At 35.4% G+C, this 115343-nt stretch carries 116 protein-coding genes, 2 pseudogenes and 1 riboswitch (2 of these 119 running past the window's edge); of the genes and pseudogenes, 21 read left to right on the top strand and 97 right to left on the bottom strand.

Annotated features, from left to right (window positions below; genetic code table 11):
- Positions 1-704, top strand: the 3' portion of a protein-coding gene (locus QN089_RS15055; protein WP_087681992.1) for a globin-coupled sensor protein. It extends 601 nt beyond the left edge of the window; the window shows 704 of its 1305 coding nt (coding positions 602-1305); the start codon falls outside the window, past its left edge; it ends in the stop codon at positions 702-704.
- Between the two features lie 99 nt (positions 705-803).
- Positions 804-1430 (top strand): histidine phosphatase family protein, encoded by a 627-nt coding sequence (locus tag QN089_RS15060; protein ID WP_068450061.1) that lies wholly within the window; start codon positions 804-806, stop codon positions 1428-1430.
- 46 nt (positions 1431-1476) lie between these two features.
- On the opposite strand, the gene QN089_RS15065 is transcribed toward QN089_RS15060, so the two are convergent.
- The 4 genes from QN089_RS15065 to exaC form a co-directional block, all read right to left on the bottom strand.
- Complete coding sequence (locus QN089_RS15065; RefSeq protein ID WP_068450058.1) at positions 1477-1965, bottom strand: acyl-CoA thioesterase; 489 nt, start codon at positions 1963-1965, stop codon at positions 1477-1479.
- Positions 1966-2081: 116 nt separating this feature from the next.
- Positions 2082-3509: an aldehyde dehydrogenase family protein gene (locus QN089_RS15070; RefSeq protein WP_285215628.1), complete on the bottom strand. Its 1428-nt coding sequence runs from the start codon at positions 3507-3509 to the stop codon at positions 2082-2084.
- A 113-nt stretch (positions 3510-3622) separates the two neighbouring features.
- A complete protein-coding gene (locus QN089_RS15075) occupies positions 3623-3988 on the bottom strand; it encodes a DUF779 domain-containing protein (RefSeq protein WP_285215629.1) in 366 nt (121 codons plus the stop codon).
- A gap of 23 nt (positions 3989-4011) precedes the next feature.
- Positions 4012-5532, bottom strand: coding sequence for an acetaldehyde dehydrogenase ExaC (exaC, locus tag QN089_RS15080; protein WP_068457165.1), 1521 nt, complete (start codon positions 5530-5532; stop codon positions 4012-4014).
- 179 nt (positions 5533-5711) lie between these two features.
- On the opposite strand from exaC, the gene QN089_RS15085 reads away from it, so the two are divergent.
- Positions 5712-6413: a DUF6904 family protein gene (locus tag QN089_RS15085; RefSeq protein WP_068457162.1), complete on the top strand. Its 702-nt coding sequence runs from the start codon at positions 5712-5714 to the stop codon at positions 6411-6413.
- 144 nt (positions 6414-6557) lie between these two features.
- On the opposite strand, the gene QN089_RS15090 is transcribed toward QN089_RS15085, so the two are convergent.
- The 10 genes from QN089_RS15090 to QN089_RS15135 all read right to left on the bottom strand — a co-directional run bounded on the left by QN089_RS15090 (position 6558) and on the right by QN089_RS15135 (position 15112).
- Positions 6558-7265: an ABC transporter ATP-binding protein gene (locus tag QN089_RS15090; protein WP_068457159.1), complete on the bottom strand. Its 708-nt coding sequence runs from the start codon at positions 7263-7265 to the stop codon at positions 6558-6560.
- The gene (locus QN089_RS15095) at positions 7265-8041 is read right to left on the bottom strand and encodes an ABC transporter ATP-binding protein (protein ID WP_285215630.1); all 777 of its coding nucleotides are present in this window, start codon (positions 8039-8041) and stop codon (positions 7265-7267) included. The genes QN089_RS15090 and QN089_RS15095 overlap by 1 nt, the downstream gene beginning before the upstream one ends.
- Position 8042: 1 nt before the next feature.
- Positions 8043-8993, bottom strand: coding sequence for a branched-chain amino acid ABC transporter permease (locus QN089_RS15100; RefSeq protein WP_068457151.1), 951 nt, complete (start codon positions 8991-8993; stop codon positions 8043-8045).
- An 11-nt stretch (positions 8994-9004) separates the two neighbouring features.
- On the bottom strand, positions 9005-9883 hold the full coding sequence (locus tag QN089_RS15105; protein WP_068457147.1) for a branched-chain amino acid ABC transporter permease: 879 nt from the start codon (positions 9881-9883) through the stop codon (positions 9005-9007).
- A gap of 76 nt (positions 9884-9959) precedes the next feature.
- Entirely contained in the window at positions 9960-11153 is a 1194-nt protein-coding gene (locus QN089_RS15110; protein WP_068457144.1) for an ABC transporter substrate-binding protein, read from the bottom strand.
- Between the two features lie 302 nt (positions 11154-11455).
- Positions 11456-11902, bottom strand: a complete 447-nt coding sequence (locus QN089_RS15115; protein WP_087681994.1) for a MarR family winged helix-turn-helix transcriptional regulator — start codon at positions 11900-11902, stop codon at positions 11456-11458.
- 38 nt (positions 11903-11940) lie between these two features.
- The gene (locus tag QN089_RS15120; protein WP_285215631.1) at positions 11941-12696 is read right to left on the bottom strand and encodes an SDR family NAD(P)-dependent oxidoreductase; all 756 of its coding nucleotides are present in this window, start codon (positions 12694-12696) and stop codon (positions 11941-11943) included.
- A gap of 66 nt (positions 12697-12762) precedes the next feature.
- A complete protein-coding gene (locus tag QN089_RS15125; protein ID WP_068457137.1) occupies positions 12763-13968 on the bottom strand; it encodes an MFS transporter in 1206 nt (401 codons plus the stop codon).
- A 17-nt stretch (positions 13969-13985) separates the two neighbouring features.
- Positions 13986-14399, bottom strand: a complete 414-nt coding sequence (locus QN089_RS15130) for a MarR family winged helix-turn-helix transcriptional regulator (RefSeq protein ID WP_240626025.1) — start codon at positions 14397-14399, stop codon at positions 13986-13988.
- A 119-nt stretch (positions 14400-14518) separates the two neighbouring features.
- Complete coding sequence (locus QN089_RS15135; RefSeq protein ID WP_068457133.1) at positions 14519-15112, bottom strand: class I SAM-dependent methyltransferase; 594 nt, start codon at positions 15110-15112, stop codon at positions 14519-14521.
- Positions 15113-15264: 152 nt separating this feature from the next.
- On the opposite strand from QN089_RS15135, the gene QN089_RS15140 reads away from it, so the two are divergent.
- Positions 15265-16026: a glucose 1-dehydrogenase gene (locus QN089_RS15140; protein ID WP_285215632.1), complete on the top strand. Its 762-nt coding sequence runs from the start codon at positions 15265-15267 to the stop codon at positions 16024-16026.
- Between the two features lie 108 nt (positions 16027-16134).
- Here the strand turns inward: QN089_RS15140 and gltP are convergent, their stop codons facing one another.
- From gltP to QN089_RS15180, 8 genes are all read right to left on the bottom strand, one after another.
- Positions 16135-17406, bottom strand: coding sequence for a glutamate/aspartate:proton symporter GltP (gltP, locus tag QN089_RS15145; protein WP_269465197.1), 1272 nt, complete (start codon positions 17404-17406; stop codon positions 16135-16137).
- Between the two features lie 197 nt (positions 17407-17603).
- On the bottom strand, positions 17604-18503 hold the full coding sequence (locus QN089_RS15150; protein WP_285215633.1) for a response regulator: 900 nt from the start codon (positions 18501-18503) through the stop codon (positions 17604-17606).
- Positions 18504-18505: 2 nt separating this feature from the next.
- Positions 18506-19780: a sensor histidine kinase gene (locus tag QN089_RS15155; protein ID WP_068457121.1), complete on the bottom strand. Its 1275-nt coding sequence runs from the start codon at positions 19778-19780 to the stop codon at positions 18506-18508.
- Between the two features lie 173 nt (positions 19781-19953).
- Complete coding sequence (locus tag QN089_RS15160) at positions 19954-20574, bottom strand: CAP domain-containing protein (protein WP_165442632.1); 621 nt, start codon at positions 20572-20574, stop codon at positions 19954-19956.
- Between the two features lie 288 nt (positions 20575-20862).
- Positions 20863-21600, bottom strand: a complete 738-nt coding sequence (locus tag QN089_RS15165; protein ID WP_141272369.1) for an amino acid ABC transporter ATP-binding protein — start codon at positions 21598-21600, stop codon at positions 20863-20865.
- A 14-nt stretch (positions 21601-21614) separates the two neighbouring features.
- Positions 21615-22403 carry an amino acid ABC transporter permease gene (locus tag QN089_RS15170; RefSeq protein ID WP_068457112.1) on the bottom strand — a complete coding sequence of 263 codons (789 nt, stop codon included), beginning with the start codon at positions 22401-22403 and terminating at the stop codon, positions 21615-21617.
- Positions 22404-22468: 65 nt separating this feature from the next.
- Positions 22469-23320 carry a transporter substrate-binding domain-containing protein gene (locus QN089_RS15175; RefSeq protein ID WP_285215634.1) on the bottom strand — a complete coding sequence of 284 codons (852 nt, stop codon included), beginning with the start codon at positions 23318-23320 and terminating at the stop codon, positions 22469-22471.
- 120 nt (positions 23321-23440) lie between these two features.
- A riboswitch (Lysine riboswitch) is annotated at positions 23441-23627 on the bottom strand.
- Between the two features lie 128 nt (positions 23628-23755).
- The gene (locus QN089_RS15180; RefSeq protein ID WP_285215635.1) at positions 23756-25195 is read right to left on the bottom strand and encodes a hypothetical protein; all 1440 of its coding nucleotides are present in this window, start codon (positions 25193-25195) and stop codon (positions 23756-23758) included.
- Between the two features lie 341 nt (positions 25196-25536).
- Here QN089_RS15180 and guaC point away from each other — a divergent pair, with 341 nt between their 5' ends.
- Both guaC and QN089_RS15190 read left to right on the top strand, forming a co-directional pair.
- On the top strand, positions 25537-26520 hold the full coding sequence (gene guaC / locus QN089_RS15185; RefSeq protein ID WP_068457104.1) for a GMP reductase: 984 nt from the start codon (positions 25537-25539) through the stop codon (positions 26518-26520).
- A gap of 283 nt (positions 26521-26803) precedes the next feature.
- On the top strand, positions 26804-28759 hold the full coding sequence (locus QN089_RS15190) for a methyl-accepting chemotaxis protein (protein WP_285215636.1): 1956 nt from the start codon (positions 26804-26806) through the stop codon (positions 28757-28759).
- Between the two features lie 135 nt (positions 28760-28894).
- Here the strand turns inward: QN089_RS15190 and QN089_RS15195 are convergent, their stop codons facing one another.
- The 7 genes from QN089_RS15195 to QN089_RS15225 all read right to left on the bottom strand — a co-directional run bounded on the left by QN089_RS15195 (position 28895) and on the right by QN089_RS15225 (position 35188).
- On the bottom strand, positions 28895-29245 hold the full coding sequence (locus tag QN089_RS15195) for a hypothetical protein (protein WP_068457098.1): 351 nt from the start codon (positions 29243-29245) through the stop codon (positions 28895-28897).
- A 111-nt stretch (positions 29246-29356) separates the two neighbouring features.
- A complete protein-coding gene (locus QN089_RS15200) occupies positions 29357-29851 on the bottom strand; it encodes a HugZ family pyridoxamine 5'-phosphate oxidase (protein ID WP_285215637.1) in 495 nt (164 codons plus the stop codon).
- Positions 29852-29855: 4 nt separating this feature from the next.
- Positions 29856-30641, bottom strand: coding sequence for an ABC transporter ATP-binding protein (locus tag QN089_RS15205; RefSeq protein ID WP_087682001.1), 786 nt, complete (start codon positions 30639-30641; stop codon positions 29856-29858).
- 2 nt (positions 30642-30643) lie between these two features.
- Positions 30644-31630, bottom strand: coding sequence for a FecCD family ABC transporter permease (locus tag QN089_RS15210; RefSeq protein ID WP_068457089.1), 987 nt, complete (start codon positions 31628-31630; stop codon positions 30644-30646).
- Between the two features lie 9 nt (positions 31631-31639).
- Positions 31640-32605: an ABC transporter substrate-binding protein gene (locus tag QN089_RS15215; RefSeq protein WP_068457086.1), complete on the bottom strand. Its 966-nt coding sequence runs from the start codon at positions 32603-32605 to the stop codon at positions 31640-31642.
- A 238-nt stretch (positions 32606-32843) separates the two neighbouring features.
- On the bottom strand, positions 32844-34286 hold the full coding sequence (locus tag QN089_RS15220) for a DEAD/DEAH box helicase (protein WP_411258029.1): 1443 nt from the start codon (positions 34284-34286) through the stop codon (positions 32844-32846).
- Positions 34287-34306: 20 nt separating this feature from the next.
- Positions 34307-35188, bottom strand: coding sequence for a LysR family transcriptional regulator (locus QN089_RS15225; RefSeq protein WP_068457080.1), 882 nt, complete (start codon positions 35186-35188; stop codon positions 34307-34309).
- 110 nt (positions 35189-35298) lie between these two features.
- On the opposite strand from QN089_RS15225, the gene QN089_RS15230 reads away from it, so the two are divergent.
- The 3 genes from QN089_RS15230 (at position 35299) to QN089_RS15240 (ending at position 38667) form a co-directional block, all read left to right on the top strand.
- Positions 35299-36489, top strand: coding sequence for a coenzyme F420-0:L-glutamate ligase (locus QN089_RS15230; RefSeq protein ID WP_068457077.1), 1191 nt, complete (start codon positions 35299-35301; stop codon positions 36487-36489).
- A 134-nt stretch (positions 36490-36623) separates the two neighbouring features.
- A complete protein-coding gene (pgeF, locus tag QN089_RS15235; RefSeq protein WP_285215638.1) occupies positions 36624-37382 on the top strand; it encodes a peptidoglycan editing factor PgeF in 759 nt (252 codons plus the stop codon).
- Between the two features lie 157 nt (positions 37383-37539).
- Positions 37540-38667: a SpoIIE family protein phosphatase gene (locus tag QN089_RS15240; protein WP_087682005.1), complete on the top strand. Its 1128-nt coding sequence runs from the start codon at positions 37540-37542 to the stop codon at positions 38665-38667.
- 22 nt (positions 38668-38689) lie between these two features.
- Here QN089_RS15240 and QN089_RS15245 read toward each other — a convergent pair whose 3' ends face one another.
- From QN089_RS15245 to QN089_RS15285, 9 genes are all read right to left on the bottom strand, one after another.
- Positions 38690-39523 (bottom strand): CheR family methyltransferase, encoded by an 834-nt coding sequence (locus QN089_RS15245; protein WP_285216443.1) that lies wholly within the window; start codon positions 39521-39523, stop codon positions 38690-38692.
- Complete coding sequence (locus QN089_RS15250; RefSeq protein WP_285215639.1) at positions 39523-42219, bottom strand: ATP-binding protein; 2697 nt, start codon at positions 42217-42219, stop codon at positions 39523-39525. Before QN089_RS15250 ends, QN089_RS15245 begins: the two co-directional genes overlap by 1 nt.
- A gap of 240 nt (positions 42220-42459) precedes the next feature.
- On the bottom strand, positions 42460-42966 hold the full coding sequence (locus QN089_RS15255; RefSeq protein ID WP_068457058.1) for a QueT transporter family protein: 507 nt from the start codon (positions 42964-42966) through the stop codon (positions 42460-42462).
- Between the two features lie 130 nt (positions 42967-43096).
- The gene (locus QN089_RS15260; protein ID WP_285215640.1) at positions 43097-43843 is read right to left on the bottom strand and encodes a 3-oxoacyl-ACP reductase; all 747 of its coding nucleotides are present in this window, start codon (positions 43841-43843) and stop codon (positions 43097-43099) included.
- Between the two features lie 55 nt (positions 43844-43898).
- Positions 43899-44120, bottom strand: coding sequence for a DUF2829 domain-containing protein (locus tag QN089_RS15265; protein ID WP_121176106.1), 222 nt, complete (start codon positions 44118-44120; stop codon positions 43899-43901).
- A gap of 35 nt (positions 44121-44155) precedes the next feature.
- On the bottom strand, positions 44156-45118 hold the full coding sequence (locus tag QN089_RS15270) for a sensor domain-containing diguanylate cyclase (RefSeq protein ID WP_068457051.1): 963 nt from the start codon (positions 45116-45118) through the stop codon (positions 44156-44158).
- Positions 45115-45927: an alpha/beta fold hydrolase gene (locus QN089_RS15275; protein ID WP_285215641.1), complete on the bottom strand. Its 813-nt coding sequence runs from the start codon at positions 45925-45927 to the stop codon at positions 45115-45117. The genes QN089_RS15270 and QN089_RS15275 overlap by 4 nt, the downstream gene beginning before the upstream one ends.
- Positions 45928-46066: 139 nt before the next feature.
- Positions 46067-47755 carry an FAD-dependent oxidoreductase gene (locus tag QN089_RS15280; RefSeq protein WP_285215642.1) on the bottom strand — a complete coding sequence of 563 codons (1689 nt, stop codon included), beginning with the start codon at positions 47753-47755 and terminating at the stop codon, positions 46067-46069.
- Between the two features lie 70 nt (positions 47756-47825).
- On the bottom strand, positions 47826-47999 hold the full coding sequence (locus QN089_RS15285; RefSeq protein WP_156422387.1) for a hypothetical protein: 174 nt from the start codon (positions 47997-47999) through the stop codon (positions 47826-47828).
- A 230-nt stretch (positions 48000-48229) separates the two neighbouring features.
- Here QN089_RS15285 and QN089_RS15290 point away from each other — a divergent pair, with 230 nt between their 5' ends.
- Positions 48230-48778 carry an ECF transporter S component gene (locus QN089_RS15290; protein WP_285215643.1) on the top strand — a complete coding sequence of 183 codons (549 nt, stop codon included), beginning with the start codon at positions 48230-48232 and terminating at the stop codon, positions 48776-48778.
- Between the two features lie 39 nt (positions 48779-48817).
- Here QN089_RS15290 and QN089_RS15295 read toward each other — a convergent pair whose 3' ends face one another.
- The 6 genes from QN089_RS15295 to QN089_RS15320 all read right to left on the bottom strand — a co-directional run bounded on the left by QN089_RS15295 (position 48818) and on the right by QN089_RS15320 (position 53234).
- Positions 48818-49441 carry an NUDIX hydrolase gene (locus QN089_RS15295; protein ID WP_285215644.1) on the bottom strand — a complete coding sequence of 208 codons (624 nt, stop codon included), beginning with the start codon at positions 49439-49441 and terminating at the stop codon, positions 48818-48820.
- A 69-nt stretch (positions 49442-49510) separates the two neighbouring features.
- Positions 49511-50005, bottom strand: coding sequence for an LURP-one-related/scramblase family protein (locus QN089_RS15300; RefSeq protein WP_087682014.1), 495 nt, complete (start codon positions 50003-50005; stop codon positions 49511-49513).
- Positions 50006-50100: 95 nt separating this feature from the next.
- Complete coding sequence (locus QN089_RS15305) at positions 50101-50598, bottom strand: LURP-one-related/scramblase family protein (RefSeq protein WP_285215645.1); 498 nt, start codon at positions 50596-50598, stop codon at positions 50101-50103.
- A 10-nt stretch (positions 50599-50608) separates the two neighbouring features.
- Positions 50609-51538 (bottom strand): Gfo/Idh/MocA family protein, encoded by a 930-nt coding sequence (locus QN089_RS15310; protein ID WP_285215646.1) that lies wholly within the window; start codon positions 51536-51538, stop codon positions 50609-50611.
- A gap of 123 nt (positions 51539-51661) precedes the next feature.
- Complete coding sequence (locus QN089_RS15315; RefSeq protein WP_068457026.1) at positions 51662-52309, bottom strand: peptidylprolyl isomerase; 648 nt, start codon at positions 52307-52309, stop codon at positions 51662-51664.
- 184 nt (positions 52310-52493) lie between these two features.
- The gene (locus QN089_RS15320) at positions 52494-53234 is read right to left on the bottom strand and encodes an ankyrin repeat domain-containing protein (RefSeq protein WP_082701498.1); all 741 of its coding nucleotides are present in this window, start codon (positions 53232-53234) and stop codon (positions 52494-52496) included.
- Between the two features lie 156 nt (positions 53235-53390).
- Here QN089_RS15320 and QN089_RS15325 point away from each other — a divergent pair, with 156 nt between their 5' ends.
- On the top strand, positions 53391-54572 hold the full coding sequence (locus QN089_RS15325; RefSeq protein WP_285215647.1) for an MFS transporter: 1182 nt from the start codon (positions 53391-53393) through the stop codon (positions 54570-54572).
- A 44-nt stretch (positions 54573-54616) separates the two neighbouring features.
- Here the strand turns inward: QN089_RS15325 and QN089_RS15330 are convergent, their stop codons facing one another.
- Positions 54617-56389 (bottom strand): aminopeptidase P family protein, encoded by a 1773-nt coding sequence (locus QN089_RS15330; RefSeq protein ID WP_121176119.1) that lies wholly within the window; start codon positions 56387-56389, stop codon positions 54617-54619.
- Between the two features lie 169 nt (positions 56390-56558).
- Between QN089_RS15330 and QN089_RS15335 the strand changes: the two genes are divergently transcribed.
- On the top strand, positions 56559-57179 hold the full coding sequence (locus QN089_RS15335) for an NAD(P)-dependent oxidoreductase (protein ID WP_285215648.1): 621 nt from the start codon (positions 56559-56561) through the stop codon (positions 57177-57179).
- A gap of 55 nt (positions 57180-57234) precedes the next feature.
- On the opposite strand, the gene QN089_RS15340 is transcribed toward QN089_RS15335, so the two are convergent.
- On the bottom strand, positions 57235-57921 hold the full coding sequence (locus tag QN089_RS15340; RefSeq protein WP_087682025.1) for a type 1 glutamine amidotransferase domain-containing protein: 687 nt from the start codon (positions 57919-57921) through the stop codon (positions 57235-57237).
- 74 nt (positions 57922-57995) lie between these two features.
- Here QN089_RS15340 and QN089_RS15345 point away from each other — a divergent pair, with 74 nt between their 5' ends.
- Positions 57996-58328, top strand: a complete 333-nt coding sequence (locus QN089_RS15345) for a MerR family transcriptional regulator (RefSeq protein ID WP_068457009.1) — start codon at positions 57996-57998, stop codon at positions 58326-58328.
- A gap of 144 nt (positions 58329-58472) precedes the next feature.
- On the opposite strand, the gene QN089_RS15350 is transcribed toward QN089_RS15345, so the two are convergent.
- The gene (locus tag QN089_RS15350; RefSeq protein ID WP_285215649.1) at positions 58473-59054 is read right to left on the bottom strand and encodes an NAD(P)H-dependent oxidoreductase; all 582 of its coding nucleotides are present in this window, start codon (positions 59052-59054) and stop codon (positions 58473-58475) included.
- A 119-nt stretch (positions 59055-59173) separates the two neighbouring features.
- Here QN089_RS15350 and QN089_RS15355 point away from each other — a divergent pair, with 119 nt between their 5' ends.
- Complete coding sequence (locus QN089_RS15355; protein ID WP_285215650.1) at positions 59174-59605, top strand: MarR family winged helix-turn-helix transcriptional regulator; 432 nt, start codon at positions 59174-59176, stop codon at positions 59603-59605.
- Positions 59606-59650: 45 nt separating this feature from the next.
- Here the strand turns inward: QN089_RS15355 and QN089_RS15360 are convergent, their stop codons facing one another.
- The 6 genes from QN089_RS15360 to QN089_RS15385 form a co-directional block, all read right to left on the bottom strand.
- On the bottom strand, positions 59651-61390 hold the full coding sequence (locus QN089_RS15360; RefSeq protein ID WP_285215651.1) for a sensor histidine kinase: 1740 nt from the start codon (positions 61388-61390) through the stop codon (positions 59651-59653).
- The gene (locus QN089_RS15365; RefSeq protein WP_068456996.1) at positions 61387-62154 is read right to left on the bottom strand and encodes a response regulator transcription factor; all 768 of its coding nucleotides are present in this window, start codon (positions 62152-62154) and stop codon (positions 61387-61389) included. The genes QN089_RS15360 and QN089_RS15365 overlap by 4 nt, the downstream gene beginning before the upstream one ends.
- 99 nt (positions 62155-62253) lie before the next feature.
- The gene (msrAB, locus tag QN089_RS15370) at positions 62254-63366 is read right to left on the bottom strand and encodes a bifunctional peptide-methionine (S)-S-oxide reductase MsrA/peptide-methionine (R)-S-oxide reductase MsrB (RefSeq protein WP_068456992.1); all 1113 of its coding nucleotides are present in this window, start codon (positions 63364-63366) and stop codon (positions 62254-62256) included.
- A gap of 18 nt (positions 63367-63384) precedes the next feature.
- A complete protein-coding gene (locus QN089_RS15375; protein ID WP_285215652.1) occupies positions 63385-63933 on the bottom strand; it encodes a TlpA family protein disulfide reductase in 549 nt (182 codons plus the stop codon).
- Positions 63934-63947: 14 nt separating this feature from the next.
- Positions 63948-64664, bottom strand: coding sequence for a cytochrome c biogenesis CcdA family protein (locus QN089_RS15380; RefSeq protein ID WP_068456985.1), 717 nt, complete (start codon positions 64662-64664; stop codon positions 63948-63950).
- A 140-nt stretch (positions 64665-64804) separates the two neighbouring features.
- A complete protein-coding gene (locus tag QN089_RS15385; protein ID WP_068456982.1) occupies positions 64805-65719 on the bottom strand; it encodes a GGDEF domain-containing protein in 915 nt (304 codons plus the stop codon).
- Positions 65720-65898: 179 nt separating this feature from the next.
- Between QN089_RS15385 and QN089_RS15390 the strand changes: the two genes are divergently transcribed.
- Entirely contained in the window at positions 65899-66270 is a 372-nt protein-coding gene (locus QN089_RS15390; RefSeq protein ID WP_068456979.1) for a hypothetical protein, read from the top strand.
- 18 nt (positions 66271-66288) lie between these two features.
- On the opposite strand, the gene QN089_RS15395 is transcribed toward QN089_RS15390, so the two are convergent.
- From QN089_RS15395 to QN089_RS15435, 9 genes are all read right to left on the bottom strand, one after another.
- Positions 66289-66645, bottom strand: coding sequence for a MaoC/PaaZ C-terminal domain-containing protein (locus QN089_RS15395; protein ID WP_285215653.1), 357 nt, complete (start codon positions 66643-66645; stop codon positions 66289-66291).
- Positions 66621-66980 carry a hypothetical protein gene (locus tag QN089_RS15400; protein WP_285215654.1) on the bottom strand — a complete coding sequence of 120 codons (360 nt, stop codon included), beginning with the start codon at positions 66978-66980 and terminating at the stop codon, positions 66621-66623. Before QN089_RS15400 ends, QN089_RS15395 begins: the two co-directional genes overlap by 25 nt.
- Positions 66977-68068 carry an acetyl-CoA C-acyltransferase gene (locus QN089_RS15405; protein ID WP_285215655.1) on the bottom strand — a complete coding sequence of 364 codons (1092 nt, stop codon included), beginning with the start codon at positions 68066-68068 and terminating at the stop codon, positions 66977-66979. Before QN089_RS15405 ends, QN089_RS15400 begins: the two co-directional genes overlap by 4 nt.
- On the bottom strand, positions 68061-69509 hold the full coding sequence (locus tag QN089_RS15410; RefSeq protein WP_285215656.1) for an AMP-binding protein: 1449 nt from the start codon (positions 69507-69509) through the stop codon (positions 68061-68063). Before QN089_RS15410 ends, QN089_RS15405 begins: the two co-directional genes overlap by 8 nt.
- A gap of 57 nt (positions 69510-69566) precedes the next feature.
- Positions 69567-70148, bottom strand: a complete 582-nt coding sequence (locus QN089_RS15415; protein WP_087682037.1) for a biotin transporter BioY — start codon at positions 70146-70148, stop codon at positions 69567-69569.
- Positions 70149-70303: 155 nt separating this feature from the next.
- The gene (locus QN089_RS15420) at positions 70304-71770 is read right to left on the bottom strand and encodes an N-6 DNA methylase (RefSeq protein ID WP_285215657.1); all 1467 of its coding nucleotides are present in this window, start codon (positions 71768-71770) and stop codon (positions 70304-70306) included.
- Positions 71771-71844: 74 nt separating this feature from the next.
- Positions 71845-73353 carry a DUF1846 domain-containing protein gene (locus QN089_RS15425; RefSeq protein ID WP_285215658.1) on the bottom strand — a complete coding sequence of 503 codons (1509 nt, stop codon included), beginning with the start codon at positions 73351-73353 and terminating at the stop codon, positions 71845-71847.
- A gap of 409 nt (positions 73354-73762) precedes the next feature.
- Positions 73763-75283, bottom strand: a complete 1521-nt coding sequence (locus tag QN089_RS15430) for a GGDEF domain-containing protein (protein ID WP_285215659.1) — start codon at positions 75281-75283, stop codon at positions 73763-73765.
- A 117-nt stretch (positions 75284-75400) separates the two neighbouring features.
- Positions 75401-76882, bottom strand: coding sequence for a phytoene desaturase family protein (locus QN089_RS15435; protein WP_285215660.1), 1482 nt, complete (start codon positions 76880-76882; stop codon positions 75401-75403).
- Positions 76883-77121: 239 nt separating this feature from the next.
- Between QN089_RS15435 and rluF the strand changes: the two genes are divergently transcribed.
- The 3 genes from rluF to hepT all read left to right on the top strand — a co-directional run bounded on the left by rluF (position 77122) and on the right by hepT (position 78753).
- Positions 77122-77829, top strand: coding sequence for a 23S rRNA pseudouridine(2604) synthase RluF (gene rluF / locus QN089_RS15440; protein WP_068456946.1), 708 nt, complete (start codon positions 77122-77124; stop codon positions 77827-77829).
- Between the two features lie 113 nt (positions 77830-77942).
- On the top strand, positions 77943-78353 hold the full coding sequence (gene mntA, locus QN089_RS15445) for a type VII toxin-antitoxin system MntA family adenylyltransferase antitoxin (RefSeq protein ID WP_087682043.1): 411 nt from the start codon (positions 77943-77945) through the stop codon (positions 78351-78353).
- Entirely contained in the window at positions 78346-78753 is a 408-nt protein-coding gene (gene hepT, locus QN089_RS15450) for a type VII toxin-antitoxin system HepT family RNase toxin (RefSeq protein WP_285215661.1), read from the top strand. Before mntA ends, hepT begins: the two co-directional genes overlap by 8 nt.
- A 142-nt stretch (positions 78754-78895) precedes the next feature.
- Here the strand turns inward: hepT and QN089_RS15455 are convergent.
- The 12 genes and pseudogenes from QN089_RS15455 to QN089_RS15510 form a co-directional block, all read right to left on the bottom strand.
- A protein-coding gene (locus QN089_RS15455) for an IS3 family transposase (protein WP_285215258.1) occupies positions 78896-80250 on the bottom strand; the annotation gives its coding sequence in 2 pieces (ribosomal slippage) (positions 78896-79797 and positions 79797-80250; 1356 coding nt in all).
- A gap of 134 nt (positions 80251-80384) precedes the next feature.
- On the bottom strand, positions 80385-82181 hold the full coding sequence (locus tag QN089_RS15460) for a GmrSD restriction endonuclease domain-containing protein (protein WP_285215662.1): 1797 nt from the start codon (positions 82179-82181) through the stop codon (positions 80385-80387).
- A 216-nt stretch (positions 82182-82397) separates the two neighbouring features.
- Positions 82398-84326 carry a hypothetical protein gene (locus tag QN089_RS15465; RefSeq protein ID WP_285215663.1) on the bottom strand — a complete coding sequence of 643 codons (1929 nt, stop codon included), beginning with the start codon at positions 84324-84326 and terminating at the stop codon, positions 82398-82400.
- A gap of 298 nt (positions 84327-84624) precedes the next feature.
- The gene (locus QN089_RS15470) at positions 84625-84873 is read right to left on the bottom strand and encodes a hypothetical protein (RefSeq protein WP_285215664.1); all 249 of its coding nucleotides are present in this window, start codon (positions 84871-84873) and stop codon (positions 84625-84627) included.
- 285 nt (positions 84874-85158) lie between these two features.
- A pseudogene (locus QN089_RS15475) lies at positions 85159-85299 on the bottom strand (JAB domain-containing protein); the annotation flags it as partial.
- Positions 85300-85672: 373 nt separating this feature from the next.
- The gene (locus QN089_RS15480; RefSeq protein ID WP_061586529.1) at positions 85673-86092 is read right to left on the bottom strand and encodes a hypothetical protein; all 420 of its coding nucleotides are present in this window, start codon (positions 86090-86092) and stop codon (positions 85673-85675) included.
- Positions 86093-86254: 162 nt separating this feature from the next.
- On the bottom strand, positions 86255-86527 hold the full coding sequence (locus tag QN089_RS15485) for a hypothetical protein (protein WP_097419325.1): 273 nt from the start codon (positions 86525-86527) through the stop codon (positions 86255-86257).
- A gap of 330 nt (positions 86528-86857) precedes the next feature.
- Positions 86858-88474 carry a ribosomal protection-like ABC-F family protein gene (abc-f, locus tag QN089_RS15490; RefSeq protein WP_157918524.1) on the bottom strand — a complete coding sequence of 539 codons (1617 nt, stop codon included), beginning with the start codon at positions 88472-88474 and terminating at the stop codon, positions 86858-86860.
- Between the two features lie 91 nt (positions 88475-88565).
- Positions 88566-89441 (bottom strand): SDR family oxidoreductase, encoded by an 876-nt coding sequence (locus QN089_RS15495; protein WP_285215665.1) that lies wholly within the window; start codon positions 89439-89441, stop codon positions 88566-88568.
- 656 nt (positions 89442-90097) lie between these two features.
- Positions 90098-90463 carry a DUF6262 family protein gene (locus QN089_RS15500; protein WP_097419323.1) on the bottom strand — a complete coding sequence of 122 codons (366 nt, stop codon included), beginning with the start codon at positions 90461-90463 and terminating at the stop codon, positions 90098-90100.
- Position 90464: 1 nt separating this feature from the next.
- Positions 90465-91061 (bottom strand): annotated as a pseudogene (locus tag QN089_RS15505) (tyrosine-type recombinase/integrase); the annotation flags it as partial.
- Between the two features lie 196 nt (positions 91062-91257).
- A protein-coding gene (locus QN089_RS15510; RefSeq protein WP_285215666.1) for an IS3 family transposase occupies positions 91258-92393 on the bottom strand; the annotation gives its coding sequence in 2 pieces (ribosomal slippage) (positions 91258-92171 and positions 92171-92393; 1137 coding nt in all).
- 63 nt (positions 92394-92456) lie between these two features.
- On the opposite strand from QN089_RS15510, the gene QN089_RS15515 reads away from it, so the two are divergent.
- Complete coding sequence (locus QN089_RS15515; protein WP_285215667.1) at positions 92457-92966, top strand: restriction endonuclease subunit S; 510 nt, start codon at positions 92457-92459, stop codon at positions 92964-92966.
- A 64-nt stretch (positions 92967-93030) separates the two neighbouring features.
- Here QN089_RS15515 and rlmH read toward each other — a convergent pair whose 3' ends face one another.
- The 8 genes from rlmH to yycF form a co-directional block, all read right to left on the bottom strand.
- Positions 93031-93510 carry a 23S rRNA (pseudouridine(1915)-N(3))-methyltransferase RlmH gene (rlmH, locus tag QN089_RS15520; RefSeq protein WP_087682057.1) on the bottom strand — a complete coding sequence of 160 codons (480 nt, stop codon included), beginning with the start codon at positions 93508-93510 and terminating at the stop codon, positions 93031-93033.
- 89 nt (positions 93511-93599) lie between these two features.
- Positions 93600-93764 carry a CxxH/CxxC protein gene (locus QN089_RS15525; protein ID WP_082701495.1) on the bottom strand — a complete coding sequence of 55 codons (165 nt, stop codon included), beginning with the start codon at positions 93762-93764 and terminating at the stop codon, positions 93600-93602.
- A 146-nt stretch (positions 93765-93910) separates the two neighbouring features.
- Entirely contained in the window at positions 93911-95131 is a 1221-nt protein-coding gene (locus QN089_RS15530) for a S1C family serine protease (RefSeq protein ID WP_285215668.1), read from the bottom strand.
- Between the two features lie 185 nt (positions 95132-95316).
- Positions 95317-96105: an MBL fold metallo-hydrolase gene (locus QN089_RS15535; RefSeq protein ID WP_068456937.1), complete on the bottom strand. Its 789-nt coding sequence runs from the start codon at positions 96103-96105 to the stop codon at positions 95317-95319.
- Between the two features lie 12 nt (positions 96106-96117).
- A complete protein-coding gene (locus tag QN089_RS15540; protein WP_087682059.1) occupies positions 96118-97011 on the bottom strand; it encodes a two-component system regulatory protein YycI in 894 nt (297 codons plus the stop codon).
- A complete protein-coding gene (locus tag QN089_RS15545; RefSeq protein WP_285216444.1) occupies positions 96998-98353 on the bottom strand; it encodes a YycH family regulatory protein in 1356 nt (451 codons plus the stop codon). The genes QN089_RS15540 and QN089_RS15545 overlap by 14 nt, the downstream gene beginning before the upstream one ends.
- Positions 98353-100182 (bottom strand): cell wall metabolism sensor histidine kinase WalK, encoded by a 1830-nt coding sequence (gene walK / locus QN089_RS15550; RefSeq protein ID WP_068456929.1) that lies wholly within the window; start codon positions 100180-100182, stop codon positions 98353-98355. Before walK ends, QN089_RS15545 begins: the two co-directional genes overlap by 1 nt.
- Positions 100183-100188: 6 nt before the next feature.
- Positions 100189-100899: a response regulator YycF gene (yycF, locus tag QN089_RS15555; RefSeq protein WP_068456927.1), complete on the bottom strand. Its 711-nt coding sequence runs from the start codon at positions 100897-100899 to the stop codon at positions 100189-100191.
- A 311-nt stretch (positions 100900-101210) separates the two neighbouring features.
- Between yycF and QN089_RS15560 the strand changes: the two genes are divergently transcribed.
- Positions 101211-101618, top strand: coding sequence for a hypothetical protein (locus tag QN089_RS15560; RefSeq protein ID WP_285215669.1), 408 nt, complete (start codon positions 101211-101213; stop codon positions 101616-101618).
- Positions 101619-101672: 54 nt separating this feature from the next.
- On the opposite strand, the gene QN089_RS15565 is transcribed toward QN089_RS15560, so the two are convergent.
- The 8 genes from QN089_RS15565 to rpsF all read right to left on the bottom strand — a co-directional run bounded on the left by QN089_RS15565 (position 101673) and on the right by rpsF (position 109163).
- Complete coding sequence (locus QN089_RS15565; RefSeq protein WP_285215670.1) at positions 101673-102965, bottom strand: adenylosuccinate synthase; 1293 nt, start codon at positions 102963-102965, stop codon at positions 101673-101675.
- Between the two features lie 136 nt (positions 102966-103101).
- Complete coding sequence (gene dnaB, locus QN089_RS15570) at positions 103102-104463, bottom strand: replicative DNA helicase (protein WP_068456918.1); 1362 nt, start codon at positions 104461-104463, stop codon at positions 103102-103104.
- Between the two features lie 12 nt (positions 104464-104475).
- Positions 104476-104925 carry a 50S ribosomal protein L9 gene (rplI, locus tag QN089_RS15575; RefSeq protein WP_068456915.1) on the bottom strand — a complete coding sequence of 150 codons (450 nt, stop codon included), beginning with the start codon at positions 104923-104925 and terminating at the stop codon, positions 104476-104478.
- Entirely contained in the window at positions 104922-106898 is a 1977-nt protein-coding gene (locus QN089_RS15580; protein ID WP_285215671.1) for a DHH family phosphoesterase, read from the bottom strand. The genes rplI and QN089_RS15580 overlap by 4 nt, the downstream gene beginning before the upstream one ends.
- Positions 106899-106910: 12 nt before the next feature.
- A complete protein-coding gene (locus QN089_RS15585) occupies positions 106911-107864 on the bottom strand; it encodes a YybS family protein (protein WP_068456909.1) in 954 nt (317 codons plus the stop codon).
- Positions 107865-108027: 163 nt separating this feature from the next.
- Complete coding sequence (gene rpsR / locus QN089_RS15590; RefSeq protein WP_068456906.1) at positions 108028-108264, bottom strand: 30S ribosomal protein S18; 237 nt, start codon at positions 108262-108264, stop codon at positions 108028-108030.
- 36 nt (positions 108265-108300) lie between these two features.
- Entirely contained in the window at positions 108301-108834 is a 534-nt protein-coding gene (gene ssb / locus QN089_RS15595) for a single-stranded DNA-binding protein (RefSeq protein ID WP_068456903.1), read from the bottom strand.
- 38 nt (positions 108835-108872) lie between these two features.
- Positions 108873-109163, bottom strand: a complete 291-nt coding sequence (gene rpsF, locus QN089_RS15600) for a 30S ribosomal protein S6 (protein WP_068456899.1) — start codon at positions 109161-109163, stop codon at positions 108873-108875.
- A gap of 158 nt (positions 109164-109321) precedes the next feature.
- Here rpsF and QN089_RS15605 point away from each other — a divergent pair, with 158 nt between their 5' ends.
- A complete protein-coding gene (locus QN089_RS15605) occupies positions 109322-109885 on the top strand; it encodes a DUF3267 domain-containing protein (RefSeq protein ID WP_285215672.1) in 564 nt (187 codons plus the stop codon).
- 18 nt (positions 109886-109903) lie between these two features.
- On the opposite strand, the gene ychF is transcribed toward QN089_RS15605, so the two are convergent.
- The 7 genes from ychF to rsmG form a co-directional block, all read right to left on the bottom strand.
- On the bottom strand, positions 109904-111004 hold the full coding sequence (gene ychF / locus QN089_RS15610; RefSeq protein ID WP_285215673.1) for a redox-regulated ATPase YchF: 1101 nt from the start codon (positions 111002-111004) through the stop codon (positions 109904-109906).
- Positions 111005-111080: 76 nt separating this feature from the next.
- Positions 111081-111287, bottom strand: a complete 207-nt coding sequence (locus QN089_RS15615) for a DUF951 domain-containing protein (protein ID WP_068456891.1) — start codon at positions 111285-111287, stop codon at positions 111081-111083.
- A gap of 2 nt (positions 111288-111289) precedes the next feature.
- Positions 111290-112198 carry a mechanosensitive ion channel family protein gene (locus tag QN089_RS15620; protein WP_231726963.1) on the bottom strand — a complete coding sequence of 303 codons (909 nt, stop codon included), beginning with the start codon at positions 112196-112198 and terminating at the stop codon, positions 111290-111292.
- Positions 112199-112348: 150 nt separating this feature from the next.
- Positions 112349-113188 carry a ParB/RepB/Spo0J family partition protein gene (locus QN089_RS15625; protein WP_285215674.1) on the bottom strand — a complete coding sequence of 280 codons (840 nt, stop codon included), beginning with the start codon at positions 113186-113188 and terminating at the stop codon, positions 112349-112351.
- A complete protein-coding gene (locus tag QN089_RS15630) occupies positions 113181-113942 on the bottom strand; it encodes a ParA family protein (RefSeq protein WP_068456883.1) in 762 nt (253 codons plus the stop codon). The genes QN089_RS15625 and QN089_RS15630 overlap by 8 nt, the downstream gene beginning before the upstream one ends.
- 114 nt (positions 113943-114056) lie before the next feature.
- Positions 114057-114902: a nucleoid occlusion protein gene (noc, locus tag QN089_RS15635; RefSeq protein WP_068456880.1), complete on the bottom strand. Its 846-nt coding sequence runs from the start codon at positions 114900-114902 to the stop codon at positions 114057-114059.
- A gap of 156 nt (positions 114903-115058) precedes the next feature.
- Positions 115059-115343: the final stretch of a 16S rRNA (guanine(527)-N(7))-methyltransferase RsmG gene (gene rsmG / locus QN089_RS15640; protein ID WP_068456877.1), read on the bottom strand. The gene runs 432 nt beyond the window's last position; the window shows 285 of its 717 coding nt (coding positions 433-717); its start codon lies beyond the right edge, outside the window — the gene reads right to left on this strand; the stop codon is at positions 115059-115061.

Raw genomic sequence — 115343 nt, forward strand, 5'->3', positions numbered from 1 at the left:
CAGTTCAAAATACTTCAGAAGAATTAAATGCGATTAGTGAAGAAACAACCGCTGCAATCCAATCACTATCTCGCCAAGCTGATGAAATTGCTTCTTCTACAAAACAAGGTTTAGACTTTGTAAATTCAACAAAAGAAAAATCTGAAAATGGTCGCGCATTACTACATACGCAAAATGAATTAATGCAAAAAATGTCTGCAAGCGTCCAAATGCTTGACGAAACCATGTCTAAATTGAAAATCTCTTCTAAACAAATTAATGATATTGTTCATTTAGTAACAGGTATTGCCGACCAAACAAACCTATTAGCATTGAATGCATCAATTGAAGCAGCACGTGCTGGGGAGCATGGTAAAGGCTTTGCTGTTGTTGCTGAAGAAGTTCGTAAATTAGCTGAAGAAACAAAATCAGCTGTTCAAAATGTATCCAAATTAATTTTAGAAACTGAAAATAATATTGAAAATATGTCTGTATCCGTAAACGATGTTGATGAACAAATTAACGAAGGTGTTCAAATGCAGGATGATTTATCTACTAGCTTCCATACAATTGTTGAAGCTGTGAGTGGTATTCAAGCAATCAATGAAAGTACAACAGAAGATGTAAATACAATTTCACGTTTATTAGATGATTTAACAGAGGGTACAATTCAAGTATGTAATTCTGCTGAACAACTATTAGAAGTTACTTATGAGTTAAATTAAAACGAAATATGAAATAGATAGCTAATCCATGCGATATAGGCTATCTATTTTTTTCATTCTTCGCTACAATATGTCCATGCAGATGGAGGAGGGTTCAATATGGTTAAAATTTATCTTACACGACATGGGCAAACAGAATGGAATTTACAAAAGAGAATGCAAGGCTGGTTTGATTCCCCTCTTACGCAAGAGGGTCAACAAGCTGCAATCGCGCTTGGTAGAAGACTGGCGCAAATTCCTTTTAGTGCTATTTATGCTAGTTCTAGCGGTCGAACAGTGGATACTGCGAAATTTATTTGTTGTGAACGCCAAATCCCTATTTTCTTTAAACAACAACTACGCGAAATTAACGTAGGTGAGTGGCAAGGCATGACGGATAGCGAAATTAAGCGAACATATCCTGAACAGTATCATCATTATTATAATCACCCAACAGAATATAAATCTGAAGAAGGTGAAACTTTTGAAGATGTATTACAACGTGTACTTCCAGTAATTAAAGATGTAATAGAAGATTACGAAGATGATGAACCTGTTTTAATCGTCACACATGCCGTTGTAAAGAAACTATTGATTGCTCATTTTCAAAATCAATCCATTGATCATGTGTGGGATCCTCCCTTCATTCACGGAACGAGTTTAACCGTACTTCATTTAAAGAAAAATGGTGATGTACACTTTGAATGCATTGGTGATACAGAACACATGCAAAAACAGAATAGCTAACAAAAAACACCTTCCAGCATATTCGCGTGAAAGGTGTTTTTTATATTTATAAAAAGAATGAATGTGGCATATTTCTTTTTTCTTTACGATGAGCACGACGCAGTGGACCTGATTCAAACAGTCTCTTTTCTTCTTCTGACTCAGGGAAAACAGGTGGAACAGCTTGAGGTTTCCCATCTGCATCAATCGCTACCATCGTTACAAAAGATTCAGTTGTTAATTTTCGTTCTTTTGTTTGAATGTTAAGTGAAGATACACGAATATAAACTTCCATCGAAGTGCGACCTGTTGCACTGACAATTCCTTCTAACTCCATAATTTCTCCTGCACGAATTGGTGAGAAGAAATCCACTGAATCAAAAGATGCTGTAACTGTCTCCATTTTAGAATGTTTCATCGAAATAATTGCTGCAATTTCATCGATATACGCTAATACCTTACCACCAAAAATTGTATTCATATAGTTGGTATCAGGTGGAGCAACCAGCCTTGTTTGAACTGTACGTGAATTTGACATTGGAATCGCTTCTAACATGATCAACACTCCTTTTTTATTTTCTGTATCTATTTTAACATAAATAAAATGAAACACACCCATTATTTACATATTAAAATAAATATTCTGTACCTATACACAATGAAAATATATTATTACAGTTTTGTTTTTATAGTAATGAATTTCATTTCAGACATTTCTTGAACAGCATATTTAATTCCTTCTCGTCCATAACCACTCGTTTTCACACCGCCATATGGCATATTATCTGTGCGGAATGTTGGAATATCATTAATAATAACGCCGCCAGCTTCAATCTCATCTGCTGCTCTTAAAGCATCTTCAATATTCATTGTGAAAATACCCGCATTTAAGCCTAAATCTGATTCATTCACATATTGAATCGCTTCGTCTAATGTGCCATATGGAATAATTGATACAATCGGTGCGAATGTTTCTTGTTTAATAATTTTCGCATCATGTTTAGCGTTTAATATCACAGTTGGTTTCATCGTACGTTCTGTATATTCTGCACCTGTCGCTACCTTTGCACCGTCTGCTACTGCTTCATCCACCCATTCTTTAATACGCGTTACTTCTTTTGGATGAATCATTGCACTTACATCTGTTTTTTGATCCATTGGACTACCTACAACTAGCTTTTCTGTTTCTTCTACAAAAGCTTTTGTGAATTCTTCATAAATCGACGCATGTACATAAATACGTTGTACTGAAATACATACTTGTCCTGCAAAACCAAATGCGCCATCTACACAACGTTTCACCATCTTATCGATTGGTGTACTTGGTTCAACAATGACTGCTGCGTTAGATCCAAGTTCAAGTGTAATCTTACGTAGGCCTACTTGTTCCTTAATCTTCATTCCGACAGCACTGCTACCTGTGAATGTCACCTTTTTAACTAATGGATGTGTTACAAGAATCTCACTTAATTCACTACCTTTTCCCGTTACAATTTGTAACATTCCATCTGGTAATCCTGCTTCTTTAAATATTTCAGCTAGCGCAATACTACTTAAAGGTGTTTGAGAAGCTGGTTTCAATACAACTGCGTTACCTACAGCAAAAGCAGGCCCTAATTTATGTGCAACTAGATTGAACGGAAAGTTAAATGGTGTAATAGCAGATACGACACCAAGTGATTCTCTTTTTGTCCAACCAATTCGATCACGTACGCCAGGCGCTGCATCTAAAGGTACTGTTTCACCATGTAAATGTTTTGCTTCCTCCGCCGCAAACTCATACGTTGCAATTGTACGATCTAATTCACCTAAAGCAGCTGTTAAAGGCTTCGCTGCTTCCATTGTAATCATTTTAGCTAGTTCTTCTTTTTTATCTTTCATAATTTCAGATACGCGATGTAAAATTTCGGCTCTTTCATAAGCTGTCTTTTCTTTAAATTTTATATAGGCACGGTGTGCACCTTCTATCGCAACCGATACTTGTTCAGGAGTAGCACGTGCAACTTCCGCAATGGTTTCACCATCATAAGGGCCTTTTAGCGTATCTTTCTTCACCGTTTCTACCCACTGACCATCAATCCATAAACTTGTTTTAATCATGTAATCTCCTCCTATGCTTTTTTACTATCATACGCTTATTGTATACACTTTTAAAATAATTTTAATCATAGAAGAAAAAGCGAGAACTGTAGAAATCTACAATTCTCGCTTTTTTAGAGACTCTTTTTTATTTCTGCATACTCTTCATCTGTAAACATGCGGCTCCGTGATAGAAAACTTTTACCTTCTAAACTTTCAAGTGAAAAGCCACTACCAAATCCATCGATAAGATCTACAATAATTTGTGTATGTTTATTGTAACGATACAAAGCCTCATGCATATAGAATGGAACATCTCCATCTATTGTTTCTAATAATAAATCTACACTACCTACTTGAAAATCACCTTGTTTATAACACATAGGGGCAGAACCTTCACAGCATCCACCAGACTGATGGAACATGATTGGGCCATGCTTTTCTTTTAAAAATCGAATCATTTGTAAAGCTTCTGGTGTTACTTCTACACGCTTCACCATATTTGCTTCACCTCCTATTCGATTTAGAAGAATCCTTGTGGCTTTTCAGCGTAACTTACAAGTAAGTTTTTCGTTTGTTGGTAGCTATCTAACATCATTTTGTGGTTTTCACGTCCGATACCCGACATTTTGTAACCACCGAATGCTGCTGCTGCTGGATATTGATGATATGTGTTTGTCCATACACGACCAGCTTGAATTGCACGACCTGCTTTGTAAGCTGTATCGCCATGACGTGACCATACACCTGCACCTAAACCGTAGTCTGTATCATTCGCAATCTTAATTGCTTCATCGAAGTCTTTGAATGTTGTAACGGCTACAACTGGACCAAAGATTTCTTCTTGGAATACACGCATATCATTCGTACCTTTAAAGACAGTCGGCTGGATGTAGAAACCATTTGCGAATTCTTCGCCTAAATCATTTACATCGCCACCTGCAAGAACTTCAGCGCCTTCTTCTTTACCAATTTTTAGGTAAGAAATGATTTTTTGATATTGCTCATTTGAGTTTTGTGCACCCATCATTGTTTCTGTATCAAGTGGGTTACCGATTTTAATCGCTTTAACACGCTCAAGAACACGCTTCATAAATTCATCGTAGATTGATTCATGAATTAATGCACGTGATGGACATGTACATACTTCACCAGAGTTAAGTGCAAACATAACGAATCCTTCTACTGCTTTATCTAAGAAGTCATCATCTGCTTCCATAATATCTGGGAAGAAGATATTCGGTGATTTACCACCTAATTCAAGTGTTACAGGAATGATATTCTCAGTCGCATATTGCATGATTAGGCGACCTACTGCTGTAGAACCTGTGAATGCAATTTTTGAAATACGCTTATTTGTTGCTAAAGCTTTACCTACTTCTGCACCAAAACCATTTACGATATTTAAAACACCTGGTGGTAATAAATCTTGGATTAACTCCACAACATATAGAATCGAAGCTGGTGTTTGCTCAGCTGGTTTTAATACAACACAGTTCCCTGCAGCTAAAGCTGGTGCTAGCTTCCATGTAGCCATCAAAATAGGGAAATTCCAAGGAATGATTTGTCCTACTACACCAAGTGGCTCTTGGAAGTGGTAAGCAATTGTATCCTCATTAATTTGAGAAGAGAAGCCTTCTTGTGTACGAATTGCACTTGCAAAATAACGGAAGTGATCTACTGCTAATGGAATATCTGCATTTAATGTTTCACGAACTGCCTTACCATTTTCCCACGTCTCAGCAACAGCGATTTTTTCAAGATTCTCTTCAATACGATCAGCAATCGCATTTAAAACCTGCGCGCGGTGTGCTGGTGATGTTTTACCCCAAGCATCTTTTGCAGCGTGTGCCGCATCAAGTGCTAATTCAATATCTTCAGGTGTTGACTTTGGAATGCGTGTAAAAGCTTCACCTGTAATTGGTGTAATATTGTCGAAATACTGACCTTTTACCGGTGGAACCCACTCGCCCCCAATAAAGTTTTCATATTGCGGTTTAAACTCTACAACGGCACCTGCTGTATTTGGATTTGCATAAATCATGATAAATTTCCTCCTCTGCAATCATTCAATACACAAGAAAAATTACGTCTTAAACAGAATTTTTGTGTATCTTTGACTTTATTTTGTCTTAAAATTCAATATTTTTCAACTATTAACTTTCAAAGTATGGTATTTATTTTAAAATACTAGGGTATAAGTTCCAAAAAGGAGGTATTTATGTGTTAGCCGTACTAAATACAGAACAATTAGAAAACATCCGTATAAGTGGTGATTATTGGGATTTAAAAGAACTACAAAAAGCTATTGAACAATTACTTCATACATCTATTGAAAATAATTGTACAAATCATGTACAAAAAAATTATGTACTTCGTTTTTGTCGCGAACTTGAACAAGCAATCGAAGGCGAAGTTGCTATCGAGACCACCTATAATGGCATTTACGACGAATTACAAGAAGAGTTTGTTATTCCATTTCCACAAGAAAATATTTATTTCTCTTTTGAAAAATGTTGGCCAAAAATGCTGTTTACAGTTCTCTGCTTAAATCATTTTATTGAAGAAACAACAACTCATAAAGAACAACCATTCACACAAACTCATATTATGGTCATTCGAAAATTCGAGTCCCTCGTGTTCGAATGTTTCACCTCAAAAATCACGCTCATTAATAAGTCTCAAATCGCTACATTATTTTTTAGCGCCCCTCACGACTTTCGTCAATTCATTGCACAATATGTCGATCTCATCACAGCTAAATATCTGGCTCTACCCCAAGAAACTAAAATGATATACCTACCTCACATTCTTAAAAAATTCCATATACGTGATTTTGAATACACTTGTTTTAAAAACATGCTAAATCGTACTGCAAAAGAATCTAATCTACCAATACATAGAATTGTCTTACAAGCAGACTAAATCATTGGTAGTTCAAAATAAACAGGTTAGGACAAAACATTTTTTAACGTTCGCAACGAAAAACTGGAACCGCGCCATAGCGCAATTCCAGTTTTTATTACGCTCTTGTGAGATGGTGTTTTCACACTTATATCCCAGCTTGTTTTAAATACCACCTAAATAGGCAGCGCGTACTTCATCAGATGCTTGTAATGTTTTCGCATCTCCAGACAATACGACCTTACCTGTTTCAATTACATAACCACGTTCCGCAATCGATAATGCCATATGCGCATTTTGTTCCACAAGTAAGATAGTTGTACCATTACGATTTATTTCTTCAATAATTTCAAAAATCGTTTTAACCATTAAAGGTGCTAAGCCCATAGAAGGTTCATCTAAGAGTAACAGCTTTGGTTTTGCCATAATGGCTCTGCCCATTGCGAGCATTTGCTGTTCACCACCAGATAATGTACCTGAAGGTTGTTTTCGACGTTCAAGTAGTCGAGGGAATAACTCGAATACGCGCTCTAAATCTTTCGAGATATTCGCGCGATCACGTCGCAAGTATGCACCTAAGTCTAAGTTCTCTTCAACTGTCATATTCGAAAAGACACGACGACCTTCTGGCACATGTGAGATTCCCGTCTTTACAATACTTTGCGCTGCTTTTTTATTGATAGATGAACCTAAATATTCAATCGTTCCTTGCTTCGGACGAAGTAACCCTGAGATTGTTTTGAGCAATGTACTTTTGCCTGCACCATTCGCGCCAATTAACGTAACGATTTCGCCCTCATTTACTTCGAGTGATACACCTTTAAGCGCTTGAATATTACCGTAATATACATTTAGGTTCTCGATTTTCAACATCACTCATCAACCTCCTGACCTAAGTAAGCTTCAATTACTTTCGGGTTATTTCGAATTTCTTCTGGTAATCCATCTGCGATTAATTGACCATGATCAAGTACATAGATTCGTTCACAAATGCCCATCACAAGCCCCATATCATGTTCAATCAATAGAATCGTTAAATCAAAACGTTTTCGAATGAGTGCAATCAATTCCATTAATTCTTTTGTTTCTTGTGGGTTCATACCAGCAGCTGGTTCATCAAGTAATAATAACTTCGGCTTTGCTGCTAAAGCGCGCGCAATTTCTAAACGACGTTGCATACCATAAGGTAGATTTTTAGAAAGTTCATCTTTATATTTTTTAAGTCCAAATATCTCTAAGAAAGCAATCGACTCTTTCTCCATCTCTTCTTCGCCTCTGAAAAAAGATGGTAGACGTAAAACAGAGCTTAAGATAGAGTGCTTAGCTAATGAATGATTCGCTACTTTTACATTATCTAAAACCGATAATTCCTTAAATAGACGAATATTTTGGAATGTACGGCTCACACCACTTTTAGTAATTTGGTGAGGCGACATACTTTTTGTATTTTTACCATCAAAATAAATGGCACCTTCTGTCGGTTTATAAACACCTGTTAACATGTTGAATGTTGTCGTTTTTCCCGCACCATTCGGTCCAATTAGTCCAATTAACTCACCTTGATATAATTCCATATTCAAACCTGAAACAGCTTTTAAACCACCAAATTGAATTCCTGCTTGATCTACTTTTAATAAAGGGTTATTCATGCTAATCTTCCCCCTTCGCTACAGGTTTACGTTGTTTTTTTGTTTTAAAAATATCCGTAATTTCTTTCGTACCCATTAAACCCGAAGGACGATATAGCATCACAATAATTAAAACTAAACTGTAAATAATCATACGCGTCTCTGGGAACTCTTGTAGATACTGAGAAATAATTGTTAAAAGTGTTGCTGCGATAATCGCACCTGACATACTTCCTAAACCGCCAAGTACAACATAGATTAAAATATCAAATGACTTTAAGAAACCAAATTGTGATGGCAGAATAATATAGAAATTGTGCGAGAATAATCCACCCGCAAGACCGGCAAAGAATGCACCCATCACAAAGGCAATTACTTTATAAAATGTCGTATTAATCCCCATTGAATCTGCTGCAATCTCATCTTCTCTTACTGCGATACATGCACGGCCATGACGTGATTTCGTAAAGTTTGAAATAACAATAATCGTCACAAGTGTCGCAAAGAATGCGAATGTCCATGTTGTTTGCTGATCTACTTGGAAGCCTGAGGCACCACCTACGAACTCCCAGTTTAAAAACGTAATACGAATGATTTCAGCAAAACCGAGTGTTGCAATCGCTAAATAGTCACCTCGTAAACGAAGTGTCGGCATACCAATTAGGAAGCCCATTGCTGCCGCTGCCAATGCACCGATAATTAAACTCACAATGAATGGCATATTAAAATTCATTGTACACATCGCAGAAATGTAAGCACCAACCGCTAAGAACCCAGCGTGTCCGATTGAGAACTGCCCTGTGATTCCAATAACGAGGTGAAGACTGACTGCTAACGAAATATTAATTAAAATCGTAATCATTAAGTTTGTATAATATGCATCTAACTGTCCACTCGTAATCATGAATTGAACAACTGCATATACAACAAGCGCCAAAACAGTATATATCCAAAACACTTTAGACTTTTTCATAAGGCCGCCACCTACACTTTCTCGCGGGTATTTTTACCGAAAATACCTGCTGGTCTAAAGATTAAAATAATAATCAAAATAATGAATGCGGCTGCATCTCTCCACAGTGAGAAGCCAACTGCACTTACAATTGTTTCAATAACACCTAAAATCATACCGCCTGTCATCGCTCCTGGAATACTACCAATTCCACCTAATACTGCTGCAACGAAGGCCTTCATTCCTGGAATAACACCCATTAAAGGGTCGATCTTTGTATAATATAATCCGAAAATAACGCCTGCTGCACCTGCTAATGCAGATCCAATCGCAAATGTAGCTGAGATTGTATTGTCTACATTAATTCCCATTAATTTTGCTGCTTCCGCGTCATGTGATACCGCACGCATCGCTTTACCAACCTTCGTTTTATGTACAATAAACTGTAATAAAATCATCAATGTAATCGATACACCTAAAATTAATAATGATTGCGAACTAATATCTGCACCGAATAAATTAAATTGCTTATTGGCAACTAAATCTTTTGGGTAAGCTTCGGGTTGTGCACCGCGAATATAGATTGTGACATATTCAATTAATAATGAAACACCAATTGCTGTAATAAGTGCTGCAATCCTCGTAGAATTTCGTAATCGCTTATATGCGAGTCTTTCGATTACTACGCCAAGTATTGCGCATAAAATCATCGCAATGATGAGTGCTGGGAAAAAGCCCATTTGCCAAGACGTGACAGCATAGAAACCTACAAATGCCCCGACCATGAATACATCACCATGTGCAAAGTTAATTAGTTTAATAATGCCATATACCATTGTGTATCCTAATGCAATTAGCGCATAAATACTGCCAAGCGATATACCATTAATGAGTTGTTGTAACCACTCCATTTGCACCTCTCCTATCATTAAAGTAAAAGAGCGTGCCTAGCGTAAACTAGACACTCTCTTACTATTCAGCTCATTATTAAGGATTTACTTTTGAGTTGAATACTTGTTTGCCTTCTTTAAACTCAAGTACTGTTGCTGTTTTTACAGGGTGATGATTTTCATCGACTGAGAATGTACCTGTTACAAGACTTAAATCTTTTGTATCAGCTAATGCTTTTTGGACTTTCTCACCATCTGTTGATCCAGCACGCTCAATTGCATCCTTCAACCAATAAACTGTATCGTAACCAAGTGCATTGAATGCATCTGGTGTTTTATCGTATTTCTTTTTATATGCACTTACGAAATCTTGAATACGCTTGTCTGGATCTTCAGCTGAATAGTGATTTGTGAAGTACGTATTATTCAGTGCTTCATCTCCTGCTAATTCAACTAATTTTGGCGAATCCCAACCGTCTCCACCCATTAGTGGTGCTGTAATACCTATTTCACGTGCTTGTTTTACAATAATACCCACTTCTTCGTAGTATCCTGGAATATAAATAAAGTCAGGATTTTTAGCTTTTAAACGTGTAAGTGTTGATTTGAAGTCTGTATCTTTTGCTACATATGCTTCTTGTGCAACGACTTTTCCACCTTTACTTTCGATTGTCTCTTTGAATGATTTTGCCAGTCCTTTTGCATAGTCACTTGAACTATCTGAGAAAATCGCTACATTTTTCGCTTTTAATGTATCAATGGCAAAGTTAGCTGCAATTTTACCTTGGAATGGATCGATGAAACATGTACGGAATGCGTAGTCATTTACTTTATTTGTCTTTTCATCGACTGTTACGTTTGGTGACGTTGCAGATGGTCCGATAACTGGCATTTTGTTTTGATTCGCAATTTTTACCGAGGCAAGTGTATTACCCGATGTTGCAGAACCAATTTGCGCAACTACTTTGTCTTGTGTAGCTAACTTCAAAGCAGCTGTTGTTGCTTCGGCAGAATCAGATTTATTATCTACTTTAACTACTGTGATTTTCTTACCGTCAATTCCACCATCGGCATTAATTTCGTCAATCGCAAGTTGTGCACCATTTGCGATACCAGAGCCATATGAAGCTACAGGACCTGACAACTCTAAGTTCATGCCTAACTTGATTTCTTTTGCGTCGTCTTTACTGCCACCCCCTGATGAATCTTTTGCTCCACATCCTGTAAGTGCTGCTAAAACAAAAGAAGTTGCTAAAAATACCGAACCATACCGTTTTAATTTTTTATTCATATGAATCCCCCTTAAATTCTGATTTTTCTGAATTATGTAATGATACTTGTTCAGAAATATAAATGATACTTCCCTTTCATCTAACAATTCACATTTTAAATGATTACATTTATTTCGTCTACATTAATTTTCTGTAAATTCTAAATTTTTAAATAAAATTAATTCTTTAAACTAGTTTTTTTATATAAAAGTCCTTATATAGCTTAACTTCAAGCCTTTTACGAGAAAATTATTTCGAATAAATAAATATTCTCTTTTATAATACAAAAAAGAGAAGAATTAAAAATTCTCCTCTTTTCAAACTAAGGCTTATATTGTTGATTTCGTGCTATTGAAGCTTCTAATAACTTCTCAGTAATATTTAAATATTGTTCGAGTTCTTCATCAGTTAATACTTCAAATAATTCTTGATGTACTTTTCGTCCTTGTACCTGTGCATCTTTTAATACTGAAACACCTGCATCAGTAATTTCCATGAGCACATGACGACGATCTTCTTCGTTGTAAACACGCTTCGCATAACCCAATTTTACAAGTTTATTCGCAATATTTGTCATAGCACCAGGTGTACATCCCATTCTTTCTGCTAACACAGTTTGCTTTAAAGCACCATGCTGTAAAAGTTCAGAGAGTACAAGTACAGGCGTTACACCTAATTTATGCGGAAAACGTCTTGTAAAATGATAGATGTTTGAGTTATTAATATACTCCGTTTTGTGTATAACTTGAAATAAATTTGAATCCTTCACAACTATATCCTCCTCAATAGCCACGAAAATCATCGTTTCTAGTGAAGCATTAATGATCCACCATCAACCATTAGAGTTTGACCAGTGATATATGAAGAATCATCTGAAGCCAAGAATACAGCTACACGACCGATGTCTTGTTCTACATCACCAAAGCGACCTAGTGGGATTTGATTACGAACTTGCTCATAGTACTCTGGTTGTGATTTTGACCAAGCTTCAACGCCTGGAGTGTATGCTAATGGACTGATGATATTGACATTAATACCGAATTCGCCCCATTCATTTGCTGCTACACGTGATAATCCACGAATTGCTTCCTTTGCTGCTGCATAAGCACCTTGTGTTTTATGGCCAGAAAGACCAGCACCTGATGCAAAGTTAATGATATTACCTTTTGTCTCTTTTAAGTGTGGTAATGCAGCATTCATTAAATAGAATGTAGGGTAGAAACTTGTACCAAATGATAGATCTAAGTGTGCTTGTGTTGTTTCTGCTAGTGGCACTTGTTTTGAAACGTGTGCATTGTTTACTAGAATATCTAGTTTACCACATTTTTCAACCACTGTTTCTACAATGTTTGGAAGATTTGCATGATCCATTAAATCGGCTTTTAAGAAAAATGATTTTGGAGAAATCGCTTGAAGTTCTGCTTCAGTCGCTTTACCCATTTCTTCGTTTAAATCAACGATTGCTACAACTGCACCTTCTTTAGCCATTGCACGTGCCATACCACTTCCGATACCGTCAGCTCCTCCAGTAATAATTGCTACTTTACCTTCTAACTTTCCCATGTATTTCACTCCTTAAAATATGTCCATGCATATTTTAACACTAAAACATTTAGTTTTAAAACGTTTTCAACTTAATTGTGAAACTTTTAACATTCTTTCTCTTTTACCATAGACTACGTAATAGAGAAGAATGAGTGCGAAAATGAAAATACCAAGCGAGGTATATAGGACACTATATCCGAATACAGGAATCACATACCCCAAGAGATATGGTCCTACACCTAAACCGGCGTCTAACGCAATAAAGTAAGTAGATGTAGCGAGTCCCATACGGTGTGGAGGCGTTAACTTAATAGCCAGTGCTTGGGCACCAGATGATAAATTACCATACCCAATACCAATTAAAATACCAGCTAAGAGGAGTATAAAAGCTGAATGTGCAAAGCTCATTAAAATTAATCCAGTACCAAAGAAAATAAAACAAGGATACATGACGGAGTTTCCACCGAAACGATCTAGCATTTTCCCTGTTACAGGTCGTGTTAATAAAACAGCAATTGCATAAACGATAAAGAAGTAACTAGAAGCTACTTCTAAATTACGTTCTTTTGCAAACAAGCTAATAAAAGATAAAATTGCTGCATAACCAAAGCACATTAAAAAAGTCACAATGGCAATTGGCATTGCTTTTAGTTCAATATATTGTGAAATAAAACTTCCTTTTGATTTTTCAGTTGGTTGTACTACCGTAGTTGATTCAGCACCAGGTACTTTTGTGAATACAGCAAGTAAGAAACTAATAATACCGATTATCATACACATCATAAAAATAACAGAATATGTTGTATGTTGAACCATAGATAGTCCAATAAAAGGACCAATTGCTGTACCTAGTGTTGCACTCATTGCAAAATAACCAATTCCTTCACCTTTACGCGATGGAGGCAAAATTTGCGCAACAATGGTTCCAGTTGCTGTAGAGGCAACCCCTACCCCAATTCCATGTACAAGACGGCATACTAATAAAAGAATAATTCCTGCATGAATGAAATATAATCCCGTAGTTGCAATGAAAAAGAGCAAACCAAATAATAATACTCTTTTGCGTCCAATTTGTTCAATGACACGACCTGTAAATAATCGTCCTAATAATGTACCAATAATATAAATACCTGTTACTAAACCAACTTGACTTGTTGTTGCTCCGTACTCACTAATCGCAAATTTGCCGATTGTTACCATCAATAAATAAAAAATAACAATTAATAAAAAATTAATCGCTGACATCACAATAAATTGTGGTGTCCATAAAGCTGCTTTTGTCTTACTCATATTATTCCTTCTTTTTATTAAATTTTTTCTCTTAACGCTACTAACAATTCAATCATCTGCTGCTGTTCTTCCTCTGAAACTCCCTCCAATAAACGATGTTCGAATGCATCAATTGGGATACGAACTTGATGATATAGTGTTCTTCCTTGTTCTGTTAGGGTTATGCGTTTCTCTCGTTTATCATGTGTTGCGATAGGTTTAATTAAACCAGCTTCCTCTAATTTTGTAACAGTCCTTGTCACAGTCGGTTTTTCAACTCCTTGTAACTGTGCTAATTCAACTAAAGTTATTGAATCATTTTTCTCTAAGTAATAAAGAATTGACCACTGCGCACGATGCAATTGATGGTCTGCTAAAATCGCATTCAAATGCGTTTCAAAAGGTCGATAAAATAAAATGATTTGATGGAACAATGATGATATATGTGCCAAATCAGTTCCTCCTTTCACATTTAGTTACTTAGGGTAACTTTTAGTTTCACTAAATAATTGTATCACAATTTCCCAGGAAATAAAGAGTAAATAAAAATAGATTGCCTTATAAAGACAATCTATTTTTGAATAATGAATTGTATAACATGCGCTAATCCCGTGTGTAGCGTGCCTTCATTGCGTACTACTTCACCAACATAAAAATGTTTAATCTTATAGTCACTACACCACTCTAAAACATCTTGTGGATTATATAATAAATCGATATCTTTTGGTCCGCCTGTTTGATAATGTAATTGTTCTTCACTATACAGCTCCATCATAATCATGCCACCTGGCGTGACTGATTTTACTACTTTATCAAAAATGAGCTTTTGATATTTTTTGGGGAAATGCCCAAAAATCATAACAGCTCCATTAAACTCTTCAATTGGTGTTTCATCATGAATAAGGTCTGTTAATCTTGTTGCGACATGCACATGATTTTCAGAAGCTAATTTCTTCGTTTTACTTAAACCACTTTGTGCAAAATCAAAAGCAGTTAGCATAAATCCTCGCATTGATAAGAAAACAGCGTTTCGTCCTTCTCCCTCTGCAAAAGCACCGATTTTCTTACTTCCCTTAAATACTTTGTAATATTGTTTTACAAACTCATTTGGCTCGATACCGTACACATAACCATCTGTATCAAAACGATCTTGCCACATATTCATTGCTAACCCTCCACTGTGATTAAAAGACTTAAATTTATATCTATAATAGATGATCGAATCATTCAACTGTAAATACTTTACTTTTAAAATATCGTTACATATAATGATTGCGTAATCTATCTTAACTATAAAATAGGAAAAGGTGAAGAACAATGTCACGATTAAATGATAAAGTTGCAATCATTACAGGTAGTGGTTCTGGAATCGGTAAGGAAATTGCACGTAGTTACGCAAAAGAAGGTGCAAAAGTCGTTATTGCTGACTTTAATGACGAATCCTTACGCGAAACAGTTGCAGAATTTCAAAAAGAAGGATTAGATGCTTTTGGCGTTCAAGTGAATGTAGCTTCTGAAGATGATATTCAACGCATGGTAGATGATACCATTGCTCACTATGGTAAAGTCGATATTCTTGTGAATAATGCTGGCATTGGTGATGAGATGCAAGCGGCTGGTAATGTTCAAGATGATACATGGAATCGTGTAATTGATATTAACTTAACTGGTGTCATGCGTGCCATGCGAAAAGTAATTCCTCACTTCGTTGAGCAGGGTGGCGGTACGATTGTTAATATGGCCTCTATCTCTGGTTTAACAGGTGGTCGTGGCGGCTTAGCCTATACAGCTGTGAAACACGCAGTTGTTGGTATGACAAAGAACGTCGCTTCACAATACGGACCACATCACATCCGTTGTAATGCGATTGCACCTGCTCAAATCGCAACAAAATTCGCTGCGAATATGAGTAAGATGGACCAATTCGGTTTAGAAGTCGCAACGCGTGGTGTGAGTATGATGCCTCGTGTTGGAACAGTCGAAGAAGTTGCGAATATCGCAATCTTCCTTGCTTCAGATGAATCATCTCTTATTAATGGTGTAGCCATTGCTGCCGATTCAGGTTGGAGCGCTTACTAAACCAGACTATTTAAGTCATATACCCTGAAATAAATATTACAATTCATAAATTAGAAAAGGAGAGCACTCGATATGAGTACTCTCCTTTTTCACTATATAAATACTGTATTATGCTTTTGATTGGTTTTCAAAGTAGTTATCGTACTTCTCTTGATCGAAACGACCTTCCCAACGAGCCATTACTAATGACGCTAATGAGTTACCTACTACGTTTACAGCTGTACGAGCCATATCTAGGATACGGTCAATACCAAGGATGAATGCTAAACCTTCAACTGGAATACCTACAGCGCCAAGTGTTGATAATAATACAACGAATGATACGCCAGGTACACCTGCAATACCTTTAGAAGTAACCATTAATGTTAATACTAATGTAATTTGTTGTGTGATTGATAAATCAATGCCATACATTTGTGCAATGAAAATGGCTGCGATTGATTGGTACAAGGTTGAACCATCTAAGTTAAATGAATAACCTGTTGGAATAACGAATGATACAACATCTTTTGGAGCACCAAGATTCTCCATCTTTTTCATCACACGTGGTAAAACGGTTTCAGAACTTGATGTTGAATAAGCTAGAATCAACTCTTCTTTTAACACTTTGATTAACTTGAAGATGCTGATTTTCGCCATTTTTGCTACAAGTCCTAATACAACGAAAATAAAGAATGCCATCGCTACATAGACAAGGATTGCTAATTTCGACAATGGAATTAATGATTTTACCCCGAACGTTGAAACTGTTACAGCGATTAATGCAAATACACCGATTGGAGCGAATTTCATGATTGTGTTTGTTACCCAGAACATTGCATCTGCTACACCAGAGAAGAATGCTAAGACTGGCTTACCACGTTCACCAATTGCTGCCACACCTAAACCAAATAATACTGAGAAGAAGATGATTGCAAGCATATTACCGCTAGCCATTGCTGCTACAATGTTTGTTGGCACGACGCTAATAATCGTATCCGCAAAACCACCATGCTTCACTTCTTCTGTAGTTGTTTGATATTGAGAAATATCACCTTTAGATAAATGAGCCATATCAACGCCAGCACCTGGGTTGAAAATGTTTGCTGCTAGTAAACCAATTAAAATAGCTACTGTTGTGATAATTTCAAAGTAAACGATTGTTTTTAAACCTAGTTTACCAAGCTTCTTCATATCTCCAGTACCAGCTACACCTAAAATTAAAGTTGAAATGATAATAGGTACGACGATCATTTTGATCATGTTCATAAAGATTGTACCTAATGGTTGAAGATATTTAGTTACGTTGTCATTTCCGTAGAATACAGCACCGACAATAACACCTAAAATAAGACCGATTAAAATCTGCCATGCTAGACCTAATTTAAACTTCTTCATCAATGAGTCACCTCTCAGATTATATTAGTTTTTTTCATGAATTTTTAAAAACTATAATCTTATTCTATGGTTGACCTTAATTTTCCGACATTATCCGACATTTTAATTAGATAAAATTTTCAAAAAAAGTTCAAAAACATATATTTTCCTTATCATTGAGGTGACTATTATGCTGTTTTGATATGAAAACGATTTCCGAATTACATTTTACTAGAATTATTGTTAAATTTTTCATTTGATTCGATATAGAGTACTTGTAAGAACTTTTTCACATTAATCTTCACTTTTTTAGGGGTTGTTTCGTCTTGAATCGCCTTCATCACCGTACGAATCTCTGAGAATTCAAAATAACGTGGCGCATAATATTCAAATTCTGGGTTCGTATAATCTACTACACCTAATGTTGCAATATTATTCATTGCTGCACCAACCGTACGACGAATACGCTGTTCGATGGCTTTACTCTCTTTTAGAATCTCAAGTGGATTAATTTTTGTTTTACGTGCTACTGCTTCATATAACTCTTTTAATGGTGGAAGTTGCATCGAATGTTCTTCTTGTTCAGCTAAATACGTCAGCATATTTACAATATCGTCTGTTCCTACTTCTCCCACAATACCCATATCATTTAATATAGAAAGCGCAATATCTTTTAAATTACGATAATTTTCTGTATTTGTACTTTCTTCAAAGTTCATAATTGATTTTCGAATTGTCATAAGTGATTGTTTCAAAATTAAATTTTCACTCGTTCTCTTTAAGATACTATGCACTTCAATACGATTAATCGGCTTATGAATAAAAAATTCGACACCTTTTTCATATGCCTCTCCCACCATCTCTTTATTTACAACTTGAGATAACATAATGAACGTTCCTTTGAATCCATGCTTTTGCAATTCATCAATTGTTTCGATTCCATCTAAATGTGGCATCAGTAAGTCCATTAATACAACATCTGGATCACTTGCGATAATTTTTTGAATAGCCGATTCACCGCTATCTGCCTCACCGACGATTACACCCATTTCTTCTTCTAAAATAATCGTTTTTAACATACGACGACTTGCCGCATCGTCATCTACTATAAAATAACGCACTATTATTCGCCCCTCTGCTCAATTTTGCTCCTTGGTATTTTAATTGTAAATGTTGTACCTTTTCCTATAACCGATTGCACACGAAGCTCTCCTTCTAATAAACGAATCGCCTCTTGAACATGCGATAAACCGATTCCTGTTGCCGCGACACCTTTGTCATTAAATTTAGTTGTAAAACCAGGCTCATAAATTAATTGCAGATCTTCTTCTGAAATACCTTTACCTGAATCTCTTACTTGTATATAAATTGAATCGTTTAATTCATTAATAATAAATGAGATACTTCCTTTTTTCTTAATTGCTTCGATTGCATTCGCAAGTACATTATTAATAATCGCTAAAAAAAGCATTTGCTCTTTTACAATAAAATTCACATTCACGGTTGTATAAATTGTAATTTCTTTCTCTAAATGTTGAGCATATTTACGATTTCCTTCTATAGCTACTTCTATTACTTCGGATAAATCATAATGTGTATAATCACGTGATTGTGTAATTGCAGATAAGCCCGAATAAATACGCTGTGAATCTTTTTTAACTTCATGAATTTCTTGAGAAATGTGCAAAGCTTTTTGGCTAAATTCTCTTTGTTCGCTTTTTTTTAATACACGATATAAATCATAACTATCTGCCATGATTTGCTCAATATGGTTCATGGATTTTTGTAAATAAAGTGTTTCAATATATAAACCTGATCCTACCGCGAACTCATCTTCCAATCTTTTTTTCTGTTCAGATAACAAGACAGAGCTATATAACCCCACAACAAAGAAACTACGAAATACAGCAACTGCTGCAAGTAGTAACCAGTCTTGTAAACTACTCGTTAAACCATCTGTTGTTAAAATACGTAATAGATGCTCGATACTATTACTTAGTATTTCTAAAAATGTCGCTAAAAAACCTAATTTTAAAGGTTGTCCAATAAAATTTTTAAGCTTTAAAAAATGAAAACCTATTACATATATGAAATAATAAGCACCTGCTGGATAATGTTCAATGAATCGATCATAAATTGTCGTGTTCGGCACTTGTTCTAATGGAAAACATATACGGAATCCAACAACAATACATGCTGTAACTATACCCGTTAGTATGTAACGCTTTGGCATACGAATAAGTAACATTAAAAAGAATACAATACTCCCCATGCCAAAACGGAAATTTTCGCCACTAAATGGAGAGAGTTTAATTTCACTACTGATTGCTGTAAATACAGCTATTAATATAATCCAGACCCACTCAAAACGAAATATCTGATTAACTCTTTTATTCATTAGTTTCTCCTTTATCCCCATTGTTTCTTCAGTTTACCACTGCCTCTTTATAATTCTCTACTATTTCATAAAACAAAACCGGCTGGACAAACATTTCACTTTTATTTTTTAGCGTTCGCAACGAAAAACTGGAACCATGCTACAGCACGATTCCAATTTTTCTTATGCTCATCTTATTTAGCGAACCATTGTGTAGCATAAGTAGGGTAGTCACTATTTTTTGTACCTTTTACTACTGTTACGCTAATCTTTTTAAATCGAGGATTTAACATATTTGCTTTATGGCTTGGTGAATCCATCCATCCTTGTACAAAATCTTTCGCAGTCATGTACCCCGCTGCTAGATTCTCACCTGCAAATGAAAATTTATATTCCCCTGTATAAAGAAAGTTTGCCCAGCGTCCATATTTTGGACTGCTATGACCAAAATAATTTACCATTGCCATATCATTACTTCTAAAATGTGTGTATTCTTTTAATGATGTATCTACTTTTAGAGAGGAAATTCCACGTTTTTTACGTTCTTTATTCACTAATGTCACAATTTCTTTTTCCATTGTTGCATTCGTCTTAGTAGGTAGTTTTGAAAGGCTTTTTACATTTTTAATCCATACATATTTTTGTGTCTTACTATTTTTCACCTTAACCCAGCTACCAGACTTACTATATTGCTTATAAATACTTGGCGATAATTTCGATTTATATTTTCCTTTTCCTTTACTTTTATACATGGTCGTTGCCTGATTCACATAAATAAGCAGTTGTTCTTTTTTTGCTTGTGGATTACCTTCCATAGAGAGAGAAGGAATCATAAGAAAACATAGTAGTAATAAACTAATATACAATCGAACATATTTTTTATTTACTAAAATCGCACTCACCACTTTCTAAGTTGTTTTAGGATGTGTTAATATTTTTGACTAATTTGCCATTCCCTAAACAACAATTTATGTCTTTTATGAAAGTATTTTGTATAAAAAGTGATGATATCCTTGATAGAGCAAGGTTTTACAATTTTAAAATAAAAAAAGAATCATGCTGATTTAGCACAATTCTTTCTTAATTATAATAAAATACTACCCTTAGTTTTTAAACGTACGTTGTAAAAAGGCTTTTGTTCGTTCATGTTTTGGATGATTAAATACTTCATCTGGTGTTCCATCTTCAACAATCACACCTTGATCCATGAAAACAATACGATCCGATACTTCACGCGCAAATTCCATTTCATGCGTTACGATAATCATTGTTGAACCTGCTTCTGCTAATTTTTTCATGACTTTTAATACTTCACCGACCATCTCTGGATCAAGTGCTGAAGTTGGTTCATCAAATAATAATGCAGTCGGCTTCATAGATAAAGCTCTCGCAATCGCCACGCGCTGTTTTTGACCACCCGATAATTGAGCTGGTCTTGCGTTAATATATCTGCCCATCCCCACGATATCTAGATATTCTTTCGCAATTTCTTCTGCTTGTTGTTTTGAGCGTTTTAATACTTTAATTTGTCCCAATGTGCAGTTTTGTAAAACATTGCAGTTATTAAATAAATTAAACTGTTGGAACACCATTCCTAATTTTGTTCGGTACTCATTCACATCTTCCATATGTGTTAATACATTTTGACCTTCATAATTCACTTCACCACCATCTGGTGTTTCAAGTAAATTCAAACAACGTAATAATGTAGATTTACCTGAACCTGAAGAACCAATTACGGTCACAACTTCTCCTTTTTCAACTGAAAAGTTAATGTCCTTCAAGACTTCATGTGACCCGAAGGATTTACTTAAATTTTTAATATTAATGACTGTACTCAATGTAAATTCCCTCCCTACTTCATTGGTCCTTCAGCTCTTCTAGGCTGCGGAATATCTAACATTTGATAGTTGGCTGTGCCACCTAATTTACGTTCAAAGAATCGTAGAATCTGTGTCACAACAATCGTTAAGACTAGATAGATTAAACATGCTACGAAGAACGATTCAAAGTATCTAAAGTTCGCACCTGCAATTGACTTTGTGACGAAGTATAACTCGGTTACCCCGATTACATTTAATACAGATGTATCTTTAATATTCATAACGAATTGGTTACCTGTAGCTGGTAAAATATTGCGTAAAACTTGTGGTAATACAACATGAATCATCGTTTTCCAGTGATTCATACCAATTGCTTGTGCTGCTTCGAATTGTCCTTTATCCACACTGACAATACCACCACGTACAATTTCTGCCATGTAAGCCCCTGTATTCAGCGAGACAACTAATACTGCCGCAACTGTACGATTCATATCACCTGTCACACCAAAATCAGTTCCGATTGATTCTTTAATTGACTGCATAATCAATGGGAATCCGTAGAATACAACCATCGCTTGTACCATCATCGGTGTGCCACGGAAGAATTCTACATAGATTCGTAAGATGACACGAATAATTTTTAACACGGTCATTTTAAATGCTGATTTTGTTTTTGGAATCGTATCAATTACCCCAATTAATAATCCGATGACTGCCCCCAGAATGGTACTGACGGTGGCAATAAACATCGTCATTCCTGCGCCACGTAAAAACATTTGCCAATTATCTTTAGCAATTTCAAATAGCCATTCTAGACTCATTTCGTTCTCCCCCTATAAAAACACAAACTACCGACTAAACAAGACAGTCGGTAGCCACGTACGTTCTATTTTGCTGCTGGTTGGTTTTTAATCTCTGTTTCCATAATCTTTTGACGCTCTTCTTCTGAAATACCTGCTAATGCTTTATTCACTTGCTCTGCTAACTCACTACCTTTTTTCACACCAACTGCGATTGAAAATTCTGCTTTATCAGCTTTGAAACCTGAACCGTCTTTGAACTCAATCATTTTAAATTTGTCGTTTGCTGCTGAAGCAGATAAACCTTCTGGACGTTCTGACACATATGCATCAATTTTTCCTGATTCGAGTGCTACACGCATTGCTGAGAAATTATCTGAAGCTGGTTGTTTTTGTACACCATCAATTTGATCAATTACTGTATAGTGTGACGTATTTAACTGACCTGTTACTTTGGCACCTTTGAAATCTTGAATTGATGTAGCATTGTCGTATTTACCGCCTTTTTTCACGACCATTACAAGATTTGAAGTGTAGTAAATGTCTGAGAAATCAATTGTTTTTTTACGTTCCTCTGTTGGTGACATCCCTGCAATTACTGCATCAATTTTTCCTGAAATAAGTGCTGGAATTAAACCATCCCACTCTGTTTTTACAATCACTAATTCACGATCTAAGCTATCTGCGATTTTTTTAGCAATTTGTACATCATAACCGCCTGCATATTCTGCATTGCCTTCGATTTTTACAGCGCCGTTCGCGTCATCTTTTTGTGTCCAGTTGAATGGTGCATAGCCTGCTTCCATACCGACTGTAAATTTTTCTTTTTCTTTACCGCCTGAAGATTCCGATTTTTCCGAATCTCCTGAGCCGCATCCTGCTAGTGCAACTACAAGCACAAGTAATAGTGCTGTAAATATTCCCCATGATTTTTTCATTTGTACCTCTCCTTTAAATATGTTCCCATTGTGAAAACGAAAAGGACTATAACAAAAGGTGGATGAGATACTTCTCCAGACCTTTTGGTATAGTCCTTCTAAAAATCCTCATCATTGCCCAATTGAGATAGCTCAACTTACTTTATTCGGGTAAAAAAAGTAAGACAGTCCTGCAACTATTAATTGCAGACCCAGCATATGATGTTGAGAACCCACCATACACTTCGGCGACATCTCCTTCTAAGTAGCATCTTTGTATTCTCGTACTCCGCTACTTACTAATAAATATCGCGCCTCTACCTCACAATTGTATCAATGTGAGGTCATATTCGTTTGTTATAATTAACAATAGTCTACTTTATAGACTATTTTATGTCAATATACTGAAAAAAAGAAAAATATAAATTTTTTATTTAAAAATAAAAATTTATGTATTTATTCTTCGTATTCAATATCGTCTAATTGATCATAATAAAAAATATTTCCATTCTCTGCATCAATTCTCTCAATGCGTTGTCCCACTTCTTTTTCTTTTACAACATAGCATAATTCATATTTTGTAAATTCTTCATCTTCATATGGAACACGTGCTAATTCCATCTTAATGGAGTCTTTATAAATTTCATTTGCTTCTTCTAATGTAATTGTTGGTTCCATTGACATATTCTCAATATGCTCTTCTTTTAACATTGGAATCACTGCATCTGTTACACGACCTGAATAAATACCCATATCAATATTTGCTGTATATTCACTTAGTGGAATGCCATTAATGTAACGGTGGAATGTAAAAGTCACAAATGGTTCGAAAGCATAAGAATCATCTTCGTCATCTTCCTCTTCATCCTCACCATCTTCTGCTGATAGAGCTTTTAACATCTCAATTTCCTCTTCTGTTAACTCATCATCTTCATCATCTTCTAAATCTTCTTCAACGAATGCATCTTCTAATAAATAATGTTCAGACACATTTCCTACTTTGGATTCTAAAAAGGCAATTGCACGTTTACGAAGTTCATCTAGTGTGTATTCGTCCCCTTCTTTGAATGGCAGAGTAGAATCAATAATCAATTGATGTTCATCAGACATATCGAATTTAACATAATGTTGGTCAGATTGTTCATATGTAACTGTATTTTCTTCTTCAACTTTATTCATATCCGGTGTAATACCTAACAAAATTGTTTCATCATACATTTCCATAACAGGTGGAACTTTTTCTAATTCAACAGGACCGTTCTCTAAAAATTGATTTAATGAAATAATATCTCCATTTGCGCCAACTACTTCATTTAAATTTTTAGGATAGTACATTAATCGAATTTCATCTTCTTGTTGGAAAGCAGCTAATTCAACTAACATTCTATTTTTATAAATCATCAATGCCACATCTGCATCGACTGTAAGTTTCGGATGTGTTAATTGATAATAAGATTGATTGAATGTTGCGGATAATACAAAACCTTGTTTATTCATCTCAATTGTTGCACCTGAATCAGGTAGTGGGATTTGATACTGCACATCCATTGCCTCAAAAGTTAATAAAAAAGTTTGATCGCCCCACTCAGAAAAAGAAGTTAACTGTAAATTCTTTTGACCATATTCATCTACAAAATCTTGAGCAATCTCTTTTAAATCTTCAGCTGATAGTTCTTCATATTCATCTAAAGATACATCATTATTTTCTAAAATGGCTTCTAAATCAATAATTAATGATGTAATTTTCCCTTCATCTGACACTTCAACTTGTCCATAAGAGATTTCGCGATGTGCATCTACAATCTCTCCGAATTCTTCCATCTCTTCTTCTGTCATAATTTTAATCGGTGGTGCACCAATTAAAAGTTCACGTAATTCTATTTCTAATTGTCGCATGACTAACTTCCTTTCTCATTTGCTCTTTCCGTATTTCAATCTATGAATAAAGCAATCAATAACTGTATATATTTTACTACTCTTTAAATTCTAATTTTATCATATTGTTATCACTTCGTCTTGATAGTTTCATACTTCCACGTATTTTATTCGTTTTTATAACTTAAAATGAAAGCATTTACAAGTCTTAAATTGTTCAATTTGTGTGAACATCAAAAATTTTCTAAATATTTATACACAAAACCTTTGACATGACTTTGAAAATGAGGTAAATTACCAAAGGACGAACATTTATAGTCCCAACAAAAATAATATTCGCTTTTAGGAGTGTATTTTAAACAATGGATAACGTATTTGATTATGAAGACATTCAATTAGTACCAGCAAAGTGTATCGTAAATAGCCGCTCGGAGTGTGATACAACAATCGAGCTTGGTGGACATAAATTTAAATTACCGGTTGTTCCTGCAAATATGCAAACAATCATTGATGAAACAATTGCTACAAAATTAGCAGAAGATGGTTACTTCTACATTATGCACCGCTTCAACCCTGAAAAACGTATTGGCTTTATTAAAGACATGCAATCAAAAGGTTTAATCGCCTCAATTAGCGTAGGTGTAAAACCAGAAGAATATACATTCGTAGAAGAATTAGCTGCTTTAGGTTTAACACCTGAATTCATTACAATTGATATTGCACATGGTCATTCAAATGCAGTCATCAACATGATCCAACACATCAAAGGTCTACTACCAAACGCATTCGTAATCGCGGGTAATGTTGGTACACCTGAAGCAGTTCGTGAACTTGAAAATGCTGGCGCTGACGCTACAAAAGTAGGAATCGGACCAGGTAAAGTATGTATTACAAAAATCAAAACAGGCTTTGGTACAGGTGGCTGGCAATTAGCAGCTTTACGTTGGTGCTCAAAAGCTGCAACAAAACCAATTATCGCAGATGGTGGTATTCGTACACATGGCGATATCGCAAAATCAATTCGTTTTGGTGCTTCAATGGTTATGATTGGTTCATTATTCGCAGGTCATGAAGAATCACCTGGTAAAACAGTTGAAGTCGATGGTAAAAAAGTAAAAGAATACTTCGGCTCAGCTTCTGAATTCCAAAAAGGTGAAAAGAAAAATGTTGAAGGTAAGAAAATGTATGTGGAGCACAAAGGTGCTTTAAAAGATACATTAGTTGAGATGCAACAAGATCTTCAATCATCAATTTCTTACGCTGGTGGTACAAAACTAGATGCTATCCGTACAGTTGATTATGTAATCGTTAAAAACTCAATTTTCAACGGTGACAAAGTTTACTAATCGTATCAACCAATGTATAAAGCAGCTTACATTATTTTGTAAGCTGTTTTTTTACATCAAAATTACATTTAATACCTTTAATTCCATTAATTTTATTTTAGTATATTTATCACACTTCTAATCATTAATTAACCTATACAAAATATTAGTTTTTTTACTAAAAAACACTATAAAATGTTAATTTTCTTTTATTATGACTTGAATTCATCATTTTTTATTTATAATGTATATTTTAGTCCGATACTAAATATATGCATTCTATTGAAAGAAGGGTTTTAGAAAAATGTTAAAAAATATGCGCTTGCGCACAAAATTAATTGTCTCATTTTTGGCAATTTTAATCATTCCAAGTATGATTATTAGTACTGTAGCTTTCCAAAACATCAAGTCGCTCGTTGAAGACAAAAATACAGATTATGCACATTCCAGCTCTGAAATGCTTAATGCAAATATTACAAACACACTGCAAAGCAAAATAGATGATGTGAATTATTTAGCAAAACGCATTTCAGATTTACCACTAAAAATGGATAAAAACTCTGAAGTACGTACAGTATTAAATGAATATGTTGAAGGGCATAATGATGTATCGATTGCTTACGTAGGTACAACAAAAGGCGATATGATTCGTATGCCTTATCTAGTTTACCCAAAAGATTATAATCCACTAGAGCGTCCATGGTATATCGGTGCTTTAAAAGAAGAAGACTATTCGATTTCAAACCCATACATATCGGCAATCGATAATAAATTAGTCATTACCATTTCGAAGCAATTACCGAATAATGCTGGTGTTGTCGGCATTGATATGTCAATTGACTCGTTCCAAGCCATTGCCAATGAAGTAAAGATTGGTAAAAAAGGATTTGCAGCAATTGTAGACCAACAAGGTAATTATATTACACACCCAACAAAAGAACTCGGTAAACCTGTCGAAAAAGAAGTACAAACACTCGTATCTAAAGATGGTGACCAAACTGAAGAATTACAAGATCGCATCTTAACAGTTAAAACAAATAACTTATCTAATTGGAAAATTGTAAGTACAACTTATGTGTCTGAAGCAATCGCCCAAGCCGGTAAAACATGGATGAATATTGTGTATATCATAGTAGGATCTCTTGTATTAGGCGGTGTCTTAATTTTCTTCATCATTCGTTCAATTATTTCGCCAATTAAAAAATTACGTGATAGTGCTTTAACAATCAGTGAAGGTGATTTAACAACTGAAATTACGGTTTCTGGTAAAGATGAAGTAGGTCAATTAGCTGAAGCATTCGAAAAGATGAAAATTCATTTAACAGCTTTAATATCTAATTTAAAAGATAATGCTAATACCATTCGCGAGTCTTCTGACTTACTTTCTGCAAGTACAAGCGAAAATATGGCAAGCTCACAGCAAATTACTGCTGCAATGCAACAAGTAACGATTAATAATGAACGTCAAACAAACCAAATGGCCCAATCTAACCAAGCTCTTGGTGAAGTTTCTGATGGTATCCAAGATATGGCTTCAGATACTAGTCAAGTAACGGAATTATCACAAACAGCAAACCAACAAGCTCTTGAAGGCGGACAATCAATCCAAGAGACTGTTGAAAAGATGGAAAGTATTCAATCGGCTGTAAATGAAACAGATTTAAAAGTCCGTTCACTTTATGATCGTACAAAAGAAATCAATTCAATTTTAGAAATGATACGCTCAATTGCTGACCAAACAAATTTACTTGCATTAAATGCTTCAATTGAAGCAGCACGTGCTGGGGAACATGGGAAAGGTTTTGCTGTTGTAGCTGAAGAAGTTCGTAAACTTGCTGAAAGCTCACAACAATCTGCAGGACAAATTGAAACATTGATTCAGACAGTTCAAGATGATACGGGCGAAACAGTGAAAATTATGGAATCTGCTCTTCATCATGTGCAAGATGGAACAAAAGTGGTTGAAAATACAGCTGAGAAATTTGATGTAATCGTTAAAAATATGCAAAGTATTACACCACGCATGGAAAATGTTTCTGCTGTTTCACAAGAAATTGCAGCAACTATTTCAACGATGACAAGTGGTTCACAAGTATTAATTGATGCAGCAACTGAAAATGCAGCTGCATTAGAAGAAGTATCTGCTTCTACTGAAGAATCTCTGTCTTCAATGGTAAGTATGGAACGTACTGCACAAGAATTACAACACTTAGCTGAAGAATTACAACAAAGTATTCAAAAATTTAAATTACCAAATTAAACAGACTAGGACATAAGTGCAAAAACACTATCCCATATGAGCATAAAAAAACTGGAATCGCGCTGTAGCGCGGTTCCAGTTTTTCGTTGTGAACGCTAAAAAAGGTAAGTGAAATGTTTTATTCCAGCCTGTCTCTTATGAGATTTTTCTTTGAATTGAAGAAGTTAAAACTTTTGATAAGTAATTCCCTTCGAACGGTTGAATGACTAGACCTTGCTGAATAAGATGTAACCAAATTGCTTGATCAAGTGCATACGGAGATTCTTGCTGTAAAATATCAATTTCACTTTTAGTAAAGGCAACTTGATAAGACTGTCCACGATATTGTATTTTAACCGTGTATAAACGCCATGCTTCTGCTTCTAATACAACTTCTGAGTCCCATTGTTGTAATTGCAAATATGCATCGTGTACAACTTTTTTGAAAAACTTTCGTGCCGTATAAGATGTTGCCATAGTTGTTCTAAAAAAGTGATTTGTATTCATTTTAATCAGCCTCCGTTTTAATAACCTAGTTATCTTATAAGAATAATAACAAATTTATTTTGAAATGTAAATAAAGAAAACAGACACCTATCGTCTAAGTGTCTGCTTCTCTTACTTTTTATCGATGACTACATGTGAGATGGTATTCTCAAGCAAATTAACATCAAAAGCTTTTCCAAAACCAACTACATATCGCCCTTCCAATGGTGTTAACTCAAAAAGTGAAAAATCTAAGCCACGTAAAAGGTCAATCATTGGCTTCTTAAACTTTTCTTCAAACTGTTGAAAAACTACTTCATGTGTATGTTCTTCCACTAATCGAGGTCTACATACAAAACGTAATCGTTCTCGTGCGAATAAATTAGGTGAATGCACTTCATCTGCTATTAACATAGCTTGAATACACTCACTTTGTTGAATAGAAGCGTGGTGATCTGATATACGACTAATATAGATGTATAACTTCCCCTCATTCAAAATATAAGGCGCATAGCTAATTAAAGGTAATCCTTCTGCTGTTATACTGCTAATCATGACTGTTTTTTGTGTTTGTAAAAATGTTTGATATGCTTGCTGCTGTTCAGCTAAATCTATTTCTTTTTTCATATGTTTAATCTCCTTCTGCAATTCCAATCCACTGAATTCTTGGGCGACCATGTTTAAAGTGAGCATTAATATCGCAGTCCACATGATAAACTTGGCGTATTAACTCTCGTGTCATTACTTCTTCTGATGTTCCATACTTCACGATTTTTCCTTTTTGAATCATACATACACGATCACTATATAGGCTCGCTTGATTTAAATCGTGTAAAACCATCACGATGGTCATGCCAAAATCACGATTCACACGATGGATAAGTTCGAGTAATTGTAATTGATGTGCGATATCTAAATAAGTAGTGGGTTCGTCTAGAAGTAGAATTTTAGGTCGCTGTGCGAGCGACATCGCAATCCATGCTCGCTGTGCTTCTCCACCTGAAAGAGAGGATACAAAGCGATGTCTAAAATCTTCTAATCCTGTTTGCTCAATTGCCCAATCAATAATTTCCTCGTCTTCTATATTCAATGTCTGAAACCACTTTTTATGTGGTGTACGACCATATTCGACTAGCTGTTGTACAGTTAAATCATGTGGTGCTTCATTCGACTGAAAAAGAACACTCATTCTTTTAGAGCGCTCTTTTGACCTAACATGATATAGGTCTTCCCCTTGTAAAAATACAACCTGTTCATCAATAGGAATCATTTGTGAAATTGCTTTTAGAATGGTTGATTTTCCAGAACCATTCGGACCAATGATTGAAACAATCTCCCCTTCTTTTATTTCAAACTGAATATCATGAAGTATGGCGTTTTGATTGATTGATAAATGTAAATGTTCAACTTTTAACATCTTTATACATCTCCTTTTCGCATGAGATATAAGAAGTATGGTCCACCTACCATTGCCATAATGATTCCTGCTGGTAAGTCGAGTGGTGCGAATAATGTGCGACCAATTGTATCAGCAATCACTAAAACAACTGCTCCAAGTACCATACTCATCGGGATAACAAAACGATAATTCGTACCGACAATTAAACGAGCCATATGGGGTACAACTAATCCAACAAAACCGAGTAGACCGACAATAGATACTGAGACAGCTGCAAGGTATACGGCAACTAAAGATAATAAAATTCGAATACGGTTTGTATTTTCTCCTAAATTACTAGCTACTTTTTCACCCAGTGACAGTAAATTAGCAGAACGAATACAAAATAATGCAAGAACCCAACCAATCATGGAATACGGTAACAGAACTGCTACATCCCCCATACCTTTACCACCGAGGCTACCATTCATCCACTGCAAAGCAGCAGGTAGACGATCACTATATAAAATCGAAAGTAGTCCTGTAATCCCTCCGAAAATCGCATTAACTGCAACACCAGCTAAAATAATACGAACAGGTGAAATCGTATTCTTTTTCCATGCAAGGGCATAAACAATCGCCACTGCAATGGTTCCACCAATCATGGCTACAATGGGAACGAAAGACGTAAAGTTTGGAAATACGAGCATAATAGCTAAAACGGTAACAGATGCACCACTCGAGACACCTGTTAAACCTGGGTCTGCAAGTGGATTTCGCATAACAGCTTGAAGTAATGCTCCTGATAAAGCTAGATTGACTCCGACAATCGCTGCCACTGCAACACGTGGAATTCGTAAATCCCAAATAATCGTTGTTGCCATTTCCTCACTTCGTGTAAAAATAGTTTGAATCGTTTCAAGAGGCGAAATATAAACACTTCCCATGCCAATTGAAATGACTACAAAAATGAGCAACAAAATACTAGTAGAGGCAATGCGTGTGGATGGACTTATTTTTATGTTCATTCTTCCAACCTACTTTGCTAAAATCTTTTGTAGTTCTTCGAGTGCTTGGGGTGCTTTTTCAATTGAAGCGTAACCAAAAACACTATAATCTAGTGCCTGCACACGATCTTCTTTAAATGCTGTCAGCTGATTCCATGCACCATTCTTTTTTACTTCATCTTTAAATTGTTTTAAAGCGACTGTCGCATCTCCATGTGATACAAGTAAGATAACATCCGGATTTGTTGCAATAACATTTTCCATACTAAGTGGTACGTAGGCTTCTTTTGATTTACTTACCTTTGTAATCATATTTTGTGCACCCATCGTATTTACGAGGCTGCCAACATATGTGTTTGTATTCATGAGCATGAATGATTCACCTGTTCCAAAGAGAATCATAACTTTTCGATCTTTTACATCTAAAGATTGGATTATTTTTTGTTCTTTTTTCTCAAGTTCATTTAAATAACTTGTTGCGAGCTGTTCTTTTTTAAGAACAATTGAGAGTGCTGTTAAATCATTCTTTAAATCTTCATACGAATCAGTTGGTAGATAAGCTGATGCAACATTAGTTTGCTTTAATTTCTTCTCTAAACTTGTATGTACTGAAATCGGACCGATTACTATATCCGGTTTTAAACTAACAATCTTTTCAACGTCTGGTTCAACAGGAGAACCTACTTTTTCAATCGTTTCAAACTCTTTTGGAAGCTGATGTGTTGTTGTAGGAAGACCAATAGGTGTTACATCAAGAATATGTAACATTTCGGCAAGCGTAACCGATGTCGTTACAACATTTTTCATCTCCTTTTGTGGAAATACTTGAACCAATTTATCCACTGCTTCATTTGTTTGTGCAGAATTTGCTGTAGCTGTTTGATCTTTTGTTGTTTGTTCTACTTTTGAACCTGAACTTGTATCTTCTGCATTACCACATGCACCAAGTAATAATGCTGTTGATAAAAGTAATGCACTATATAAACCTTTTTTCATTTTTATTTCCTCCATTTATTTTAATTGAAAATAATTATCATTATCAATAAGCAATATAACAAACCATTTTCACACTGACAACTCTCGTTTTTTTTCTAAAAATCTATAAATTCAGCGTTTCTACATGCTTTTTTTCATATAACAATTGCCTACTGTATCCTATTTTTTCTCACATATGCAAAATCACATAAAAAAATCATTCATTCACGTAATCAATACGGAATGAATGATGTGTAAATTATGCTTTTTTCGCAACGTGTACTTTTAATTTTTTATTTTTAACTGTACGATTTTGCATTTCTTTTAAAACGAGTGTTCCTTTGCCATTTAAAATCTCAACAAAACTACATGCATCTTCAATTGTAATAATGCCAATATCATCGGCTGTCACACCGTCAATTTTTGCAATGGTTCCTACAAAATCAACTGCGCGAATTTTCTTCTTTTTACCACCATTAAAGTACAATTTCGTAATGTGTGCATTCAATTGCTCACTCTTCATCACTTTACGTTCTGGTCGTGTATTCATCTTTTCTTCAAAGGCAGCTTGGTTTTCAGCTACTTCTTCAGTAGTCGGTGCTTTTTCAACTGGAATGGTTTTCTCAATATACTCTTCAATCTCTTGTACGTAACGCTTTTCATTCGGACTAGATAATAGAATCGCTGTACCTTGTTGACCTGCGCGTCCTGTACGTCCCATACGATGGACATAACTCTCTTTTTCAAATGGTACATCATATTGAACTACAAGTGAGATTCCTTCAATATCAATACCACGTGCTGCGACATCTGTTGCAACTAAGTAACGGAAGTCGCCTTTTCTAAAATCTTTCATGACAGCTAATCGGTCATCTTGTGTCATTCCACCATGTAGCATGTCCACACTATAGTGTGCTTTTTCTAATTGATCACATACAGAACGCACTTGCTCTTTCGTATTACAAAAGATGATACAACTATCTGGATTTTGGACGACTGTGACATCACGTAACACACGTATTTTATCTTCTGCTTTCACTTGAATACGTTGTTGACGAATCGCCGTTTTCTCTTGCTCTTTCGCTTCATGTTCAATAAAGACAGGTGTTTTCATATATTTCTCAGCTAAACGTTTAATCTCATCTGCATATGTTGCAGAGAAAAGTAGTGTTTGACGCTTTGTTGGTAACTTCTTAATGATTTTTTCAACCTGATCGATGAATCCCATGTGCAATAATTCATCTGCTTCATCAATAACAAGTGTTGTCAGTTGATCTAAATGAAGTGTTCCGCGCTCAATATGATCCATAATACGCCCCGGTGTTCCAACAACAACGTGTGTTTTTTGGCGGAGTGCAGTCATTTGGAATCGAATCGGTTGGCGACCATATACAGCTACTGCTTTAATGCGTTTATAACGACCGATATTCGTAAAATCTTCTTTTACTTGTACAGCTAATTCACGTGTGGGAACAAGCACAAGTACTTGCGGTTTGTTCTCCTCCCAATTCATTTGTTCAATTAGTGGAATCGCAAAAGCAGCTGTTTTTCCGCTACCTGTTTTAGACTTTGCAATGACATCTTGTTTTGATTGTACAATTGGTAGCACTTTCTCTTGAATCGGTGTTGGTTTTTTATAACCTAAATCCTCAATGGCCTGTAAAACTTTTGAATCTTGAATATAATGTGAAAATGAATGCATGTAAATTCCTCTCTTACTCATTATTTAACAAGCATTTCGAAAAAACGTGTGGAAGCAGGAGTTAGAGGAACATTCTTCAAATGACAAACACCGATAGAACGTGGTGGAATATCATGTTCAAGTGTCATCTCAAATAAACGACCTCTCTCTAACTCTTCGAGTGCAAACTCTTTTGTTACACAGGCAATTCCTAAATTACTCTTAGCAAATTCCACGAGTAAATCGTGTGAACCAAGTTCGAGTTCTGGTTCAATCAAGGTTCCCTGTACTTTTAAAAAGTTCTCTACATATTTTCGCGAATTTGCTGAGCGCTCAAGCATAATGAGTGGTAAATTTTTTAGTTGTTCGAGCTTTAGTGGATATTTTATAAGTGGTTTGTATTTCTCCCCACAGACAAAAATATCATGAATTTCTTTTAGTGCTGTAACTGCAAGTTGTTCTTCATGAATGGGTAAGTTACACACTGCTAAATCAACAGCACCAGACTTTACTTGTTGTGTTAACTCAATCGTTGTACCATTCACCATTTTAAAATGGATATTCGGATAACGATTTCGAAAATCTTCTAAATAAGGTAAGAGATAATGCTTAGAAATCGTATCACTTACTCCTATTTTTAATTCTCCCACTGTTAAATATTTTAATTCTAACAATTTATTTTCACCCACTTCAATTAAAGCAAGTGCTGATTTAATATGCGCATATAAAATCTCGCCTTCACTTGTTAGTGTAACGCCCTTTGGTGTGCGATTAAATAAACGACAATTCAATTCGCGCTCCAATTGAGAAATGGCCTGACTAATGGCAGGTTGTGTCATATATAAAGTTTTGGCTGCTTTTGAAAAACTCTCTGCACGACCCACATGTGAAAATATGCGATAGTAGTCTAGTTTGACAACCATATAACCTCTCCTTATACGTGCTATTTCTTATATTAATTTTACTTATATATAGAAGCAAAGTATAGTTATTTATATCATATATAATACATAATTATTGAGGAGAGATTATTTTGGAACGAGTAGTAGGAACTGTTGTACGTGGACTTCGTGGTCCGATTATTAATGAAGGTGACGATATCGCACAAATCGTTGTAGATGCTGTATTAACTGCATCAGAAGTAGAAGGTTTTGAAATTCAAGATCGCGATGTTGTAACTGTAACAGAATCAGTTGTTGCACGTGCACAAGGTAACTATGCTTCAGTTGACGCAATCGCTGAAGATGTATCAGCAAAATTTGGAGATGACACAGTTGGTATTATCTTCCCAATTCTAAGTCGTAATCGTTTTGCAATTTGCTTACGTGGTATCGCAAAGGGCATTAAAAAAGCTGTTTTAATGTTAAGCTACCCATCAGATGAAGTAGGTAACCACTTAGTAAGCCTAGATGCATTAGATGAAAAAGGTGTGAACCCTTGGACTGATACACTTTCAGAAACAGAATTCCGTGAACACTTCGGCGCAAACACACACCCATTCACTGGTGTTGATTATATCGAGTACTATAAATCATTAGTTCAAGAATATGGTGTTGAGGTAGAAGTTATTTTCTCTAACAATCCAAAAGCAATCTTAGACTATACAAAGAACGTTTTAACTTGTGATATCCACTCACGTCAACGTACAAAACGTATTTTAAAAACTGCTGGTGCAGAAAAAGTTTACTCACTTGACGATATTTTAAATCAATCAGTAAACGGTAGTGGATTCAACGAAGCATACGGTCTTCTGGGTTCAAACAAATCAACAGAAGATAGCGTAAAATTATTCCCACGTAACTGCCAACCAATCGTTGATGGTATCCAAGCAACATTAAAAGAGAAAACAGGTAAGACAATTGAAGTAATGGTTTACGGGGACGGTGCTTTCAAAGATCCTGTAGGTCAAATTTGGGAACTAGCTGATCCTGTTGTATCACCAGCTTACACAGCAGGTCTTGATGGTACACCGAACGAAGTAAAATTAAAATATTTAGCTGATAATGATTTCGCTGATTTACGCGGTGATGAATTAGATGCTGCAATTAAAAACTACATCAATAATAAAGATGAAGATTTAACAGGTAATATGGCTGCCCAAGGTACTACACCTCGTCGTTTAACTGATTTAATCGGTTCTCTATCAGATTTAACTTCGGGTTCTGGTGATAAAGGAACACCAATGATTTACATCCAAGGTTACTTCGATAATTACACAAAATAATCATTTATTTATGAGAGGCTAGGGAAATCCCTAGCCTCTTTTTTATAAATTGGGGTAGAGTATAAATAGTCTAAACCCCTGTCTTTTGATTTTCGGACTTAAATATCATACAGTAATTTAAAAGAGGTGATTGCATGAAAATCCAATATATTCGTCAAGATGACGAAATCGTATCAGGTATTACATTAAAAGATGAAACTGAACCAGAAGCCTATAATCTAGCCCTGCATTGTTGCCAAGAAGCTACAGCTGTTCTAAATAATCGACGTGCTTTAGCTGACGAACTAGGAGTGGAATTAGAGCAACTAATTTGCGCAAACCAAACACATAGTGCTAACTTATATAAAGTAACAAGAGATGATTTAGGTCGTGGTTCTACAGATGCAGATACTGCCATTCCAAACACAGATGCTTTATACACATTTGAAAAAGACTTGGTTCTGTGTACTTTTACAGCCGATTGCGTTCCTGTAACATTTTATGACCCTACATCTGGGTTGATTGGTGTGATTCATTCAGGATGGCAAGGTACTGTAAAAGAAATTAGTTTACGTGTAATGGATTTCCTGAAAAATCGAGAACGACTTAACCCTGAAAATTTACAAGTTCATATTGGTACAGCACTCAGCCAACATCATTTCGAAGTAGACGAAGATGTATATATTCGTTTTAAAGCTTTAGGCTATACGAATGATTTTATCTATTTTAATGAAGGTACTTCCAAATATCATATTGATAACCAACTCGTTGTAAAAACACAATTTGAATTATCAGGTGTACCAAGTGATAATATACAAATAGATCCTACATGTACATTTGATTCGATTGAAGGCTTTTCTTATCGACAATGTAAGCAAGATGGACGACATTTAACTTTTATTTATAGAAGGTAATGCATTTATGTGTTGTTCTATTTTTAGAACAACTTTTTTTGTATAAAGATGTTTCATGTGAAACATCACATAGAAAATTTGTTCTAAAAATGATTTTAGTATTTTTTAGAAATTTAGTATAATATATGTATTATTCAAGTGAAAGGTCGTATAATCTATGAGTATTTTATTAGTTGATGACAATTTAATTAATCTATTCACATTAGAAAAACTATTAAAAAGTTCGGGATATGAAGATTGTATTCCACTTAATTCTTCAAAAGATTTACTAACTTATATGCGTACACCTGCACATGCTAAAAATGTCGATTTAATTTTACTCGACATTATGATGCCGGAGATGGATGGCTTAGAAGCTTGTAGACAAATCAAAGCTATGAATCACGCTAAAAATGTTCAGATTATATTCGTTACCGCATTAGAAGATAAAAAGAAATTAGTCGAAGCACTGGATATAGGTGGCAGTGACTATATTTCAAAACCACTTAACAAAACTGAATTACTCGCGCGTATTCGCGTAGCATTACGACTTAAAAAAGAATTAGATTGGCATACAGAACATGATAAAAAAATTCAAATTGAATTAAACCTTGCTTCCAAAGTACAACAGAATTTATTAAGTACACCCTTCGAGAATGAACAATTAAAAATCGATGTATCTTATTGCCCTTCTTCCAACCTTTCAGGGGATTTATATTATTGGTATCGACTAGACGAAAATCGTTACGCGATTATCTTACTTGATATGATGGGGCATGGGATTTCATCTTCACTTATTTGTATGTATATATCTTCTGTTCTCCGTGAAACAATTAACAATATTGTTGAGCCAGTAGCTGTTATGACCGAACTAAACCGCTATATGTCGATTTTACATAGTGAAACTGATAATGGTATACCTTACTATTTTACAGGAATTTACTTAGTAATTGATACAAAAGAAAAAACGATTGAATACATTAATGCAGGTCATCCAGCAGGTTACCTTACATTAGATGAAAAAACAGTTCAACCACTATCATCTAACACAATGGCTGTTGGTTTTTTTGATAAGTTATGTGCTATTAAAGATAAAGTTCATTATGAAAATGATTTTCAAATTGTGTTATTTACAGACGGTGTATTAGAAGCGATTCATGCAGATGAATATATTGCGGAAGAAAAAATTAAAGCGCATTGTTCACACCATTGGATTTGTCCAAATACCGTAATAGACGAACTACTTCCACCTGACCAACAACTTAATCAAACAGATGATATGTGTGTGATTTTAATTCAAGGATAAAAAAGAGATGCATTATGATGGTTTACTCATCATAACGTATCTCTTTCTTTTTATAAATTTGATGTTCAGTTGATTTTGTTTCATAAAATTTGCAGACATCTGTAAACTGAAGTGTTTCTCGATGCCCCAACCCTAAAATACCACCTGTACTTAGACTATCAAAGAAGATTTTTTGCACTTTATTTTGTAAACCTATATTAAAGTAAATCAATACATTTCGACAGAGAATCATATGAAATTCATTAAATGATTGATCTGTCACTAGATTATGTTGCATAAAACTAATTGATTTTACTAAATCTTCTTGTAGATAAGCATATTCTTCATCTGTCGTATAATATTGTGAAAAGGATTGCTTTCCACCAGACAATTGATAGTTTTTCGTATAGTTTTTCATCTTACTTAAAGGAATTTTACCTTCTTTTGCAATCTTTAATACTTCTTCATTCATATCTGTCGCATAAATTTTAGATTTCTCTAGGAGTCCTGCTTCTTTTAATAAAATAGCCATCGAAAAAGCTTCTTCTCCTGTGGAACAACCTGCATGCCAAATTCGAATCTCAGATAATTCTTTAAATATTGGTAGAATTTCTTCACGAATATATTTAAAAAATAAAGGATTGCGGAACATTTCTGTCACATTAATTGAAAAGTCCTGTAATAATTGATGAAGCATTTCTTCGTTCGTAAAAACTTCATTTTGTAAAATCGAAACGGAATCCATTTGATTCATTTTCATTCGATGATGAATTCTTCTCATAATAGATGGTCGACTATAATCTCTGAAATCATAGCCTGTTAATTGATGAATGGCTTGGAGCAACAATTCTACTTCAATTGTTTCGCGTTCATGAATCACTTGACCTTCACCTCTTTAGTCAGCCAGACACGTAGGATACTTAGTAACTGTTCCATATTAAGAGGCTTACTAATATAATCAGATGCACCTACCTTCATACACTGATCGCGGTCAATTTCCATTGCTTTTGCTGTTATAGCTATAATTGGTAAGTCTAAGTTCATTTGTTCTCGTATGATTTGAATTACTTCATATCCATTCATCCTTGGCATCATAATATCCATTAATACGGCATCATAATCAGTATTGTATTGTAATTTTTGTAAGCATTCTAATCCACTTTCTCCTGATGTAACAATCGCCCCTTTACTTTCTAAAAGTGTTCGCATGGAATATATGTTACGTCGGTCATCATCAATCATTAAGATTTTTTTACCTTGAAAGATATTCACTTTTTCTTCGGGTTGAACTGCCAAGCTCCCTTGCATAGCCTCTATATTCTCTTGGCATTGCCTCATATTAGGTAAATACAGTGTGAACGTACTTCCAATACCTTCTTCAGATTCTACTTGAATAAATCCACCTAATAATTTAGCGTATTCTTTTGAAATAGCCAACCCTAAACCTGTACCACCATATTTACGTACTGTTGCACCGTCTACTTGGTGGAACGATTCAAAAATAATACTATGTTTTTCTTTCGGAATACCAATGCCTGTATCCTCAACAGCAATCTCAAGCCAATCGTCGCTTACTTTCTGCATTTCTTCTGTAATTAACGCCGCGCTTTGAATACGAACTTCTACTTTCCCTTGTTCTGTAAACTTAAAAGCATTAGATAAAAAGTTTTTCAATATTTGACGCAATCTTAATTCATCTGTAAAGAATAGTTTTGGTATTTCTCCTAAGATTTCAATATGATAAGTTAAATCTTTTTGTTTAGCAAAATGCGCAAAATTTGCTTTTAAAATTGTTGGTAACTCACTAATATTTACATCGGAAAACTCAATATTCACTTTACCCGTTTCAATTTTAGATAAATCTAAAATATCATTAATAAGCTCTAATAAGTCCTGTCCTGAAGAATGAATGACTTTCGCAAACTCTTTTTCTTCATCTGATAAATGACTATTTTCTTGGTCTGTCAGCATTTCTGATAACAATAAGATACTATTAAGTGGCGTTCTTAACTCATGTGACATATTCGCTAAAAATTCCGATTTATATTTTGCACCCTGAGCAATTTCCCTCGCCTGTGTCTCGATATCTCGATTTGCAAGTGCTAACTCACGCGTTCTTGCTTCCGCTTCTTTTGTACGAATTGCTAAACTATCATTCATTGTCGATAATTCATTCGTCTGTGCTTGTAACTCCTCAGACTGTGTTTGCAATTCTTCAGATTGTGTTTGCAATTCTTCAGATTGAACCTGCAATTCCTCTGTTAAGCGATTAGAATCTGATAATAGCGACTCAATATGCATCATGTGTTTTACACTATCAATCGATATTCCGAGTGTTTCATTTACTTTATTTAATAGTTGAATATGCTTTTCTTCAAAAGTATCAAGCGTTGCAAACTCTAAAATTGCAATTACTTGACGGTTAAAATAGACAGGCATTAATAATAGCGTCCTAGGTGCTGTATCTATTAAACTAGTCGAAATGATATGTGTATTTTCTGGACTTACAGCCATTTTATACATATACCCATCTTTTGCTACTTGGCCGATTAATCCTTCACCTAATTTAAATGAGTCTCTCCCAATATCCAAATTATTCTCAGCAAAAGCACCTTTTTTTACATACAATATATCGTTATCCTGTTCTTCACGCAAATAAAAAACGCTATGTACTGCATGAATAACTTGCGATATTTCAGATAAGATAACATCGGCTAATGTATGGATATCATTGACTCCTTGATATGCATAAATAATATGATTCACATTATTTTGAACCCATTCTTTTTCTTCAAGTTGATCTAATAATTGATTTGTTTCAATCGTTAAATCCCTTACTTCATCTCGCGATATAATATCAATACGTTCTTTTAAATCGCCACCTTTTTGGCGAATATTTTGAATCGTTTTTTTTACATTTTGAATCGCTTGAATAATATTTTTTGAAACATAATTTGAAACAAATAGACCGACTAACATAATTGATAAAATCGCAATAAATAATACCCACATTAATTGAATACTTGTTTGTTCTAAATTTTTTGTCTCGTCATTTAGTAGTGCATTTTGCTCCTGACGTAAACGATTAATCGTTCGATTAATACTCGGTACTTCATTGTTTTCTATTTTTTGTTGTAAAAAAGCTGTCGCTGCGGGTTCGCCTTTTTCTTCTCTTATTTTGAGAGATGGTTCAACTACGAGTTTTGTCCATTTGTTTACTCTCTTTTCCAAATCTAAAGTGAGCATTTTTTCGTTTGATTGGTCTTGTACAGCATCTTGTAGGTTTGCTAAATCATTAAACACATTCATGCGTTGCTCTGCGTATTCACTTAGGTATTCTTTTTTACCTGTTAAGATATAGCTATTCTGCTTTTTTTCAATTTGAATAATCGATTGTTCTACTGTGTTAATCATTTGATGCACTTCTAAATTGCGATTCGTGACATCACTTCTTTTACCGTTTAAAACAGTGACTTTCTCTAAAATGAGAATAGATGATAGTAAAACACAAACGATAATCACGATATAACCTAAAGTTACTTTTAAGCGGATACTGCTTTTTCGTTTAGCCACCTCTCACTTCCTCCTCCACTTTTAATGATTTTTTATTATAGCAAATTAATAATAAAAAGATTTCTTTATTATCATATAATCCACTGCTATTTTATTTATTATCTACATTACCTAAGACAACGAACAATAAGTCTTTCTTATATTTTATAATACATTTATTTATATTTTATTAGACCATAAAACCTGTTTATCGTAATAAAAAAATTACGCACAGATTATGCACGTAATTTAAGCATTTCATTATTTATATAAATTAATTCGTTTACTAATTAAATAAATGGTAATTCCGCCTACTGTCATTGATAATAACTCACCAATTCCAACAAACAACCATGTTTCCCAGAATGGTAAATCTGCTAATACATATAATTGCAATGCTACAGTAAACATAGAGGCAGCGAAAATAAGTGCCGTAATAACCATTTTTAATTTCATATTTTGCATATTTCGCGTTGCATAGCGACAAATCATTAACACAACAAATGTCGCAACTCCACCAATCGGTACATCTAAGAACCAAGTGGGTGAGGCAAAATTAGCGATGATTACACCTACTGTGACACCTATGACATAACGTTTATGATACAGCGCTAAATAATTTAGCATCTCCGATAAACGTAATTGGATGGCACCAAAACTAATGACAGCTAAAAAAACGGTTACGACCACATATAATGAGGCAACCAGTGCTGTTTTCGACAGCTCAGAAATACTTGTTGAGCTTTTTGTAATCGACGTATTATTCATTTTTCTTCTCCTTTGTGGTACTACTATTTAAGTAGTCCAGTAATAACTACGACCAAAGGAAGCGAGTTTTCACCCGATCTGAAGTGCCGTAGTGTAAGCATTTTGCTTACCGAATTATTATAACAAATTCTTATTTGGCTATCCAGCCCCCATCAATTGGAATAACTGCGCCGTGAATATAATCGGCGTCATCGCTTGCAAGATAACTTGTTAGACTCGCTACTTCTTCTGGCTTTGCCCATCTTCCAGCTGGTGTCTGTTCTGCTACCCATTTTGCCATTTCACCATCTCCCTCAAAATCAGCTGCATTCATCGGTGTATGAATAGCTCCTGGTGCAATCGCATTCACGCGAATTCCTTCTCTGCAATAATCTTGGTCTACTTGTTTCGTGTAACCGACAATCGCATGTTTTGAAGCAGTATAAGCTGCTCCTCCTCCGCCAGCTACAAGCCCTGCAATGGAAGCCATATTGATGATGGCACCTTTTTTCTGCTCTAACATAATCGGCAATACTTCATTCGTTACAAAATACGTTCCTTTGACATTCGTATTCATAATTCGATCCCAAAGCTCCTCATCTGTATCTAAGGTTTTCGCATAACCATCTAATACACCTGCAGTATTTAGTAAAATATGAATCGTATGAAATGTTTCGAGCGCATGTTTCACAGATTGTTTCACATGAAACTTATTCGATACATCGCCTACGCTATAGGCAAACTGTTTTGGAAATAAGCTTTTCATCTGTTTCATCTGTGTATCTTCTAAGTCAAAACCATATACATAAGCGCCTTTTTCTAAAAATAAAGCTACTTGTGCAGCTCCGATTCCTGAATTTGCACCTGTTACAAAAACTACTTTTTGATTAAAATTCATCTATATTCCTCCATATGAAAAGAAGCTGGCTCTAAAATTAGAGCGCAGCTTATTGTTATTCTACAATTGACCAATCTTCGGCTAAAATGTCACACACTGTCGGTTGGAACATCGTGTAACCTTCGCCTTCTACATTAATTAAAAAATATGGATTTAAGTTTTCTCCATCGAATTGAGAAGCCTCTACTAATTTTACATATAGTTCTGGACCGCTCCAACCGTCACGAATTACTTTTTCGCCATTTTTCAGTTTTGGTAATACTTCTTCGAATGTCATACATACACTTCCTTTTCTAACATAGCTTCATTTTATCATAATTGATTTGCATGAACTGCCTGATTGCGCCCATTATTTTTAACATAGTATAGCGCATCATCTGCTCTTTTAAACAGTGTTGTAATCGTGTCCTCTTCTGTACGTGTTGATACACCTAAACTAATTGTAATATGGTCTACAACTTCAAATTCTTGGTTTCCTACTTCACGATTTAAAAACTGTGCAATTTCTAGTGCTTCATCTGCATCAATTAAAGGTAATAATAACGCAAACTCTTCTCCACCATAGCGCGTTACAATCCCTTTATCACCTAATGTATTACTTAAGCACTTCGATAACTTTGTTAAGACAACATCACCTGTTAAATGTCCATACGTGTCGTTTACCTTTTTAAAGTGATCAATATCTACCATAATCACAGATAATAGCACCTTCTCTTGCATAATCTCTTCCATACGTTCATTTAGATAACGTCGATTATAAGCACCTGTTAAAGCATCCACATGAGATATTTGTGACAACTCCAAATTCATCTGTTCTAATTTTGCTTTTTGCTCTTCAATTTGCTGGTTAATTTTTTCTAATGCTTCTACTGCAATTTGATTTTGTTTTAATGCATCTTGTAGAGCATACTGTACATTTCTCAATTCTTTTTCATGATCGACTCGACGATTAATTCGCATAAACACGCAATCAATAATAGGTGTTTTTTCTTCGAATTTTTTAGCATTTAATACATATGAATCACTTGTACCTTCAGCTGTTTTTAATGTCAGCAGCATCTCTTCAACATGCCCTTGAATTGAGATTTTTGGATAAAAATAAGAATAGAACATCATCATACTTACTTTCGATAATACTTTTTCAATGGATTGATGAAGTAGTTGTTGCTTATCCATCTTCAACCATTTCGCCATTGTCTCATTTAGATTTAAAATTTCACCATCTAAACTTAGCTGCATATAACCGCATGGAGAATGTTCAAAACGATTCATCATATTGCCAAGTCACTCTCAATGAAGTCTGCAATAATCGCAGCTGTTTCTGAAGCATGACTAATATGTGGATAATGACCTTTTGCATTCATAACAACTAATTGGCTATTCGGAATTGACTGATGTAAATAATCACCTACATATTTTGGAACGATACTATCTTCTGCGCATTGTAAAATTAACGTATTCGTTTGCAATTGTGGTAATTGTTCGCGATAATCTGAAAAGAATGTGACTTCCGCAAACTCACGTGCGATTTTAGGATTTGTTGAAACAAAAACCTTTTCAAGATCTTCTGTCATCTGAGGTGCAGCTTCTTCTCCCATTCCAACAGGCGCCATATAACTCGCCCATCCTGAAAAGTTCATCTCCATCATCTCTAACAGTTCATGGACATCACTTTCTTCAAAACCACCATTAAAATCTTCTTTATTCAAATAACATGGCGAAGGTCCAATCATGATCATTTTCTCAAATAGTTCTGGTCGCTCGATTGCTACAAGCATACCAATCATCGAACTGATCGAATGCCCTAAAAAGATGACTTTTTCTAAATTCATCTCATCCATAATGTCGATAATATCTTGTTTATAACCATGTAATGTACTATATTTTTCCTTATGATAGGCCTGTAAATCAGAACCTCCCGCACCTACATAATCAAATAAAACTAAGCGATATTTTTCTGCAAATGCAGGTGTGATATATTGCCACATGCTTTGTTCACAACCAAAACCATGTGCACAAATGATTGTCTGGTCGCCATTTCCAACCACGTTGACATTATTACGCTGTAAAATATCCATCTTCATCCACCTCTTTATCTATCTTATTTTCTTTTTAAAACGATAAGACTATTCTTTCTATCTTATCATGAATTTCCAAAAATGAAATAAACGAGTATGTTCTAGAACATAAAGAAAAGCGAAGGTTAGCCCCTCGCTTTGTGCATTATTTAAAATTATATGCTGTTACAATCGGTTCTCGCTGTTGTAATGTATCTTGTACATATTCATACAAACAGATTCCTAAGAATGAGCCGGATACATTATAAACTTGTGTGAATCCGCTGTTTTGAAGTGCCATCACAGCATTATAACTACGTTGTGCCGAACGACAATGAACATAGATTGGTCGGTCTTTTGGAATTTCATTCATACGTTCACGTAGTTCACTTAAAGGAACATTTAATGCTCCCTTAATCTGTCCATTTTCAAACTCATTTTTTTCACGTACATCTAAAAAGAAAGCACCTTGTTCATATAAATCACGTACTTCCGATACATGAATCTGTTTAAAACGTCCATACAATACATTCGTTGCGACAAGAGCTGCCATATTCACAACATCTTTTGCTGTACTATACATTGGTGAATAAGATAGTTCCAAATCTTTTAAATCCTCAATCGTACCGCCCATTGTAATCATCGTAGCGATTACGTCAATTCTTTTATCTGCATTCCCTTTACCAATCGCTTGTGCACCTAAAATTTTGCCTGTTGGCACTTCATAAACTAATTTAAAATGAAGTGGATTACTTGAAGGCATTAATCCCACTTTATCTAGTGCAATCACGTAAACAGAGTCCACTTCGATACCAGCCATTTTAGCTGTGCGTTCATTAATACCTGTCGCTGCACAGTTGTAATCAAAAACTTGAATACTCGATGAACCAATTACACCACGTTGGCGGTTTGTAATACCATACATATGGTCTGCGGCTGCACGTGCTTGTTTTTGTGCTGGACCAGCTAAAGCAAGACGTGTTGGACGATGTAGAATTTGATCGTACACTTCAATTGCATCGCCTACAGCATAAATCGAAGGATCATTCGTTTGATAATTCGTATTTACTTTAATACCACCTGTTACACCTAAATCTAACCCAGCTTGTATCGCTAAATCAGTTTCAGGTTTCGCACCTGCTGCAACTACAACTACTTCTGCTGCAATCTTTTTACCGTTTGCAAGTAACACATGCGCTGTTTCAATTTTTTCAATCGCTGCACGCAATTCCAAATTCACGCCATGATCGAGCAATTCTTTTTGCATAATTTGCACCATATCTTCATCATATGGATCCATAATTTGTGCACCACGCTGAATTAATGTCACTGATTTTTTCGCTTCACGTAAATTTTCAGCCACTTCAACACCAATAAAGCCACCGCCAATAACCGCAATATCCTGTACATTATTCATCTGAATATAAGTTTGTAATCTCTCAATATCTGCTACATTTCGAATCGTAAATACATGCGAAGAATGGATTCCTTCAATAGGAGGTAACGTCGGTTTTGCACCCGGTGATAATAGTAAAATATCATATGCTTCTTCATAGACTTCACCTGTAACAACATGTTTCACTTCAATTGTTTTGCGGTCCCTATGAATCGCAATCACTTCTTGATTCACACGTGCATCTAAATTATATTGTTTTTTAAATTTTTCAGGACTCATCATAATTAATTTTTTACTTGTTGGAACAATTCCACTTAAGTAAAATGGTAAAGAACAGTTTGAAAAAGAGACATGCGGGCCTTTTTCAAACATGATTACCTCTGCTTGTTCGTCTAATCTACGAATACGAGCAGCTGTAGAAGCTCCGCCTGCTACGCCACCAACAACTAATACCTTCATTGAATATATCCTCCTCATTTGTTTATACCTATATCATATACCCCTATAGGTAATTAAACAAGGAATATCACTACTTTTCGATTAGTTCTTTTCTCATTTCTTCCAATTCAGCAATTTGCTCTTTTGTTAGTTCAATTAATTCTTTTGTGCCTTCGTCAATTTCACCAGGTGCTTCTAGAACAGATAACATATCCTTTGCATCCTCTAACATTAACTCAATATTTTCTAATGACAATTTCGCCATTGTAAACGCCTCTTTTCGTTCAGATTATTTTCATACTATAGCGTATTTATCGGTAGATATGAAGCAATTCAGCTCGTATTAAATGACAATTTATCGAATAAATCAAATTTATGACAAACTACCATTTTATAAATTTTCTGACCACTTTAAATATATTAATTCTGGCACTTTTAAACAGTCAGTGTGTTTGCTAATGTAAGAGTACAAATTGAACCAAAGGGGTGGTTACTATGCAAAAAACATTATCGAATACAAACGCTCGTCCGCGCTCTCATACATATGACTTAATTATTACAGCGATGTGTATTGCACTTGTTTTTGTTGCAACATTATTTTTAAACATTCGTTTACCAATCTCAATTAATGGTGGACTCGTCCACTTAGGTACAGCGATGTTATTCATTACAACGCTATTATTCGGACCGAAAAAAGGGATGATTATTGGCGCTGTAGGAATGGGACTATTCGATTTATTCTCAGGTTGGACATTATGGGCTCCGTTCACATTCGTAACACGTGGATTACAAGCCTATATTGTTGGCTCTATTGCTTTCTATGCTGGCCGTAATGGTCGTAGTATCCCATTCAACATTTTCGGTATTCTAGCTTCTGTACCTGTTATGTTAGCAGGTTACTATTTATGTGAAGGTATTCTATTCGGTAACTGGATTGCACCAGCTACATCGATTCCAGGTAACTTATTACAAAATGGTATTGGCTTACTTGTAGCGATTCCAGTAGTAGCTGTACTTAAAAAAATGCCGATGTTCCGATCATAATGAAAAACAGGCTTCGCTCAATATGCGTCGCCTGTTTTTTTATGCGTCTTTTTTCAATTGTTCAATCACATAGCGTAATATACGTGCTGTTAAGCCCCATACCGTATGCCCCTCATACTCATAAAACCATTCTTCCATATCGCGAGAACGCCATTTATAATCTCGTCCACGCGCAATTTTATCATATGGAAAATCATCTTTTGGCTGAAGTTTGACCGGAACATAATGACGATAGGCTTCATGACTTAATAGCCAATCTACTGGTATCGTAAAAGTTGAACCTACCTCATCTGGATTCAATCTATAATGTGACTCATCCGGAATTACTGCAACAACAGGATAGACGACAAAAGAAGGCGACATGATAAGAGGACTTAGCTCTTGTAAGATTTGAATATCTTCTCTTCGAACACCCAACTCTTCTTCAGTTTCTCGAATCGCGGCATCCTTTATAGAAGCATCTGTATCATCAATTTTTCCACCTGGGAAACTAATATCTCCCGGCTGCTTACGCATTGTGACAGAACGCACTTCAAATAATATATGCCACCCATCTTCTTTTTGAATCAACGGAATAATAACAGCAGAACGGAAGGCTTGTTCTTCACCAATAAAAAGCGGCTGTGGTTTACGCAATTGCTGTCGAATACGTTCTAATTCCATTTCACTTCTCTCCTATACGTTTATTCTCTCTCTCTATAATACAGCGTATGAAAGTGAAACGAAATCTTTTTATAGATGTGTTAAATCTTCTTCTAATCGGTGATCCACACGTACGCAATCCACTGCAATAACAATCGCCACAAGAATTAACTCTTTCGATTCATCTTCAATTTCAATGAAATATCGACGACGTCCTTTTACAAAATGTTCTTTGACGCGTCCAATATGCTCTCCTTCACATAGCACTTCAAATTGCATATCCATCCAGTTTCCTTGTACTTCGATATTGGCGCCCTCAATTGTGTAATGCGCCTTTAAAAAAGAGCGTTCTTTTTTAATTGTGAGTACATCTTGTCCTTCTACTTCTACAAAAAAGCGTGGTAATAAACTAAATGTTTTTTTCGTGATTTTAGCTACTTGTTGTCCATCTCGGTCAAGAACTTTGAATTCTCTTGGTAGATGTAAAAATCCACCCTCAATTGTATAAGCTACTTCATCTTGTTCATCTCGAATAAAAAATTCCTTAATCGCATATGTGTTACCACCCATGTGTAAAGTTTTCATAATTTCATCCACACCTTTTCATTATTTAATTAGGTATGACTCTCTTACCCCTTTAAATAACGAAATAACGATATCACATCATTTTGTAATTTGAACTATACAGATGTAGATGCTGCTGCTGCACGATCATCTGCTTTTACGCAATCAATTGCTACAACAATCGCTACAAGTATAATCTCCATCGCCTCATCTAAAACTTCAATCTCATAACTATCGCCCCAACTAAACCACTTTTGTCTAACCGAACCGATACATGTTCGATTTTGATAGACTTCGAAATTCATATCCCACCAATTTCCATTCACTTCAATTCCGTGACCCTCAATACTATATTTCGCTTTAAAAAATGAAAATTCCTTTTTGATGGTTAGTACTTCTTGTCCTTCTACTTCTACGAAAAAACGTGGTAAAAAACTAAATACTTTCTTAGTTACAAGCGCTACCTCTTGTTGCTGCTGATTTGTAATAGAGAATTTTTTAGGAATACGTAAAAAACTACCTTCTACACGATACACATCTTCTTCAGCTTCATTTTTCACCGTAAATTTACTGTTTAAGCTAAGTACTTTTTGCTTCATATACAACTTTTTCATATTCTCACTCCTATTTTAATAAAGAATCAATTATATGTTGGACAGATGCGCCTTCTTCAAATGAAACGTAGTTTGAACCTTTACCCTGAAAGTAGAGAGAAACCTCATCTAAAAAAGAAATGTTAGATTTTTGTAATGTTAGTCGTTGTTCTGGTTGGTTAGGTGTACTAACCCATAATTCTGCCCAATTTCGAATGGTCATTGTCTTTTTCGTACCATGAATACGATAGATTATTTGCTCTTGTTCTGCGACACCATGCGCTCCTTGTAAAACAAACGGAATATTTCCCGGAAGTTGTGCAAGTGCACAAACACTCTGTTCACAAAGCTCTGGATTCTGTGGATAATTTGTTTGATGAGATTGAAGTGATCCTTCACCAAAAAGTCGTTCTGTCATCTGAAGATAGTGTGGAAAAATTTCACGAATAAAACCACCCTGTTCACGCGTGCGAATCCAATTATTTTCTTGCCATGGGCGTGGCCACTGTGGAAAATAAGTTGATAACTCAACCTGAATAACATCACCGAGTTCCTGTTGCTGTATTGCTTTTTCTACATATAAAAATTCTTCCCCATATATCATTGGAAAATGCATAGCTGTTTTAACACCATATTCTTTTGCAATTTCCACCATTCTTTTTCCTTCTTCTTCATTGTGAGCAAGCGGTTTTTCACAAATAACATGTAATCCTCTTTTTGCACAACCTTCTGTCAAAAACATATGGCTAATAGGTGGTGTGCCAATATAAGCGAATTCAGCCTCTATTTCTAATAGTTCTTCTAATGAAGAAGTTGTTTGAACGTTATAACGCGCCGACATTTCTTGTAACCGCTCTGTATTCACGTCGTACATTGCTACAATCTCTACACTGGTGGAGTTAGCTGCTTGTTGAAGTATTCTCTCTCCAACAACACCTGCTCCAATTAAAATCCCCTTCATCCTCATCATCCTCTCTTTGTGGATATCTTTTCAACTAGTATAAGTTATACACATGTGGATATCTTTTCAAAAAAAATCATCCTTTATTGTATTGTGGACAACTTAGGATGATTTTTCAAATCTTTATTTTACTTTTACTGGTTCTGGGTAATCAAAGCCTTTTGTATCAACTTCGACTTTTTTCATCTTTTGATCTTTATTCGGCTTATCCGAGCCATCACGTTCAACTTTTACAATTTGGTCTACAACGTCCATTCCCGATGTCACTTTACCAAATGCCGCATAGTCACCATCTAGACTTGGTGTATCTGCCACCATGATGAAGAACTGTGAACCTGCCGAATCATTGTTTTGACTGCGTGCCATTGATACAACACCACGTGTATGTTTTAAATCATTGTCAAAACCATTTTTAGAGAACTCTCCTTTGATTTCATAGCCAGGACCTCCTGTACCATTCCCATCTGGGTCTCCACCTTGAATCATGAAATCAGGAATGACACGATGGAAGATTGTTCCGTCATATGTGCCTTTTTTGATTAATGAAATAAAGTTCGCAACTGTATTCGGTGCTTTTTTTGGATATAACTCCATTTGAATCTTTTGATTATCTTCCATTGTGATGGTCACAATCGGATTCTCTTTTACTTCTGATGCATAATTTGTTTCAGGCTCTTCTTTTGATTCTTTTTTATCTGAACTACATGCTGCTAACATTGCGATGAGTGCCATCACCATAAATAATAGTAGTCCATACTTACTCTTTTTCATGTATAAATCCTCCCTCTCTTCTTACCAAAAATATACCATACTTTTAAATAGAACCAAAAAGACAGAATGAGATAAACTATCTTACTTTCCCTTTAAAGTTCGCAACGAAAAATCGGAACCGTGCCACAGCCCAATTCCGATTTTTCTTATACTTATATAAGGTGGTTATGTTCCAACCTTTATTCTAATTTAAAATCTCAATCATTTTGCGATACCCTTGTTCTTTTGCGTAATCTAACGCTGTCTTACCATAGCGGTCACGTAGATTTTGATTTACTCCTGCGTCCATAAGCTCTTGCACAATTTCTTGATATACTTTCGAGCCATCTGTTAAGGCAACTGCTTCAATCAATGCTGTGTAACCATAATCATTTTGATGGTCAATATCTACTTGTTCATCTGTTAATAGTAGACGAACATTATCTAAATGCCCTTTTTCAGCTGCTGGAATTAATGCATTTCCGCCAAAACGATTTCGTACTTGTTGATTTGGTTTTGTATGTTCCATCATATAACGTAAAATCTCTGTTTTCCCTTGTGCACCTGCATATAAATAGGCGCTATCTTGAATCGCATCTTGCTGATTAATATCTGCACCCGCGTCAATTAATAATTTTGCGATTTCTATATCATTTTCATGTGTAGCAATGAGTAATGGCGTTTCCTTTTTATCATTTGTTTCGTTTATAGTTGCATTGCTACGTGCCAAAATCTCTTTTACTTTTTGTACATCTTTTTCTTCTACAGCTTGTAGAAGTTCCCCTTTTTGTACTTGCTGTTCTTCTTTTGGTTGTAAGTCTTTCTCTACTGCTTCTTCTGTTACCTCTGTCTTTGTCTGTTTTTCCACATTGTCATCCCCTTTTGATGTGCATCCAGCCAGTAATAATATGGTAACTGCTGTTAAACCTATTATATTCTTCAACATCTATTCACTCCATTTATATCTATTATGTTTCTCTTTTATATCGTACTTTACGATGCCAAGACAATTTAAATGAATTAAATAAATTCACCTTTTCCTTATTTTATGTCCTAATTATGCTATGCTAATGAAGTTATTTTGAGAAAAAGGAGCCTGTCTATGACACAACAAGAAAACAAAACACCCTATGGTCTACTCATTTTCTCTTTAAGCCTACTTACATTCGTATTAGGTACAAGCGAATTTGTGATTGTCGGAATTTTAACTGATATTTCTTCTAGTCTTCATATTTCAAATGCACAAGCAGGTACACTCGTTTCTGCATTTGCCTTTACTTTTGCCATTACTACACCAATCGTTATGGCACTTACAAGTCACTTTAAAAAACGTCCTTGGATGCTACTGTTAATTTTAGCTTTCGTTCTATTTAATACATTATCCATTTTTGCAACAAGCTATTTGGTCCTACTCGTACTTCGTATGCTAACAGCCATCGTTACAGGTGTGTTAATCTCGTTAGCGATGGTCGTAGCCAATGAGTCGGTTCCTGAACATAAGCGTGGCATGGCCATCTCATTCGTATTCGGTGGTTTTACATTAGCGAATGTCATCGGTGTTCCCATCGGTACACTACTTGCTGGACACTTTTCTTGGCACGCAACATTCATCTTAACCGCTTCACTTGGTTTAGTTGCGTTCATCTTTGCACAGCGTTTATTACCGCATAAACTCAGTCAAGAGAAAGGTTCCATTCGTGACCAATTCGCACTACTTGGTAACAGTCGAATACTAATGGCATTCTTCATTCCAGCTCTTGGCTTTGGCGCTACCTATGCCGTATTCACGTATCTTGTACCGATTTTAAAAACATTAGATATTCAAAATGAGTCCATCAGTCTCGTATTATTTGGTTATGGTGTCATTTCAATCTTTAGTAATATTCTTGCTGGAAAGATTGCTAGTCATCGTCCAATCGCCAGACTGCGTATCGTCTTCTTTATTCAAGCACTTGTATTAATCGCAATCTACTGGACAACTGCTTCGCTACCACTCGCTTTAGTTAATATTGGCTTGATGTCACTCATGTCGATTCTCTTAACGACTTCAACTCAGTTATATTTAATTGATTTAGCGAAAATTTATCAGCCGAGCGCAACAGGTCTTGCGGCTTCCCTCATGCCTGTCGCAAGTAATGTAGGGATTGCGATGGGTTCTGCTATTGGTGGATTTGTCTATCACGCAAGCTCGCTAACGTTTATTCCATTTGTAGGTGGTGTTCTTGCGATTCTAGCGTGTATTTTAACGAGTATTAGTTACCGATTGGATCAGAAGACAAAATAAAAAAGCGAAGTCACTCAATTTTGAATGGCTTCGCTTTTCTTTGATTAAATTGCTCTTGTTTCGTGTTTTAACCAAGCTTGTTCTTCTTCATTTAAATATGGAGAAAGTTTTGCATATACTTCTTCATGATACGCATTTAACCATTGTTTTTCAGCTTGTGTTAGTAATTCTACTTCGATTGCGTCTACATCAATTGGGCAATATGTGATGGTATCAAATGCCATGAATTGACCAAACTCCGTTTTTTCTGCTTCTACTACAACTAACATGTTTTCTGTACGAATACCATGCTTTCCTTCTAAATAGATTCCTGGTTCATTCGTAATAATCATGCCTTTTTCTAATACAACGTGATTGCTGTTACGAATACTTTGTGGTCCTTCATGTACATTTAAGAAGAAACCAACACCATGTCCTGTACCGCACTTATAATCAATGCCTTCAGCCCAGATTGGTTGGCGTGCTAATACATCTAAATTGCCACCTGTTGAGCCATGCAAGAATTTCACTTTACTTAGTGCGATAAAACCTTGTAATACGAGTGTGAAATGATGTTTTTCTTCATCTGTTAGAGCGCCTAACGCAATTGTACGTGTAATATCCGTTGTACCATCATAATATTGACCACCTGAATCGACTAAGAATAACCCTTGTGCTTCTAATGTCTTTTGAGTCGCTTCCTCTGCTTTATAATGCATCATCGCTGCATTCTCTTTGTATGCTGCAATTGTATCAAAACTTGGCTCTACAAAGTCAGCCTGTTCACGACGGAAGTCTTCTAATTTTTGTTCTGCTGCGATTTCTGTAATGTTCCCAGATGCCACTTCTTCTTTTAACCATTTAATAAAACGAACCATCGCTACGCCATCACGTAATTCACATGCTTTGAAGTTTTCAATCTCCACATCATTTTTAATCGCTTTTAATGTTGTTGTTACATCTGTTTTCGCAATGCGTTTAACAGCTGTTGGAATGGCTTCATCTAAAGCATAATTGATGCGTTGGTCATCATATAACATGACTGCATCTGTTGGTAACTTTTCAAGTGTTGCTGTAGTTTCTTCATACTCTTTAACCTCAATACCATCTGCTTCTAAAACTTCTTTCACATCTTGTCGTAATTTTTTAGAATCAATGAAGATGGTGCAATTTGTATCGGTAATCAACACATTTGCTGTCACTACAGGATTATTCGGAACATCTGTACCACGAATATTTAATAACCATGCAATATCATCTAAAGAAGCAACAAGATAATGTGTTGCCTGATGTTTTTTCATCTCAACACGTACTTCTGCTAGTTTTTCTGTACGTGATTTCCCTGCATACTTCACGTCATGAATATAAGCAGGTGCATCTGAAACAGCTGGACGATCGTGCCATAGCTGACCAATTAAATCGTCTTTTGCATGAATTTTCATCTGTTTAGCAGCTGTATCCTTTTTCATACGCTCTACTAATTGTGTTGAAAATACGCGACCGTCAAAACCAATTGTCGCCTGTTCTTTTAAAACATCCGCTAACCATTCTGTATAAAAAGGTACTTCAGGATCTGCCATACGGAATAAGCGAATGCCTGAACCTGCTAATTGTTTTTCTGCTTGAATATAGTAACGTCCATCTGTCCATAGCCCTGCGTCATCTAATGTAATTACGACCGTACCAGCTGAACCTGTAAAACCTGAAATCCATTCACGACTCTTCCAATAATCTGCTACATACTCTCCTTGGTGTGCATCAAAACTTGGAATAATATACGCATCCAATTGATGTTCTTTCATTAATTCTCTCAGTTGTGCTACGCGTTCTTTAATCATTTTCATTTGTCCCCCTATCAAAATTACTTACTTCTCTATTTTGAACAAAAAAAGTTATTTTGTGAACCGAAGAGTGTTGAATATTTTAAAAAATCGAACATTATTTGATTTGTTATGTCATTTTCATTTAGGGTATAAGTAAATAACGCTATATTCGAGGAGGATTTTTATGAAAATCATTGTATTCGGTGCTACTGGAGGCGTTGGACGTCATGTAGTCAATCAAGCACTTCAAGCAGGTTATGAAGTGACTGCTTTTGTACGTGACTTAACAAAATTACAAATCGAAAATGACCATCTTCATGTCGTACGCGGTGACGCGACAAATGCAGAAGAAGTATCTGCTGCAATTGCAGGTCATGATGCCGTTGTTTCTTGTCTCGGCTCAAATAAGATGGTCGCGAAGTCTACACAATTAGAAGAAATGACCCAACACATTGTAGCTGGTATGGAAGCACATCACGTGAAGCGAATTGTCTATACCGCTTCTGCTGGAATCAATAATGAACTACCGGGTGTAGGTGGCAAAATGGTGATGAAAATGCTTCAAAATGTTTTAACTGACCATCGCCACGCTGTTGATTTGATTCAAGCACATAAAGACTTACAATATACGATCGTTCGTCCACTTGGTTTGACGAATGATGACTATACAGGAGAATATCGTGAAGCAAAAGAAGGTGTGCCAGAGAATGCACGTAATATACCACGTGCTGATGTCGCACACTTTATTTTAAAAGCTTTAGGTGACAACACATATATCGGCGAATCTGTAGGAATTGCACAATAATAAACCATAAAAAAAGTCCGAAATTGCACTTATAATGCGACTTCGGACTTTTTTATTATTGTGCTTCTAAATATTGAATAACTTCTTTTGCAACTGCTGCACCTGAAGAAGGATTCTGACCGCTTACGACACGTTCATCTGCTACTGCAAATGATGCCCAGTCATCTGATTTCACATACTGGCCGCCACGTTCTTTTAACGCGTCTTCTGTTAAGAATGGTACAACTTCTGTTAATCCTACAGCTTGTTCCTCTGTATTCGTAAATCCAGTTACTTTTTTATCTTTAATTAAATAGTCACCTGTTGCAGTTTGAATATTTAATAAGCCGACTGAACCATGACATACAGCCGCTACTACGCCGCCTTTTTCATAGATGACACTCGCTAATTTTTGAAGGTGTGCATCTTCTGGGAAATCCCACATTACGCCATGACCACCTGTGTAATAAATTGCATCATACTCGCTTGCATCTACTTCACTCGCAGCCATTGTTGTTCCTAAACGATTTAAAAATGTAGGGTTCGTATAGTAAGACCAATCTAGTTCAGACATTTGATCTGCTTGAAGACTATGTGGATCAAGTGGTGTATAACCACCTTTAGGGCTTACGTAATCCACTTCATAGCCTGCTTTTGTTACTTCTTCTACAAAGTGAACTGCTTCTGCTAACCATAATCCTGTAGCACGCGCTTGGTTTGGATATTTTGATACATTTGTTACGACAACTAAGATTTTTTTCATTATACATACTCCTTTTTTCTTGATATGATTCATGGTACAAGTTAAACCATACTTTAAGTCAAGGCGGACGATTCATGTACTCTATTAGACAAGCTTCAGAATTAGCACAAGTGCCTGCAAGCACAATTCGCTACTACGAAAAAATTCAACTACTCCCTTTTGTTCAACGTGATACAAAGGGTAATCGAATATTCACAGAGAAAGAAATCGAATTACTCAACTTAATTCGCTGTTTTCGAACGCTCGGTATGTCCATTCAGACAATCCAGCAGCAAATTCAAACATTTGAATCACAACATGCAGAATTAAATGTGCAAGCAATTTTGCAACAACATAAACAAACATTAGTTGAGCAAATTGACATTCTTCAAACTTATATTCAAGAAATTGATACAAAAATTGAATAAATGAGTATCTATGAGCCTGAGACATAAGGGTAAAAAACACATCCCATATGAGCATAAGAAAAACTGGAATTGCGCTGTGGCGCGGTTCCAATTTTTCGTTGCGAACTCTAAAAAAGGGAGATGACATGTTTTGTCCCGGGCTCTTTATAAATTTCTCATATGACTTTCAATTTGTAACAACCTCTTTTGTTGTTTTCCCTCTTTTTTCTCCATAGAACCAAATTCAAAAAACTTTATCTTTTTAATACCGACAAATTGAAATAGTGCACGCTTCATCAAAATTTTATGTGCATTATGCAGCCAAATGAATGGATAATGTGTTGGTCCTTTCATTGTTGAAATACAAATAACTGATTTTCCTTTTAATAACCCCTCTGCAAATAATCCCTTTGTATCTCGATATGCAAAGTTTGCAGAAAATAATTTATCAATATATCCTAATAATATTGCGGGTGGTCTTCCCCACCAAATTGGATAAATAAAAATCAGTTGATTCGCCCATTTAATTTGCTCCCTGTATTTCTCTAAATCTGGGTCTTTATATAAATCTCTTCTTCGTTTTTCTTTATGGAAATCTAATACTGGATTAAAATTTTCAGCATATAAATCGAGCACTTGTACTTCATGTTTTTGAGAATGATCATGCAGCCCTTTTAATGTGTGTTGTAAAAATGACGCATTTAAACTTTCGTGATTCGGATATGTGTACACAATTAAAATATTCATTCTACACCTCTTTTAGTTATCATTTGATAACTAAATATAACTTGTAAAGTAATTAGTTGTCAAATGATAATTGTTTTTAGATAAGTTATTTGATATGTTTTTTTAAAGGAGTGTCTCTTATGAACGAAAAAACCTTATTTGAAAAAGTTATTTCCTTTACATCTGCTGTACATTTAACCACACAACAACTCACAAAGGATGTAAAAAATGAACATCTAACAGCTGTTCAATATGCTATTTTAGAGTACATTACAGTGAGCCAACCGGTAACACCAAGTGAAATTAGCGAATGTCTCCATATTTCTCTACCGAATACAAGTCGTGAATTACGAAAATTATTAGAACAAAAATGGATTATAAAAGAAACAGATGCTGTGGATCGTCGAAAACAAGTGATTTCATTATCTACTGAAGGTACAAAAATGATGTCTGCTTCTTTCCAAAAGATCGAGCATAAATTTCAAAAAAGAATCGCGCATTTAACTGCTACCGAAAAGTTTGAACTTGAAAAAGCACTTAATTTACTACAACAAAAATTATTTTATGACTAAAAAAACAGCCCTTTCTTGAACCAAAGGGCTGTTTTTTTATATCTATTATGTGTGCAATGTTTTACTAATTTTAATGGCAACGGTTGTCCCTTCATTGATTGTAGAATCAATCGTCACACCGTACGTTTCTCCGTAGTACAATTTAATACGCTCATCTACATTTTGAATACCGACACCGCCTAGTTTTGTTTGTTTTTTCTCTTGTATTTCATCTAGAGTCGATGTGTCGAATCCTTCTCCATTATCCTCTACATAAAAGGTTAAATCTTCTCCTTCATCTTTTACATAGATTCGAATCTCACCTGTATGCGAAAGACCTCGGATACCATGATACAACGCATTTTCAACAATTGGCTGTAATAAAATCTTTGGCATTTGAATAGAAGCAAGTGACGGTTCACACTCAATTGTGTAATTAAGTTGATCACCATAACGCTCTTTTTGAATGAATAAATATTGTCTGACATGATCCAATTCATTTTCAACAGTCGTTAGTTCTGCACCGCCACTCAATGATAGGCGGAAGAACTGCGCTAGCGCTTTTGTCATATCAATCACTTTTTCGCTATCATTGAACTCTGCCATCCAGACAATCGTATCGAGCGTATTGTATAAGAAGTGTGGATTGATCTGACTGTGTAATGTACGAATTTCCGAATGACGTAATGCTTTTTCCTTTTCAGTCACTTCTTCCATCAGCGTTTTAATCTCAACAACCATCTCATTAAAATGACGTGTTAAACTTTGCGCTTCGTAACATCCACGTTCATCTACAGGGATTTCAACCAATCCTTGTTCAATGTCTTGCATCGCCTGCTCTAACTTTTTGAAAGGCTTTGTAATGCGCCCTGTAAAAATAACAATACTCACAATCGCGAGCACTAAAAAGATGAGACCGACAGCTAACACAATCTTCATTAGCTTGTCTTTAATCGCCACTAACTCATCTTGTGAAGATACGCCCACGAGCTTCCAGTCCGCATTTTCAAGTGGGAAAGAATACGTGAATGTCCCTTCTTTTTCATCGAATGTTTTCGGGTTATCCGCAATTTGCTGTAAATATTTTTGCTTCACAGGATTTTGAAAATAACTTGGATTTTGATGATATACCACTTCATTATTGGCATTTAAAATAAATGAAAATCCTTCGTTACCTAAGTTTAAGTTTTTAAGGTAATCTTCAATGACTTTATATTGAATATCAATCAAGAGAACTCCAATATTCTTACCTTCTGCATCTTTAATCTCACGACTTAATGAAATCACCCAATTGTCTTTATCCATTGAAAAGTCTTGCATGCGTGCAGATGTTAAAACAGGTTGGTCACCATTTTCGATTGCCGACATATACCACGATTCCTTCATCATATTACTCGACATACTCATATTGAGCCCTTTTTCATTCGATAAGATTTCACCATTTTTACTGACAATGACAACCGACTCAATTGCTTGGTCTGTAGACATCGTTGTGCGAATTGTGGATAGTAAATCTTGTTTTGTCGTTTGATTGCGTTCTTCTGTTGCTAAATAATCAACGAGTTGTGGATTCTCTGCTAGAACACGTGACATGGCTTTTAAACGGTCTAAATACAAATCAATATACATACCACTCTGTTCAATTGCAGTCTCTGTTGTCGTAGTTTCTTCTTTTTGAACAATGGACGTCATACTGTAATACAAAATAATTCCCATACAAGCAAGTGTTAAAATACTTGCGATGACGTAATGCAAGGACATCTGTACACGTAATTTTTTTAAAACTGGAAAACGCGCTTTTTTCATTCTTTCACCTTATCTCGAAATTGATTCGGGGACATCTTGTACTTCTTTTTAAAAGAACTACTTAGATAATTTGGATCATCAAATCCAACTGCCGATGCAATTTCATATACTTTCATATTCGTACTAAGCAAGAGAATTTTTGCTCGTTCCAAACGTGTTGTCAGCATATACTCTTGAAAAGTTTGACCGTATAATCGTTTAAATAAATTGCTTAAATAGGACGTACTGAGTGATAATTGTTTTGCTAAATACGTTAGTGAAAAATCAACATCATTCATGTGGTCATCAATCTCTTTTTGAATCTTCTCTTGGTACCCTGTGTCATCTACTGTATCTACTTTTTTCGTTAAATCTTCTACGATTTTTGTCACAGCGAGGTGCTTATCATCTTGTTGACGTTTTGCGATGAGTTTTTGCAATGTTTGTTGAATATCTGTTTTAGATACAGGCTTTAATACATAATCATCTACACCTGCTTTTAAAGCTGTCAACGCATAATCGAAGTAGTCATACCCTGTAATCAACGCAATTTTTGTATCAGGTTTTATCTCTTTGACCGCAATTGAAAAATCAAGACCATTCATCTTTGGCATATTAATATCAGCTAAAATTAAATCGGGTTCATGCTCTTTAAAAAGCGCCAGTGCTGCTTCGCCATTGGAAGCTTCATATACTTCTGAAATCGAGAGTGCATCAAAATCAACGAATGAGCGAATGCCACGAATAATAATCGCTTCGTCATCTACTAATAATAATCTATACATAACACGTATCACTCCTTTTCTATGTAATAAGAAAGAGAAACCACGTGAAACGCGATTTCTCTTATTGTTTTAGCTTTTCTTATACTGTACTAAATCGACCTATTTTGCAAATTTCAATAGGTAGCCGTAACCTTCTTTTTTCATGTCTTCTTTTGGAATGAATTTGATTGCTGCACTATTAATACAGTAGCGTAGACCGCCTTTATCTTTTGGGCCGTCATCAAATACGTGACCTAAATGGCTATCGCCTGTACGACTTCTTACTTCTGTTCGAACCATATTGTATTTGTTATCTTCACGCTCTACAATAACCGCTGGATCGATTGGTTTTGTGAAGCTTGGCCATCCACACATTGAATCATATTTATCTTCTGATGCAAATAACGGTTCACCTGTTACCACATCTACATAAATACCTGGTTCATATGTGTCCCAATATTCATTTGAGAATGCGCGCTCTGTGTCGCTACCTTGTGTTACTTCATATTGTTCTTTTGTTAATTTCTTTTTGATTTCTTCTGCACTTGGTTTTGGATATTTCGCAGGGTCAATCAATGAAGGTACTTTTTGATCTTCAAGTGAATCGAATTCCACATGGCAGTAACCATTCGGATTTTTCTCTAAATAATCTTGATGATATTCTTCTGCTAAACCAAAGTTTTTAAGTGGTTCTACTTCCGTTACAATTTTATCATCATAACGTTTTTGTTCTTTTGCCATAACTTTATCAATAACTGCTTTATCTTTTTCATCTGTATAGTAAATACCCGTACGATATTGTGTACCGCGGTCATTACCTTGTTTATTTAAAGATGTTGGATCAATAATTTTAAAGTAATAAGAAAGTAGCTTTTCTAGATCTACACGTTCTGGATCATATAATACATGAACTGTTTCCGCATGACCTGTTTTACCACTAACGACTTCTTCATACGTTGGATTTTTTGTTGTACCATTCGCATAGCCTGACGTTACATCATAGACACCATACACACGTGCCATATAGGCTTCGACACCCCAGAAACAACCGCCAGCTAAATAGATTTCTTTTAAGTTCTTCTTATCGAATGTTAAATTCTCATTTGGATTTTCAGGGAACTTTGATTCTGCCCCATTACTGCCATTTGAACCACCACTTGTAATGCCAGCTGAACCACATGCCGCAAGTAGCAATACAGCGCCTAGTAAATAAAGCCATAAAAATTTCTTCATTTGCCTGACAACCTTTCTCTATTTAATTTCTTTAAATTTCTCGATAATTTGTTCGTTACTTGCATGTCCTGGTAATGTTTGAACAACTTTACCATCTGATGAGATATACGCTGATGTTGGGTAACCACGAACGCCATATTGGTCGGCAATTTTACCACCTTCATCAAGTAATACTGTAATATCTGGTGCTTCTTCTACACCACTAAACCATTTTTTAAAGTCGGCTGTGTTTTTTTCGTTTTTATAGCCAGGTGCTACAACCGTTAATACTTCAAAATCTTTTTTCGTATTTTGTAATGTATTTAACTCCTCAAGACCTGCTAAACAGATTGGACACCAAGAAGCCCAAAACTTCACATAGACCTTCTTACCTTCATAATCTTTTAAGCTATGTGTTTTGCCATTTACATCTGTCAATGTGAAATCAGGTGCTGCTTCACCTGCACTCGCAGTTGTAGTCGTTGTTTCATTTGATTTTGATTCTGTCTTCGTTTCGCCACCTGAGGAACAGGCAACTAGTAATAACATCAATACGGTTGCTAGTGTTAGAATTTTTATTCGTTTCATCTACTCGTTCTCCTTTACTGTGGAATAAGTGTTGTAAACCAATTTAGATTATTTGTCATTAAGAATAGACCCATGATGATGATAACCACACCACCGAATACTTTTAACTTCCCCATATACTGATTTAATTTGCGTACGCGCCCTAGTAATAAATCTGAAAATAGCGCTAAAACAAGGAATGGAATTAATAAACCAAGTGCATAAATGAACATTAATAATGCACCATATGCTGCTTGTCCTTCACTTGCTGATAAACCGAGTACTGCACCTAAGATCGGCCCAATACAAGGAGTCCATCCCATACTAAATGTTAAACCGAGTAAGTATGTTCCAAACAAATCACGTTTATTACTGCGATTCACTTCAACTTTCTTTTCGCGATTTAAAAATGAAAAGTTGAATAGTCCAACTTGTTGTAAACCTAAAAATACGACAATTGCACCGCAAATGACGATGAACCATTCACTTTGTACAACTGCACCTAAATAACCTGCGCCAAAACCTAATAATACAAAACTTGTTGATAGACCCGTAACGAAAATAATGGTCTTCAATACAAGTAGCGGATGGATATGCCACTTCCCAATCGAGATGACTTTTCCTTTCGCTCCCTGTTCAGTTGTTGAAAGAATCGATATATAGACCGGCAATAACGGTAAAATACATGGAGAAAAAAATGATAGTAAGCCTGCAATGAATACAGAGCCCCATACAAGTTGCTCGACAGCCAATGAAGACACCTCCGTTCATGTTGTTACCTCTATCTTACTGATTTTATAGTTTTCAGAACATAGAATAAGCTATGCAAAATCTTTAAAATGATGTGGTCATACAAAAAAAGATACCTCTTAAAAGAAGTATCTCATTCACTCTATAATTGTTTTTGCTGTTTCTTTTGTTCGTACATTTGAAGGTCTGCTTCATGTAATAGTTCATTCATTTTGCCATATGAATTTGGTGCATAAGCAGAACCTACAGACATTTGAATTTGTTCATGTATATTAGATAAATAACCATGTACTTTCTTGATATACTGTTCGAATTCAGTATAGTTACAATTCGGTTTAATAATCACAAATTCATCTCCACCAATTCGTGCAACCACTGTATTTTCACAAGCATATTGTTGTAAAGCTTGCGCCGTTGCTTGAATCATAAGATCTCCAGTCATGTGACCATATGTATCATTCACTTCTTTTAAACCATCTAAATCAATTACAGCAATCATCATTTCTTCCTGTAGTGCATCATATTTCTCCAATTGTTGTTGAAAATATTGACGATTGTAAACACCAGTAAGTCCGTCTCGAATTGCTTGATTAGATAATTTTTCTTCTAAAATAACCTTCTCATGAATGTTACGAAATAGCCCCTGAACAGCCACATAACGTCCATTTTCATAGACTGGAGTCGCATATTCTTCAAACCAAAGGTACTCTCCATGATGATTACGAAAGCGAAATCGAAGTGGTTGTGTGAAATCGACTTCACCCCGCTCCTTCGCTTCTAATAATGCATAATCTTCTGGATGAACTAAATCATAAATTGCTTTAGGATTATGAAGATGCGATTTTAACGTTCCTGGTCCTAATAAATCATCAATTGTCGGGCTTAGATAATGATATTTAAATTCTGGATAAGTTTCACAATAATAAAGTAAATCTCGGATGTTCTCTACAGATTCCACCATAGGTTGTAATAAAGTAATTTTTTTAGAAAGCTTTACTTTTTGCATGTAGATATAAGAGCATAAAATTAATAATAGTAAAACCACAAATAATATCATCATTTCCCCACCCATCTAAAATATATACTATTTTATACATTATAAGGTCTTTTTAACTAGAACTAAAGATGTATTGTATATACTTTTTAATATTTCCACTATTTTTAAATGGTTTATTGATTTACATTATAAATCTTTTTTATATTTTATGGTAAAATAAGGTGGAGGTGGTGAATAATATGAACTTTAAACAACTATCACTCGGTAAAAAAATTATCTTAATTACAACTGTAATCGCTCTTATTTCTTTATTTTTGCCGTGGGTTGAATTAGGTATTTTAAGTGCTTCTGGTTTCCAACAAGGTGGATATCTTTTTTTAATTGCTTTTATTTATCCAGTTTATTGTGTTCTCAAGAATACTTATATAAATAAAGTTGGCGGACTAGTTTGTGGAATCGTAGCATTAATTGCTTCAATTGCTTATATTAGTTCAAAATCAGACGAAATATTTGGGACTGCCATTAATGTAGCAGGTTCAGGTGCCTATCTTTTTTTAATTTCAACAATCGGATTGATTATTGGCGTAGTTTTAGACAAAAGAATCTCATAGTAAAAAGAGTGAACAAATTTAAATGCGTTCACTCTTTTTGATTCCCCCTCGAACTACTTCATGCAATTGTATGGTGCCTTTGAATTTTATTTCTTGTACCGTAGATATCACTTCTATTTCTAGTATTTCTTCCGCATAGACGGGTGATAAAAATGTACATGCTATTTGTATACTTTCTTGCTCAAGTTGAAACAATGATTCTAGGCGCGATATGATTTTTGATTGCACGAGTAATCCATGCGCTACAATACTTTTAAATCCAGCTTGCTTTGCTGCTAATTGATCTACGTGAATGGGATTCTTATCTCCTGATAATATACTATATGCGTGAATTTCTTCACATGAAATTTTTAGAGTGAACTGATATTGTTCCATATTAAATCAGACTCCCCTTCAAACAGGCATTTTTCTTCATCGTATATTTTAATGATTTGCTGTGCATACATAATATGTCGCTTTTTAATAGGATTGGTTACATAAATCTTCACATGATATATATGATTCACATACATTGTTTCATACATGATACAATTTTGTTTACGTAAAATAGGTGGACTTGACCATATATATAATTCCTGTGCAAATTTGCAAGCAATCATTGGAAACATATGAGGTAATTGTCGATTGTTTTTAGGTTCCATATCTATTAAATCTAAAAATCCCTTTACTTCTTCTTCTGTAAATGCGATATCAAAACATTTCTCTTTCATACAACTACCTCAAGTAAGACAGCTACACCAATCCCACCACCACTACCGATTGCCGCTACTACATACTTTAGATTTTCCCGTCTTTGTACTTCATAGAATAAACGCGTGATTAGAATACCCCCTGATGCACCGTAAGGATGTCCAATGGTTAGTGCCCCTCCTCTGCAGTTTATTTTTTCAAATGGAATATTCAACTCTTGCATACAGGCTACCACTTTAGATGCAAAAGCTTCATTTATTTCAAATAAGTCAATTTGTTCTACTGTTAGTTGTTGCTTTTTTAAAAGCTGTTGAATTGCTGGAATCGGTGCAGCTCCAGGATAATTCGGATGATTTCCAACTACGGCACTATCAATAAAACGTAGGACTGGTTGAAATCCTTGTTGAATTGCTAATTCTTCTTCCATAACCAATACTGCTGAAGCGCCATCATGAATACCACAACTATTAGCTGCTGTTACAGTTCCATCTTTTAAAAGCGGACGTATTCTTTTGAGTAAAATAGATAAATCCCTTTTCTTATATAATTCTTCATCACATTGTAACTGCTGAATCGGTATAATTTCTTGTTGTAAATACCCACTCTCAAATACTCGCCATGTTCTTTCATAACTCGTTAAAGCATAAGCATCTTGCTGTTCTTTTGAAACATAAAACTTTCTTGCTACATTCTCTGCCGCTTCAACCATATCAGGATCGCCTATTTCTTTTGGTGAAAATTGTGCTCTTTTAGAAAAGGGTGATGTACTAGCACTTTCAACCCCACCAGCAATATAACATTGTCCTGCTCCGGACTTTATAAAGTAACTTGCCAGTCTAATGGCTTCTAACCCTGCACTGCATTGACGGTCAATTGTCATGCCAGGGATTTCCATCGGTAAACCTGCTTCCAATACGGAAAATCGCGCTACATTTCCACCAGGCCCTACAACATTTCCTAAGATAACATCGTCAATTGGCACTGTTAAACCTTCTACTAAATTTCTTAAAATAGGTGTCATCAATTGTTGTGGCGGTATATGTTTAAATTGTCCATTTACTTTTCCAATTGGCGTTCGTTTAGCTTTCACAATTACCGCATTAAACATATGTAAGCTCCTCACGTTCAATCTGCTTTAGTAATTCGCCGCGCGCTATTTTACCGCTTGTCGTATAGGGCATTTGCTCAACAAATAACCATTTACGTGGGATTTTATAAGATGCAAGTACTTTTCGACAATGCTTTTTGAGCTCTAATCTACTAACATTCCCTTTAATAATGGCTACAATCATTTGTCCCCAATAAGCATCTGCAACACCCATCACTACAGCTTCTTCGACGAATTCATGTGTCTTTAATACCTGTTCGATTTCTTCAGGGAATATATTAATACCGCCGTATAAAATCATATTATGTTCACGTCCTATAACTGTTACATAACCTTCTTCGTCGATATATCCCATATCATTTACTGTCGCAAACCCTTCTGCGTCACAAATCGTTTCAACCTCACGATTCATACCTGTAATATATCCATCAATCAATAATTCACTTCTTACATAGATTTTGCCTATCTGTGTTTCTTCTTTTTGATGTCGAATTTGAATTTCAACACCTGTACAAGCTTTACCAACTGTCTCTGGACGATTTAGCGCGTCTTCATTTGATAAAACGGTGATAAAACTTGTTTCACTTGCGCCATAAAATTCATACATTTGGACATCATAAAAAACTTCATGAATTTGTTTTTTTGATTGTGGTGACCATTTCGCTCCAGATGAAATCAATTGAATCGACTGTTTTACAGCCATTTGAGATTTAAAAAACGCTTCTATCATTGTAGGAACAACATATAAAACAGAGATTGGGTGTTGATTCAAAAACTGCATCGTGAATTGCGGCGTGAATTGTTCCATGATATATACACTTCCACCTAAATAAAGTGTACTCACAGCTCCATATAGAAAATGCGAATGAAATAAAGAACCCGGAATTAAAACATGCTTCGTGTTATCCAAATAAAAATCACAACGATTACATTGAAAACTAGCTACCCATGATTTTTGTGAACGAATAAAAGCTTTAGGAGTGCCTGTTGTTCCAGAAGTAAAACCAATATAGAATGGTTTATTTTTTTCTAATACTATATTTTCTGTTGGGAAAGAACGTATAGCTAAATCTAAATCGACGACATCAAACCAGTTTTGCGATAACTGATGATGCTTACTTTTTAAAGCATCTGTTGTCACAATGAGATCGGGCTTTGATAGTTGGATTCTTTTCATTAATTCATCTGTTGTCCAACGCACATCATAAGGAACAGCTACCCACCCTGCTTTTGCAGCACCTAAAAAAACTTGTAGAAAGTGACGGCTATTCGGTAGTAAAATACCAACGGTTTTATATTCATTTTGCATACTTTTTAACCAGTGTGCTGTTTGATTCGTCCACGTATGCCACTGTGAATAGCTAATTTTTTCAGTAGAAGTTGTAACTGCTATTTTTTCAGGATCTTCATTCACAAATACTTGATATGTTTCCGTAATCATTAACTTCCTCTCCTTTAATACAAAAGAAGGAACCACTTAAAAGATCCCTTCAACATTTTAAATACTTTCCGTCATCATTTTTTTCACTGGCTTTTTTGATAAAGCTCGTACAAAGAAAGGATGTTTTCTTAATTTATAGACCAAAATAGAAGCGATAATCGCTTTTAATGCATCCCCTGGTAAATAAACTAGACCTAACTTCACAGCAGTTAGAACAGGAATATCCATCATAAATGCTTGCATCGGCATACCAATTAAATACACTACAAAAATACCTGCTGTTAAATTCACAAGTAACACTTTATACAATTTAAGATTTTGAATACGTGAGAATAAATAACCGACCACGAAAGCTGCTAGTGGATAACCAATTAAGTAGCCAACACTCGGTCCAACAAATACACTTAATCCCCCACGCCCACCTGATAATAAAGGCATACCAGCTGCTACTAATAATAAAAAGACAATTTGACTCAAAGCTCCTAAACGCGCACCTAAAATTCCGCCAGCTAATAAAACACCGACTGTTTGTAATGTAATCGGCACTGGTGTAAATGTTAAAACGATTGGTGGAATCATTCCAAGCGCCCCCATGATTGCTGCGAATAAAGCAACAAAAGTTAATTCTTTACGTGTCATTTTTTCAAACCCCTTTAAACAAAATATGTAATAAATTCTGGTGTTATCATACTGTAATCTTTCGATATGTGTCAACCGATTTTTATTTTAAGTTAACTTATTTTATAATAATAAATTAGTATATAAAAAAAGTATGCAATCCATGTTGCATACTTTTATGTCCGTTGTACCAGATTCCTATTAAATTCTTTAATTTTCTTCGTTGTTTCATTTGAGAATGCAGTAACGCGATGAATCATGTCGTTGATGTCCCTTAATTGATCCTCATATGCATATTGTTGTTCTGCAAGTTCATAAGCTTGTTTTGCTAATATGCCTAACTGACTTTTTTGCTCATTCGTAAACGGTAATAAAGGGACTCTCGCCACATAACCTGAGGTCACCATATTTGAACGATTTAAAATACCACGTACTAAATAGGTGACTAAATCTGAATTGAGGTAGGCTAGTAACCACCAGACATCTTCATCCTCACAAATAATATTCGCGTTCACACCATAAGTTGCATTTTTAGGGAGACGACTCGCTGTGAAAGCCACGCCCATGGAAGAACAGGTAATACCCGATTGATAAAGTAGTTGCTTATTACGCACATTAAACGTTTTAATCATTCGATCAAATTCTAAAAAATCTTCATGTAAATAAAGTCGAACCGGTGCGTAGAAGCGGTGACTTCCCGGATTTTTATAGAATGGAATTGTAAACGGTGCACGTTTTTCTTTTGATAAATAAAGTGCGTCTTTTCCTGTTGAAATACCTGTCACACAATCAAACTTGTCACCGAGTCGGTCATATTGAAAAAGCTTTTTAACCTCCACAGGACAATCAATCATCCACTCTGCATAATCTTTTTCATCATTCAAAATTAATTCATCTAACGTGTGTGTGTCCACTTCTCCATTCATAAATTCAGTCAGCTGTTGTTGCAATTGTTCTGTAAAAGCAACTGTTGAAATTGGTCGGTTTTTTGCATAGACGCCCTTTTGATAAGACGTTCCTTTTTGTAAAATGATGATGCTTGTTCTTACGTCTGCCGATTGTTCATGAAACAAATCTGTTGGACACATCGTAATCTCATGAATCGTACATGTTTCCAATATCTTTCTGCGTAAATTTTGATGAGCCTTCGCTGTAAAGAAAGAGTCATATGTAATCAATCCAAGTACTGCACCGTCTTTCGCTACATCAATTAAAGCCGAGATAAACATGCTATACATATTGTGTACGCCCACATCTGAAAATAATGTCTTCAATTCTTTTTTATTCTTTTGAATGTAATCGACTTCGTGGCAATTATATGGAGGGTTCGCAATATAGTAATCATAGTGAAGTGGTTCTCGTTGTTCTCTATATACATCAATAAAATTCATCTGTGTAAATGTACAACCATATGTTTCTTCATGTCGAAAAACATCTACACCGTCCACTGTATAACCCTCTGCTAAGAAATGCGTGATGAGCTCTTCCTTCCCCACACAAGGGTCCAATACAGTTCGTCCATCTGGTTGAATCATGCGAAGTCGGTCCGTCAGATAGCGCGCTACGAAGTCAGGTGTATAATAATAGCCAAGCTCTCGTCGGTCCATCTTCTCTATTTGTAAAACTTTCGAACCTCTACCCAAGATACGCTCCTCCTTTTCTTTTATTGTACATGAAAAAATGTAGCCTTCTCTTGCAAAGAAGACTACATATATCATTAGTTATAGAATAAATTATCAGTTGGATAGATTGGATCGTTCGTTACGTCCATACCTAAGTTTTTCAATGTTTGCTCATTCTCACGATTTAAAATAACTGTTGAATGCGCCTGTGTATCTTGTAAGTTTGGTAATTGCTTATAAGCTAGCTCAGACGTTGGATTTGTTACTGCGCTAATTGATAACGCAATTAACACTTCGTTCGCCGTTAATGTCGGTACACGACTATTTAGCTCATCTGTTTTTAAACGTTGAATTGTTTCTAAAATCATTGGCGATAATAGTTTAATTTCATCCGCAATATTCGCTAATTTCTTCAAGCTATTTAAGATGGCTGCAGCTGATGCATCCATTAACTTTGTTGTACGTCCTGTAATCATTTCACCGTTCGGTAATTCTACAGCGATTACAGCTTGTAAATTCGTGCTACCTTCTTGTTCCTGTAATTGCTTCGCATATTCACGTGCAGGTAATACCGGCGCACGATCTTCTTTTTTCAAATTCGTTTCTTCTAAAATCACTTGCATGTGTCGTACGCTATCTTCATCAGCTAAACCTTTTTTATAATCATTCTCTACGCTAAAACTACGACGAATAATCTCTTGGCGCGCTGCTTCTTGTACGATTTCATCATCTGTAATTCCTGATTTCAGACGATTTACACCCATATCTGTTGGTGATTGATATACCGATTCTTTACCTGTAATACGCTCAATAATACGTTTAATGACAGGGAATGTTTCCATATCACGATTGTAGTTTACAGCGACTTTTCCATACGCTTCATAGTGATAGTTATCAATTAGGTTCACATCTTTTAAATCGACTGTTGCTGCTTCATATGCGATATTTACAGGATGTTTTAAAGGTAAGTTCCAAACAGGGAATGTCTCAAACTTCGCATAACCCACTTTATTACCTAAACGATGTTCATGATACATCTGATTCAAACACGTCGCTAACTTACCGCTAGCTGGTCCTGGAGCTGTTACAACGACGATTGGCTTCGTTGTTTCGATATATGGATTCTTCGCAAATCCTTCTTCACCAATGACTTCTTCTACATTTGTAGGGTAACCCTTGATTTGGCTATGTGTGAACACACGAATACCACTACGCTCTAACTTCGTCATAAATACTTTTGCTGTCGGTTGTCCTTCATAACGTGTTAAAAGTACGCTATTCACAGAAATACCGTATGCGCGGTACTCGTCGATTAAACGCAGTACATCTTGGTCATAGGTAATCCCGTAATCTTCACGTACTTTATTACGCTCAATATCTCCTGCATATACACAAATGATAATCTCTGCATTATCTTTTAATGTGTTTAATAATTTGATTTTCGCATCTTCATCAAATCCTGGTAACACACGCTTCGCATGTTTATCACCGATTAATTTCCCACCAAATTCTAAGTATAACTTATCATACTGCTCTACTCGTTCTAAGATATAAGCAGATTGTTCTTGCAAATACTTCTCGATATCAAATCCAACTTTTTTCATTTGATTTCTGCGCGCCCTTTCTCTCAAGCTCTTTCCTCAAATGGTTACCCATTTCGAAAGAATGCTCACTAAAATACATCTTTTATCATTATAAGGCTTTCAAAAAAATAGACAAAGGAAAAATGAAAGAAACTGAAAAAGGATTACTATACTATTTTCATCTCCAAACAAAAAAATTTAGATACTTTAAAGGAATTTGAACAACAAATCACCCCTATTGAAACGCCTATTATGATTGACTATATTGAATTTAAAGAATGGAATAACCACTTACTCTCGATTCATGCACTCGAATTTCTTACACAATAACCTATTCAGCTCATGTTTAATGCACAAATAAATGAAATCACACAAAAAACGGACTAGATCTATATTTAGTCCGTTTTTGTATCTTTATATTTCCTTCAGCTTATCTAAATTTTCGATTTCGCTTCATTTCATACATTGCTTGGTCTGCTTGATGCATAAGGGTTTGCTCATCATTTCCGTCTTTCGGGAATTGGCTCATACCTACGCTAAGCGATAGTGATAAATCAGGATACTTCGCTTCAGTATATGCCTCAAAAGTACTTTGTAATTGCTTTGTGAAGTCATTCAATTGCTGCTCAAAATCGGGCTCTTTCATGAACAGTACAAACTCATCTCCACCTATTCGTGCAACCGTTCCTTTATCACCAACAGCTTGTTGTAAAATCTGTGCAGTCGCTTGCAATAGCTCATCTCCACATTGGTGACCATATGTATCATTTAAGCTCTTAAAATGATCCACGTCGATTAAAAGAATTGTAAGTGTTTGATGATCTCGTTGACACACTTCAATAGCTGCTTCCAGTTGATTCGTAAATAATCGTCGATTTGGTAAGCGCGTCAATGTATCATGGTACGCTAAAAATTCAATTTCACTCTGATATTGTTTTTGTAATGTCATATCTTGAATAATTAACAGAATGTGCATTTCATTATCTACCATCACATAATCTGCATTCACTAATACAAAAAAATGAATATCTTCATTCGAAATATGCATCGCATAATCTCTAATTTGTTTTTCATGTAATAACTGTTCTTGCAACGACTTGTCGAGTAACCCAAATAGTTGATTTTGTTGTAAATGTAGACGTCCCAACAATTTAGTAGCAGCTGGATTCGCATCGTGCACTTTCCCTTGAAAATCGAGCAGTACAATCGCATTCGGATTTAAGCGGAATAGCTTCTCATAACGTTTATCATATAAATTTAAAAAGTCGTATTGCTTCATCGTGCGAAGTAAGAAATAACACCAGACAATTCCTGCATAAATATATGAGTGTGGAGGCAATAGATTTTCATACTTGAAATAGCCTAGTACAATATTCAAAGTAATCGCGACATAGACCCCTATAATGAGTTGCTGATAAATCTTACGCTGTTCCTCTAATTTCGAACGATGTTTTGCGATAAATAGTGGGATTAAATACATACAATCAATGATTGTTCCTACTGTCATCGCAATATAATAATTCGTATTATAAACAGGATATTTCCACATTCCTGCCTCAAAGAAGTCTTGTGTATAAACAAGCTCCGCACCTATAAATGTATTCATAATGACGAATACAATTGGAACATAAAAAATATACGGATATATAAAACGCGGCCAACTCTTATAAAGGCCTGTAAATTTTATAAGAAAATGAAAACACAATCCTGGAATAATCGTCCCGACACTACTTAACCATAGAGCAGATAGTATTGAACTATATTCAATTGGCACCTGATTCCTCACATATTCTTCAACAAACATCAATAAAAAACAAAAAGCAATCAAACTGAGTAGAATATGTTCCGTCTTTCTTTTGTTACGAAGAAGTATGTCGGTTGCCATGTATGCTAAAAATAAAATAGGGATCATGTGCGTCACTAATAGTACAAACGCCTCTTTCAACTCCATCTATAGATTGCCTCCTTTCCCAATATTTTATAATTACATCGTACCTTATCTAATTTATTTAGACTATAAATTTCGAATTTTTAAAATTAAAAAACTGTCCATTATAGAATGAACAGTTTATTTTAAACGATGTGTATGCATAATAGCGCGTGCTGCGTGGTAGCCACTTAATGCTGATGATAGTGTTCCCGGTCCCGGAAAGGCTTGTTCACCTACAATATAGAGTTGTGGCAAAGGTGAACGAACACTTTTCGGTTTTGTAATAGCATTTCTCACTGTTAACGGGAAACCACCGACACTCGTTTTCCCCATATACTTTTTATATGTTAAAGGTGTTCCGGATTCTTCATAAATTAAATAATCTTTTATATTAATTACTTTTTGAATCTCCTCAAACATCGCATCCGTTATTTGCTGTTTAATTGCTTTATATTCATCTTTTGATTCCTTTCTCCATCCATCTTCATTCGCATGAATGGAAATCGTCATCATGACTTCTTCTAGTACCTTCTCACCCTGATCATCATAAGCTGGCTGGAATGTAGCATATACAGGTCCATGAACATCTGAAAATAATACCGTTTGCTCTTTACTCGGCACAATTTGAAGCGCAAAAGGAAGGGGTCTTCCTTGTAATTCCTGATGCCAAAATGTATCTTTTAATAGGGCATCTACACGAAAGGCACCCCAAGAAAATGAATCTGAATCGGCGTAACTTGTGCCCTTGCCGAATGAAATTCCAGTGTTATTAATGACGATGTCAAATTCACCACTTCGCTTTCGACTTGTCACATGCCACTTTTTCTGTTCATATGTCAGCTCTTTTACCGTCGCTGCTAAAATAACCTCACCACCAAGCGCGACAATACGCTCAGCTAACACTTCGCATAATTGCCCCATACCTTTTTCAATATAGAAACTACCACGTCTATAGATTGCTAATGCTAAGCTAGAAGGTAGTAAAGCAGCCTCTGTACAATCCGTCTGTGCTGCATCCATTAACTGTGCATCAATCAACTGACGAAGCGGCTCATACGATTCTAAATGATATTTACGTAATAAATCCTCCACTGTCCACGTCGCATAGCGCGCCAAATGTAACATCGCTTTTGGATGTGTTAGTGCATGACTTGGTAACTTCCCTAAATCATAAGGACGACTAATCGGCATCGAGACACCCGTAGCTGTTACACCGTACACATATTCACTAATCTGCTCAAGTTTTTTCCAAAAAGCTTGCACATCTTTTTGACGTTCTGGTAGTACCTGTTGCAATTCTTCATCCCATCTTTTTTGATCCTGATAAATCGAAATTCGACGATCCGATAAGATGATATCCATTGGATGTTGCAACAATTGGAATGGCAAATCAAGTTGAAGTTCTTTTATTAAAGAGTCGAGTAACCCCTGTTCTTCTAACCCAAAAGCAATCGTCGCACCCGTAGGAAACGTGCGCCCTTTTCGCACATACGAACCCGCCGAACCACCAACCTTTGTCGCCTTTTCAAGAACCGTCACCTGATAACCCTTCTTCGCCAAAAAAGCACCAGCTATCAAGCCACCAACACCCGCACCAATAATACAAACCGTTTTACCCAAGAGGAACCTCTCCCTTTCCAAGACATCGATTCATGTAATTGTTTTCATGTTTATTAAAGCACAGATGCGATGTAGAGATAAAGAAAAGCCCCTTATTTAGAGAGGCTATAATAACGCCCTATAATTCAATTACCCACAAATTTTGACTCATTTGATCTACACAATAGTATGTAATTTATCCTTAAAATAAAGTATAGTTAGTATTTAATAAAACAATCCATGAATAAGGATGTGGCAACATGCGTATTAATAAATATATAAGTGAATCTGGTAAGACTTCTAGACGAGGCGCTGACAAATTAATTACAGAAGGTCGAGTTAAAATTAATGGTAAACGTGCAACTATAGGTAGCCAAGTTGAACCTGGGGATGAAGTTGAAGTAGATGGAAATATTGTCCGAGTGGCACGAAATAATGTCTATATTGCCTTAAATAAACCTGTAGGCATTACGAGTACAACCGAAAAAGGTGTAAAAGGAAATATTGTTGATTTAGTCAACCATCCATTAAGAATATTCAATATTGGACGTCTGGATAAAGATTCAGAAGGCTTAATACTTATGACAAACGATGGTGACATTGTAAACGAAATTCTACGTTCTGAAAATAGACATGAAAAAGAATATATCGTTTCAGTAGATAGACCTATTACGCCTGAATTCTTGAAGAAGATGTCGGAAGGTGTCAAAATATTAGGCACAACAACCCTTCCATGTGAAGTCGTTCAACTATCAAAATATGATTTTAAAATCATTTTAACACAGGGATTAAATCGTCAAATTCGCCGCATGTGCGCTGAATTAGGATACGAAGTTTACCGATTACAAAGAATTCGCATCATGAACATTGAATTAGGCAAACTTCCTCCTGGACAATGGAGAGATTTATCCAAAAAAGAGCGAACTCAATTATTTAGAGAATTAAACTACGAACCAAAAGAATGGTAGAAATATTGGAATATCAAGTTCTACCCACGCCCTCAGTAACCACACTTACTTGTGATGACAGTAAGTGCGGTTTTTTTCGTCAACGTATATAATAAGGTGAAGGTGGTGATAACATGCTTGAAGAAAATCTTAAAAAACAGCTAATCAAAGTAATTCAAAATAAAATAAACCCAGCTTTCATCATTTTATTTGGATCGTTCGCAAAAGGCACGAATCGCATTGATAGCGATATTGATTTAGCTTTTTTTAGTAAAGAGCAGTTATCATCTTATGAACGTTTTTTACTAGCAAGTGAATTAGCTGAAATTGCTGGTCGTGAAGTTGATTTAGTCGACCTTAAACAAATTGATACTGTGTTCACGATGCAAATATTTTCACAAGGAATACCCATTTACATCCAAGATGAAAATGAATTTACACGCCAAAAAATGCGTGCTTATAGTATGTATGCAACATTAAGTGAGCAGCGTGCTGGTGTGATTGAAAGTATTAAAGAACGAGGAAGTGTTTTTGGCGATGAATGATGTAATCTTAAATAAAATAACTACAATTGAACGCTGTGTAAACCGAATTCATGAGGTTTACGAGGGAAACCCTGAAAATTTAAAAGACTTTACAAAACAAGACAGTATCATTTTAAATATTCAACGTGCATGCGAGGCAAGTATTGATTTAGCGATGCATATTGTTAGTGAACGTAAACTAGGTGTTCCGAAAGCAAGTCGTGAAGGCTTTAAGCTATTACAAGAAGCTCATATAATTGATTCGTCATTAGCGAAAACATTAATGAATATGGTTGGTTTCCGAAATATTGCGGTACATGACTATCAAGCACTAAAGGTTGACATATTAGAAGCTATTTTAGAGAAGCATATTGATGATTTTAAACAGTTTACTCAGGTCGTATTACAGTTAGAAATATAAATACATGGTTATTAAATAAGAGGTGCTTTTGAGCTTAGCAAGTTATATTATAATTCCTACAGATTTTAATTATCTATGATTACAAAAATAAACCACCAATTACAATGAAGTGACCCCTAAAAGTTAGACACAGTTATTTCATTTAGGCAGCTTGAGTGAAATGGGTTCGGTACGCTACCGGACTCATTTTGTATTTTGCCTTCATACGTTTTGTGTTGTAATACGTTATATACTTTTCAAGTTCCAATTTAAAATGCTCCACACTTTCAAATTCCTTCAAGTAAAGGAATTCCGATTTCAATATGCCGAAGAAATTCTCCATGACGGAGTTGTCGTAACAGTTCCCTTTACGGGACATACTTTGTACAATCCCTTTTGATTCAAGGGCATGGCGATATTGCTTCATTTGATAATGCCAGCCTTGATCAGAATGCATCAATAGTTGATGTTCTTCCGGCAATCTCTCTAAAGCCTTCTCTAACATCTCAGATACTAAAGAATACGTTGGTCTAGAGCCAATGGTATACGTGATGATTTCTCCGTTAAATAAGTCTAAAACAGGTGATAAATAGAGCTTTTCACCAAATAGCTTAAACTCCGTAATATCTGTTACCCATTTCTCATTCGGTGCCTCTGCTGTAAAGTTACGATCTAAAATATTTGGCGCAATTTTACCGACGGTACCTTTATAGGATTTATACTTTTTCATACGCACTAAGCACTTTAAACCCAGCTCTTTCATGATGCGCTGCACCTTCTTATGATTCACCTTTTGCCCACGATTCGCTAGCTCATCGCGAATACGGCGATAGCCATAACGACCCTCATGTTCTTCATAAATCGCTTTGATTTCTGCCTTCAGTTCGGCATCGCGGTCTGGACGATTCATCTTTTTTACTACATTGTAATACGTGCTGCGTGGAATTTGTGCGAATGTTACAAGTGCTTTCACCGAGTATTTTTGCCTTAATTCATAGATGATCTTTACTTTGTCTTCTTTGGTGATTTTTCCTTGGCTTGAACTAAGGCATTCAACTTTTTTAAATACTCGTTTTCCATACGTAGACGGTCGATTTCTGCTTGTAGTGCTTCTGGTGAGCCTTCTACTGGTGCTTGTTTTGGTTGTTTATTTGTTTCTTTTTTCATGGATGGACGCCCCTTTTTCTTTGATTGAAGGGCATCAAATCCTTTGGTTTCGAATATTTTTCTCCATTGAAGAATCGTGGATGGTGCGGCTATACCGAAGATAGCCGCTGTTTCAAGTAAGGACGTACCTTGTTCAATCATGAAGTTTAGTACGTCTAGTTTAAACTGTGCTGTATAGTTTGTATACGATTTTGTAAACGCTTCTACACCGTTATACTTATATTGTTTCGTCCAATTAAGAATGGCCTTATGATCTGTCCCGATCGATTTAGCAATTTCACGTGAACTTTCTTTGCCTTCTAAGTAGCGTAAAGCCGCTTGTAATTTTTCCGCTGCCGTATATTTAGCCATAAAAAACTGCACCTCCAATTGTTAGATGTGTCTAACAATTGGGGTGCAGTTCACAATGAAACGACTGCAATTGATGGTTTATTAAAAATCGTACTTACTTATGATACCGATTATCTTAATGCTTCTAAGTGAAGTTATTTTTTATAAAATCGTTTAAACAGATTTGGATATTCTGATGGAGCTATTTTACTTACATTTGCACCATTTCTTTCAAAATATTCGTCTTTATATAAAGCTGGTTGTTCTTCACTCATAGCCTTAAATACTATTACAGAATGTCCATAATAGTTAATCATTCTAATGTTTCTAGCAAACTGTGCCTTGTATAAATCGTCTATAGGTTCTCTTTGTAATAACTGTATTAACTTTTGATAATAACTATCTAAGTCTTTATTATATTTTAAAGCTTCTCCTTGTATACCTGTAATATAAAAATGATTATATCTTCGTTTTTCTATCGAATATAACTCTTCTACTCTTAAAGCATGTTTTAAACTGTCAGCAACCCCTACTATTACATAACCTGTATTTTTCGGACCTAGATTAATCATAGCTGTTAATGTTTTTATCACTTTAGAAAATGATTTTTGGTTAAACTCACTCTCATCAATAAGGTCATAAAAACCTTGCTTAAAGTCATATAAAGTTTGTTCAGTATTAGATTGCATTAAAATATTCTCTAATTCAATTGCCCAAGTTGCAATTGCTGGATCTTGAGTGTCTTTAACTTTAAAAAATGGCTCAAAAATACCTTTTATGGCATTTACATTATTTTCTCGTTCAATCGCGCTCCATTTTCCACCGCCAGAACTTAATTTTATATGTCTATTTCCAATTCCTTCCATTATCGTAATAAGTCCTTTAATATCATTTATCTCCATATTTTTCTTTATAACTAAGTCATGTAAAGCTAAAAATATAACTTGGAAATATCTAGGTATCTTTTTTGATTGTGGTGTTTCAAAAAGTAATTGACCAAAAGAACTTCCTGACTCATTTAATATATTATTTAAAACCCCATATACAGTTTTAAATTGTCTTATAATTAATTCACTTGAATACTTTTTCACTGCACTTTCTATTTCTATATATCGTTTATTTTCTATTCCACTTGCGCCAAAGTAATCGTCTAATACATCTGAATTTGATGGAGGTTTAACTGTTAAAATCATATAAGAAATTATATCAGCAATAATTTCCTCGTCTTTCGATTCTCTTACATTTTCCCTACTAAGAATTCCTTCTTTTACCCAGAATATATCATTAACATTTATTCCATATTCTAATTCCCTATTAGTTATGCTTATATTTTTCATAGCATGTAAATATAGTGTATCTTTTGCTGAAATATCTCCCCTAATAATATATGCTATCTTTCTAATAAGATTTGCAAATCCACCTGTTGCACCTGCTATTCTTAATTCTTGCTTTGAGAGATGCTTCCCGTTAGAGTTAATTCTTCTAAACACTTCATCAATTTTATTATTTAGTCCATCATATTTATAAACTGATAGTGGTAATAAATATCCAGCAATGTTTTTACATAACGTTCTATCTAATTTTGGAATTTTTTGTTCTAAAATTCCTTCGTCTAGTTTTTGATTAGTTTCTGCCATTGTTTCTAAATCGAAATATTTCCCATCATATGGAAATTCACCTTCAATAAAAGACATTAATGCATTTAATCTTTGCATTCCATCTATTATTTCATACCTACTAACCTCTTCAAAATTAACTTCAGCTAACAATATCAACGGAACTGGAAAACCATTTATTATTGAATCAATAAAAGCTTGTTTCTCTTCAATAGCCCAAACCAATTTTCTTTGATATTTACGATTTATTAAGAGTTTATTATTAATATAATAATCATAAATCCTTTGAATATTTTCACCACGAATAGATAATTCTTGTTCTATATTATAAATCACAAAAAAACCCCTTTATTTTATTTATTATAATACATTTTATGTCAAAAAAGGACCCTTTAGTAACTTTAAATTAAATTTCTAAAAGATTCTCTTAAAATCACCCTCACTGACGGTACGGTTCTCCTTAATATGGCTAAATGAGGTTTTTAAACATGCTACGTCCGTATTCCCCTTTTAATTTCTTATTCTTAACTGACATAAAATAGTTGAAAGTTATTATCTACCAAAGAGTTTTTTCCCTAATTTAAATACTCCACCTACAGCAGCCCCTACTGCCAAAACTGGTGCTGCTGCAATAACGACACTACCAATGGCACTCGTAGCAATAGCAGTTCCAACTGCACTTGTAGCAATCGTTACTGCGCCAGACGATACAGCTGTTCCGAGCGAAGTTGCAGCTATTGCTCCTGTAACTGCACTCGATCCCGATGCAATTGCACCACCAATGACCGTTTTTCCTACTAAAGATCCTGCAGCTGTCATTGCACCACCTACAGCCCCGCTTATAGTTACCCCTGCTTGTGTAGATGCTAATGCCCCAACAACATAGCTAGTGGCTGTTGCAACAGCAGTGTCTTTCGCAACACCAGTTGCCGCCTCTCCGATTGTTTTGTCACCGTATAATAAATCAACTGCATTGCCACCTAAGCTAAAGCCAGCACCAAAAATACCACCTCGTTTTGCACTTATGGCGCCTGCCTGATGTATTGATACCATACGTGAAGTAATAGGTGCATTAACAATTCCTCTTAAACGACTTTCGCTCTGTAAGAGTTTTGCCACAGAACTTACTTGCTTATTTGAGAAGTTAGATTCAATTACATCCAATCCTGCTTCACGAGCACTTTGAAGAAGCTTTTCATTACCTCTATCAATAATAATTTTTTGGTCCTTATATGCTGACCAATCAATTTTCGTTGTATTATAACCTAGTTTAGCTTGTCCGAGCGTACGTGTACCATCGGGGTTTAAAATCATAAAATCAGCAATTCCATTATTCGCAATGACGTCTGTGGCTAAACCATTTGCTGTGGCATTAGCAGCATGTAGCTCTTCAAATACGAACCCCTTAAAGCCGTTTGTACCACCTCGCATAGTATTATACGATGTTAAATTAGTAGCTAAACGATTAAAAACTCCTGCATTTTCAAATGCGGCAGTCATACCTTCTGTTAAAGGAATTTGTTTTTCTAAGGCATTTAGTAAGACATCAATATTTTCCGCAAATTGCTCTGTTGACCAATTTTCATGTGCAGCGATTACTTGGATTTCATCTGGATATAATCCAGTAACTTCACTTAGCAATAGTACTTCGTTTATTTTATGGTTACTGCTATCTGCACAGTGTTCGGAACAATATCGTCTACCATCTGTTAATTCTATCCACTCGTATAAAGGTTTTTGACAATGTAAGCATGTTGGCATCGTTTTCTCAATACACATATGGGAGCAATATTGATATCCTTCATGTATATACCATTTGTTCATCGTTTCGTTACACACATGACACGTCGGCCATGTTTTTTCATAACATGCATCTGAACAATAATTGCGCCCATCCACTGTAATCCATTGCATTTGTCGTTTGCCACAACATTCACACGGAGGTGCTGTTGCTTCAATACATGTATCCGAACAGTAAGTTTTTCCATCACTAACGAGCCACTCTGACATAGATTTATGGCACGTTTGACACATTGGAAGCATTTTTGCAAAACATTGCTCTGAACAATAAATTTCGCCGTCCTCAGTTTGTAACCATTCCTTTTGACGTGTATGACAAACTGAACAAGCTGGGTAACTTGTTTTTAAACAAGCTTCCGAACAAAACATCCCACGATCATTTTCTGTCCATTGCTGCATTTTTTGACCACAACATGTACAATTCGGTAACATCTTTTCAAAACACTGTGTAGAGCAATAAATCCCCCCATCTTCTCCTTCCGTCCATTGTTTTACTTTTTTCGAGCAAACAGTACAACTTGGCCATGACGCAGAGAAACAACGTTCCGAACAATATTTCTTTCCTTCCGATTCAATCCATTCATTTAAAAGTTTATTACAAATCACACAACCTTCTAACGTAGTTTCATAGCAGCGATTTGAACAAAACTTTTTACCGCCACTTTCTGTCCAACTTTTCATTTTTGTATGACAAACATGACATTTAGGGAAAGTTTCCTCGAAACACGCCTCCGAACAATAAATCGCTCCATTTTGGCCCTGTAGATATTCATAAACATCTTTTTTACATATACAACAGTTCAATCAAGTTTCCTCCAAAATTAAAATTATAATTACACTTCAATAAAGTTTCATTAATTATACTAAAATTTGGTTATTATGTAGCTACTAAAATAGAAAAAGGAGCAAGCAAACTATCTAATGATGGTTCACCTACTCCTAATTGTAATTCTTCAAGAACTTCTGTTTTGAGCTTTAATTAGATGGATTCTATTTTACAATCTTCACCTATAGTAATCTGATGAATAAGCAGTTGTAACAGACGCTTTCTCTGCTCTCTGGTGATACTACTAAATGTATTTAAGAAATTCCCTAAGACTAATTCAATTTGTTCCAGAGAAACTTTAGAGATTTGGCTTTTTTGTAACTGTGCTTGTAAGGCTGCAATTCTACTTTTTAGCTCGTTGATTTCTTGTTCAATTGCATTTAATCTTGCTACATATTCCACCTTAATTACCATCTCATCCTTATAAGCACCCCGCGTCTTATCCAAACGGACTTTTAATTTATTGATTTCCTATAAACATCTGAAATATTCCTTTTCAATAGACTCATAAATACTCAGCTACTTTTCATTAATACTTGCTACCAATTCATCTTTTAACTTTTGGTTGTTCATTAGCCCAGATATTTTATTCAGTACATATGAATCCACATAATCAGTTCTAATGCCATTCGAATGACATACTTATTTTCCATTGCATCATCAAAGATAACTTCTGTTTTCAGCACGTTAAAAATATCCTTTCTCCTTTAGTGAAATGAACTTATCATCACCGCTGATAATGTGATTTAATAGTTCAATCCCAACAATTTTACTGACCTCTACAAGTCGCTCTGTCACATCAATGTCCTCTGAGCATGGTGTTGGGTTTTATCAATAGTTAAGTGTAAAAAGTATTATAAAATCAATTATTTCACTTTGACTACATGTCTTTAAAGAGACCACCATATTTGATGATTAACTCAAAAACACATAACCCCGTTCTGGTTTTAGAACGAGGTTATGTGTTTTTTAATTGAAATACTTCACTGCACTAAAAAGTGCTAACAATCGAGTTAATTAAATCCAAGTATTATTGCATAATCGCACCCTATAATGGAGTAACTAAAATATGATTTCAATCATAAAATCAATAAATTTTATCTGTCACTATAGCACCCGTTACTTCAATAACAAATCGCTGAAAAAAGACGTTAATCCTTGTAGAATCAACGCCTGTGCAGTAAATAAAAAAACTTAAATACTATTTTTGTTTTACCCAGTCACTTTCGGCAGTTGAAATTGGTTTCTTTGTATCAGCGTTAAATAAAGCATATTTATAAGAAACCTTATTACCCGTGTCTTTTAATGAAAAGAAAAAATATACAAGACCTTCAGAATTTATATCCTTTGCATCAGAGACTACTTCTTCTTTTAATCGTTGCTTTCCTTTTTCATCACCCCAACTGATTGTATCAATTAAATCAGGGAGTTTCCTTACAATCACTAATTCTCGAACTTTCGTTTTTGAGTCACTGTATTCCTCATATTCTTTTTTATCAACCGTGTTTTTGTAAAACTGATTAACATCCTCATAATTTTGATTCGCTAAAGCTGACTGTCCTAAAGTAAATAGAGTTAACAAAAAAATAGCTCCTAAAACAATTTTTCGAAATATAAACATGGAAACACCTCCAGAATTTTTAGTAGTATTCCCGTAGAATAAATTTTTATATATAGGGGAGAAGAAAAAAGAACTAATCGAGTCCATAGTATAAGAAAAGAGCCGCCACTTATGACAGCTCTGATTTTGAACTCTTGCCCCTGATAGTTAAATATAAAATACTTATACTTCTTGTTTCACTGGAACAATTTTTAAAAACTTTCGGTAAAGGTAAAGGGCAAGAAATGCAGGGATAATACTTAATCCCATATATAAGTAAGCATATTTATTCAACTCTTCTGTGGTTGTAACTTTTACAATATCCCCCATAAACTTTACATACAACCATTGACCAACCTGTGAATTATAATATCCGTAACCACTTCCAAAAAGGGAAATAGACCATACAGCAAGACAACCAGCAACTCCTAAACAAATCCATCCTTTTCTATTCATTTTAGCACCTCCTTGTATTCTTAAATAAGATTATTCTTTAAGACAAAACCATTATCCTGCTAATTAAATAAACCTTCCAAATAGTGGAATAAGCGTCCCTGTCTTATTGCAGAAACGCACCCAATAGTTTAAGTAGAATCCTTCACAATCTTTTCTACACCTAATATAACTCCAATCCATTAATGCGTTGCTCCAGAAACTGATTGATTAGAAAAAGACGCCTTCTTATTAAAGAAAGGCGTCCGATTATTGAAGTAAAAAACTTAATCAAAATGGACTCTTTGTTACTTTTCTCATTTTAAATTAAATCAAAAAATAATTATTCTCCTTTTATACCCTAGTCATCTCTTCATATCTCTTCTTTATCTTTTCAATTTTTCTAGGATTTGTTTCATTTTCCATAAGAAGTTTTGCTTGACTTAACTGGATTTGTTCAATTTCCTGTTGGAGCTGTTCAATATTTGCATCCGTTTTATTCTTGAATTCCTCTAGATTTCCACGATAACCTTGTAGCTTTTTATTATCAATGATGAATAGTTCCGTACTCAGTTCATTAATGAACGCCTCATCATGGCTGGCAAATATTATTGTTCCTTCATATTCTTTTAATACACTTTTTACGACTTCAATTGATGGTAAATCCAAATAGTTTGTAGGTTCATCTAAAATAAGCAAATTATAATCTGATACAATCAACTTTGCAAAAGATAACCTAATTTTTTCGCCACCGCTTAATACTGCAACCTTTTTATCAAAATCCTCAATCGTAAACAGTAAATTCATTAATACTGTATAAACAGTATGATTTTCTTGTACACTGTCAGACAAGACAGACTCCAGTAAAGTTTTATCTGGCTGCAAATTTTCAAACTCTTGGTACAGATAACCAATTTTTAATTTCGGTACAGCATAGATCCCTTCATACTTATTTCTGATTAAAGAAAAAAGAGTAGATTTACCACTTCCATTATCCCCCAATACAGCAACTTTTTGTTTGTTTCGGATTTCAAAAGAGGCATGATTAAAAATCAAATGATTATCATATCCAAAAGTTACTTCTTCACCACGAATTAATATTTTATTTTTCGGGGGATTTGTTAGCTCAAAATTGATTCGAATATTTGCCTGTTCTTCGACTTGTTCTTTTACATCTAACTGCTCTATTCGTGATTGCACGGCTTTTGCTTGCTTTGCTATTGCTTTTTGTCGCCCTCCAAAAGACTTGTAAGTAGATATGAAACTTCTAGCTCTAATTTCAGAATTACTCATATTCCTTGGCTTATCTGTTATCGCTTCAGCTTGCCTTTTTTTCTGCAAATAAGCTTCCTCTAGTTGCTTTTTCTTTGCTTGATAATTTTCATATTCTCTTTTCTCAGTGTGAATTTGATGTTCCTTCTGCTGTTTATATGCAGTATAATTCCCGTCAAAACAGTTAATGGTATTGTTGTCAATCTCAATAATTCGATTACACAATTCATCTAATAAATTTGTATCGTGGCTAATAATCATCATTGTGTTATATTTTCCTAAATTTCGCTTTAGCAATTGAATCCCTTTAGTATCTAAATTCGCTGTTGGTTCATCTAGTAAAAGTATTGAACTACTCTTAGAAAAAGTCTCAGCTAAACGTAAACGAGTTTTTTCCCCACCACTGAACCAACCTTCAGATATTGTTGAGCTGGAGCGAAATTCTTTCAATTGCCAAGAATCTACTGATTCGTGGTATTGACCGAATTGTTTATAATAAGAGATATCTCCCTTAACCTCAACATTTCCCTTGTCAGGAGCTATATCATTGTTAATGATCTCCAACAACGTCGTTTTTCCACTTCCGTTTAACCCGACTACACCAATAATATCGTTCTTAAAAACAGTTAATTTATCAAAAGTAAAAAGAAGCTTGCCTCCAAAATATTTTTCTATTCCTCTCATTTTTATCAATTCCATACAATCGCCTCCCTTTCTAGCGATTAAGTTAATAAACATATTAAATCATTAATTAGTTTTTGTAGTTTAGAGAGTTTATTTCTTAGGGTTTCTATTCCTCAATTATTCCATATCCTTCTGGTGCAGGAATCCCATGTTCTGCAGAACGACTGACTGATTCCCACTCTTTCCATGTAGATATACGTTTTTCTGCATTTTCAACAGCTAAATCATAAACAAGGCTTCCTAGAATCAATCGGAGAGGCGGATTCTCACTATTAACCAGTTTCATTATAGCTTCGGCAGCCAACTTAGGGTCACTATCAACTGATTCGGTTGAGTTTTGTTGAGCCAACTTCTCACGTAATGAATCATACTCTTTGTTCTGTGTGGTAAAACTCATTTTTAAGTATAGATTCGTCCAATAGCCTCCGGGTTCAACGATAGATACCTTTACACCAAAATGTGCAGCTTCTTGTGCTAATGCCTCGCTAAATCCTTCTAAAGCAAATTTGCTAGCACTATAGATTCCCGACATTGGACCAGTAATCAGTCCACCAATACTAGATATCTGTATAATATGACCTGATCCTTGTGTCCGTAAGTACGGCATAGCTGCTTGACAAATCCAAATTGCACCATAGAAATTAGTCTCCATTTGACTTCTAACTTCATCTTCACTAAATTCTTCAATCATTCCCATTACCATATTCCCTGCATTGTTAATGACAATATCGAGTCTTCCAAAATGTTTAATGGCAGTTTCCACTGTAGTCGAAACAGCACTTCTATCAGTAACATCAAGACTTAAAGGAAGTAACATTCCTTCAAACTGGCATTTTAACTCATTCAGTTTTTCAATATTTCTAGCAACACCAACAACCTTCTCTCCTGACTCCAATGCTTTTTTTGTGAATTCGTATCCTAGTCCACTGCTTGCACCTGTAATAAACCACACACGTGTATTTTCATTGTTATTAAATGTCATAAATAATCTCCTCCATTAATCATGTAATATTGGTATCATTCAATACCAATTTAAAACAAACAAAATAAAGAGCACAGGCAATCTGCCTATGCTCTAAATATAGAAATATAAAATTTCAACAGGATTAATCCGATTGTTGGTATCACAAATAAGCCATCAAATTCATTGATGTACCCTTTTCTACGAAGTGTCATGGGAGATCTCCCTTTAAAATAAAAAAGAGGAAGATTCCTCTCCCCCTTTTTACTATAACCGTATAATAAAGGTTTCCTATAAGAAGACAGATTTATCCTAATACTCTGAGCATAAGCAGAGCCTTTGAACGTATTAAACTAACGGTTCAAAGTTAGGATATCAATCATTAAGAAGCCTCCATTCATCATAAGTTAGTTCAAGTATAACATATGGGCCTGATTTGTCAAATATCAATCTGTACTCTTTCACTAACCTGCCACGTTAGTGTAAGTACATTTGTTCACAATCCCAATTGAATCATCTAGGAATAGGTGATTACTTTCCTCAACAATCTGGTCTTTTCTGGAATAACACCGACGGTGTTATTAATCAAAATTTATTTTAAAACCTACACTAAGCTGAAGATATTACATAACTTCTATATAAAATTAAGAAAACCATCATAAAAATATACAAAAAAGCTAAAACAACTTGCCATATAATTTTTGAACTTGATCTTTTAATTGCTTATTCTCTTCTTCTAATGCCTTAATACGAGTTTTTAAGGTCTTTACTAATACATCCTCAGATCGGATACTTTTACTTTGTTTACGGGGTATTAATTCACTAATCTGCTGTCCTCTTAATCTTTCTATTCTAGTCCTAATGTCTTCTTGTTTATAAAGCCATGACTTTGAAACATTTGCTTTTTGTGCAACCGTATTAAAATTAATTTTCTCATTTTTTAGTGCCATTTCTGAAATAGCCTTTTCAACTCTAATTCTTGTTTTTTCCGATTTCTCTTTTGATAGTTTAATTATGGCAGTTGTGTTATTTTTTCGTGTCATCCTAATTAGTCTCCTTCAACGAGTGAATAATCTGTTCTAGCCTGTTTTTAACACGTTCATTAGTTTCAACCTGACGCTGCCATTGGTTCTGTTTAGCTCTATCTAATAACTGTTTAGTACGTTCTAAGTGTTCTTCATGTTCATTTAGAAACTGTTTGCTTGTACAGAAATTTGTACAATCTAAACAAGCATTTGCGTGAGGACAAGGTCCGGCAATTACCGGTAAACGGCAATAACCATTAGGAAGTGCTTGTGCATTGATATTCTTTTTAAACCATTGAAGATCTGTATTATCAACTTCACTCTCTTCTTCATTTATTTCTAGAATGCTACCGTTGTTTGTCACTAAGGTTTCCTTGAATTTCGCAAATTCTTTCTTTAGGGTCTCATCAAAAATATACGCATATCTCGCTGTCATTTCCGGGGATTCATGACCTAAGAATTTTTGCACAATATGCTGAGGTACCCCATTGTTTATCATTCTAGTACCAACTGTATGCCGAAAAGCATGAGCATGAAATCGAAAAATTTCTCCCTTGTTATCCGTTATTTTTTCTTTATAAGCTAATTCATTTAATTTAACTCTAAAGGTATCCTGTGGATCTATGTCAAGATTCCGGACACAAAAAGTTTAAGTTTTTTTCTGCACAACAACCATTCATGGAGTGTTCCACATCCCAAGCAGATTGTCAAAGTGAAAAGAGCCTTTGACAACCTGCTTGGGACGTGGAGAAAGAAACCCATGGATGTTGTGCCTGAAAAATGTGGAGGGGGGATTACAGTTACCCCTAGTGTTACGCTGCTTCGCGACACATTTTTTCATACTCATCGGGCGTGACATAACCGATGCTGCCATGAATTCGTTTGCGATTATACCAACCTTCTATGTATTGAAAGAGGGCGATTCTCGCAGACTCAAAGCTTTCGTATTGTGTTTGATAGACTTCTTCTTTTTTCAGTGTGGCGTGAAAGGATTCGATACAAGCGTTGTCATAAGGGTATCCTTTCCGACTGAATGACGGAATCATTTCATACTTTTTTAATCGTTCTTGAAACGCTTCACTCGTGTATTGCGTGCCTAGATCCGTATGAACAATGAGTCCAGGTCCAGGCTTTTGAGCGTTTACAGCGTTCTCCAATGCTTCAAGCACAAGCTCGGTTGTCATCGTACGTGAAAATTTATAACCAACCACTTTTTTCGTATGCAAATCAAGCACAGATGCTAGATAGCACCAGCCATGACGGAGCGTATGAATATAGGTGATATCGGCTACCCATTTCTCGTTAATCGTTGTTGTTGTAAAGTCTTGTTCAAGTACATTTTCACGTTCTTCTACACGTGATGGTGATGATGTTGGACGATATTTCTTAGTGATGTTTGATTGGATGCCTGCTTCTTTCATAAGACGTTGAACCCGTTTAATACTGCATGAATAGCCTTCTTTTTGAAGTAGTTTATGGATTTTAGGTGCGCCATAACGACCCTTACTTTCTTTGTGGATGGCTTGGATTCGTTCAAGTAGGGCTTCATTGGCGACATGATAACTGTTGGGTTTCTTATGAAATGAATCATAATACGTACTTCTTGGCATCTTTAAAACACGACACATCATTTGAACTGGATGATGTTCGCTTTCACTTTCAATATAGTCAATCAGTTCCTGCTCATCTATTTTCTCGCGAATATGGTCATAGCCTTTTTTAAGATTTCAAGCTCCTGCTTTAAGCGAAGATTTTCCTTTTGGATCGCTTCCACATCCGACACAGTTAACTCCTGTGTACCTTCGATTGGAGAGTGTTGCTTGATCCATTTATAAATTGTTACTTCTGACACACCATATTCACTAGAGAGTTGACTGACCGACGTACCTGAGCGATAAAGCTCAACCACAGTTTGTTTAAATTCTTGGTTATAACGTTTTTGACTCATAATTCGGACACGACCTTTCGTTAATTCAATTTTAATGACTTAACCAAGTTGTGTCCATGTATCTTGGATCTACCCACTTTAACTATTTCAGCAAGTCAAGGTTGGTTAGATCAAAAAGAAAGATTTTCTGGGAATATAGCTGGGAAAGAGCAAAAAAACTATACGTTATTAAAAAAAGGGCAATTGTCTTATAACCATGGAAATTCAAAATTAGCTAAATATGGAGTAGTTTTTGAATTAGATACTTATGAAGAAGCTCTAGTACCACGCGTATATCATAGCTTTGAAACAAATGATTTAGCCAACTCTAAATTCATTCAATATATGTTTGAAACTAAAAGAACAGATAAGGAATTAGGAAAACTAATTTCTTCAGGAGCACGTATGGATGGATTATTGAATATTAATTATGACGAGTTTATGGGAATTAGAGTTTTAATACCTAATATTGAAGAACAAAAAAAAATAGCCGAGTTTTTCATAAGATTAGAAAGAAAAATTAATATTGAAAAAGATAAAATGAATGAATTAGAAAAACAAAAACAAGCCTTCATGCAACAAATGTTCATCTAATTAAAACAGCACCCTCCATACTAATTGGAACGGTGCTGTTGCTGTTTTTCACAAAAAACCGCACTTACTTATGATACGGTTCACCTTTCATAATTCGAAAGCTGCGGTAGATTTGTTCGGTCAGGACGAGTTTCATGAGTTGGTGAGGGAGTGTCATTTTGCCGAACGAGATTTTGGTGTCGGCGCGTTTGAGTACGTCGTCATGTAGTCCGAGTGATCCGCCAATGATGAAGATGATTTTGCTTTGTCCATAGGTTAAGAGGTTCTCAATCTCTTTTGACATCTCTTCAGATGTACGTTGCTTCCCGTCAATTGCGAGTGCAAAAACGTAAGCATCTTGTGGTACTTTAGCTAAGATGCGTTCTGCTTCTTTTTTCTTTACAATCTCCATTTCTGCTTCACTTAATTGTTCAGGTGCTTTTTCGTCCGCTACTTCAATTAAGTCTAACTTCGTATAACTACCCAGACGTTTCGCATATTCATCAATGCCCAATTTCAAATACTTTTCTTTTAATTTTCCAACTGAAATGATACTAATCCCCACGTATTCGTCACTCTTTTCCTTTATTTGTTAGTGAGTTATCCACAAAACTTATACACATATCCACAAAACACCCTATATGTTGTAGGGGATTATTTGTTCCCTACAACATATTCTGCTGGGGCTTCACAGTATGCACATGATGTGGACAACTGTTCGCTTTCTTCTAGCTTATTTAAAATTGGAAAATCTTTTTCCTTTTCTAGGAACACATCAATCGCATGTCCTGTATGGTTTTCACAGCATTTAATCTCCATAATCTAACACCCTTTCTATTTTCAGAATTTATAAAAAGTTATACACAATTCACATTTTTTATCCACACATCATTGTAACAAACAAAAAAGACTGTCGCAAAGTGTATCCACACTTTCTACGACAATCTCTTTTGAAGTTATCCACATTATTTAGAAATCGTACTTGTTAGTTTCATCGTTTTCGTTACAAGTTTACCGTCTTGGTAAGCTTTCACTGTAACTGAATCGCCCACTTTTTTACTGTATAGGATTTTACGTAATTCAACTGAGCTACCGACTTTTTGTCCATCCATCTCAACAATTACATCGTATTGTTTAATACCTGCTTTTTCAGCAGCTGAACCATTTTCAACTTGTGCCATGACAACGCCTTCTGTCACGTCTTCAGGCAACTTTAATGTTTCTTTTTGATAGAATGCAGGTACTTCTGTTAAGTCGATTAACGATACGCCCATCGCTGGTCGTTGTACTTTACCTTCCGCTTCTAGCTCACTAATGATTGGAATTACTGTGTTACTTGGAATAGAGAATCCTAAACCTTCAACTGTAGATTGTGAAATCTTCATTGAGTTAATACCAATTACTTGTCCTGCTAGATTGATTAACGCACCACCTGAGTTACCTGGGTTAATCGCTGCATCTGTTTGTAATACTTCCGCATTCCAGTCTGCATTACCATCACCGTTAATATCCATTGGTACTGTTCGTTCTGTACCTGAGATAACACCTGTTGTTACAGAACCGTATAAATCTAAGCCAAGTGGGTTACCAATCGCAATCACTGTTTCCCCTTGTTTTAGTTTATCCGAATCACCGAATTTCGCTACTGTCGTTGCATATTTTTCATCCATTGAGATAACAGCTAAGTCTGTCCATTGATCTGTACCTACTAATTTTGCTTCTACTTTTTTATTGTTTGGTAATGTTACTTCTAAACGATCTGCATCTTCTACAACGTGATTATTCGTTACGATGTATGCTTTACCGTTCGCTTTTTTATAAATAACACCTGAACCACTGCCTGATTCTTCTGTTGTGCTTGAATCACGGTTATCTGTGCTTCCACCAAATGCACCACCGAAGATATCATTCGCTGTTTGGCGTTTTTGAATATTTGTAATCCCAACAACTGCATCCTTCGTCTTATCAACAGCTTTTGTGACATCTGTCGTTACTTCTGTGGATAGTTGTTCTGTTTTTACAGGATTCGTTGTATTATTACTTCCTGTATTCGAGATAGAAGGTACAATCAACCAGACAAGTAATGCGCCGACAATTACACCGATTAAACCCGTGAAAAAGTAGCCTACTTTACTTCCCTTTTTTTGTTGCCGTCTTCCATGTTCTGTATCATCATAGTATCCCATTTGTTTTCCTCCCTCTATTCTTTTGTTATTCTTACTATACCTGTCAAACATGAAAATTAGATGAAAATTGCTTTAAAATACCCTCAAAATTTCATGATATCTCATTTATTCCCCTTCTCGAATAGATAAAAACTATCTCTTCAAAATATAAAAAGAACAATCGCATTTTACGATTGTTCTTCAAATTAGACCATTACTAACTTCGTTGGCTCCTCTGCATCCGTATCATGTAGATGAACAAATTCACCTGGCATGATGCCAACAGATTGCAGCGTTTGTGCCACGCTAAGTCTTGCTAAATCTTTCATATTATTATCTTTACTTAGATGCGATAAGTAAATATGCGTATCTTTTTCAAATACCACATCACTCATTGCAATTGCCGCATCTTCATTACTCACATGCCCCACATCGCTTAAAATACGACGTTTTGTAGACCACGGGTATGAGCCCATCTGCAACATATTCACATCATGATTACTTTCGAATACGAATGCATCTGCTCCGCGTATAATCCCCTTCATACGGTCACTCACGTAGCCTGTATCCGTAATCACTGCTAACTTACGACCATTCTCATGGAATGTATAAAACATCGGATCTGCGGCATCATGTGACACACCAAACGATTCAATCTCTAATGTTCCAAAAGCCTGAACCGTCTCCATATTGAATTGAAAACGCTGGTCTAATGGAATATTCCCAACAGATGGTGTCATCGCTTGCCACGTCTTCTCATTCGCAAAGACCGGCACATTATATTTACGTGCTAATACCCCAACACCTTTGATATGGTCTGAATGTTCATGTGTGACAAGAATACCTGATAATTTTTTAATATCGCGATCAATTTTGGCAAATAGCTGCTCCATCTTTTTACCTGTCAGCCCTGCATCTACGATGAAAGCCTGATCGCCACTTTCAACATAAACAGCATTACCCGTACTACCACTCGCCAATACACTAAACTTCATGTGAAAGACTCCTTACTTACTTAATTCAGATTGCTTTGCATCTACATTTGAGCGAACTCTCTCTTTATATTCTACATCCGTAGCTGCTTTATTTTTGAATTGAATATTTTTTTCAATATCTAATATTTGATTATCTACTGCGTTCACAAAAAAGTCCTGTTGTTTTTTACGTCCATTTTCATCTGGTACCATAGCACGAATATGCCATGTTGGAGACAATACTTGCGTTTCTGTTAATGGAACTAATGTTGAATAGCCCAAATTCACAAATGAAATGGTTGTATGGTCTTTTAAATAACCTTTTTCAAAAATAGTTTTAATCGCTTGAATTGGTTTAATCAACATACTTTTCTCACCAACAGCTTTTAAAGAACCAAACATCGTTTGCTCATACTTTGTAATCTCTTCTTTTTCAGACCAATAAACTTTAATGGTCGCACTTTGATTATAAAAGATTGTTTTATCGTTCATCACTTGGAAGAATGTCGCTTCGCGTGCCGATTTATTAATCTGCCATAGTCGATATTCTTCACCTTTGAAAACCGTCCTTTTTAAGAACTCAGTTAGTGTTTTTTCATTTAGCGCTTCTAGTTTTTCTGGTTTTTTCATTGTTCCTTCAATAATCATATTATCACTTACTGTAATAATTTGATTTTTCGTCACTTGATCAAAATCAAAATTATCAAAGGTATTAATTTTTCCTGATACGTATGTTACTTTCTCCGTCGAAACAGGTAAATTCCCTACTGAGATATTCGCATTTTTTAAATCACTCTCAATATTGGATTCACCAAGTACTTCTAGCTCTTGTTCTTCATTGTAATTATTAATATACACCGAGTATAAGAATACATTCAAAATAGAGAATACGATGATAAAGATGGTTTTTGTTTTACTCCAATCCATCTGTATCACCTCCTACTTGTGCATCTTTCGGGTTAATTGGATACCATACACCATCTAAACGATAAAACCATGTCGGTTCAAATAAATAAATCGATGAGCGCCCTTCATCTTGTTTCATTGTTAATCCAACACGAAGTGCAGTAATTTTATTGAAGTCAATTTCATTACTTGCCATCAATTTTTGGACAACATCCACACCTGAAATTAGCTTAATCTCCTTATTTTCCTCCTGTGGTAAATAAGCTAATTTATACGTTGGTCGAATATAACGATAAATACGCCCATTCCCCCAGAACGCTTCAATTTTTGCTGTACCCAAGTCTGTTTTTAAAACCGGTAAATTCTCTACATATAACTGATACACTACTTCTTGTGCATTATAGTCCACGTTGGCATAGCGATAGTCGCCTGTCCAACCACCATGTAAGTTAATAAAGTTGAATGTAGAAGTAATTAAATTACTCTTTTGAACATTTTCTTGATTCTCTGTAGCTGTCGCATCTACAAATGTTGCGAGATAGCGATTTTTATCAATCGTCATAATCGATTTATCATCAGTATATTTATCAATACCTGCTTCTAAATCTGGACTCATCTTCACAATGCCTGGCATCGTAAAGAGTGCATTTTTAAAATCATCAATGCTAATCGCTGAAATCAGATATTTATACTGTGTTAATTTTTGTGTTTGTGTTGGTAAAAATAATGTATTCGCATTGTCGCGTTGAATCGGTTCATACGATGCTAAATCTTGGAATGATCCTAACACATCATTTTTAAAACCGTTCTCACTTTTCACTTTCACTTTTCCTCTGTATAACTGCTTCTGTTTTACATTAGAAAAAAGAATTGTTAATTCATTCTTAGGGATATCTGATTCTTCTGTAGACCAACTGATAATGACCTGATCGAAATTAATTTCAGGTACTTTCTTACTTGTCACAGGAAGTAAACTTTGAAATACAGGCATTGGTACTTCTCCATCGAATTGAAGAACAATTCGTTGATCTACTAATAGTTGATCATTTAATTTTTGTAAATTAAAGTTACTACTAACAGTTGAAATATCCGTCAGTTGCCATTTCTTCATCTCAGTAAATAGTGGAGCCATTTCTTCTGTATCAATGGTTCCACGCCAGTCACCTTCTTGATGAATTAATAGACGAGCAGGCTGAATAATTTCAGGTAATGTTCGTTTTTTGTCCATCAGTACACCTGCTGGCTCTGGCTTTTCTACTTTTTCATAGTTTGGATGGTATGACCAAATGGAGAATGTTAATAAAATACTTAGACCAACTAGAATAATTAATACAACGGTTTTACTTTGTTCTAAATACTTCATTATTCCCACTCACCATCCTCTTCTGCATTATTTGGTAATGTAAAGAATACAGATGTGCCTTTTCCCTCTACTGATTCAGCCCAGATGCGTCCACCATGTGCATTAATCATTTCACGTGAAATGGCTAGTCCAAGACCTGTTCCACCCATAGAGCGCGCGCGTGCTTTATCTACGCGATAGAAGCGGTCAAAAATGCGATCAACATTCTCTTTTGGAATTCCCATACCCGTATCTTTAATTTCGACTAAAATCTCGTCATCAATATTTGTTAATTTAAAGCGAATAGATCCACCATCTGGTGAATACTTCAACGCATTTGAAATAATATTATCAATAACTTGTGTGATTTTATCCGTATCAATTTCAACATAAATAGGTGTAGTTGGTAGCTCACGAATAAATTCTACTTCTTTAGATTTCGACATCTCAAATCGATTAATAATACGATCAAAGAATTTAACGAAATCAACGAAATCTGTATTCAATTCATATTCACGACTATCCATACGAGATAGTTGCAGTAAGTCTGTAACCAGACGAATCATACGCTCTGTTTCTGTACGTGTTACATTTAAAAATGTTGGTGCAATATTTTCATCACGCCATGCACCATCTGCTAGCGCTTCTAAATAACTGCGCATCGTTGTAAGCGGTGTGCGTAACTCATGTGATACATTTGAAACGAAGTCACGACGTTCCATTTCAATTTTTTCTTGTTCTGTGATGTCATGTAATACGGCAATTAAACCATTCACAAAACCTGTCTCTTTTTGAATAACAGAGAAGTTTGCTCGCCAAATATAAGGGCGGTCTTGCGTGCTAAAATCTAAATTCACAGCCTCTTGCATATGAATCAAATCTTCAAATGTGTATTCTTCATCTAAGCCCAGAATTTCTGTAATTTGTCGTCCCATTAATTCATTATTTTCAGTCGCAAGTAATTTCTGTGCAGGCGCGTTAATCAAAATAATTTTTCCTTTACGATCTGTTGCAATTACACCATCTGTCATATTCGTTAAGACAGATGCTAACTTCCTTCTCTCACCTTCAGTCGTTGAGTGCGCCTCTTGTAAGCGATTCGTTAAATGGTTAAAAGATACAGCCAGCTGACCGATTTCGTCATTCCCGTATACTTTAACCTTTCTCGAATAATTCCCTTTTGCCATTGCAACAGCTTGCCTACGCATATCCGAAATTGGTTTTGTAATCGTCTTAGCGATGAAAACGCCTAAAATAATTGTAATTAATAAAGCAATTGCTGTACCTACGGCGAGAATTTTATTAATCGTAGCCATTTGTTCAAATACCGTTTCAATATTGGCTTTAACATAGATGACACCAATTGTTTTTCCTTGTGATTGAATAGGTTTTGCAATAATCCATACGCGTTTATCAGTCTTTTTATCAATCGCCATCTTTTCAATTGGTGATGATGTAGAAAGCGCTGAAGTCACTGCGCTTTCTGCGGAACGCTGGCCAATAATCGATTGACTGTTATTATCTGAAGTCGCTAAGATTCTATTATGTGAATCGATTACACGAATTTCACTAATATCTCCCGAACCAGAAGACAATCCACCTAGAATATCGCGTAAATTGGATTCCAGTGTCCCATCATTTTCTTCACGTGACTTAACCATTTCTTCTTTCACGCTAAAATCGACTAGCTTAAGACGATCTGTTACGGAATGCGTAAAGTTGTGCTTAAGCGTAGTCTCTAATTTATTCGCAAAGTATAACCCCATAATTTGCATGGCAATCAATATTAAAAGTACATAAATCAATACAACTTTTGCGTGTACAGATTTAAAAAAACCTACCTTTTGCATTCAACATTACTCCTGTTCAGGATTTCTCAAATAGTACCCCACACCACGACGTGTTACAATCCATGCTGGATGACTTGGATTATCCTCAATTTTTTCACGTAGACGTCGAATTGTTACGTCAACTGTTCGTACATCACCGAAATAGTCATAACCCCAAACAGTTTGTAATAAATGTTCTCGTGTCATCACTTGTCCGATATGTTTCGCTAAATAATGTAACAATTCAAATTCACGATGTGTTAATTCAATTGTTTCATCTCTCTTTAAAACTAAATAAGCTTCTGGTTGGATTGTCAATGAACCTACAACAATATCATTTGAAGACTCTTCTTCCTCTTCAACAGTCGCTGTTGTTTGATGGCGACGCATATTTGCTTTGACACGCGCAACTAACTCACGTGTACTAAACGGCTTCGTTACATAATCATCCGCACCAAGCTCTAAACCCAAAACTTTATCAATTTCAGAGTCTTTCGCTGTAATCATAATAATTGGTGTGTCGTATTTTTTACGTACCTCACGCACTACTTCCATACCATCACGTTTTGGTAACATGATGTCTAATAAGATTAAATCTGGTTTTTCTGCTTCTACTTTTTCTAAAGCTTCATCACCATCATAAGCTGTTACTACACTGTAACCTTCTTTTGTTAAATTAAATTGTAATATATCTGCAATCGGTTTTTCATCATCCACTACTAAGATTTTCTTATCCAAATTCTTTCATCCTTTCTCTCTAAAATACACTGTTTTATTTACATTCACTCTCTATTTACTCTAACATGATTTCAATTCTGACGCACCTTTAGGTAATATTTTGTAATTTATTCCCCAGGAAATATTATAATACATAAGAATGAACTCTTCTAACTTATCATATATTATAAATACTACCTATTTTGAAATTGTATTGTAAAGAAATTGAAACTTTCTATACATATACTTTTGTTATGAAAATAATCCAAAAGGGTACTATTCGACATGAATCAACTTCATTTTCCAAACATTTAAGGAAAGGTGGCCCATCTATGGTTAAGAATCGTACATTACTTCTCATTGCTTGTTTTGTATGGCTTATTGCAGGAATTAATATTGTACGCATTGGCTTACTTGCTTATGTTGGACATATAACTATCCTCAATATTATTTTATCAATTATTGTCTTTTGTTTGTTTTGGTTTTTGATTTTTAATCGCCTCGTTAATAAACATACGATTCGAATTGCTGGCTATGAGACAGAAAAACAATATTTTTGGTATTTCTTTGATTTAAAATCGTTTATTATCATGGCTGTTATGATGACACTCGGTATTACCATTCGTGTCATGAATTTAATGCCCGAATCCTTTATTGCATATTTCTATACAGGTTTAGGCACAGCCTTAACCCTTGCAGGAATTAAATTCGGGATTCGTTATCTTCGTTTTGATACGTAGGTATAAAAAAGCAGGAACCGCTTCTCATGCGATTCCTGCTTTCTTTATATGATACTAAATCTCGTCCCAAATATTTAATAATACATTCGTTTGATCACGGTCAGGACCAACTGAGAATGTAGCAATTCGAATACCTGTTAATTCACTTACACGCTCTACATACTTACGTGCGTTTTCTGGTAAATCTTCTAAACGACGAACACCTGTGATATCTTCGTCCCATCCAGGAAGTTCTTCATAAATCGGTTTGCATTGTTCAATAATGTGTAAGTTTGCAGGATATTCTGTAATACGTTCACCATTGTAATCGTAAGCTACACAAATTTTCACTGTATCTAAACCTGATAAAACGTCAATTGAGTTTAGTGCTAGGTCTGTAATACCTGAAACACGACGTGAGTGACGTACAACCACTGTATCAAACCAACCAACACGGCGTGGACGACCTGTTGTTGTACCGTATTCACGACCGACTTCGCGAATTTGGTTTCCTACTTCATCAAATAGTTCAGTTGGGAATGGACCATCACCTACACGTGAAGTATATGCTTTTGATACGCCGATTACACGATTAATAGAAGCTGGGCCAACACCTGTACCTGTTGTAACACCACCTGCTACTGGGTTTGAAGATGTTACATATGGATATGTTCCATGATCTACATCTAATAGTACGCCTTGAGCACCTTCAAATAATACTTTGCCGCCTTCATCCATGACATCATTTAAGATCTTAGAAGTATCTGTTACATAAGGAGCAATCTCTTGACCATACGCATAGAATTTTTCAAAAATATCACCAAACGCTAATCCTTCTACTTCGTAGAATTTCGTGAATAAACGGTTTTTCAATTCTAAGTTTGTACGTAATTTTTCTTCAAATACATCCTTATCAAGTAAGTCTGCAATACGAATACCAATACGTTGTACTTTATCTGTATAACATGGCCCAATACCTTTACATGTTGTACCGATTTTTGCATCGCCACGTGAAGCTTCGTCTACTTTATCTTGATGAATGTGGTACGGTAAAATGACGTGCGCACGATTTGAAATACGTAGATTTGACGTATCCACACCACGTTCTTGCAATCCTTTTAATTCTTTTACTAAAGATTCTGGATTGATTACCATTCCATTGCCCATTACCGAGCGCTTATCTGAATAAAAAATACCTGATGGAATTAAATGAAGCTTATATGTTTCGCCTTCGAATTGAATTGTATGACCTGCATTGTCACCGCCTGAAAAACGTGCAATGATATCTGCTTGTTTTGAAAGAAAGTCTGTAATCTTCCCTTTACCTTCGTCTCCCCATTGCGTTCCTACTACTACTACTGATGTCATTTTATACAGCACCTCCGTCAGATACTTTGTGTATCCTGATTAAAAACAAAAGTTATTTTAACAACCATCTTCTAAAAAGTCAATTAAAAATACGAACAGATTTCATTTTTACAATTGAAAATGTTCGTATTTAATGTTAGTAACTCGCTGGTGGTGATTCTTGAGACCAATCAACACTCACAAACTTATTAAATTCTTTTTTAAATGCTAATTTTACTGTATCTGTTGGACCATTACGTTGCTTTGCTACAATAATCTCAATTGTATTAGCATCTTCCGTTTCTTTATCATAATAGTCTTCACGATATAAGAAAGCAACGATATCCGCATCTTGCTCAATCGAACCTGATTCACGTAAATCAGACATCATCGGACGTTTATCTTGTCGTTGCTCTACACCACGTGATAACTGCGATAAAGCAATAACAGGTACTTCAAGCTCCCTAGCAAGTGCTTTAAGAGAACGTGAAATCTCAGAAACCTCTTGTTGACGGTTCTGCCCTGATGAACCACTACCCTGAATTAACTGAAGATAATCAATTAAGATCATCCCAAGACCACTTTCTTGTTTTAAGCGCCGACATTTAGCTCGAATTTCATTTACACGGACACCAGCCGCATCATCAATATAAATACCTGCATGCGATAAACTTCCCATAGCCATCGTTAATTTTCGCCAGTCTTCTGTTGTTAATGCACCTGTACGTAATACTTGTGCATCAATATTACCTTCAGCACACAACATACGCATAACAAGTTGATCTGCACCCATCTCTAGTGAGAATATGGCTACATTCTCAGTTGTTTGCGTCCCTACTGCTTGTGCAACATTCAAGGCAAATGCTGTCTTACCTACAGATGGTCTGGCTGCTACAATGATGAGATCACCACGCTGAAAACCAGCTGTTAAGCGATCTAAGTCGCGGAAACCTGTTGGAATACCCGTAATGTCTCCTTTACGATTTTGGAGCTTTTCCACATTCTCGTACGTCTGTACAAGAACATCTTTTACATGCTTAAAGTCCCCTGAATTACTACGATTGGCTACTTCCATTATTTGCTTTTCAGCTTCAGCTAATAATTCTGCTACTTCATCTTCTCTTGTAAAACTATCTTCTACAATTTTTGTAGCTGTACGAATTAACTTACGCAGTAATGATTTTTGGGCAACGATTTCTGAATAGTACGCGATGTTAGCCGCTGTCGGTACGGCATTGGCTAATTCCGTCATATATGAAATACCACCGACATCGTCCAATTGATTACGGCTTGAAAGTTCTTCCGTTACGGTTACGACATCGATGGCTTTTCCTAAATCACTCAAGCGTAGCATCGTTTCAAAAATCAAACGATGCGCTGCTTGATAAAAATCATCTGCTAATAATGTTTCAGAGGCTGTAATTAAAGCCTGTGGTTCAAGGAAGATCGCACCCAATACTGATTGCTCAGCTTCTTGGTTGTGCGGTGGAATACGGTCCATTAATGGATCATTATTCATATTTGTCTCCCCTTATTTTTGCTCTGTTACATGCACTTTCAATGTTGCTGTAACTTCTGGATGTAATTTCACAGGAACTTTTGTTACACCCAATGTACGAATTGCTTCTGGTAAATCCATTTTGCGCTTATCTACTTTAATACCATGCGCTTTATTTAATTCATCTGCAATTTGTTTTGATGTAATTGAACCAAATAGACGACCACCTTCGCCTGTTTTTGATTTTAATTCTACTGTTAATTCTTCTACTTTTACTTTTAAATCTTTAGCAGCTTGTAATTCTGCTTCTGCGTTTTGCTGCTCTTTACGCTTTTGACCTTGTAATTGGCTCATTGCTTGAGGTGTAGCTTCTACAGCTGATTTATTTTTTAATAATACGTTACGTGCGTAACCATCTGATACTTCTTTAACCTCACCTTTTTTACCTTGTCCTTTAACGTCTTTTAAGAAAATTACTTTCATGATTCTTGACTCCCCTCTAATGTTTCATCAATTGCTTTCTTTAAACGTTCGATTGCTTCTTCGATGGTATCCACTTGTAATTGTGTAGCTGCATTTGTTAAATGACCGCCACCTCCAAGTGCTTCCATAATGATTTGAACGTTAATCTCGCCTAAAGAGCGTGCGCTAATACCTATTTTACCATCACTTCTCGGTGCGACAACAAAGGACGCTGAAATGTCTTTCATCGTAAGTAAAATATCAGCCGTTTGTGCAATTAATACTGAATTATATACTTGGTCTTTTTCACCATGTGCAATCACAATGCCATTATGCACAAATTCTGCTGTTTTGACAATTTGTGCGCGTTCTAAATACGTATTTAAATCTTCTTTTAGTAAGCGTTGAACTAGAATAGTATCTGCACCGTTTGTTCGTAAATATGATGCAGCCTCAAACGTCCTAGCACCCGTTCTAAGCGTAAATGATTTCGTATCGACAATAATCCCTGCTAGTAGTGCTGTTGCTTCTAACATCGAAATCTTATCGTTCTTAGGTTGGTATTCGAGTAATTCTGTGATTAGTTCTGCTGTTGAAGAAGCATATGGCTCCATATATACAAGCATTGGACGGTCAATAAATTCCTCACCACGGCGATGATGGTCAATCACGACAACCTTACTCGCTTGATTTACAATGCGTTCATCAATCGTCATACTCGGCTTATGTGTATCGACAATGACAACGAGCGACTTATCTGTCATTTTATCCAATACTTGATCTGGTGATAAAAATCGATCGTACAAATCAGACTTATCTTTAACAACTTGCATTAAACGATTAATACTTTGATCAATTTGTTCAAAATCGATGACAACGTATCCATCAACTTTATTCATATCCGCCATCTTTCGTACACCAATAGATGAACCAATCGCATCCATATCAGGCATCTTATGCCCCATTACAAATACTTGGTCACTATCTTGAATCAAATCACGTAAAGCATGTGAGATAACACGTGCTCTTACACGCGTACGTTTTTCTACAGGGTTTGTTTTACCACCATAGAATCTCACCTTTCCATCAGGTTGTTTAATCGCAACCTGATCTCCACCACGTCCTAAAACAAGATCTAAACTCGATTGTGCTAACTCGCCTAACTCTGTTAAAGAAGGTGAGCCAGCGCCTACACCAATACTTAATGTAAGTGATAAGTTTTGCTGAGCAGTGATTTCACGAATATCATCTAAAATTGCAAATTTCTTTTTTTCTAAATTCGATAAAATGGATTCATTCATAACCGCCATAAAACGATCTGACGAAATACGTTTAATATAAATATCGTGATAGGATCCCCACTTATTCACAAGTGATGTAATCAACGTGTTCGTCTGACTACGTGTTTGGTCATCCATACCTTGCGTAATTTCATCATAGTTATCAATAAATAGTATAGCTAAAACTGTACGATCTTCATAATACAATTCTTCAATTTCAACTTGCTCTGTAATATCAAAGAAATATAGAAGTTTCTCTTCTCTTTTGAATAATACACGATATTGACGATCTTCCACTGTCGCGTTCATTTCATGTAAATCTTCATGTGCTGTTAATGACATTAGTTCCTCTGATATAAAGGATAAATCACGACCAATTAATTCATCACCGTTCATCATCTTTTTAATATATGGATTTGCCCATTCAATCGTTGTTTCATCATCAATTAAGATGATTCCAATGGGCATTTCAAGCAATGCTTTTTCACCCACATTCTCTAAACGATAACTTAGCATCGCAATATGACGTTCCGTTTCCTCGTATGTGTTTTTCTCATACTTCCAAGAAACAAATGTCGTAGCAATTACTAAAATTCCGTATAACGTACCAATAATTGGATGCCAGACAGTAAGGCCCACAATACTTACAATCATCAACAGCGATAAAATTAAAAGAGGATATCTTATTGGTCTTTGTCTAAATCGAGTACCCATAGTTCTCATCTCCTATTTTGTCTTCTTATCGCCTAGTAATGCGCGAAGTCCAAATCCTAAATCTATTATACCCAGTAACGTGATAAACGAATTCAATGGAATTGCAAAAATTGTTGCAACCCATGCTACTGCTTTTGGCATTTCAGAACGTGCTACCATAAAGTGAATAAATGAAACACCCTGTAAAAAGAATAACATCGACAATAATAAATATGCATTTACATAAACAAGATATAGATATGTACCATCTTCAGGTTTCACAATAAATTGCACTAATAAAATAGCAAAATAAAAGAGTAGTAACATTCTTGGTAGTCTTAAGTCTTTGATTGGTGGAAACTTTGGTACAGGAACACGCAATTTTTTTATAACAGGGAAATTAATTGTGATTAATAACCACGCTAAAATAAATGTCGACAAAAATAACATAGCAGGCATTGTATCTGTGAACATTTTCACAATATTTGCGGCCATTTCATTCGTAAATGTCGATTTAGTATTTGTTAATTTAGCCATTTGCTCTGATAATTCCACATTTTTATACACAGCCGACTTTAACTGCTTTAATGTATCTGTAATTAAATTAATACCTGTAAACTGCATATAAGCAACAATAATTCCAGCCATCGCTACCAACGTAGCTAAACTCGTCGCTAAAAACACTTCTGTTTTACTTCTTTTGTTATGCAATGTATAACCGATTGCGAGACCAATAATAGCAAATAAAGCACTAATCAACATTGCTAATATACCTACAATTAAGAAGTTCACCATTGTACCCGCTACAATGACAAGTAATCCACTTTTCCATGAATAACGATACACGTACAAAATAATCGGTAATGGAATAAACCATGTAAAAATAAGTGAAATGACAGGTAAACTACTTAGCAGTGTTAAAAGTACAAACATTGCGGCCATCATTGCACCTGTTGTTAGCTGCCGAACTTTAGGATCTTGCGTCATTTTTAATCTTCCTTTTTTGTTTCAACATGAATATTTTATCTGTTTATTGTACCATGTTTCCCAATTGCAAACAAAAAAGCAAATGACTACTTTCAAAAGACATATATTAGAAAATCGCATAAAAAAAAGACCAGGACAATATGCCCTAGTCTCTCTCAATTACTTATTTATCATCAGTTGTGAATGGAAGTAAAGCCATTACGCGTGAAGTTTTGATAGCAAGTGTTAATTTACGTTGGTATTTCGCACTTGTACCTGTTACACGACGAGGAAGAATTTTTCCTCGTTCAGAGATGAATTTTTTTAGTAAATCAACATCTTTGTAATCGATGTGTTTAATGTTGTTAGCAGTGAAATAGCAAACTTTACGGCGTTTGCGGCCTCCTCTACGTGGTGCCATAGTATATGTCCCCTCCTTGTTTAAATTTGTACACGATTAGAATGGTAAATCGTCATCTGAGATGTCAACTTTACCTTGATCATTTGGCATCGCAAATGGATCTTGTTCTACACGTGTATAGTTTTGTTGATTTGGTGATTGATTTTGCTGATAATTGTTTTGCTGTGGTGCTTGGTTATACGATTGACCGCCACCATACGATGGTTGGTCACCAAATTGTTGGTTCGTTTGTGGAGCACCGCCGCCTGCATTGCGAGGTTCTAAGAACTGTACGCTATCTGCAACAACTTCAGTTGTGTAAACTTTTTTACCATCTTGACCATCATAACTACCTGTTTGGATGCGACCCTCAACACCCGCTAAAGAACCTTTACGAAGGAAATTAGCTGTGTTTTCGGCTTGCTTACGCCAAACGACGATATTAATGAAGTCTGCTTGTCTTTCGCCTTGTTGGTTCGAGAATGTACGGTTTACAGCAAGTGTAAAACGTGCAACTGCTACACCAGATGGCGTATAACGAAGCTCTGGATCTTTTGTAAGTCTTCCAACTAATACAACACGGTTAATCATCAGAAATCAACCTCCTTATCTATTTTATATCGATGTTATTACTTTTCTTCTTCGCGAACAGCGATGTGGCGGATGATATCTTCGTTGATGTTAGCTAAACGAGTATACTCATCGATTGCCGCAGCTGGAGCAGTAACTTTCATGATTTGGTAGAAACCTTCACGGAAGTCATTGATTTCGTAAGCTAAACGACGTTTACCCCAATCTTTTGATTCATTAAGTTCTGCACCGTTTGAAGTTAAGATTGTGTTGAAACGTTCAACTAAAGCTGCTTTCGCTTCTTCTTCGATGTTTGGACGAATAATGTACATTAATTCGTATTTTCTCATTATTAAGCACCTCCTTATGGACTTAGGCCTAGACTCATTGAGTAAAGGCAAGGAGCTAGTATTTAATACTACTCACATCGTTAAATTGTAACATAGGGATATCCATAGTGCAATAACTTCATATCGAATATACTAAGAATAAAAGGAGATGATTTTTCATGGGAAATTTCGAAAAAGTCGGTGAATTTGAATTAAAAATCGAAGAAATCGTTAAACCTATGACACGATGGACAATCATTTTAACGCTATTTGTATTAGTTCTTCAATTTGTAATCCATCAAAATTTCAGATTTACGATTATCAATTTTCTAATCGGTACATTAATTGTCATTCTACTTTACATACTCTTTATGTTTTTACATGAAATTTGTCATCTCATTGGTTTTGTACTATTTGGACACGCTCCTTTAAAAAGTTTGAAAATGGGCGTGAACTTACAAATGGGTGTAGCTTATGCTACAACAACAAAATTAATGCCAAATAAAGCGATGCGAAAAGCACTTCTACTACCTTTTTGGGTGACAGGAGTAGTTCCTACTATTTGCGGCATTTATTTTGATTACACACCACTTACATTAGTGGGTGCTTGGCTTATGGTAGGTGCAATTGGTGATTTTTATATGTACAAACAATTAAAACGTATAGATGATGCCTACTATATTCAAGATGATACTGAGCATCCTAAACTACATTTCTATACAAAAAAACTCGAAACCGATTGATTTCGAGTTTTCTTTATTTTATACGTTGAATAAGAATTCCATTACATCGCCGTCTTGTACAACATATTCTTTACCTTCTAAACGTAAACGTCCAGCTTCTTTTGCTGCTGGTTTTGAACCATATTCTACTAAATCATCAAATGATACCGTTTCTGCACGGATAAATCCACGCTCAAAATCAGAGTGAATAATACCAGCACATTGTGGTGCTTTCATACCTTTACGGAATGTCCAAGCACGTACTTCTTGTACACCTGCAGTAAAGTATGTAGCTAAACCTAATAAGCTATATGCTGCTTTAATTAATTGATCTAAACCTGATTCTTCAATCCCTAATTCTTCTAAGAACATTGCTTTTTCTTCATCATCTAATTGTGCAATCTCTTCCTCAATCTTCGCACAAACAACGATTACTTCAGCGCCTTCTTTAGCTGCATATTCACGAACTTGTTTTACATATTCATTTTCTTCTGAATCTGATACTTCATCTTCAGAAACGTTCGCTACATAAAGAGCAGGTTTTAAAGTTAGTAGGCTTAAACCTTTTACAATTTTCTTTTCTTCATCTGTTAGTTCAACAGAGCGAGCTGGCATTTCGTTCGCAAAAGCATCTTTTAGCTTTTCAAGAACTGCTGCTTCTTCCATTGATTCTTTATCTTTTTGTTTCGCTAATTTACTTACTTTTGCGTAGCGTTTATCCACAGATTCTAAATCAGCTAGGATTAATTCTAAGTTAATTACTTCGATGTCGCTGATTGGATCTACTTTACCTGCTACGTGTGTAATATTCTCATCTTCAAAGCAGCGAACTACTTGTGTAATCGCATCTACTTCACGAATATGAGATAAGAATTTATTTCCTAAACCTTCACCTTGGCTAGCGCCTTTTACAATACCCGCGATGTCTGTAAATTCAAAAGAAGTTGGAACTGTTTTCTTTGGTTCAACTAATTCTGTTAATTTATCAAGACGTGCATCAGGTACTTCCACGATTCCTACGTTTGGATCAATTGTTGCGAATGGATAGTTTGCAGCAAGTGCTCCTGCTTTTGTAATTGCATTAAATAATGTTGATTTACCTACGTTTGGTAAACCGACAATACCGGCTGTTAAAGCCATATATGTCACAACCCTTCAGTTTGTTTGTTTTCAAATTTTCAACTCGTCTTATTATAGTGACTTCTATCGTAAAAGTCTAATTGTCTTCTGGATTCGCTTGTACAAGTACTTTTTTCATTTTTTTCTCAAATTCACGACGTGGAATCATCACGCTATGTTGACATCCAACACATTTAATTCGAATGTCTGCACCTAATCGAATAATCTTCCATTCGTTTGTGCCACATGGATGTGCTTTTTTCATTTCAACGATATCGCCTAAATTATACACTTTTGCTTGCACTCTTATTTTTCCTCCTCTTTATTTTTTGTAGTATCTCGTTCATAAACCATCATTTTAGGATATGGAATTTCAATATGATTTTCATCAAAAATTTCTTTAATATCTTTACGTATTAAATTAGCTGTAGCAAAGTGACGCATTGGTAATGTTTCGACTGACATACGTAATGTAATTTCTGCTCCATTCACATTTTGAACACCTAATAAATTAGGTCGTGTCACGACATCTTCATAACGTTCCACTAAACCGTCTAGATATTCTTCAATTAACCGTTCAGCTTTGTTGATATCTGCATTGTATGCCACACTAATATCCACAATTGCAACGGAGTTATTCACAGAGCAGTTAACAACTTCTAAAATGGAGCCATTCGGAATAATATTTATCTCGCCTTCAATTCCACGAATTTTTGTAGTGCGTAATCCAATTTCAATAACTGTTCCCTGTACTCCAGCAACTTTAATGAAGTCCCCAACACCAAATTGATCCTCAAATATAATGAAGAACCCTGTAATAACATCTTTTACTAAACTTTGCGCACCGAATCCAACTGCTAAACCAACAATACCAGCTCCTGCCAATAATCCAGCAACTTTTACTTGCATAACAGATAAAATGGCTAAAATGGCTGTAAAGTACACAACATACGTAATGACGCTTTGAAGTAATTTCAAAATCGTTTCATATCGACGTTCACGCTGCTGCGTCATTTTTGCAGGTGCGTGAATCCGTAAATCAAATGCTTTTTTTATCATATGATTTCCGAGCTTTACTAAAATAATTGAACAAATTGTAATGGCAATAATTTTTAACAATCCTGTTCCTAATGCCACCCACATATCCTCATCTGTTAGCTTATTCATAACCCATTTATATAATTGACTTTTGGCATCTCCATACAAATTAGACAAATAAAATCCCTCACTTTCACTCGTTTGATTATATAAAAATTATGTTATAGATGCGATAAATCACTATGGAGATTTTATAAAATTTTAATTTAAGTCAAACGATTCCTTTAATTGTGCAGAAGATTTTATTGCACTGCTTTTTATATCCTATTACTTTTCAAGTATTTCTAAAATGCGTTCTAAATCGTCTTCTGAGAAAAATTCAATTTCAATTTTCCCTTTTTTCTTTCCTTTTGTGATTACAACACTTGTTCCAAAGACATCACGCAATTGATCTTCACGCTCTTGTAAAAATAAATCCTTTTTAGGTTTTTCTTTCGTTTCACGTGAAACATCTTCATTATATTGTTGAACAAGCGCTTCTAACTGACGAACATTTAATCCTTGTTGAACAACTTTAGCTGCTACTTGTGAAATGAGCTTATTGCGTTTTAAACCTAGTAATGTACGACCATGTCCTGGTGTAATTATTTGTTCTGCTATTAATTGTTGAACATCTTTTGGTAACGATAGTAAGCGAACTTGATTCGCAATATAGGGACGGCTTTTTCCTAAACGCTGTGCCAATTTTTCTTGTGTAAAATTCAAGTTCTCCATTAAATTTTGATAGGCCTCTGCTTCTTCCAATGCTGTTAAATCTTCACGCTGTAAATTTTCTAAAATAGCTAACTCCATCATTTGTTGTTGATCGAATTCGCGAATAATTGCCGGAATTTCTTTTTGCAAAGCCATTTTAGCAGCTCTAAATCGTCGTTCTCCTACAACTAGTTCATAGCCTTTTCCTTGTTTACGAACAACTACTGGTTGTAAAACCCCATGTTCTTTAATTGATTCTGCTAATTCTTCTAGCGCTTCTTTTTTAAATTCTTTACGTGGTTGATACGGGTTTGGTTTAATATCACGTACTGGAATCTTCTCAACTTTTTCCCCTGCAACTACTTCATCTGTATTAAATAAGGCATTTAATCCTTTTCCTAAACCTTTAGCCAATCTGATTCACTTCCTTTGCTAATTCTAAATAAACGAGCGCACCTTTTGATTTTGCATCATATTCTAAAATAGATTCGCCATGACTTGGTGCTTCACTCAAACGAACATTTCTTGGAATAACTGTTTGATAAACTTGATTACCAAAAAATTGACGCACTTCATCTGCTACTTGTGTGCTTAAGTTTGTTCTTATATCAAACATTGTGAGTAAAACACCAGCAATTTTCAAATCTTGATTCAAATGTTTTTGTACTAATGTAATTGTGGATAATAACTGACTCAAACCTTCTAAAGCATAATATTCACATTGCACTGGAATCATTACTTCATCCGATGCTGTCAGTGCGTTTAACGTTAATAATCCTAAAGATGGTGGACAATCAATTACAATATAATCAAACTGATCCTTTATTTCTTCTAACGCTTTCTTTAAACGCGATTCACGTGAAATAATAGAGACTAATTCAATTTCTGCACCTGCAAGCGCGATTGTCGTCGGTACAATGGATAGATTAGATGTATTGGTTTTATGTATAACTTGATTGATGTGTACATCTCGAACTAATACGTCATAAATAGATTGTTCGATTGTACTTTTATCCACACCTAATCCACTTGTTGCATTTCCTTGTGGATCTAAATCAACAATTAAAACACGTTGTCCTAAACTAGCCAAACCTGCACTCAAATTAATCGTTGTGGTTGTTTTACCAACACCGCCTTTTTGATTAGCCATCGCAATTACACGTACCATATAAATTCCACCATCCCTTAATTGTCTGTATTTTCTATATTCTATCAAATTTTTTTCAGTATAAGTATATGAAAAAGGGAAACAGCTCATATGTCTGCTTCCCTTTTACGCAATTTATTTTTTATTTTTTGGTATCTTTACAGTAATTTGATAATACTCATCATGTTCTTCTTCTTCTGCTTTTACATCAATACCTGTTTTATTAACAAGGGTTAATGATTCACGAATTGTATTTAAAGCAATACGAACATCACGACTAACAGACTTCCTTTTAACACGTGGTTTCTTCACCTTTTCAATTGGCTCTAGAATTTCACGAATCCGCTGTTCTAACTGACGCACATTGTAGTCTTGTTCCTTAATTTCTTCTAATAATTGCAATTGCAATTCTTCATTTTTCAAAGGAACTAATGCACGAGCATGACGCTCAGAGATTTCACGTTTTAAAATAGACTCTTTAATTTGCTCAGGTAATTTTAATAGACGCAATTTATTTGCGACAGTCGATTGGCCCTTACCTAAACGTTGCGCTAACGCTTCCTGTGTTAATTCATGTAGCTCTAGCAACTGTTGAAATGCTTGTGCTTCTTCAATTGCTGTTAGTTCTTCTCGTTGAAGATTTTCGATTAATGCGACAGAAGCAGTCTCTTTATCTGACATCTCTCGAATAATAGCTGGGACTTCCACCCATTGTAATGACTTCATCGCACGATATCGGCGTTCACCTGCAATGATTTCGTAATCACCATTCTCCATTGTTCGTACAACAATTGGTTGAATAATCCCATGTGTATGAATTGTTCGAGCTAATTCTTCAATTTTGGAGTCATCAAAAATTGTACGTGGCTGGAAACGGTTCGGATGAATTTTACTAATTGGTAAGTTTAGCACATTTTCAGCTGACTCTTTCGTTACAGTTTTATCGCCGCCACCAAAAATACGTGATAAAGCACTTTTCAAGTTTAGCACCACCTTTTAACGATTATTTCAAGTATATCCTCATTCCACATCATTGTGATAAGTCGATTTTATGTCTGTTTTGTTGCGCAATACCTCTATTATAGTTTCTTTCTACAAAAAAAGTAAGATGACATATCGTTTCACATGAAACATTCGTTATTTAATAGGAGATTTATTCGGTGTTCCAGGTTTTCTTGGATATTTTTTTGGTGTTGCTTTTACTTTATCAAATACATAAATGGTACGTTCACTTTCCTCAACAGGTAACTCAAAAGCAACATGATGCACTAATTTACCACCTAATATAGTAATCGCTTTTTTAGCATCTTTTAATTCATCATCACCACTTGCAGCTTTCAATGCAAGGAATTTACCGCCTTCTTTAACAAGAGGTAAGCATAGTTCTGATAATACAGATAAACGTGCCACAGCTCTAGCAGT

Origin of the sequence: Kurthia sp. YJT4 (assembly GCF_030219945.1) — a bacterium.
Classification (GTDB): Bacteria; Bacillota; Bacilli; order Bacillales_A; family Planococcaceae; genus Kurthia; species Kurthia gibsonii.

Bases quoted from the DNA above. Each gene is read 5' to 3' on its own strand.
- QN089_RS15120 (WP_285215631.1), bottom strand. From the start codon at position 12,696: ATGGGAAAGTTAGAAGGTAAAGTAGCAATTATTACTGGAGGAGCTGAC.
- QN089_RS15530 (WP_285215668.1), bottom strand. From the start codon at position 95,131: ATGGGATACTATGATGATACAGAACATGGAAGACGGCAACAAAAAAAG.
- QN089_RS15260 (WP_285215640.1), bottom strand. From the start codon at position 43,843: ATGAATTTTAATCAAAAAGTAGTTTTTGTAACAGGTGCAAATTCAGGA.
- QN089_RS15215 (WP_068457086.1), bottom strand. From the start codon at position 32,605: ATGAAAAAAGGTTTATATAGTGCATTACTTTTATCAACAGCATTATTA.
- QN089_RS15385 (WP_068456982.1), bottom strand. From the start codon at position 65,719: ATGATATTATTTGTGGTTTTACTATTATTAATTTTATGCTCTTATATC.
- rpsR (WP_068456906.1), bottom strand. From the start codon at position 108,264: ATGGCACCACGTAGAGGAGGCCGCAAACGCCGTAAAGTTTGCTATTTC.
- dnaB (WP_068456918.1), bottom strand. From the start codon at position 104,463: ATGAATAATGATCCATTAATGGACCGTATTCCACCGCACAACCAAGAA.
- rplI (WP_068456915.1), bottom strand. From the start codon at position 104,925: ATGAAAGTAATTTTCTTAAAAGACGTTAAAGGACAAGGTAAAAAAGGT.
- QN089_RS15205 (WP_087682001.1), bottom strand. From the start codon at position 30,641: ATGTTAAAAGTTGAACATTTACATTTATCAATCAATCAAAACGCCATA.
- QN089_RS15630 (WP_068456883.1), bottom strand. From the start codon at position 113,942: ATGGTACGTGTAATTGCGATGGCTAATCAAAAAGGCGGTGTTGGTAAA.
- abc-f (WP_157918524.1), bottom strand. From the start codon at position 88,474: ATGGAATTGATAAAAATGAGAGGAATAGAAAAATATTTTGGAGGCAAG.
- QN089_RS15350 (WP_285215649.1), bottom strand. From the start codon at position 59,054: ATGAATATTTTAATTGTGTACACATATCCGAATCACGAAAGTTTAAAT.
- QN089_RS15565 (WP_285215670.1), bottom strand. From the start codon at position 102,965: ATGACATCAGTAGTAGTAGTAGGAACGCAATGGGGAGACGAAGGTAAA.
- QN089_RS15360 (WP_285215651.1), bottom strand. From the start codon at position 61,390: ATGAAAAAAGCGCGTTTTCCAGTTTTAAAAAAATTACGTGTACAGATG.
- QN089_RS15525 (WP_082701495.1), bottom strand. From the start codon at position 93,764: ATGGAGATTAAATGCTGTGAAAACCATACAGGACATGCGATTGATGTG.
- QN089_RS15390 (WP_068456979.1), top strand. From the start codon at position 65,899: ATGAACTTTAAACAACTATCACTCGGTAAAAAAATTATCTTAATTACA.
- QN089_RS15155 (WP_068457121.1), bottom strand. From the start codon at position 19,780: ATGAATAAAAGAGTTAATCAGATATTTCGTTTTGAGTGGGTCTGGATT.
- QN089_RS15465 (WP_285215663.1), bottom strand. From the start codon at position 84,326: ATGAAAAGTTGGACAGAAAGTGGCGGTAAAAAGTTTTGTTCAAATCGC.
- QN089_RS15310 (WP_285215646.1), bottom strand. From the start codon at position 51,538: ATGAAGGGGATTTTAATTGGAGCAGGTGTTGTTGGAGAGAGAATACTT.
- QN089_RS15065 (WP_068450058.1), bottom strand. From the start codon at position 1,965: ATGTTAGAAGCGATTCCAATGTCAAATTCACGTACAGTTCAAACAAGG.
- rluF (WP_068456946.1), top strand. From the start codon at position 77,122: ATGCGTATTAATAAATATATAAGTGAATCTGGTAAGACTTCTAGACGA.
- QN089_RS15580 (WP_285215671.1), bottom strand. From the start codon at position 106,898: ATGGGTACTCGATTTAGACAAAGACCAATAAGATATCCTCTTTTAATT.
- QN089_RS15480 (WP_061586529.1), bottom strand. From the start codon at position 86,092: ATGTTTATATTTCGAAAAATTGTTTTAGGAGCTATTTTTTTGTTAACT.
- QN089_RS15225 (WP_068457080.1), bottom strand. From the start codon at position 35,188: ATGGTTGTCAAACTAGACTACTATCGCATATTTTCACATGTGGGTCGT.
- QN089_RS15195 (WP_068457098.1), bottom strand. From the start codon at position 29,245: ATGAATACAAATCACTTTTTTAGAACAACTATGGCAACATCTTATACG.
- QN089_RS15200 (WP_285215637.1), bottom strand. From the start codon at position 29,851: ATGAAAAAAGAAATAGATTTAGCTGAACAGCAGCAAGCATATCAAACA.
- QN089_RS15355 (WP_285215650.1), top strand. From the start codon at position 59,174: ATGAACGAAAAAACCTTATTTGAAAAAGTTATTTCCTTTACATCTGCT.
- QN089_RS15425 (WP_285215658.1), bottom strand. From the start codon at position 73,353: ATGAAAAAAGTTGGATTTGATATCGAGAAGTATTTGCAAGAACAATCT.
- QN089_RS15280 (WP_285215642.1), bottom strand. From the start codon at position 47,755: ATGAAGGTATTAGTTGTTGGTGGCGTAGCAGGCGGAGCTTCTACAGCT.
- QN089_RS15125 (WP_068457137.1), bottom strand. From the start codon at position 13,968: ATGAGTAAGACAAAAGCAGCTTTATGGACACCACAATTTATTGTGATG.
- QN089_RS15365 (WP_068456996.1), bottom strand. From the start codon at position 62,154: ATGTATAGATTATTATTAGTAGATGACGAAGCGATTATTATTCGTGGC.
- QN089_RS15345 (WP_068457009.1), top strand. From the start codon at position 57,996: ATGTACTCTATTAGACAAGCTTCAGAATTAGCACAAGTGCCTGCAAGC.
- QN089_RS15160 (WP_165442632.1), bottom strand. From the start codon at position 20,574: ATGGAAGGTAATCCACAAGCAAAAAAAGAACAACTGCTTATTTATGTG.
- QN089_RS15305 (WP_285215645.1), bottom strand. From the start codon at position 50,598: ATGAAAAAGTTGTATATGAAGCAAAAAGTACTTAGCTTAAACAGTAAA.
- guaC (WP_068457104.1), top strand. From the start codon at position 25,537: ATGGATAACGTATTTGATTATGAAGACATTCAATTAGTACCAGCAAAG.
- QN089_RS15220 (WP_411258029.1), bottom strand. From the start codon at position 34,286: ATGCATTCATTTTCACATTATATTCAAGATTCAAAAGTTTTACAGGCC.
- QN089_RS15295 (WP_285215644.1), bottom strand. From the start codon at position 49,441: ATGGAATTAGAACGTATTCGACAGCAATTGCGTAAACCACAGCCGCTT.
- QN089_RS15170 (WP_068457112.1), bottom strand. From the start codon at position 22,403: ATGAGTCTAGAATGGCTATTTGAAATTGCTAAAGATAATTGGCAAATG.
- QN089_RS15415 (WP_087682037.1), bottom strand. From the start codon at position 70,148: ATGACACGTAAAGAATTAACTTTTGTTGCTTTATTCGCAGCAATCATG.
- QN089_RS15105 (WP_068457147.1), bottom strand. From the start codon at position 9,883: ATGGAGTGGTTACAACAACTCATTAATGGTATATCGCTTGGCAGTATT.
- QN089_RS15540 (WP_087682059.1), bottom strand. From the start codon at position 97,011: ATGGATTGGAGTAAAACAAAAACCATCTTTATCATCGTATTCTCTATT.
- hepT (WP_285215661.1), top strand. From the start codon at position 78,346: ATGAATGATGTAATCTTAAATAAAATAACTACAATTGAACGCTGTGTA.
- QN089_RS15175 (WP_285215634.1), bottom strand. From the start codon at position 23,320: ATGAAAAAATCATGGGGAATATTTACAGCACTATTACTTGTGCTTGTA.
- QN089_RS15340 (WP_087682025.1), bottom strand. From the start codon at position 57,921: ATGAAAAAAATCTTAGTTGTCGTAACAAATGTATCAAAATATCCAAAC.
- QN089_RS15585 (WP_068456909.1), bottom strand. From the start codon at position 107,864: ATGACGCAAGATCCTAAAGTTCGGCAGCTAACAACAGGTGCAATGATG.
- QN089_RS15395 (WP_285215653.1), bottom strand. From the start codon at position 66,645: ATGGAACAATATCAGTTCACTCTAAAAATTTCATGTGAAGAAATTCAC.
- QN089_RS15275 (WP_285215641.1), bottom strand. From the start codon at position 45,927: ATGAAGATGGATATTTTACAGCGTAATAATGTCAACGTGGTTGGAAAT.
- QN089_RS15605 (WP_285215672.1), top strand. From the start codon at position 109,322: ATGGGAAATTTCGAAAAAGTCGGTGAATTTGAATTAAAAATCGAAGAA.
- QN089_RS15265 (WP_121176106.1), bottom strand. From the start codon at position 44,120: ATGACATTCGAAGAAGTATTACCAAAACTGAAAAATGGCGAAAAAGTA.
- QN089_RS15335 (WP_285215648.1), top strand. From the start codon at position 56,559: ATGAAAATCATTGTATTCGGTGCTACTGGAGGCGTTGGACGTCATGTA.
- QN089_RS15325 (WP_285215647.1), top strand. From the start codon at position 53,391: ATGACACAACAAGAAAACAAAACACCCTATGGTCTACTCATTTTCTCT.
- walK (WP_068456929.1), bottom strand. From the start codon at position 100,182: ATGCAAAAGGTAGGTTTTTTTAAATCTGTACACGCAAAAGTTGTATTG.
- rpsF (WP_068456899.1), bottom strand. From the start codon at position 109,163: ATGAGAAAATACGAATTAATGTACATTATTCGTCCAAACATCGAAGAA.
- QN089_RS15410 (WP_285215656.1), bottom strand. From the start codon at position 69,509: ATGATTACGGAAACATATCAAGTATTTGTGAATGAAGATCCTGAAAAA.
- QN089_RS15545 (WP_285216444.1), bottom strand. From the start codon at position 98,353: ATGAAGTATTTAGAACAAAGTAAAACCGTTGTATTAATTATTCTAGTT.
- QN089_RS15210 (WP_068457089.1), bottom strand. From the start codon at position 31,630: ATGAACATAAAAATAAGTCCATCCACACGCATTGCCTCTACTAGTATT.
- QN089_RS15090 (WP_068457159.1), bottom strand. From the start codon at position 7,265: ATGTTGAAAATCGAGAACCTAAATGTATATTACGGTAATATTCAAGCG.
- QN089_RS15375 (WP_285215652.1), bottom strand. From the start codon at position 63,933: ATGAAACGAATAAAAATTCTAACACTAGCAACCGTATTGATGTTATTA.
- QN089_RS15430 (WP_285215659.1), bottom strand. From the start codon at position 75,283: ATGGAGTTGAAAGAGGCGTTTGTACTATTAGTGACGCACATGATCCCT.
- QN089_RS15075 (WP_285215629.1), bottom strand. From the start codon at position 3,988: ATGGTGAAGCGTGTAGAAGTAACACCAGAAGCTTTACAAATGATTCGA.
- QN089_RS15560 (WP_285215669.1), top strand. From the start codon at position 101,211: ATGGTTAAGAATCGTACATTACTTCTCATTGCTTGTTTTGTATGGCTT.
- QN089_RS15095 (WP_285215630.1), bottom strand. From the start codon at position 8,041: ATGAATAACCCTTTATTAAAAGTAGATCAAGCAGGAATTCAATTTGGT.
- QN089_RS15315 (WP_068457026.1), bottom strand. From the start codon at position 52,309: ATGAAAAAGAGTAAGTATGGACTACTATTATTTATGGTGATGGCACTC.
- QN089_RS15290 (WP_285215643.1), top strand. From the start codon at position 48,230: ATGCAAAAAACATTATCGAATACAAACGCTCGTCCGCGCTCTCATACA.
- QN089_RS15300 (WP_087682014.1), bottom strand. From the start codon at position 50,005: ATGAAAACTTTACACATGGGTGGTAACACATATGCGATTAAGGAATTT.
- QN089_RS15240 (WP_087682005.1), top strand. From the start codon at position 37,540: ATGAGTATTTTATTAGTTGATGACAATTTAATTAATCTATTCACATTA.
- QN089_RS15535 (WP_068456937.1), bottom strand. From the start codon at position 96,105: ATGAAGTTTAGTGTATTGGCGAGTGGTAGTACGGGTAATGCTGTTTAT.
- QN089_RS15140 (WP_285215632.1), top strand. From the start codon at position 15,265: ATGTCACGATTAAATGATAAAGTTGCAATCATTACAGGTAGTGGTTCT.
- QN089_RS15180 (WP_285215635.1), bottom strand. From the start codon at position 25,195: ATGCGACAATTAGAAATAGAATTACGTGAACTTTTAATTGGTGCACCA.
- QN089_RS15070 (WP_285215628.1), bottom strand. From the start codon at position 3,509: ATGATTAAAACAAGTTTATGGATTGATGGTCAGTGGGTAGAAACGGTG.
- msrAB (WP_068456992.1), bottom strand. From the start codon at position 63,366: ATGAAGAAATTTTTATGGCTTTATTTACTAGGCGCTGTATTGCTACTT.
- QN089_RS15135 (WP_068457133.1), bottom strand. From the start codon at position 15,112: ATGAATATGTGGCAAGATCGTTTTGATACAGATGGTTATGTGTACGGT.
- pgeF (WP_285215638.1), top strand. From the start codon at position 36,624: ATGAAAATCCAATATATTCGTCAAGATGACGAAATCGTATCAGGTATT.
- QN089_RS15190 (WP_285215636.1), top strand. From the start codon at position 26,804: ATGTTAAAAAATATGCGCTTGCGCACAAAATTAATTGTCTCATTTTTG.
- ychF (WP_285215673.1), bottom strand. From the start codon at position 111,004: ATGGCTTTAACAGCCGGTATTGTCGGTTTACCAAACGTAGGTAAATCA.
- QN089_RS15485 (WP_097419325.1), bottom strand. From the start codon at position 86,527: ATGAATAGAAAAGGATGGATTTGTTTAGGAGTTGCTGGTTGTCTTGCT.
- mntA (WP_087682043.1), top strand. From the start codon at position 77,943: ATGCTTGAAGAAAATCTTAAAAAACAGCTAATCAAAGTAATTCAAAAT.
- QN089_RS15255 (WP_068457058.1), bottom strand. From the start codon at position 42,966: ATGAATAATACGTCGATTACAAAAAGCTCAACAAGTATTTCTGAGCTG.
- QN089_RS15100 (WP_068457151.1), bottom strand. From the start codon at position 8,993: ATGAAAAAGTCTAAAGTGTTTTGGATATATACTGTTTTGGCGCTTGTT.
- QN089_RS15270 (WP_068457051.1), bottom strand. From the start codon at position 45,118: ATGATGAATCGTTTTGAACATTCTCCATGCGGTTATATGCAGCTAAGT.
- exaC (WP_068457165.1), bottom strand. From the start codon at position 5,532: ATGATTTATGCAAATCCAAATACAGCAGGTGCCGTTGTAGAGTTTAAA.
- QN089_RS15320 (WP_082701498.1), bottom strand. From the start codon at position 53,234: ATGTTGAAGAATATAATAGGTTTAACAGCAGTTACCATATTATTACTG.
- QN089_RS15330 (WP_121176119.1), bottom strand. From the start codon at position 56,389: ATGATTAAAGAACGCGTAGCACAACTGAGAGAATTAATGAAAGAACAT.
- QN089_RS15285 (WP_156422387.1), bottom strand. From the start codon at position 47,999: ATGGCGAAATTGTCATTAGAAAATATTGAGTTAATGTTAGAGGATGCA.
- QN089_RS15400 (WP_285215654.1), bottom strand. From the start codon at position 66,980: ATGAAAGAGAAATGTTTTGATATCGCATTTACAGAAGAAGAAGTAAAG.
- QN089_RS15500 (WP_097419323.1), bottom strand. From the start codon at position 90,463: ATGACACGAAAAAATAACACAACTGCCATAATTAAACTATCAAAAGAG.
- QN089_RS15405 (WP_285215655.1), bottom strand. From the start codon at position 68,068: ATGTTTAATGCGGTAATTGTGAAAGCTAAACGAACGCCAATTGGAAAA.
- ssb (WP_068456903.1), bottom strand. From the start codon at position 108,834: ATGATTAACCGTGTTGTATTAGTTGGAAGACTTACAAAAGATCCAGAG.
- QN089_RS15060 (WP_068450061.1), top strand. From the start codon at position 804: ATGGTTAAAATTTATCTTACACGACATGGGCAAACAGAATGGAATTTA.
- QN089_RS15495 (WP_285215665.1), bottom strand. From the start codon at position 89,441: ATGACATTTAATAACAATGAAAATACACGTGTGTGGTTTATTACAGGT.
- QN089_RS15110 (WP_068457144.1), bottom strand. From the start codon at position 11,153: ATGAATAAAAAATTAAAACGGTATGGTTCGGTATTTTTAGCAACTTCT.